At 61.4% G+C, this 112,275-nt stretch carries 111 protein-coding genes (2 of these 111 running past the window's edge); 65 read left to right on the forward strand and 46 right to left on the reverse strand.

Annotated features, from left to right (window positions below):
• The 13 genes from astE to acs form a co-directional block, all read right to left on the reverse strand.
• Nucleotides 1–690, reverse strand: partial view of a succinylglutamate desuccinylase gene (gene astE / locus J3P91_RS20790; RefSeq protein WP_434601604.1) — the 5' portion only. The gene continues 318 nt to the left of window position 1, outside the view; 690 of the gene's 1,008 nt are visible here — the first part of the coding sequence; its start codon is at nucleotides 688–690; the stop codon falls past the left edge of the window.
• 12 nt (nucleotides 691–702) lie between these two features.
• Nucleotides 703–990: a topoisomerase II gene (locus J3P91_RS20795; protein ID WP_305499345.1), complete on the reverse strand. Its 288-nt coding sequence runs from the start codon at nucleotides 988–990 to the stop codon at nucleotides 703–705.
• Nucleotides 991–1,059: 69 nt separating this feature from the next.
• On the reverse strand, nucleotides 1,060–2,406 hold the full coding sequence (gene astB / locus J3P91_RS20800; RefSeq protein ID WP_434601605.1) for an N-succinylarginine dihydrolase: 1,347 nt from the start codon (nucleotides 2,404–2,406) through the stop codon (nucleotides 1,060–1,062).
• Nucleotides 2,407–2,538: 132 nt separating this feature from the next.
• Nucleotides 2,539–4,008, reverse strand: a complete 1,470-nt coding sequence (gene astD, locus J3P91_RS20805; protein ID WP_434605195.1) for a succinylglutamate-semialdehyde dehydrogenase — start codon at nucleotides 4,006–4,008, stop codon at nucleotides 2,539–2,541.
• Nucleotides 4,005–5,030 (reverse strand): arginine N-succinyltransferase, encoded by a 1,026-nt coding sequence (gene astA, locus J3P91_RS20810; RefSeq protein WP_434572350.1) that lies wholly within the window; start codon nucleotides 5,028–5,030, stop codon nucleotides 4,005–4,007. The genes astD and astA overlap by 4 nt, the downstream gene beginning before the upstream one ends.
• Nucleotides 5,031–5,086: 56 nt before the next feature.
• The gene (gene aruF / locus J3P91_RS20815) at nucleotides 5,087–6,106 is read right to left on the reverse strand and encodes an arginine/ornithine succinyltransferase subunit alpha (RefSeq protein WP_434572348.1); all 1,020 of its coding nucleotides are present in this window, start codon (nucleotides 6,104–6,106) and stop codon (nucleotides 5,087–5,089) included.
• A gap of 209 nt (nucleotides 6,107–6,315) precedes the next feature.
• Nucleotides 6,316–7,536, reverse strand: a complete 1,221-nt coding sequence (locus J3P91_RS20820; protein ID WP_305499337.1) for an aspartate aminotransferase family protein — start codon at nucleotides 7,534–7,536, stop codon at nucleotides 6,316–6,318.
• 411 nt (nucleotides 7,537–7,947) lie between these two features.
• Nucleotides 7,948–8,928 carry a GlxA family transcriptional regulator gene (locus J3P91_RS20825; RefSeq protein WP_305499333.1) on the reverse strand — a complete coding sequence of 327 codons (981 nt, stop codon included), beginning with the start codon at nucleotides 8,926–8,928 and terminating at the stop codon, nucleotides 7,948–7,950.
• Nucleotides 8,929–9,040: 112 nt separating this feature from the next.
• Nucleotides 9,041–9,805 (reverse strand): ABC transporter ATP-binding protein, encoded by a 765-nt coding sequence (locus J3P91_RS20830; RefSeq protein ID WP_434601606.1) that lies wholly within the window; start codon nucleotides 9,803–9,805, stop codon nucleotides 9,041–9,043.
• Between the two features lie 56 nt (nucleotides 9,806–9,861).
• Complete coding sequence (locus tag J3P91_RS20835) at nucleotides 9,862–10,560, reverse strand: ABC transporter permease (RefSeq protein WP_434572342.1); 699 nt, start codon at nucleotides 10,558–10,560, stop codon at nucleotides 9,862–9,864.
• Nucleotides 10,557–11,246 (reverse strand): ABC transporter permease, encoded by a 690-nt coding sequence (locus J3P91_RS20840; RefSeq protein ID WP_215008046.1) that lies wholly within the window; start codon nucleotides 11,244–11,246, stop codon nucleotides 10,557–10,559. The genes J3P91_RS20835 and J3P91_RS20840 overlap by 4 nt, the downstream gene beginning before the upstream one ends.
• Before the next feature lie 90 nt (nucleotides 11,247–11,336).
• Complete coding sequence (locus J3P91_RS20845) at nucleotides 11,337–12,110, reverse strand: ABC transporter substrate-binding protein (protein ID WP_305499327.1); 774 nt, start codon at nucleotides 12,108–12,110, stop codon at nucleotides 11,337–11,339.
• Nucleotides 12,111–13,048: 938 nt separating this feature from the next.
• The gene (gene acs / locus J3P91_RS20850) at nucleotides 13,049–15,004 is read right to left on the reverse strand and encodes an acetate--CoA ligase (RefSeq protein WP_434601607.1); all 1,956 of its coding nucleotides are present in this window, start codon (nucleotides 15,002–15,004) and stop codon (nucleotides 13,049–13,051) included.
• Nucleotides 15,005–15,423: 419 nt separating this feature from the next.
• Here acs and J3P91_RS20855 point away from each other — a divergent pair, with 419 nt between their 5' ends.
• The 4 genes from J3P91_RS20855 (at nucleotide 15,424) to J3P91_RS20870 (ending at nucleotide 19,166) form a co-directional block, all read left to right on the forward strand.
• The gene (locus J3P91_RS20855) at nucleotides 15,424–15,687 is read left to right on the forward strand and encodes a DUF2790 domain-containing protein (protein WP_305499325.1); all 264 of its coding nucleotides are present in this window, start codon (nucleotides 15,424–15,426) and stop codon (nucleotides 15,685–15,687) included.
• A 489-nt stretch (nucleotides 15,688–16,176) separates the two neighbouring features.
• On the forward strand, nucleotides 16,177–17,427 hold the full coding sequence (locus tag J3P91_RS20860; protein WP_305499322.1) for a ribonucleotide-diphosphate reductase subunit beta: 1,251 nt from the start codon (nucleotides 16,177–16,179) through the stop codon (nucleotides 17,425–17,427).
• 389 nt (nucleotides 17,428–17,816) lie between these two features.
• On the forward strand, nucleotides 17,817–18,350 hold the full coding sequence (locus J3P91_RS20865; RefSeq protein WP_434601608.1) for a BRO-N domain-containing protein: 534 nt from the start codon (nucleotides 17,817–17,819) through the stop codon (nucleotides 18,348–18,350).
• 102 nt (nucleotides 18,351–18,452) lie between these two features.
• On the forward strand, nucleotides 18,453–19,166 hold the full coding sequence (locus J3P91_RS20870) for an HNH endonuclease (protein ID WP_434601609.1): 714 nt from the start codon (nucleotides 18,453–18,455) through the stop codon (nucleotides 19,164–19,166).
• Nucleotides 19,167–19,280: 114 nt separating this feature from the next.
• Here J3P91_RS20870 and J3P91_RS20875 read toward each other — a convergent pair whose 3' ends face one another.
• Entirely contained in the window at nucleotides 19,281–19,685 is a 405-nt protein-coding gene (locus J3P91_RS20875) for a helix-turn-helix domain-containing protein (RefSeq protein ID WP_434601610.1), read from the reverse strand.
• A complete protein-coding gene (locus tag J3P91_RS20880) occupies nucleotides 19,682–20,998 on the reverse strand; it encodes a HipA domain-containing protein (RefSeq protein WP_434601611.1) in 1,317 nt (438 codons plus the stop codon). Before J3P91_RS20880 ends, J3P91_RS20875 begins: the two co-directional genes overlap by 4 nt.
• Nucleotides 20,999–21,341: 343 nt before the next feature.
• Between J3P91_RS20880 and J3P91_RS20885 the strand changes: the two genes are divergently transcribed.
• On the forward strand, nucleotides 21,342–22,331 hold the full coding sequence (locus J3P91_RS20885; RefSeq protein ID WP_434601612.1) for a hypothetical protein: 990 nt from the start codon (nucleotides 21,342–21,344) through the stop codon (nucleotides 22,329–22,331).
• Nucleotides 22,332–22,361: 30 nt separating this feature from the next.
• Here the strand turns inward: J3P91_RS20885 and J3P91_RS20890 are convergent, their stop codons facing one another.
• The 3 genes from J3P91_RS20890 to J3P91_RS20900 all read right to left on the reverse strand — a co-directional run bounded on the left by J3P91_RS20890 (nucleotide 22,362) and on the right by J3P91_RS20900 (nucleotide 23,638).
• Nucleotides 22,362–22,517 (reverse strand): hypothetical protein, encoded by a 156-nt coding sequence (locus J3P91_RS20890; protein ID WP_434601613.1) that lies wholly within the window; start codon nucleotides 22,515–22,517, stop codon nucleotides 22,362–22,364.
• A gap of 98 nt (nucleotides 22,518–22,615) precedes the next feature.
• The gene (locus J3P91_RS20895) at nucleotides 22,616–22,759 is read right to left on the reverse strand and encodes a hypothetical protein (protein WP_434601614.1); all 144 of its coding nucleotides are present in this window, start codon (nucleotides 22,757–22,759) and stop codon (nucleotides 22,616–22,618) included.
• 63 nt (nucleotides 22,760–22,822) lie between these two features.
• A complete protein-coding gene (locus J3P91_RS20900; protein WP_434601615.1) occupies nucleotides 22,823–23,638 on the reverse strand; it encodes a sulfite exporter TauE/SafE family protein in 816 nt (271 codons plus the stop codon).
• A gap of 113 nt (nucleotides 23,639–23,751) precedes the next feature.
• On the opposite strand from J3P91_RS20900, the gene J3P91_RS20905 reads away from it, so the two are divergent.
• Together J3P91_RS20905 and J3P91_RS20910 are read left to right on the forward strand one after the other, a co-directional pair.
• Entirely contained in the window at nucleotides 23,752–24,528 is a 777-nt protein-coding gene (locus J3P91_RS20905) for an AraC family transcriptional regulator (protein WP_434601616.1), read from the forward strand.
• 81 nt (nucleotides 24,529–24,609) lie between these two features.
• Nucleotides 24,610–24,927: a helix-turn-helix domain-containing protein gene (locus J3P91_RS20910; RefSeq protein ID WP_434601617.1), complete on the forward strand. Its 318-nt coding sequence runs from the start codon at nucleotides 24,610–24,612 to the stop codon at nucleotides 24,925–24,927.
• 17 nt (nucleotides 24,928–24,944) lie between these two features.
• Here the strand turns inward: J3P91_RS20910 and J3P91_RS20915 are convergent, their stop codons facing one another.
• A complete protein-coding gene (locus tag J3P91_RS20915; protein WP_434601618.1) occupies nucleotides 24,945–25,991 on the reverse strand; it encodes an MBL fold metallo-hydrolase in 1,047 nt (348 codons plus the stop codon).
• A gap of 189 nt (nucleotides 25,992–26,180) precedes the next feature.
• On the opposite strand from J3P91_RS20915, the gene J3P91_RS20920 reads away from it, so the two are divergent.
• Nucleotides 26,181–26,789 (forward strand): TetR/AcrR family transcriptional regulator, encoded by a 609-nt coding sequence (locus J3P91_RS20920; protein WP_434601619.1) that lies wholly within the window; start codon nucleotides 26,181–26,183, stop codon nucleotides 26,787–26,789.
• A 3-nt stretch (nucleotides 26,790–26,792) separates the two neighbouring features.
• Here J3P91_RS20920 and J3P91_RS20925 read toward each other — a convergent pair whose 3' ends face one another.
• Nucleotides 26,793–27,740 carry a LysR family transcriptional regulator gene (locus tag J3P91_RS20925; RefSeq protein ID WP_434601620.1) on the reverse strand — a complete coding sequence of 316 codons (948 nt, stop codon included), beginning with the start codon at nucleotides 27,738–27,740 and terminating at the stop codon, nucleotides 26,793–26,795.
• 14 nt (nucleotides 27,741–27,754) lie between these two features.
• Between J3P91_RS20925 and J3P91_RS20930 the strand changes: the two genes are divergently transcribed.
• A complete protein-coding gene (locus tag J3P91_RS20930; RefSeq protein ID WP_434601621.1) occupies nucleotides 27,755–28,465 on the forward strand; it encodes a CTP synthase C-terminal region-related (seleno)protein in 711 nt (236 codons plus the stop codon).
• Nucleotides 28,462–28,776 (forward strand): antibiotic biosynthesis monooxygenase family protein, encoded by a 315-nt coding sequence (locus tag J3P91_RS20935; RefSeq protein ID WP_434601622.1) that lies wholly within the window; start codon nucleotides 28,462–28,464, stop codon nucleotides 28,774–28,776. Before J3P91_RS20930 ends, J3P91_RS20935 begins: the two co-directional genes overlap by 4 nt.
• Nucleotides 28,777–29,050: 274 nt before the next feature.
• Here J3P91_RS20935 and J3P91_RS20940 read toward each other — a convergent pair whose 3' ends face one another.
• Nucleotides 29,051–29,377 carry a DUF2025 family protein gene (locus J3P91_RS20940; protein ID WP_434601623.1) on the reverse strand — a complete coding sequence of 109 codons (327 nt, stop codon included), beginning with the start codon at nucleotides 29,375–29,377 and terminating at the stop codon, nucleotides 29,051–29,053.
• 235 nt (nucleotides 29,378–29,612) lie between these two features.
• Here J3P91_RS20940 and J3P91_RS20945 point away from each other — a divergent pair, with 235 nt between their 5' ends.
• The gene (locus J3P91_RS20945) at nucleotides 29,613–30,740 is read left to right on the forward strand and encodes a glycerophosphodiester phosphodiesterase (RefSeq protein WP_434601624.1); all 1,128 of its coding nucleotides are present in this window, start codon (nucleotides 29,613–29,615) and stop codon (nucleotides 30,738–30,740) included.
• Between the two features lie 121 nt (nucleotides 30,741–30,861).
• The gene (locus J3P91_RS20950) at nucleotides 30,862–31,167 is read left to right on the forward strand and encodes a PepSY domain-containing protein (protein ID WP_434601625.1); all 306 of its coding nucleotides are present in this window, start codon (nucleotides 30,862–30,864) and stop codon (nucleotides 31,165–31,167) included.
• On the opposite strand, the gene J3P91_RS20955 is transcribed toward J3P91_RS20950, so the two are convergent.
• A complete protein-coding gene (locus J3P91_RS20955) occupies nucleotides 31,164–31,373 on the reverse strand; it encodes a hypothetical protein (protein WP_434601626.1) in 210 nt (69 codons plus the stop codon). The genes J3P91_RS20950 and J3P91_RS20955 overlap by 4 nt on opposite strands.
• Between J3P91_RS20955 and J3P91_RS20960 the strand changes: the two genes are divergently transcribed.
• A complete protein-coding gene (locus tag J3P91_RS20960) occupies nucleotides 31,347–32,369 on the forward strand; it encodes a transporter (protein WP_305499288.1) in 1,023 nt (340 codons plus the stop codon). The genes J3P91_RS20955 and J3P91_RS20960 overlap by 27 nt on opposite strands.
• 190 nt (nucleotides 32,370–32,559) lie before the next feature.
• On the opposite strand, the gene J3P91_RS20965 is transcribed toward J3P91_RS20960, so the two are convergent.
• Nucleotides 32,560–34,185, reverse strand: a complete 1,626-nt coding sequence (locus J3P91_RS20965; protein ID WP_434601627.1) for a methyl-accepting chemotaxis protein — start codon at nucleotides 34,183–34,185, stop codon at nucleotides 32,560–32,562.
• A gap of 288 nt (nucleotides 34,186–34,473) precedes the next feature.
• On the opposite strand from J3P91_RS20965, the gene J3P91_RS20970 reads away from it, so the two are divergent.
• The 3 genes from J3P91_RS20970 to J3P91_RS20980 all read left to right on the forward strand — a co-directional run bounded on the left by J3P91_RS20970 (nucleotide 34,474) and on the right by J3P91_RS20980 (nucleotide 36,190).
• Nucleotides 34,474–34,617, forward strand: a complete 144-nt coding sequence (locus tag J3P91_RS20970; RefSeq protein ID WP_305499286.1) for a hypothetical protein — start codon at nucleotides 34,474–34,476, stop codon at nucleotides 34,615–34,617.
• A gap of 77 nt (nucleotides 34,618–34,694) precedes the next feature.
• Nucleotides 34,695–34,907: a hypothetical protein gene (locus tag J3P91_RS20975; protein WP_305499285.1), complete on the forward strand. Its 213-nt coding sequence runs from the start codon at nucleotides 34,695–34,697 to the stop codon at nucleotides 34,905–34,907.
• Between the two features lie 83 nt (nucleotides 34,908–34,990).
• Nucleotides 34,991–36,190, forward strand: a complete 1,200-nt coding sequence (locus tag J3P91_RS20980; RefSeq protein WP_434601628.1) for an MFS transporter — start codon at nucleotides 34,991–34,993, stop codon at nucleotides 36,188–36,190.
• Here the strand turns inward: J3P91_RS20980 and arfB are convergent.
• Both arfB and J3P91_RS20990 read right to left on the reverse strand, forming a co-directional pair.
• Nucleotides 36,187–36,600: an alternative ribosome rescue aminoacyl-tRNA hydrolase ArfB gene (gene arfB / locus J3P91_RS20985; RefSeq protein ID WP_045156713.1), complete on the reverse strand. Its 414-nt coding sequence runs from the start codon at nucleotides 36,598–36,600 to the stop codon at nucleotides 36,187–36,189. The two genes, J3P91_RS20980 and arfB, sit on opposite strands and share 4 nt — an antisense overlap.
• A 264-nt stretch (nucleotides 36,601–36,864) precedes the next feature.
• Nucleotides 36,865–38,286, reverse strand: a complete 1,422-nt coding sequence (locus tag J3P91_RS20990; protein ID WP_434601629.1) for an amino acid permease — start codon at nucleotides 38,284–38,286, stop codon at nucleotides 36,865–36,867.
• An 881-nt stretch (nucleotides 38,287–39,167) separates the two neighbouring features.
• Between J3P91_RS20990 and J3P91_RS20995 the strand changes: the two genes are divergently transcribed.
• The gene (locus J3P91_RS20995) at nucleotides 39,168–40,133 is read left to right on the forward strand and encodes a leucyl aminopeptidase (protein WP_434601630.1); all 966 of its coding nucleotides are present in this window, start codon (nucleotides 39,168–39,170) and stop codon (nucleotides 40,131–40,133) included.
• 249 nt (nucleotides 40,134–40,382) lie between these two features.
• On the opposite strand, the gene rluB is transcribed toward J3P91_RS20995, so the two are convergent.
• From rluB to J3P91_RS21025, 6 genes are all read right to left on the reverse strand, one after another.
• A complete protein-coding gene (gene rluB, locus J3P91_RS21000; protein WP_305499278.1) occupies nucleotides 40,383–41,618 on the reverse strand; it encodes a 23S rRNA pseudouridine(2605) synthase RluB in 1,236 nt (411 codons plus the stop codon).
• Between the two features lie 144 nt (nucleotides 41,619–41,762).
• Nucleotides 41,763–41,954, reverse strand: a complete 192-nt coding sequence (locus J3P91_RS21005) for a DUF1289 domain-containing protein (RefSeq protein WP_305499277.1) — start codon at nucleotides 41,952–41,954, stop codon at nucleotides 41,763–41,765.
• A 122-nt stretch (nucleotides 41,955–42,076) separates the two neighbouring features.
• Nucleotides 42,077–43,048: an SMC-Scp complex subunit ScpB gene (gene scpB / locus J3P91_RS21010; RefSeq protein WP_434601631.1), complete on the reverse strand. Its 972-nt coding sequence runs from the start codon at nucleotides 43,046–43,048 to the stop codon at nucleotides 42,077–42,079.
• Between the two features lie 11 nt (nucleotides 43,049–43,059).
• Nucleotides 43,060–43,758, reverse strand: coding sequence for a segregation and condensation protein A (locus J3P91_RS21015; protein ID WP_434574116.1), 699 nt, complete (start codon nucleotides 43,756–43,758; stop codon nucleotides 43,060–43,062).
• Nucleotides 43,759–43,890: 132 nt separating this feature from the next.
• Nucleotides 43,891–44,520 carry an L-threonylcarbamoyladenylate synthase gene (locus J3P91_RS21020; protein ID WP_305499273.1) on the reverse strand — a complete coding sequence of 210 codons (630 nt, stop codon included), beginning with the start codon at nucleotides 44,518–44,520 and terminating at the stop codon, nucleotides 43,891–43,893.
• Between the two features lie 13 nt (nucleotides 44,521–44,533).
• The gene (locus J3P91_RS21025) at nucleotides 44,534–45,397 is read right to left on the reverse strand and encodes a PHP domain-containing protein (RefSeq protein ID WP_434601632.1); all 864 of its coding nucleotides are present in this window, start codon (nucleotides 45,395–45,397) and stop codon (nucleotides 44,534–44,536) included.
• Nucleotides 45,398–45,484: 87 nt separating this feature from the next.
• Here J3P91_RS21025 and J3P91_RS21030 point away from each other — a divergent pair, with 87 nt between their 5' ends.
• From J3P91_RS21030 to J3P91_RS21115, 18 genes are all read left to right on the forward strand, one after another.
• Nucleotides 45,485–46,081: a septation protein A gene (locus tag J3P91_RS21030; RefSeq protein WP_434601633.1), complete on the forward strand. Its 597-nt coding sequence runs from the start codon at nucleotides 45,485–45,487 to the stop codon at nucleotides 46,079–46,081.
• Nucleotide 46,082: 1 nt separating this feature from the next.
• Entirely contained in the window at nucleotides 46,083–46,382 is a 300-nt protein-coding gene (locus J3P91_RS21035) for a YciI family protein (protein WP_434601634.1), read from the forward strand.
• A gap of 106 nt (nucleotides 46,383–46,488) precedes the next feature.
• Nucleotides 46,489–46,899 carry a translation initiation factor 2 gene (locus tag J3P91_RS21040; RefSeq protein WP_434601635.1) on the forward strand — a complete coding sequence of 137 codons (411 nt, stop codon included), beginning with the start codon at nucleotides 46,489–46,491 and terminating at the stop codon, nucleotides 46,897–46,899.
• 7 nt (nucleotides 46,900–46,906) lie between these two features.
• Nucleotides 46,907–47,584: a response regulator transcription factor gene (locus tag J3P91_RS21045; RefSeq protein ID WP_025215146.1), complete on the forward strand. Its 678-nt coding sequence runs from the start codon at nucleotides 46,907–46,909 to the stop codon at nucleotides 47,582–47,584.
• 309 nt (nucleotides 47,585–47,893) lie between these two features.
• Nucleotides 47,894–48,331 (forward strand): Spy/CpxP family protein refolding chaperone, encoded by a 438-nt coding sequence (locus J3P91_RS21050; protein ID WP_434601636.1) that lies wholly within the window; start codon nucleotides 47,894–47,896, stop codon nucleotides 48,329–48,331.
• Nucleotides 48,332–48,399: 68 nt separating this feature from the next.
• Nucleotides 48,400–49,740 (forward strand): sensor histidine kinase, encoded by a 1,341-nt coding sequence (locus J3P91_RS21055; RefSeq protein WP_434601637.1) that lies wholly within the window; start codon nucleotides 48,400–48,402, stop codon nucleotides 49,738–49,740.
• Between the two features lie 74 nt (nucleotides 49,741–49,814).
• Nucleotides 49,815–50,333: an RNA polymerase sigma factor gene (locus J3P91_RS21060; protein WP_434601638.1), complete on the forward strand. Its 519-nt coding sequence runs from the start codon at nucleotides 49,815–49,817 to the stop codon at nucleotides 50,331–50,333.
• 113 nt (nucleotides 50,334–50,446) lie between these two features.
• On the forward strand, nucleotides 50,447–51,409 hold the full coding sequence (locus J3P91_RS21065; protein WP_434601639.1) for a FecR family protein: 963 nt from the start codon (nucleotides 50,447–50,449) through the stop codon (nucleotides 51,407–51,409).
• A gap of 118 nt (nucleotides 51,410–51,527) precedes the next feature.
• Nucleotides 51,528–54,122, forward strand: a complete 2,595-nt coding sequence (locus J3P91_RS21070) for a TonB-dependent receptor (protein ID WP_434601640.1) — start codon at nucleotides 51,528–51,530, stop codon at nucleotides 54,120–54,122.
• A gap of 160 nt (nucleotides 54,123–54,282) precedes the next feature.
• Nucleotides 54,283–54,873 (forward strand): biliverdin-producing heme oxygenase, encoded by a 591-nt coding sequence (locus J3P91_RS21075; protein WP_434601641.1) that lies wholly within the window; start codon nucleotides 54,283–54,285, stop codon nucleotides 54,871–54,873.
• A 138-nt stretch (nucleotides 54,874–55,011) separates the two neighbouring features.
• On the forward strand, nucleotides 55,012–55,440 hold the full coding sequence (locus J3P91_RS21080; RefSeq protein ID WP_434572290.1) for a YbaN family protein: 429 nt from the start codon (nucleotides 55,012–55,014) through the stop codon (nucleotides 55,438–55,440).
• A 33-nt stretch (nucleotides 55,441–55,473) separates the two neighbouring features.
• Nucleotides 55,474–56,820 (forward strand): CoA transferase, encoded by a 1,347-nt coding sequence (locus J3P91_RS21085; protein ID WP_434601642.1) that lies wholly within the window; start codon nucleotides 55,474–55,476, stop codon nucleotides 56,818–56,820.
• Nucleotides 56,821–57,241: 421 nt separating this feature from the next.
• Nucleotides 57,242–58,669 (forward strand): arginine-ornithine antiporter, encoded by a 1,428-nt coding sequence (gene arcD / locus J3P91_RS21090; protein ID WP_434601643.1) that lies wholly within the window; start codon nucleotides 57,242–57,244, stop codon nucleotides 58,667–58,669.
• A gap of 31 nt (nucleotides 58,670–58,700) precedes the next feature.
• A complete protein-coding gene (gene arcA, locus J3P91_RS21095; RefSeq protein ID WP_434601644.1) occupies nucleotides 58,701–59,957 on the forward strand; it encodes an arginine deiminase in 1,257 nt (418 codons plus the stop codon).
• A 66-nt stretch (nucleotides 59,958–60,023) separates the two neighbouring features.
• On the forward strand, nucleotides 60,024–61,034 hold the full coding sequence (locus J3P91_RS21100) for an ornithine carbamoyltransferase (protein WP_434572282.1): 1,011 nt from the start codon (nucleotides 60,024–60,026) through the stop codon (nucleotides 61,032–61,034).
• Nucleotides 61,035–61,200: 166 nt separating this feature from the next.
• Nucleotides 61,201–62,130: a carbamate kinase gene (gene arcC / locus J3P91_RS21105; protein ID WP_434601645.1), complete on the forward strand. Its 930-nt coding sequence runs from the start codon at nucleotides 61,201–61,203 to the stop codon at nucleotides 62,128–62,130.
• A gap of 64 nt (nucleotides 62,131–62,194) precedes the next feature.
• A complete protein-coding gene (locus J3P91_RS21110) occupies nucleotides 62,195–62,554 on the forward strand; it encodes a DUF5064 family protein (protein ID WP_434601646.1) in 360 nt (119 codons plus the stop codon).
• Nucleotides 62,555–62,787: 233 nt separating this feature from the next.
• Nucleotides 62,788–62,964, forward strand: a complete 177-nt coding sequence (locus J3P91_RS21115; protein WP_264430132.1) for a hypothetical protein — start codon at nucleotides 62,788–62,790, stop codon at nucleotides 62,962–62,964.
• A gap of 7 nt (nucleotides 62,965–62,971) precedes the next feature.
• On the opposite strand, the gene J3P91_RS21120 is transcribed toward J3P91_RS21115, so the two are convergent.
• Nucleotides 62,972–63,865 (reverse strand): helix-turn-helix domain-containing protein, encoded by an 894-nt coding sequence (locus tag J3P91_RS21120; RefSeq protein WP_434572277.1) that lies wholly within the window; start codon nucleotides 63,863–63,865, stop codon nucleotides 62,972–62,974.
• 170 nt (nucleotides 63,866–64,035) lie between these two features.
• Between J3P91_RS21120 and pobA the strand changes: the two genes are divergently transcribed.
• Nucleotides 64,036–65,226: a 4-hydroxybenzoate 3-monooxygenase gene (gene pobA, locus J3P91_RS21125; RefSeq protein ID WP_434601647.1), complete on the forward strand. Its 1,191-nt coding sequence runs from the start codon at nucleotides 64,036–64,038 to the stop codon at nucleotides 65,224–65,226.
• A 51-nt stretch (nucleotides 65,227–65,277) separates the two neighbouring features.
• Nucleotides 65,278–66,813: an MDR family MFS transporter gene (locus J3P91_RS21130; RefSeq protein ID WP_434601648.1), complete on the forward strand. Its 1,536-nt coding sequence runs from the start codon at nucleotides 65,278–65,280 to the stop codon at nucleotides 66,811–66,813.
• Between the two features lie 141 nt (nucleotides 66,814–66,954).
• Here the strand turns inward: J3P91_RS21130 and J3P91_RS21135 are convergent, their stop codons facing one another.
• Nucleotides 66,955–68,304, reverse strand: coding sequence for a spinster family MFS transporter (locus J3P91_RS21135; RefSeq protein ID WP_434572271.1), 1,350 nt, complete (start codon nucleotides 68,302–68,304; stop codon nucleotides 66,955–66,957).
• Between the two features lie 290 nt (nucleotides 68,305–68,594).
• Between J3P91_RS21135 and J3P91_RS21140 the strand changes: the two genes are divergently transcribed.
• Complete coding sequence (locus J3P91_RS21140) at nucleotides 68,595–70,784, forward strand: putative bifunctional diguanylate cyclase/phosphodiesterase (RefSeq protein WP_434601649.1); 2,190 nt, start codon at nucleotides 68,595–68,597, stop codon at nucleotides 70,782–70,784.
• A 192-nt stretch (nucleotides 70,785–70,976) separates the two neighbouring features.
• Complete coding sequence (locus J3P91_RS21145; protein ID WP_434601650.1) at nucleotides 70,977–73,151, forward strand: hypothetical protein; 2,175 nt, start codon at nucleotides 70,977–70,979, stop codon at nucleotides 73,149–73,151.
• Nucleotides 73,152–73,437: 286 nt separating this feature from the next.
• On the opposite strand, the gene J3P91_RS21150 is transcribed toward J3P91_RS21145, so the two are convergent.
• A complete protein-coding gene (locus J3P91_RS21150) occupies nucleotides 73,438–73,743 on the reverse strand; it encodes a DUF2288 domain-containing protein (protein WP_434601651.1) in 306 nt (101 codons plus the stop codon).
• A 30-nt stretch (nucleotides 73,744–73,773) separates the two neighbouring features.
• On the opposite strand from J3P91_RS21150, the gene J3P91_RS21155 reads away from it, so the two are divergent.
• The 6 genes from J3P91_RS21155 to J3P91_RS21180 all read left to right on the forward strand — a co-directional run bounded on the left by J3P91_RS21155 (nucleotide 73,774) and on the right by J3P91_RS21180 (nucleotide 79,083).
• Nucleotides 73,774–74,022, forward strand: a complete 249-nt coding sequence (locus J3P91_RS21155) for a hypothetical protein (RefSeq protein ID WP_434601652.1) — start codon at nucleotides 73,774–73,776, stop codon at nucleotides 74,020–74,022.
• Nucleotides 74,023–74,082: 60 nt separating this feature from the next.
• Entirely contained in the window at nucleotides 74,083–75,210 is a 1,128-nt protein-coding gene (locus J3P91_RS21160) for a branched-chain amino acid ABC transporter substrate-binding protein (RefSeq protein WP_434601653.1), read from the forward strand.
• A 230-nt stretch (nucleotides 75,211–75,440) separates the two neighbouring features.
• Nucleotides 75,441–76,364 (forward strand): high-affinity branched-chain amino acid ABC transporter permease LivH, encoded by a 924-nt coding sequence (livH, locus tag J3P91_RS21165; RefSeq protein WP_014336891.1) that lies wholly within the window; start codon nucleotides 75,441–75,443, stop codon nucleotides 76,362–76,364.
• Complete coding sequence (locus J3P91_RS21170; RefSeq protein WP_434572259.1) at nucleotides 76,361–77,617, forward strand: high-affinity branched-chain amino acid ABC transporter permease LivM; 1,257 nt, start codon at nucleotides 76,361–76,363, stop codon at nucleotides 77,615–77,617. The genes livH and J3P91_RS21170 overlap by 4 nt, the downstream gene beginning before the upstream one ends.
• Entirely contained in the window at nucleotides 77,614–78,381 is a 768-nt protein-coding gene (livG, locus tag J3P91_RS21175) for a high-affinity branched-chain amino acid ABC transporter ATP-binding protein LivG (RefSeq protein ID WP_186613628.1), read from the forward strand. The genes J3P91_RS21170 and livG overlap by 4 nt, the downstream gene beginning before the upstream one ends.
• Nucleotides 78,382–79,083, forward strand: a complete 702-nt coding sequence (locus J3P91_RS21180; protein WP_186613630.1) for an ABC transporter ATP-binding protein — start codon at nucleotides 78,382–78,384, stop codon at nucleotides 79,081–79,083.
• A gap of 168 nt (nucleotides 79,084–79,251) precedes the next feature.
• Here J3P91_RS21180 and J3P91_RS21185 read toward each other — a convergent pair whose 3' ends face one another.
• Nucleotides 79,252–80,160, reverse strand: a complete 909-nt coding sequence (locus J3P91_RS21185; RefSeq protein ID WP_434601654.1) for a LysR family transcriptional regulator — start codon at nucleotides 80,158–80,160, stop codon at nucleotides 79,252–79,254.
• Between the two features lie 105 nt (nucleotides 80,161–80,265).
• On the opposite strand from J3P91_RS21185, the gene J3P91_RS21190 reads away from it, so the two are divergent.
• The 3 genes from J3P91_RS21190 (at nucleotide 80,266) to J3P91_RS21200 (ending at nucleotide 83,323) form a co-directional block, all read left to right on the forward strand.
• Nucleotides 80,266–80,865 carry a short chain dehydrogenase gene (locus tag J3P91_RS21190; RefSeq protein WP_434572253.1) on the forward strand — a complete coding sequence of 200 codons (600 nt, stop codon included), beginning with the start codon at nucleotides 80,266–80,268 and terminating at the stop codon, nucleotides 80,863–80,865.
• Between the two features lie 59 nt (nucleotides 80,866–80,924).
• A complete protein-coding gene (locus J3P91_RS21195) occupies nucleotides 80,925–81,599 on the forward strand; it encodes a COG3650 family protein (protein ID WP_434605197.1) in 675 nt (224 codons plus the stop codon).
• A gap of 110 nt (nucleotides 81,600–81,709) precedes the next feature.
• Nucleotides 81,710–83,323 (forward strand): NAD(P)/FAD-dependent oxidoreductase, encoded by a 1,614-nt coding sequence (locus tag J3P91_RS21200; protein ID WP_434601655.1) that lies wholly within the window; start codon nucleotides 81,710–81,712, stop codon nucleotides 83,321–83,323.
• 158 nt (nucleotides 83,324–83,481) lie between these two features.
• Here the strand turns inward: J3P91_RS21200 and J3P91_RS21205 are convergent, their stop codons facing one another.
• Nucleotides 83,482–84,576, reverse strand: a complete 1,095-nt coding sequence (locus J3P91_RS21205) for a PLP-dependent cysteine synthase family protein (RefSeq protein WP_434601656.1) — start codon at nucleotides 84,574–84,576, stop codon at nucleotides 83,482–83,484.
• A 266-nt stretch (nucleotides 84,577–84,842) separates the two neighbouring features.
• On the opposite strand from J3P91_RS21205, the gene nhaA reads away from it, so the two are divergent.
• Entirely contained in the window at nucleotides 84,843–86,030 is a 1,188-nt protein-coding gene (gene nhaA, locus J3P91_RS21210; protein ID WP_434572247.1) for a Na+/H+ antiporter NhaA, read from the forward strand.
• Between the two features lie 650 nt (nucleotides 86,031–86,680).
• On the opposite strand, the gene J3P91_RS21215 is transcribed toward nhaA, so the two are convergent.
• Complete coding sequence (locus tag J3P91_RS21215; RefSeq protein ID WP_003184697.1) at nucleotides 86,681–87,145, reverse strand: glycine zipper 2TM domain-containing protein; 465 nt, start codon at nucleotides 87,143–87,145, stop codon at nucleotides 86,681–86,683.
• 173 nt (nucleotides 87,146–87,318) lie between these two features.
• On the opposite strand from J3P91_RS21215, the gene J3P91_RS21220 reads away from it, so the two are divergent.
• Nucleotides 87,319–87,603, forward strand: a complete 285-nt coding sequence (locus tag J3P91_RS21220) for a hypothetical protein (RefSeq protein ID WP_434601657.1) — start codon at nucleotides 87,319–87,321, stop codon at nucleotides 87,601–87,603.
• On the opposite strand, the gene pdxH is transcribed toward J3P91_RS21220, so the two are convergent.
• The 4 genes from pdxH to dinG all read right to left on the reverse strand — a co-directional run bounded on the left by pdxH (nucleotide 87,551) and on the right by dinG (nucleotide 92,996).
• Entirely contained in the window at nucleotides 87,551–88,198 is a 648-nt protein-coding gene (gene pdxH, locus J3P91_RS21225; RefSeq protein ID WP_434601658.1) for a pyridoxamine 5'-phosphate oxidase, read from the reverse strand. The genes J3P91_RS21220 and pdxH overlap by 53 nt on opposite strands.
• Before the next feature lie 24 nt (nucleotides 88,199–88,222).
• Nucleotides 88,223–89,329 carry an OmpA family protein gene (locus tag J3P91_RS21230; RefSeq protein WP_434601659.1) on the reverse strand — a complete coding sequence of 369 codons (1,107 nt, stop codon included), beginning with the start codon at nucleotides 89,327–89,329 and terminating at the stop codon, nucleotides 88,223–88,225.
• Nucleotides 89,330–89,447: 118 nt separating this feature from the next.
• Nucleotides 89,448–90,593 carry a serine hydrolase domain-containing protein gene (locus tag J3P91_RS21235; protein WP_434572239.1) on the reverse strand — a complete coding sequence of 382 codons (1,146 nt, stop codon included), beginning with the start codon at nucleotides 90,591–90,593 and terminating at the stop codon, nucleotides 89,448–89,450.
• A gap of 258 nt (nucleotides 90,594–90,851) precedes the next feature.
• Nucleotides 90,852–92,996 carry an ATP-dependent DNA helicase DinG gene (gene dinG, locus J3P91_RS21240; RefSeq protein WP_434601660.1) on the reverse strand — a complete coding sequence of 715 codons (2,145 nt, stop codon included), beginning with the start codon at nucleotides 92,994–92,996 and terminating at the stop codon, nucleotides 90,852–90,854.
• A 99-nt stretch (nucleotides 92,997–93,095) separates the two neighbouring features.
• Between dinG and J3P91_RS21245 the strand changes: the two genes are divergently transcribed.
• Complete coding sequence (locus tag J3P91_RS21245; RefSeq protein ID WP_434601661.1) at nucleotides 93,096–93,560, forward strand: CopD family protein; 465 nt, start codon at nucleotides 93,096–93,098, stop codon at nucleotides 93,558–93,560.
• 126 nt (nucleotides 93,561–93,686) lie between these two features.
• Here the strand turns inward: J3P91_RS21245 and J3P91_RS21250 are convergent, their stop codons facing one another.
• The 4 genes from J3P91_RS21250 to J3P91_RS21265 all read right to left on the reverse strand — a co-directional run bounded on the left by J3P91_RS21250 (nucleotide 93,687) and on the right by J3P91_RS21265 (nucleotide 96,373).
• Complete coding sequence (locus tag J3P91_RS21250) at nucleotides 93,687–94,445, reverse strand: collagen-like protein (protein ID WP_434601662.1); 759 nt, start codon at nucleotides 94,443–94,445, stop codon at nucleotides 93,687–93,689.
• Nucleotides 94,438–94,710: a DUF1145 domain-containing protein gene (locus J3P91_RS21255; RefSeq protein WP_434601663.1), complete on the reverse strand. Its 273-nt coding sequence runs from the start codon at nucleotides 94,708–94,710 to the stop codon at nucleotides 94,438–94,440. Before J3P91_RS21255 ends, J3P91_RS21250 begins: the two co-directional genes overlap by 8 nt.
• 145 nt (nucleotides 94,711–94,855) lie before the next feature.
• Nucleotides 94,856–95,581, reverse strand: a complete 726-nt coding sequence (locus J3P91_RS21260; RefSeq protein ID WP_434601664.1) for an OmpA family protein — start codon at nucleotides 95,579–95,581, stop codon at nucleotides 94,856–94,858.
• A 90-nt stretch (nucleotides 95,582–95,671) separates the two neighbouring features.
• Nucleotides 95,672–96,373: an OmpA family protein gene (locus J3P91_RS21265; RefSeq protein ID WP_434572229.1), complete on the reverse strand. Its 702-nt coding sequence runs from the start codon at nucleotides 96,371–96,373 to the stop codon at nucleotides 95,672–95,674.
• Between the two features lie 192 nt (nucleotides 96,374–96,565).
• Between J3P91_RS21265 and J3P91_RS21270 the strand changes: the two genes are divergently transcribed.
• From J3P91_RS21270 to J3P91_RS21285, 4 genes are all read left to right on the forward strand, one after another.
• Nucleotides 96,566–97,063, forward strand: coding sequence for a DUF6231 family protein (locus J3P91_RS21270; RefSeq protein ID WP_434601665.1), 498 nt, complete (start codon nucleotides 96,566–96,568; stop codon nucleotides 97,061–97,063).
• Nucleotides 97,064–97,077: 14 nt separating this feature from the next.
• Nucleotides 97,078–97,554, forward strand: coding sequence for a YchJ family protein (locus tag J3P91_RS21275; protein ID WP_434574112.1), 477 nt, complete (start codon nucleotides 97,078–97,080; stop codon nucleotides 97,552–97,554).
• Nucleotides 97,555–97,624: 70 nt separating this feature from the next.
• A complete protein-coding gene (locus J3P91_RS21280; RefSeq protein WP_434601666.1) occupies nucleotides 97,625–98,110 on the forward strand; it encodes an LEA type 2 family protein in 486 nt (161 codons plus the stop codon).
• Between the two features lie 5 nt (nucleotides 98,111–98,115).
• A complete protein-coding gene (locus J3P91_RS21285; RefSeq protein WP_003198420.1) occupies nucleotides 98,116–98,319 on the forward strand; it encodes an SEC-C metal-binding domain-containing protein in 204 nt (67 codons plus the stop codon).
• 168 nt (nucleotides 98,320–98,487) lie between these two features.
• Here J3P91_RS21285 and J3P91_RS21290 read toward each other — a convergent pair whose 3' ends face one another.
• The gene (locus J3P91_RS21290) at nucleotides 98,488–99,045 is read right to left on the reverse strand and encodes a cysteine hydrolase family protein (RefSeq protein ID WP_434601667.1); all 558 of its coding nucleotides are present in this window, start codon (nucleotides 99,043–99,045) and stop codon (nucleotides 98,488–98,490) included.
• Between the two features lie 185 nt (nucleotides 99,046–99,230).
• On the opposite strand from J3P91_RS21290, the gene J3P91_RS21295 reads away from it, so the two are divergent.
• The 10 genes from J3P91_RS21295 to pdeM all read left to right on the forward strand — a co-directional run.
• Nucleotides 99,231–101,681 carry a penicillin acylase family protein gene (locus J3P91_RS21295; protein ID WP_434601668.1) on the forward strand — a complete coding sequence of 817 codons (2,451 nt, stop codon included), beginning with the start codon at nucleotides 99,231–99,233 and terminating at the stop codon, nucleotides 101,679–101,681.
• Nucleotides 101,682–101,996: 315 nt separating this feature from the next.
• Nucleotides 101,997–103,028, forward strand: a complete 1,032-nt coding sequence (locus J3P91_RS21300; RefSeq protein WP_434601669.1) for a ligase-associated DNA damage response exonuclease — start codon at nucleotides 101,997–101,999, stop codon at nucleotides 103,026–103,028.
• Nucleotides 103,025–104,713 carry an ATP-dependent DNA ligase gene (locus J3P91_RS21305; protein ID WP_434601670.1) on the forward strand — a complete coding sequence of 563 codons (1,689 nt, stop codon included), beginning with the start codon at nucleotides 103,025–103,027 and terminating at the stop codon, nucleotides 104,711–104,713. Before J3P91_RS21300 ends, J3P91_RS21305 begins: the two co-directional genes overlap by 4 nt.
• 341 nt (nucleotides 104,714–105,054) lie before the next feature.
• Nucleotides 105,055–105,837 (forward strand): transporter substrate-binding domain-containing protein, encoded by a 783-nt coding sequence (locus J3P91_RS21310; RefSeq protein ID WP_305499201.1) that lies wholly within the window; start codon nucleotides 105,055–105,057, stop codon nucleotides 105,835–105,837.
• A 57-nt stretch (nucleotides 105,838–105,894) separates the two neighbouring features.
• Nucleotides 105,895–106,623 carry an ABC transporter permease gene (locus J3P91_RS21315; protein ID WP_434601671.1) on the forward strand — a complete coding sequence of 243 codons (729 nt, stop codon included), beginning with the start codon at nucleotides 105,895–105,897 and terminating at the stop codon, nucleotides 106,621–106,623.
• Nucleotides 106,620–107,330, forward strand: a complete 711-nt coding sequence (locus tag J3P91_RS21320; RefSeq protein ID WP_305499199.1) for an ABC transporter permease — start codon at nucleotides 106,620–106,622, stop codon at nucleotides 107,328–107,330. Before J3P91_RS21315 ends, J3P91_RS21320 begins: the two co-directional genes overlap by 4 nt.
• Nucleotides 107,331–107,358: 28 nt before the next feature.
• Entirely contained in the window at nucleotides 107,359–108,477 is a 1,119-nt protein-coding gene (locus tag J3P91_RS21325) for a succinylglutamate desuccinylase/aspartoacylase family protein (RefSeq protein ID WP_434601672.1), read from the forward strand.
• A 13-nt stretch (nucleotides 108,478–108,490) separates the two neighbouring features.
• The gene (locus J3P91_RS21330; RefSeq protein ID WP_434572213.1) at nucleotides 108,491–109,255 is read left to right on the forward strand and encodes an ABC transporter ATP-binding protein; all 765 of its coding nucleotides are present in this window, start codon (nucleotides 108,491–108,493) and stop codon (nucleotides 109,253–109,255) included.
• A gap of 241 nt (nucleotides 109,256–109,496) precedes the next feature.
• A complete protein-coding gene (locus tag J3P91_RS21335; protein WP_434601673.1) occupies nucleotides 109,497–111,983 on the forward strand; it encodes a ligase-associated DNA damage response DEXH box helicase in 2,487 nt (828 codons plus the stop codon).
• Nucleotides 111,983–112,275, forward strand: the 5' portion of a protein-coding gene (gene pdeM, locus J3P91_RS21340; protein WP_434601674.1) for a ligase-associated DNA damage response endonuclease PdeM. It continues 364 nt past the right edge of the window; the window shows 293 of its 657 coding nt (coding positions 1–293); the start codon lies at nucleotides 111,983–111,985; its stop codon lies beyond the right edge, outside the window. The genes J3P91_RS21335 and pdeM overlap by 1 nt, the downstream gene beginning before the upstream one ends.

The following is a 112,275-nucleotide window of genomic DNA, read 5'->3' on the forward strand; positions in this document are numbered from 1 at the left end:
GACGTTGACGCCACCGTTCTGCCCGAACGGCCGGGCCTTGCCCAGTTCCAGGGTGAAGGACTCGGCACCCAGCTGATCGTAGGTGTACGCGCTGAAGACGATGGACGGTTTGTTCTGCAGCAATACCGCTTCCATGCCCGCCGCGCGCAGGCGCGCCAGCTCGCGACGTGAATGTTGGCGACCTTCCTTCCAGGGGTACAGGGCGAACTGCTCGATCTTCGAACCGCGAATGGCGGTGTGCAAGTCGTAGTGCAGACGGCTGCGGTCCGGCACGCTGAAGAAACTCGCGGCCAGCCGTTCCAGCTCACAGGCGCGCAACGCCTCGGGGCCGCCGCTCAGTTCGTGGCGGCCGTTGAACAGCCGGTTGACGTCCTGCTCGACAAAACGCTCGCCGCGACGAATCGCCTCGGGGTTGCCGAACAGAAAAAGAATGCGTGCCCGCGGCTTCAGGTCGCCACGGGCAATGTCGTGCAGCAGGCGATCGAGCAACTCGATCGGCGCGGTTTCATTGCCATGGATACCGGCCGACAGCAGCAGGTCCAAGCCGTTGTCCCGGGCTTCGGGCGGCTTGACCTCCAGCGCGCCCTCGCTCAACCAGCGCATCCGTACGCCTTCGACAGTCAGTTGAGTCTTCTCCGCCGGTTCGCGGCCGGCGAGGGTCAGTTCAAGCAGTTTGCCGAGGGCGAGCATAGTGCGGTTTCCTTAGTGATCGTGGCCGCAGTCAGGGCCATGGACATGGTCGTCATCGCCGATGTCGGCCGGTTCCATTTCCAGTTGCAGGCTGACCAGGTTGGTCGCCAATGGACGCAGCAAGAGGTTGGCGTATTCCGCGTCCCCTTCCTCGACGTCGACGCCGATCAACAGCTGGCCGCGGCCGTCCTGCTGGATCCACAGCTCCTTGCCCTGCCACATCACCGCGACGCGGGTGCAGGAGGTTTCCAGTTGCGTGCCGTCGGTGTCTTCTAGGATCAGCTGCAGGGTATCGCTCATGTCTTTACATTCTCGTCGGGGGATAAGGCAACGCGCCCTGCTTTGACTGTAGTCAGGACGCGCGCGCTTTCAATTGATCTGGAAAGGATAAACCGCGCCAAGTTTAAGGATTTGTGTCAGTTCATCCAGTGCCGACCGGCATTCAAGCAACAATTGCGGGTCCGCCAGGTCGTTTTCGGTCATGCGGTCGCGGTAATGGCGCTCGACCCATTGGGTCAACGACTCATACAGCGGCGCGGTCATGATAACCCCTGGGTTGACGGCCGCCAGTTCGGTTTCGTTAAGCGCCACGCGCAACCTCAGGCAAGCGGGGCCGCCGCCGTTCTGCATGCTTTGCTTGAGATCGAAGACCTTCACTTCGCGAATCACCCCGCCAGACCCCGTCAGGCCTTGCAGGTAGTTCCAGACGCGTTCGTTGCCACGGCATTCTTCCGGGACGATCAACAGCATCGAGCCGTCGGCACGGGACAGCAATTGGCTATTGAACAGGTAGGAACGTACCGCATCATCCACGGTGACCGCCGAACGCGGTACGCACACTGGCTGAAATTTCCCACCGACCTTGGCGATTTTATCGCCCAGCTCGGCCAGCATCCGGTCCGTGTCGAGGAAGGCGTCCTCGTGATAGAACAATACTTCGCCGTTACCGACCGCGATCACGTCGTTGTGGAAGACGCCCTGGTCGATCACCGCCGGGTTCTGTTGGGCGTACACCACGCCCTCCTCGCTCAGGCCGTGCAGGCGGGCAACGGCGCGGGACGCTTCGAGGGTCTGGCGCGCCGGGTATTTCTGTGGCGACGGGTAGCGGCTGTCGAAGGCGCTGCGGCCGAAGACAAAAAACTCGACGCCGGCCTCGCCATAGGCACGGCAGAATCGCGTGTGGTTGGCCGCGCCTTCATCGCCGAACTGCGCCACCGCGGGCAACGCGGCGTGATGGGCGAAGTGCTGCTGGTCGGCGAACATCGCGCCCAACACACGGCTGGTGGTCGGGTGCTCGATGCTGCGGTGGTACTTGCAATTGAGGTTGGCGGCGGTGAAATGCACCCGGCCGTCAGCGGTGTCGGCGCTCGGGCTGACGGTAGCGGCGTTCGCCACCCACATGCTCGAGGCCGAGCAACTGGCGACCAGCAGCGGCATCGCTTCTTTCGCGGCGCGCTGGATGACCTGCGCATCGCTGCCGGCAAAGCCCAGCCGACGCAAAGCCGCCACGTCCGGACGCTCCTGCGGCGCCAGCACGCCCTGCTGGAACCCCATGTCCATCAGCGCCTTCATTTTCGCCAGGCCTTGCAGCGCCGCCTCCTTGGGGTTGGAGGATTGCTGGCTATTGCTCTGGGACGCGACGTTGCCGTACGAGAGCCCGCCGTAGTTATGGGTCGGCCCCACTAGACCGTCAAAGTTGACTTCATAGGATTTCATCAGCGAGGCTCCACGAGAATCTGTTTTTTTATAGACATCGAGTAACAACCGCGGCGCGGCTATCGCGAGCAAGCTCGCTCCCACAGGGTCTTGCACTGTCCTTGTGGGAGCGAGCTTGCTCGCGATTGGGGCTTAAACCATTTTTACGCCAGGCGTCAGGCTGGCCGGCATCACCAAACTTGGTGTCTCCAGCGACGCAACCGGGTACGCGCAGTAATCCGCCGCGTAATAAGCACTGGCGCGGTGATTGCCCGAGGCGCCGATGCCGCCGAATGGCGCGCTGCTGGCGGCGCCGGTCAGTTGTTTGTTCCAGTTGACGATGCCGGCGCGGCTTTGCAGCCAGAACTGGTCGTAACGTTCTTGCGAGTCCGAGAGCAAACCGGCGGCCAGGCCATATTGGGTATTGTTGGCTTCGCTGATCGCGGCGGCGAAATCCTTGTAGCGGATCACCTGCAGCAGTGGCCCGAACAACTCTTCGTCGGGGCGCTCGGTCACGGCGGTGACGTCGAGAATACCCGGGGTCAGCAACGCGGCCTGGGGCTGTGGCTGGGTCATGGCGAGCAGTGGCACGGCGCCCTTGCCCAACAAATGATTTTGCGCATCCATCAGCGCCTTCGCCGCGCCTAAGGAAACCACCGAGCCCATGAACGGCGCCGGTTGCTGGTCAAAGGCGCCGACTTCGATAGTCGAGCTGACCTGCACCAGGCGCGCCAGCAAGGCATCGCCCCAGGCACCCTCCGGCACCAACAGGCGGCGCGCGCAGGTGCAACGCTGGCCGGCGGAAATGAACGCCGACTGGATGATCGTGTACACCGCCGCATCGACGTCGGCCACTTCATCCACCACCAGTGGGTTGTTGCCGCCCATTTCCAGCGCGAGGATCTTGTCCGGACGACCGGAGAATTGCTGATGCAACAGGTTGCCGGTGCGACTGGAACCCGTGAAGAACAGCCCGTCGATGCCCGGATCCGCCGCCAGGGCGATACCGGTTTCCCGCGCACCTTGCAGCAGGTTCAGCACGCCCGCCGGCAGGCCGGCCTCGACCCAGCACTGGACCGTCAGCTCGGCGACTTTCGGGGTCAGCTCGCTCGGTTTGAACAACACGCAGTTACCCGCCAGCAGCGCCGGCACGATGTGCCCGTTGGGCAGATGAGCGGGGAAGTTGTAAGGGCCGAATACCGCCACCACACCGTGGGGCTTGTGCCGCAGCACGGCGGTGGCGTCGCCCAGGGGGCCGCTCTTTTCGCCGGTGCGCTCGCGGTAGCTCTGTACCGAAATCGCCACCTTGTTGATCATGCTGGTGACTTCGGTGGCGGCTTCCCACAGCGGCTTGCCGGTTTCCTCACCGATGCAACGGGCCAATTCATCAGCCTGCGTCTTCAAGGTGCCGGCGAAGGCTTCGAGCACCTGGATGCGTTCATCCAGCGAGCGCCGCGCCCACTCCGGGAACGCCTGGCGCGCCGCCTGCACGGCCGACTCGACCTGCGCCGCCGTGGCGCCCTTGCCCGTCCACAGCACTTGCTGGGTGACCGGGTTCAACGACTCAAAGACGTCGCCCTGGCCTTCCAGCCAGCTTCCCGCGATGTACAGCGATTTCATTATTTCGACTCCCGAGCGGCGGACAACGCCACGGCACGCACCTGGTCGCCGGCGTTGAGTTGAAGACGTTTGGCGGTCAGCGGATCGACCACCAGAGTGCCCGCGGCGAAGCGCGCAGGCGCCGCCGTGATGCGGCAGTCCTGGCACTTGCGGTTATGGATGAGGAACGGCGTGGCGTCATCGCCCGGCGTGCCGATGGCGAGTACCAGCGCCTGGCTGTCGCGAATCGCGCGGATCTTGCTGGTTTCGCATTCAACGGCCGGACCGGCGTCGAAGATGTCGACGTAGCCTTGATAACTGAAGCCTTCGCTCTTGAGCATCGACAGCGCCGGTTCGGTGTCGGGATGAACCTGGCCGATCACGGCCCGGGCATCCTCGGACAGGAAGCAGGTGTACAGCGGGAACTTGGGCATCAATTCGGCAATGAAGGCCTTGTTGCCCACGCCGGTCAGGTAATCGGCCTGGCTGAATTCCATCTTGAAGAAGTGCCGGCCGAGGCTTTCCCAGAACGGCGAACGGCCGTTTTCGTCGGACATGCCGCGCATCTCGGCGATGATCTTGTTGCCGAACAGCTGGGAGAATTCGGCGATAAACAGCAGCCGCGCCTTGGCCAGCATGCGACCGTTCAGGCCGTTGCGGTAGTCGGCGTGCAGGAACAGCGAGCACAGCTCGGAGTTGCCGGTCAGGTCGTTGGCCAGGAACAGCGTCGGGATTTCCCGGTAGATGTTCAACTCCTGGGAAGCGCTGACCGTCAGGCCGACGCGGAAGTTGTACCAGGGCTCACGCAGCCCCACGGCACCGGCAATGGCGGAAATGCCCACCACGCGACCATCGTCGTCTTCGAGCACGAACAGATAGTCCGCGTCACCACGCCCGGCTTCGCCGCGAAAGGTCTTCTCGGCCCAGCCGACCCGATGGGCCAGGCGCTCTTCGTTGGCCGGCAGGGTGGTCAGGCCGGTGCCGGTGCTGCGGGCCAGGGCGATCAGCGCGGGTAAATCGCTGCTGCGTACGGGACGAACGATCATGCTATCTCCTCAAACGGGCCGCTCAAGCCACCCGCGAAAAACTCGTCTGTAAAGCGTTATACGGCTACCAGGCGCACGCTCGCACCCTCGCCGACGCCCAGGGCTTCGGCCGCTTCCATATCCAGTGTCACGGGCTTGCCCGGCGCGTAATCGAGTTCGAGCAGCACGGCGCGGTAATCCTGCAGTTGGGCATTGGCCACCAGGTACTGACGGCCCACGCCCTTGACCGTTTCACCGATCTTGACCGGCACCACGCGGCTCTGGGCGATCGAGCGGATCCCCGAGACACGCGCATGCAAGGTCGGACCGCCGTCGAAGATGTCGATGTAGTGATCGGTCTCGAAACCTTCGCGCATCAGGATATCGAAGGTGATCTGTGCACGCGGGTGGACCTGGCCCATGGCTTCCTGGGCGGCGTCCGGCAACAGCGGCACGTAGATCGGGTAATGCGGCATCAGCTCGGCGAGGAAGGTCCGGCTTTTCAGCCCGCACAGGCGCTCGGCGGCGGCGTAATTGAGGTCGAAGAAGTTGCGACCGATGGCGTCCCAGAACGGTGAATCGCCATTCTCGTCGCTGTAGCCGACGATCTCGGTCACCACCGAATCGGCGAAGCGCTCCGGGTGGCTGGCCACGAACAGCAGGCGTCCGCGGGAGTTGAGCTCCGCCCAGGGCGAGCCGACCAATTCCGGGACCACGTAGAAACTGGTCAACAGGCTGTTGCCGGTCAGGTCGTGGCACTGGGACAGGACGTGAATCTTGTTGTGGATCTTCAGCTCGCGGGAGGCATGGACGAACGTCTCGTTGCGAAAGCTGTAGAACGGCTCGGAATAGCCCGCCGACGCGACGATGGCCGAACAGCCCACCAGCTTGCCGGTGGTGGTGTCTTCGAGGACGAAGAAATAGCTTTCCTCGCCGTTGAAACTGACTTCGGCGGCGAACGAGGCTTCGCTTGCAGCGATCTTGTCGCTCAGGCGTTCCACGTCGTCCGGCAAGGAAGTGACACCGATCGGACTGTCCGCAGCCAGCCGCTGTACCTCGCCCAGGTCAGCCATTTGCGCGGGGCGCATCACCAGCATGGTGTCACTCCTTAACTTGAAATAAACGGTTCGACCGTGAGGCCGATACACAGAGAATAAAAACCGGACACTGAAGTGAACCTCCTGTGGGAGCGAGCCTGCTCGCGAAGCAGACGACTCGATCTGCCTGGCGGACCGAGGCGACTCCATTCGCGAGCAGGCTCGCTCCCACAAAAGCCCGACCCACACCAGGGCCGGTCAAGTCTGGATCAGGCTTGCGTCAGCTTCGCCGCAGCCCGCTCGAAGCGATCCAGGCCGGCGTCGATGTCGGCGTCTTCCACCACCAGGCTCGGGGCGAAACGAATCACGTCCGGGCCGGCTTGCAGAATCATCAGGCCTTCCTGCTCGGCGGCATTGAAAATGTCCTTGGCCTTGCCTTTCCAGGCGTCGTTCAGCACGCAGCCGATCAACAGGCCCAGACCACGGACCTGGGTAAACAGGCCGTATTTCTCGCCGATCTGCTCCAGGCGCGCCTTGAATTTCTGATGCTTGGCTTTGACGCCACCGAGCACTTCAGGCGTGTTGACCACGTCGATCACCGCTTCGGCCACCGCGCAGGCCAGCGGGTTACCGCCATAGGTGGTGCCGTGGGTGCCGACCACCAGGTGCTTGGCCAGCGCTTCGGTGGTGAGCATCGCCGCGATCGGGAAACCACCGCCCAGGCTCTTGGCGCTGGTGAGGATGTCCGGGACGACGCCGTAGTGCATGTAGGCGAACAATTCGCCACTGCGGCCCATGCCGGTCTGCACTTCGTCGAATACCAGCAGCGCATTGTGTGCATCGCACAGCTCGCGGGCGCCTTGCAGGTAAGCCAGATCGCCCGGCAGCACGCCGCCCTCGCCCTGGATCGGCTCCAGCACCACGGCGCAGGTCTTGTCCGAGACTGCTGCTTGCAAAGCTGCAAGGTCGTTATAAGGAACGTGGGTGATGCCGGTGATTTTAGGACCGAAACCGTCGGAGTACTTCGACTGCCCGCCAACGTTGACGGTGAACAGGGTGCGCCCGTGGAAGCTGTTGAGCGCAGCGATGATCTCGTATTTCTCGCTGCCAAACCGATCAAAGCCGACGCGACGGGCCAGCTTGAATGCGGCCTCGTTGGCTTCGGCGCCGGAGTTGCAGAAGAACGCGCGCTCGGCAAAGGTTGCGTCGACCAGCTTGTGGGCCAGGCGCAAGGCCGGTTCGTTGGTGAATACGTTCGACACATGCCACAGCTTGTTGGCCTGCTCGGTCAGGGCTCCGACCAGGGCCGGGTGGGCATGGCCCAGTACGTTGACTGCGATACCGCCAGCAAAATCGATCAGCTCGCGACCGGACTGGTCCCACACGCGGGAACCAGCACCACGCACAGGGATAAAGGCAGCAGGTGCATAGTTGGGAACCATTACCTGGTCGAAATCGGCGCGTTGGACCGCGGCTTGCTCAACGGACATCGGAGTCTCCTGAAGAGGAACACCCGCCTGGAACTGGCGAGCTTGGTGAGGATTGTAAGGACAGTTTTCGGCCCGGCCTTGCCGCCAAGCGACAACTTCTTATAGCGCCAACCCACGATTTTCGCGGGTTTACGCCAATGCGACAAATAGCATCGCAAAGGCGCAGTTTAAACGTTGCCGCCGGGTTTGAGGCAGCGGCATCTACATTTCCCTGCCCAGCCACAACTGTCGTTTGAGAGGCGTTATCTGTGGCGAGGGAGCTTGCTCCCGCTGGGGCGCGCAGCGTCCCCCAGAAAGGCCCCCCAATCAATCTGACACACCGGGGTTACCGTTTGGGTCCGCTTCGCGGCCCAGCGGGAGCAAGCTCCCTCGCCACAGGTAAGTTGCCTTACCACAGGAGCCTTATCTGCCCTAACCCCGTTCGGACGGCACCGACGACAATTCGAACGGGCTGCTGCTGCGCCGCTGGTTGCGATCTTCCCGCGGCGTGGCGCCGAAGAAGTTGCGGTAGGCGCTGGAGAAATGCGGCCCGGAGGAGAAACCGCAGGACAGGCCGATCTGGATGATCGATTTACTGGTCTGCATCAGCATCTGCCGGGCCTTGTTCAGGCGCAGCTCCAGGTAGTACTGGCTGGGCACGCGGTTGAGGTATTGCTTGAAGATTCGCTCCAGCTGCCGACGGGACACGCACACATGCTGGGCGATTTCGTCGGTGGTCAGCGGCTCTTCGATGTTGGCCTCCATCAGCAACACCGCCTGGGTGAGCTTCGGATGACTGGAGCCGAGGCGGTTCTGCAACGGGATGCGCTGGCGCTCGCCGCCTTCGCGAATGCGCTCGACCACCAGTTCCTCCGAGACCGCGCCGGCCAGCTCGGCGCCGTGATCGCGCGCCAGCACCGCCAGCAACAGGTCGAGCACCGACATGCCGCCGCAGGCGCTCAGGCGATCGCGGTCCCAGTCGAACAAATGGCTGGTGGCGATAACCTTGGGAAAACGCTCGGAGAAATCGTCCTGCCAGCGCCAGTGCACGGCGGCCCGGTAACCATCAAGCAAACCCAACTGCGCCAGCGGATAGACACCGGCGGACAAGCCGCCAATGACGCATCCGGCGCGCACCAGTTGCTTGAGCGCGCTGCTCAGCGGCGAGGCCAGCGACGTCGGCGGCTCGTCGGCCAGCAGGAACAGTTTCTGCAGGCCTTCGAGCTTGCCGGCCCAGGGTTCGCCCGGCAGCTGCCAGGCACCCTCGGCCGGCGGCTCGGCGTGCAAAAACGACAGCTCGTAGACCACGTCCGGATGCACTCGCTGCGCAACACGCAAGGCCTCCTCGGCCAGCGCCAGCGTCAACGCTTTAGTGCTGGGCCAAATCAGGAAACCTATTCGATGGGCAGTCATGGCGAGCGATCCGAAGCGAAAACAGTGTTAAAGCCAAAAGCGGCTGCAACCAAATTAGACCATCTGGCGCGCGGTGCGCAGCATGACCCAAATCAGGTGCGTACGGGAGCGATTACTTCAGGCTGCCCGACAGGAATTGTTGCAAGCGCTCCGATTGCGGATTGACCAGCACTTCGCGCGGGTTGCCGCTTTCTTCGACGATGCCTTTGTGCAGGAACACCAATTGGTTCGACACCTCGCGGGCGAAGCCCATCTCGTGAGTCACCACCACCATGGTCCGGCCTTCCAGGGCCAGGGCCTGCATCACCTTGAGCACGTCGCCGACCAGCTCCGGGTCCAGCGCCGAGGTCGGCTCGTCGAACAGCATCACTTCAGGCTCCATCGCCAGCGCCCGGGCAATCGCCACGCGCTGCTGTTCGCCGCCGGACATGTGGCCCGGGTAGGCATCCTTGCGGTGGGCCACGCCGACCTTGTTCAGGTAATGCTCGGCCTTCTCCCGCGCCTCGGCCTTGGCCACGCCCAGCACATGCACTGGCGCTTCGATGATGTTTTCCAGCGCGGTCATGTGCGACCACAGGTTGAAATGCTGGAACACCATCGACAACCGCGAACGCATGCGTTGCAGTTGCTTGGGGTCCGCGGCCTTCATGGCGCCGTCCTTGCCCGCCACCAGCTTCAGCTCTTCGTTGTTGAGCAAAATCTTGCCGGCATGGGGTTGCTCAAGCAGGTTGATGCAACGCAGGAACGTGCTCTTGCCGGAGCCACTGGAGCCGATGATGCTGATCACATCACCGGCGGCGGCTTTCAGGGACACGCCCTTGAGCACTTCATGACTGCCATAGCGTTTATGCAGGTCTTGGACTTCAAGCTTGTACATGCGGTCGGTTCTCACAAAACGTCAGTCGTTGAGCAGTCGATCGGATCGATGCGTTATCAGTGCTTGCGCGGGGCCAGGTAACCCAGCCAGCGGCGCTCGGCCAGTTTGAACAGGCGCACCAGGATGAAGGTCAGGCACAGGTAGAAAACGCCGGCCGTGATGTAGGCCTCGAACGGCAAGTAATACTGAGCATTCACCGTGCGCGCCGCACCCGTGATGTCGATCAGGGTGACGATGGACGCCAGGCTGGTGGTCTGCAGCATCATGATCACTTCGTTGCTGTATTGCGGCAGTGCCCGGCGCAACGCCGACGGCAGCAGGATCCGGCGGTACAGCTTGTAGCGCGACATGCCCATGGCCTTGGCCGCCTCGATCTCGCCGTTAGGCGTGGCCCGCAGGCTGCCGGCGATGATTTCGGCGGTGTAGGCGCTGGTGTTGATGGCGAACGCCAGGCACGCACAGAACGTCGCGCTGGACAGCCATGGCCAGAGGAAGCTCTCGCGCACCACCTGGAACTGCGCCAGCCCGTAGTAGATCAGGAACAGTTGCACCAGCATCGGCGTGCCGCGGATCACGTAGGTGTAGAGCCAGGCCGTCATGTTGACAATCGGCTGCTTGGACACACGCATCAGCCCCAGGGGCAACGCCGCCAACAGGCCGAAGAACAGCGACAGGGCCAGCAGCTTCAAGGTGGTCAGCAGGCCACTGAAGTACAGCGGCAAGGCTTCATAGATGACGTTGTAGTCGAAGATCATAGATCAGCCGCCCTTACGCCTACCGAGTAGCGCTTCTCAAGGTGACGCAATGCCAGCAACGAGACACTGGTGATCACCAGGTACATCGCCGCCACCGCGAGGAAGAAGGTGAAAGGCTCGCGGGTGGCATCCGCCGCCTGCTTGGCCTTGAACATCATGTCTTGCAGGCCCACTACCGAAATCAGCGCGGTGGCCTTGGTCAGTACCAGCCAGTTGTTGGTGAAGCCCGGAATCGCCAGGCGGATCATCTGCGGCACCATCACCCGGAAAAATACCTGGAAGCCGTTCATGCCATACGCCATGCCCGCCTCGGCCTGCCCCTTGGGGATTGCCATGAAGGCGCCGCGAAAGGTCTCGGACAGGTACGCACCGAAGATGAAACCCAGGGTGCCGATACCGGCCGCCAGCGGGTTCAGGTCGATGTAGTCGTCATAGCCGAGCATCGGCGCGACGCGGTTGAGCAAGTCCTGGCCGCCGTAGAAAATCAGCAGGATCAGCACCAGGTCGGGAATGCCGCGGATGACCGTGGAATACAGGTCGCCCAGCCACGCCAGCCAACGCACCGGCGAGAGGCGCAACGCGACACCGATCAGCCCCAGGACGATGGCCAGGGCCATGGACGACAAGGCGAGCTGAAGCGTCAACCATGCGCCATCGAGGATGACAGCCCCGTAGCCTTTCAACATGATTCAGGTCCTCGAAAGTGGGATGAAAAAATGGCGCAAACCGCAGAGATCCTGTTGCTTGCGCCATTTCGCCGCAGTGGCGGGACGTAGTTACTTGCCGTAGATATCGAAGGCGAAGTATTTGTCCTGGATTTGCTTGTACTTGCCGTTCTCGCGAATGGCGGTGATCGCGCTGTTGATCTTGTCTTTCAGCGCATCGCCCTTGCGAACCGCGATACCGATGCCGTCGCCGAAGTATTTCTCGTCGGTGAAGGCCGGGCCGACGAAGGCAAAGCCCTTGCCCGCGTCAGTCTTCAGGAAGCCGTCATCCAGCAGCGTGGCGTCGGCCACGGTGCCATCGAGACGACCGGCGGAAACATCCAGGTAGATTTCGTTCTGCGAACCGTACGGCTTGATCTCGGCACCCAGCGGGGCCAGGACTTCACGGGCGAAACGCTCGTGGATCGAACCACGCTGTACGCCGATGTTCTTGCCCTTGAGCTCGGCCAGGCCGTCGCTCACCTGGGTACCGGCCTTCATCACCAGGCGGGCCGGGGTGTTGTAGTACTTGTTGGTGAAGTCGACGGACTTCTTGCGATCTTCAGTGATCGACATGGACGACAGGATCGCATCGATCTTGCGCACTTTCAGCGCAGGGATCAGGCCGTCGAACTCTTGCTCGACCCACACGCACTTGACCTTCATCTCTTCGCACAGCGCATTGCCGATGTCGTAGTCGAAGCCGACGATGCTGCCATCCGGGGCTTTCGAGGCGAACGGAGGGTAAGCCGCTTCGATACCGATCTTCAGAGGTTTCTCATCGGCGAAAGTCGGCAGGGACAGCACGGACAGTGCCAGGGCGCCAAGCAGCACAAGTTTCTTCATCTTGGGACTCCATCGGTAAAGGGCGAAAACGGCAGAGTGAGCAACAGCCCAATATGCGAATGGGTGAAACGAACTTGCGTCCTAGGAAGCTCACGATTTATTCAACGCGAGCCACGACGAGCGAGTGATCGGCATTCTAACGACAGGCCCGAAGCCGATATTTCTTCAATGCGACAACTAATTACAGAAGCACCGAGAAAGCTGTTCGAGCACATTGACAGCTCCGCAAATTCATGCAAGAGCAAAAGACAGGGAACCGATCCATGCTGCAAATAGCGGGCCCATTATTCGCAAACCCTTCTAATCCGGCAAGCACAGCGTGTCGGCTTGTTTTTCCATCGGTCCGAAACGGCCCTGAAACGGGGCTTTGCGTTTCACTTCGCCCCGTCGTGGCGCCTTCGGTTACACATTTCGAAACACCGGTAACGCTCAGACACCTCCTACTTTAAACGCCGATATTTATTCGAACACCCCACCAGCCACACACCCACCCTGTGGCGAGGGAGCTTGCTCCCGCTGGGCTGCGCAGCAGCCCCAAAAGCCAGGCACCGGGGTCGTTCAGTCATACCGCATTGACCGGTTTACGACTGCTGCGCAGCCGAGCGGGAGCAAGCTCCCTCGCCACAAAGGCGCCCCAAACCCAGGCACCGCGGCTACTGAGCTACACCCCATCGGCCGACCACCCTATCCATTCAAACACCGAACCCGTGGCGAGGGAGCTTGCTCCCGCTGGGCTGCGCAGCGGCCCCCAAACCAGGCACCGCGGTCATTCAGGCATATCGCGCCGGCCGGTTGACGACTGCTGCGCAGCCGAGCGGGAGCAAGCTCCCTCGCCACAAAGGCGCTTGTTCCCGAGCCACATCGCGCGGCGGGCGCGCACAAAAAAGCCCCATCCGGCAAAACTGCCAGGCGGGGCTTTTTGTGTGTTGCAATGAGCGTCAGGCGACGTTCATGGTCTTGTGCGTCTCGATCAGGTGCGCCACCACACCCGGATCGGCCAGAGTGGAGATATCACCCAAGCCGTCGTATTCCGCCGTGGCGATCTTGCGCAGGATGCGGCGCATGATCTTGCCCGAACGGGTTTTCGGCAGCCCCGGCGCCCACTGGATCACGTCCGGCGAGGCAATCGGGCCGATCTCCTTGCGCACCCAGTTCTTCAACTCCAGGCGCAGGGCTTCGCTGGTTTCTTCGCCGGCATTCAAGGTGACGTAGACATAGATGCCCTGCCCCTTGATGTCGTGTGGCACACCCACCACCGCCGCCTCGGCGACTTTCGGGTGAGCAACCATGGCGCTCTCGATCTCGGCGGTGCCCATGCGGTGGCCGGAAACGTTGAGCACGTCGTCCACCCGACCGGTGATCCAGTAGTAGCCGTCCTCATCGCGACGAGCGCCGTCACCGGTGAAGTACATCCCGCTGAAGGTCTTGAAGTAAGTGTCGACAAAACGGTCATGGTCGCCGTACAGCGTACGAGCCTGGCCCGGCCACGAATCGAGGATCACCAGGTTGCCTTCGGCGGCGCCTTCGATCAGGTTGCCGAGGTTGTCCACCAGCGCCGGCACCACGCCAAAGAACGGACGCGTGGCCGAACCCGGCTTCAACGCCGTGGCGCCTGGCAGCGGGCTGATCAGCACGCCACCGGTCTCGGTCTGCCACCAGGTGTCGACGATCGGGCAACGCTCCTTGCCGACGTTCTTGTAGTACCAGTCCCAGGCTTCCGGGTTGATCGGCTCGCCCACCGAACCCAGCAGGCGCAGGCTGCTGCCATCGGCGCCTTCGACGGCGGCAGTGCCCGAGGCCATCATTGCGCGGATCGCGGTCGGCGCGGTGTAGAGAATATTGACCTTGTGCTTGTCGATCACCTTGGCCACTCGGGTGACGTCCGGGTAGTTCGGCACGCCTTCGAACAGCAGCGTGGTCGCGCCATTGGCCAATGGGCCGTAGACGATGTAGCTGTGGCCGGTAACCCAGCCCACGTCGGCGGTGCACCAGTAGATGTCACCGGGCTTGTAGTCGAATACGCGTTCATGGGTCAGCGCCGCGTACAGCAAGTAACCGGCGGTGGTGTGCTGCACGCCCTTGGGCTTGCCGGTGGAACCGGAGGTGTAGAGGATGAACAGCGCTTCCTCGGCGCCCATCTCCTTCGGCGCGCAAACGGTGCCAGCCACTTTCATCAGGTCTTCGTACCAGATGTCACGATGCTGGTTCCACTTGATGTTGCCCGACGTGCGCTTGCACACGATGACTTTCTGGATGCTGCTGGTTTCCGGGTTGGTCAGCGCGTCATCGACGTTGGCCTTGAGCGGGATCTTCTTGCCGGCACGGATGCCTTCGTCGGCGGTGATCACCACCTTGGATTTGCAGTCGATGATGCGGCCGGCCAGGGCTTCCGGCGAGAAGCCGCCGAACACCACCGAGTGGATTGCACCGATCCGGGTGCAGGCCAGCATGGCGACCACGGCCTCGGGAATCATCGGCATGTAGATCGTCACCACGTCGCCGCGGTGCACGTCCTGGCCGCGCAGGGCGTTGGCGAACTTGCAGACTTCTTCATGCAGTTCGCGATAAGTGATGTTGCGGCTCTCGGACGGGTCATCGCCCTCCCAGATGATCGCAACCTGATCCCCGCGCTCTTCCAGATGACGGTCGAGGCAGTTGTAGGAAACGTTCAAGGTGCCATCGGCAAACCACTTGATGTCGACATGGTGATCATCGAACGAGGTCTGTTTCACCGTGGTGAAAGGCTTGATCCAGTCGAGGCGCTTGGCCTGCTCGCGCCAGAAGCCATCGGGGTTGACGACCGACTGCTGGTACATGGCCTTATAGGTCGCCTCGTCAGTCAGCGTACTGGCCGCAACCTCGGGACGAACGGGATACACAGAAGCCGCACTCATCTTTCTTACCTCGGTGACAATAGTTGTTTTTGTATGGTTCCGTTGTAGCTTGGGGCGGGCCTATAGAACCATTCGACGATGGTAGTAACAAGTCCCTACAAAATGTCGGTACTAACCTGCAAATCCGCCTGAAGATATCTTCATGTGGGAGCGAGCCTGCTCGCGAAGGCGTCCTGTGAACCAACATCAATCCAACGGGTAATCACCCGATTATTACCAGATCAACCAACAGTGTTTATCAAAACCAAGTCTGTTTACCCCTCCCCTCGCCTCCTAAAATCAACCCCGCCAACCGGCAAACCCGATTGACGCAACACAGCCCCCACGAAGGCCGTTGATCCAACTTCCAACACTTGCTCCACACGCAGCCCCAAAAAGGCTGCGTGACCCCACTCGACCTCAAGAAAGGTGAAATACAGATGAAAGCTTTATGGGTTCTGGTCCTTGGCAGCCTTTGCGCCACCGCCATGGCGGATGAGGCCCCGACCGATGTCGCACAGCAAAAACCGGCGATCGAGGAGTACACCTATTCCACCCACCTGGACATCGCCAAAGTCATTTCCATGAGCACCATCCCGAATGTCTGCGAAGTGGTCCCGGCAAAAATGGAATATGAAGATTCCAAGGGCCAGCGCCACATCATGCGCTACAGCGTCATGGGCACCGGCTGCTCCAACGGCTGATCACAACTGGCAGTTTCCATGGCCCGATTTCGATCGGGCCTGGTTGTGTCTGGAGCCACCAAAAACCGCCAGCAAACACAACATGTAGTGCAAAACGGCAAAAATCGATCACTTTCTGATCAAAAAAGCCCGCCATCCGATCCAGGCAAAAAAAATCTTCAACGGTCAAAGCCTTGTAAACCCTCGCTCCCATGCGGGTATGCCCCCCGCGACCTCTTCTGTGAGCTATTTCGCCGCACCACGTAGGCAAAAAAGTCCTTATAATGCCGCCTTAAACGGGCCTGCAATATCCCCTTACAGGGATCAAAGCCAACCTGAAGCCTGCGTAACGGCCGACCATGCCGATGCGTGCAAGCCGCTTCAGTACAACCCGTACATTTTTCTGTTTATTGCCTGCGTCAGCTGCTGCAACAAACGACTTTCCAAGATCCACCGCGGCCAGTAGGCCTTTCAATGGGCATCTGGCCCTCACGCAGGAGACGACACGTCATGCTGAGCTGGGACGAATTCGACAAAGAAGACGACGGCGAAGTCGCGGTAAAAGGCGCCAACGCCGGCCACGCTTCTGAAGCCAACATGGACCGCCTCGACAGCGCCGGCGGTGCCGCCGCGCTCGAAGCCCGCGCCGTGACGGCCAGCGACTCGGCCGCGATCATTCGCGCCAAGGCCGCCCTCGACAAACTCGACGTCGCCGAAGGCCTCGCCGAACTCGAAGGCGCCTCCGCCCGTGTCGCCGTCGATGAAAAGCGCATGATCAACTGCCGCGCCGACCTCAACCAGCTCGTGCCTTTCAAATACGACTGGGCCTGGCAGAAGTACCTGGACGGCTGCGCAAACCACTGGATGCCGCAAGAAGTCAACATGACCGCCGACATCGCCCTCTGGAAAAACCCAGAAGGCCTGACCGACGACGAACGCCGCATCGTCATGCGCAACCTGGGCTTCTTCTCCACCGCCGACTCCCTGGTTGCCAACAACCTGGTCCTGGCCGTGTACCGCCTGATCACTAACCCGGAGTGCCGCCAGTACATCCTGCGCCAGGCCTTCGAAGAGGCGATCCACACCCACGCCTACCAGTACTGCATCGAATCGCTGGCCATGGATGAAGGTGAAATCTTCAACATGTACCACGAGATCCCATCGGTCGCGAAAAAAGCCGCCTGGGGCCTGAAATACACCCGTTCGATCTCCGATCCGAAGTTCGAAACCGGCACCCCGGAAACCGACAAAGAGTTGCTGCGCAACCTGATCGCCTACTACTGCGTCCTGGAAGGCATCTTCTTCTACTGCGGCTTCACCCAGATCCTCTCCATGGGCCGCCGCAACAAAATGACCGGCGTCGCCGAGCAGTTCCAGTACATCCTGCGCGACGAATCCATGCACCTGAACTTCGGCATCGACGTGATCAACCAGATCAAGATCGAAAACCCACACCTGTGGGATGCGGAAATGAAGGAAGAAGCAACCCAGATGATCCTGCAAGGGACCCAACTGGAAATCGAATACGCCCGCGACACCATGCCTCGCGGCGTACTGGGCATGAACGCGGCGATGATGGAGGACTACCTCAAGTTCATCGCCAACCGTCGCCTGTCGCAGATTGGTTTGAAGGAAGAGTACCCAGGGACGACCAACCCGTTCCCTTGGATGAGCGAGATCATGGACTTGAAGAAAGAGAAGAATTTCTTTGAGACTCGGGTGATTGAGTATCAGACGGGTGGGGCTTTGAGCTGGGATTGATTTCTAGTCCTCGTTGCACCATCAGCATTTAATTAAAAACCCCGTGAAAACGGGGTTTTTAGTTTTCTAGGGGAGCAAAACTGCGTTTAGCTCTGAGACTGTAACGCTGTCTTTGCCCTACGCAAAACTCAGAATCGTTCCGTATTGACGCCGTATCGCCTCGTTACCTATCTTAGTCGCAGGTGCCTAAGAAACGCCCAACGTAGTAGCTAATCGCCAAGCATAGAACCGCGTACTGTCTAAGGACATTTGCAATTCTGTGTGGAGAAGAAGCTAGTTGGGGTTTCTTACATCCTCTACGTCGGGCTCGCGCCGCTAACCTTCTAACGTAGAGGTCGTCATGCCCACAAAAACGCAGCTCTGTTCTCCGTGCACCTCGGAGACCCATCATGCCTGATGCTTACACTCCGGCGGTTTTCACCCGTCATAGCCTCCATCTTCATGCCCTGCTTCTGGAGAACCAACCTTGGTTCTGCGCTCGCGACCTCGGACGGTTAATGGGTGTGCATCTGAACGACCGCATGGTCACCAAATTGGATGAGGACCAGCGACACGCCCTGCTGATTCGTTATCACGGCCAACCTGAAAAGCGGCTAATGCTCAGCGAGTCCGGCGCGTATGCCCTACTGGTTTATCACTACGCGCCGGGAAATCGCTTGCTGCGTGAATGGCTAACGCATCAAGTCGTACCGGCCCTGCGTGACGCCCAGGCATCAAGCGATACCGAGCGGCCGATGCTGAGTGTTCTGTACTGGCCGGAGATGTCCTTGAGCCTGTTGCATTGGCAAAACGACGGCTGGATTCGACTTCGGGACATGCCATATTTGTTGCTCAATCGGACTTGGGGGCGGTCAGGTACAGCTAAACCTTGGTGGCGTCGGCTGGTGGAGGTATTTCACGTATCCGGACAATCGATGCCCTAGAAACACCGAGACGAAAGCGCGGCTTTTTCTGTAGGAATTTTCGTAGACAACCGTAATGGCCACTCAGTATCGTCCGAGGGTTTTTCAACCCTCGGCGACTGTATGGATACCTCAAAGGAAAAAAGTAACTGGAGCGACGAAGAGCTCGAGGCTTCGGTTGATGCGTACTTGAAGATGTTGGACCGCGAGTTAAACGGCCAGAGCTTCAAGAAGTCGGTGCAAAACCAGCTTTTACGCGACGGGCCGCTGAACAAGCGTAGCCCTGCGTCGATTGAATATCGCATGCAAAATATCTCTGCGGTGCTTGAGCAAATGGAGTTGCGGCGAATTACCGGCTACATGCCCGCCAAGAATATTGGTGCGGGTGTGGCTCAGCGAATCCGCAAGGTGCTTACCAATAAGGTGCTGCCTGGGACGGCCGAGCCTGCTCCAACCGCCGATCATAAGACGTTGATCCGCCGGACCACCAAGCTGCAAAAGAATGGACTCAAGATCGAACCGTTAGGAAACCCGAATCCGCAACAAGTCAGTACAATCACGACGTCTTACGTTCGGGATCCCAAAGTCCGGGCGTGGGTTGCTGAGTTGGCTAAAGGAGTTTGCGAAGGTTGCGGTCAAAACGCACCGTTCGAGGTGGATGGTTTGCCGTTTCTTGAAGTGCATCATGTGAAGCATCTGGCTCAGAACGGGTCGGACAGCATTACTAACGCGGTTGCGCTATGTCCGAATTGCCATCGGCGTTGTCATCTTGCCAGTGATAGAGAGGCATTTACTTTGTCGCTGTATAAGAAGGTTGATCGTTTGGTCGTTGAGTGACAAAACGCTCAGTTGGGTTGGGGCTGCTACGCAGCCCAGCGGGAGCAAGCTCCCTCGCCACGGGTACTGGCGTTAAGGCGACAGGCAAGCATGATCCAGTGAAGATTTCTCCACCTACTCGGTCGCGCCCTTGTCGCCATCCTTGGCCTTCGTACCGAGCTGTGCTGCGGTTTTGCGTTTAGGATTGGCACCGCGAACGGGCATTGGGGAAGTCGTTTTTTGCGGCTTGGGCGGCGGCGTGTAAAGGGTCGTGGCAGACTTCGTCAGCCCCAGGCGCAGCCCGAATTTCCTCAAGATGGCTTCGATGGTGCTAAGGGTTGGATTACCCTTGTCCTTCTCGATCTGGTACAGGGCCTTGGTCGACATCTTGCACATGGCTGCAAAGGTTTCCTGATCCAGGCCAGTCACCTCAAGCCGTAGCCGGCGAATAGCGGTTCCCAGGGTTTCGATCCCCGTCACATGCTGCATGACGATGTTGTCAATGAGCTCCCTGCGCCGTTCGTTGGTGTTCTCTTTCATCGCAGCCCCCATGCAACCAGGCGCTTATCCAAATTGTTCAGCGGAATAGACTGAGCGAGCCTCACTTCATCAGGAAGATCGACCAGCAGATCCGGTAACGCTCTGAATGTCTCGGCGGCTCCGAGCAGACGCTCAAAGAGCACGTCAGGGCTGACCAAGTCTTGGAAGCCACTGCAGATCACTTCCCAGTTTGGACTTCCCATATGCTCGGCCTTCCATTTGGTTACCCGAGTGACGCCTTCCGGATCGAGAACCATCGGTGCAAGATCATAGATCGGCGCCAGTTCGAATTTGTCCCGATACCTGAAGATGGCCGTGTTGCGCCCATGGTTGTCCGAATTCCCCAGGATACGATTCAACAGATCACGGCGGAGGTATTCAAATAACAGTTCCTCAAGCTCACCTTCCTGCCCATTCGTACGCCACAGATGGATCAGTCGGCTGAGCACATCCTCATGATTCATTCTCGAACCAGGCTCAGTGTTCTCACACACTGAATAAATCGACTCGATCGGAATCCTCTCTACCACCCCGTTGGCGACTCGCCGATCAAAGCGTGGCATCCACAGGCTTGGCTTATCGGCTTCCTCAAGTACCAGTTCATTTGTAGATATGGTGCTCAAACCGAGTTGGGAGATCGCTTTGTAGTAGTGGTACTCGGCCCTAAGGATGTTCTTGTCGCGCTCAGTAGCTTGGTTGCGAGCAAATTTCACCAACCAATGGCGACGCGCAAGCTCATCAGAAAGCATCGCGTCGGCATAAAGAGCGCCATTCTCATCCTCGACCATAATCAGCTTCGGAGCTTCCCCCTGAGCCCCCGTAGCACCGCCTAACGCAGCACCAGACTCATAGGCGTATTCGAGAAAATCATTGGTTCGGCTTACGACTTCTTTGCGCGCAAAGGCCTCCTTTCGAGTTTGATCGATATGCTCAAAAGACTCCTTTACCCGTAAATGTCCAATGGGTGAAGGCGTGCAGCGACTCAGGAGGAAAAAGCTCATGTCCATGCCGTCAGGCTTATCCCCACCGAATCGTTTTTGCAGAGATTTACGAGCAGCACCGGCCGGTATGATGTCGTAGACAAATGGCGGATAGCCTTTGCTATCGATAGCGTCCCAGCTCAGCGGAAGGTTTACGCTGATGGCGGGTTCAAACGCCGTATCCAGCCTATGGATGAAATGGAGCAAATAATGCTGGTCATAAGCTACGCTGCATCGCGACTCTTCAACCTTCTGAGCGTTCGACACAGTGAAGACCACAGCATCGTGCCACCGGCCGTCAACGTAAGTCTGGATCGTAAGGTGCTCTGACATTTCCATCAACCGGAACTATGATGCCGGTTAGTCTCGTTCAAATTCCATATACCAGCAATATAATTCCGATTACCGGCAGGGCCCTACGCACAATCGGTATTATGATGCCGACTCCGCTTACCCCTGGACTGCAGAACGAGGGCCGCTCCGCAGCCCAGCGGGAGCAAGCTCCCGCGCCACGGGTTTCGGGGCATCGGCGGATGGCAGGCTTGATGACCGGGTTCGGGATAGGGCATCGCGAGCAGGCTCGCTCCCACAGAGGTTTGTGGTGCGTTGAAACTTTGGGTGCAGCCCGCCGCGTCCTTCGGTATTAATACACTTCCTCTCACGGACCCGAGCCTCGATGAAATTCGACACCGCCTACTGCCTCAGCCTTGATACCAAGCTTTCGATCTATGACGTTCGGGATCTGAATTTCGACGAGACCATGGCCTTCGATTCGGCCAAGGAGCGCTTTCAGTGCCCCAACGATGCCTGTCGGGCGGCGTTTGATGAGGAGAATCGGCTGACGACGCTCAACGCCAAGAACGTCAATTACATCCGCACGCCGCATTTCAAGAATCAGCCTACGACCCGGCATATCGAGGGCTGTCCTTATGTCAGTCCGAAAACGCCGGGGCTGGATGTAGAAAGTGGCGAGGCGGAAACGGATGACCACCGCGAGGAGCATTTTCCGTCGGAGCTGTTGCTGACTCGGCGTCAGTATGTGCGTAAGCCGTCCGAGCCATCGAAGGATGTTGACGCGACTCGGCCTACGCCTCCTTCCTTATCTTCCCACGGTGATAACGCTCATTCCGCTCAGGACTCGACACCGGACAAGACCAGTGTCTTCGCCCATCCGGTGGAGTGTTTCGTCTCGAATTTCGCGGACAAGGATTTGCTCAAGCGCATGCCGCTGAAGATTGGCGAGCACACGGCGCCCTATGGATCGTTCTTCAAGAAGATCGAGTACCTGCAGGACAACAAGGGCTTGATTTACTGGGGCAAGATCAAGGAGATCAAGGATTACACGCTGAGCTTTCGCATCGATTTCGAAGCAAAGGTCTGGTTCAAGCAGCCGGACGAGACGAAGAAGAAGCCTTACTCGGTCAACGTTTACCTGAGCAAGAAGCTCATCGACAACTACCGCAAGCGCAAGGCATTCCTGGCAGAGATCAAGCACGCCATCGACAGTGACGCGCCATTGTATTGCTTCTTTTATGGCGTGACGCCGGAGTTGAAGCAGGTGCCGAGCAAGAAGAACCCCGAAGAAACGTTCGGGGTGTTCAGTGCCAATATCGAGAACCTGGATCACTTCATTGTTCGGGAGGCGCCGGGGTTGGCTGAAGACTGATCCGGTTCCAGGCCCACACAGACCTGCGGGTCAGCTTGGATGATGCCGTCTTTTCGCATACTGGTCCTGCGGCTCGGTCTCTTCGCCCCAATCCAGTTCATAAGGCTGACGAACCACGATACTCATTCCACGTAGCGTTTCCTCGCTCAAGGCGGACAACTCAGCCTCGGTCAACAAGTCGTGCATGACCATAAGCGCCAAGCACATTCGTGCGCTTGACCGACTGAAATGGTTAAAGGCGTTGGCAAGGTCTTTGTCGCGGTCACGAATCAGCCTATAGAGCTTCAGATATCGTGCGTGTGCCGAAAGCCCTCCCGCTCGCTTATCGTCGTGGCGACAGTCAGCACGCCTTGGCAAAAACGTTCCAGTGCCAAGTCGCGCAGCCCTTTGAATATTTTCCAGTCTTTCTCTGGGATAGGCATATGCATAAACGACTCCTCTCAACCAGGCGGGGGTGAACCTACACCCTGTTGCATGTTCATCGCCCAATTCTAACCACTGAACATCCCGATCAGCACCAACATCAACAATCCCACATACACCCGCGCATGAACCTCATCCGGTATCCGCCCGATCCACGGCGTTGCCAGACGGATACCCAGTAGCGCGCCAAGTGTGAGCACAGCGAAAGCCATCAAGTCGACGTAACCGACAAACCATGGCCCTAAATCAAACTCGGTAAACCCGGCCATGACCATGTAGGTCAGCGTGCCAACCACCGCAACCGGCAAACTCAACGGGTTAGCCATGGACGTCGCGCGGGACATGTTCAGCCCGCAACGGCGCAGTAACGGCACCGTCATGACGCTACCACCCACGCCCAGGAAAGTGGCGATGGTGCCGATGCTGATCCCGCCCGCCGAGACCTCTGCCCTGCCCAATCGCCGTGGGATCACAGCGTCAGACGGTGTCAGAAAACCACGTCTGAACAAGCAGTCCAGTATGGTCACGCCCAAATAAACGATGAACGCATACCGAATGACTTCGCTGCTCGCCCACATCGCGGCAACGGCGCCGACGACAGCGCCCAGGCCGATGAAGCCGCCCAACGGCCATACATAATGGCGAATGATGTTGCCAACGCGGTGATGCTTCACGGTGGCGATCAGTGCGTTGACGATCATCACGCAGGTCGAGGTGGCCACGGCAATGTGCATCGCCGATTGGCCGACTGGGTCGTCGGCACCGTGGCTGGCGGTAAGCATGCGGTACAGCAAGGGCACCACGACGAAGCCGCCGCCGAAGCCGAACAGCACGGCGGTGACGCCACTCAGGCAGCCGAAACAGGCAAGCAATACATAGAACATCGAGACGAATCCGGGGAATGAAAAGGCCTTCACCATAGGGACGCGACGCTTGGCCCGCTGTAGCAAACAAGCCAATAATGTTCGCGTTTACGCCAATCGTGGATGCCCCGCCAATGCGCAACAGTTCGATCGATTTATTGGATGCGACACCCAGGGCCGTCGTGGCCATCGGCACCGATTACGCTCACGGGCAAGTGCTGCCGTTGCATCGCCATCGCCGCGCGCAGTTGCTCTATGGCGCCACCGGGGTGATGCAGGTCAGCACGGCGGACGGCAATTGGGTGGTGCCGCCGCAACGGGCGGTGTGGATTCCGCCGGGGGTCGATCATGAAGTGCTGATGCTGGGCGTGAGCACCCGCAGCCTGTACATCGAACCAGCCGCGGTAACGACCATGGACATGCGATGCCAGGTCATCAGTGTGTCGCCCCTCATGCGCCAGTTGCTGATGGAGGCCGTCGAGCTTGCGCCGGACTACGACGAGGCTGGTCGGGACGGGGCGTTGATTCATCTGCTGCTACACGAGTTGCTGCGCAGCACCCACCTGCCACTGCACCTTCCGCTGCCCAAGGATCCTCGCCTGCTCGGCCTGTGCCAGGCGTTCCTGGAACACCCCGACGCCCATGCCTCGCCCGTGGAGTGGGCGGCGCAATTGCATATCAGCCTGCGCTCATTCAATCGCCTGTTCAGTCGGCAGACCACGCTGAGTTTCAGCCAGTGGCGGCAGCAGGCGTGTGTGATGTCGGCGTTGGCCCGCCTGGCGGAAGGGAACTCAGTGACGCGCATCGCCCTGGATCTGGGCTACGACAGCCCCGCTGCATTCTCCACCATGTTTCGCCGGGTACTGGGTCACGCGCCGAGCGCCTGGCTGGAGAAGACCGCCGGTCATTGATCAAAAAAATGGGATTGATCGGGATTCAAAACAACTGTACAAAAACACAGTATTTTTGAATTCACAGCTTTGGAGCATCCCATGGCCTCTCTCGCAATCAAAACCACCCTGGAACGCATCGCCGTCTATCAATTCACCCCTGCCCACAGCGCACAGGCCCGAGCCATGCTGGGGTGGAGTGTCGAAGAGCTGTCCCATGAATCCGGGGTCTCGGTCCAGGCCATCCGACGTTTCGAGGCGGGCGGCGAGTTGCTCGATGTCACCCGCCTGGCCCTGGCGTTTCGCCTGGAGGCCGAGGGCCTGGTGTTCTTCCCCGGCTTCGCACCGGGGCGAGGCATGAACATCAAGGGCGCGACACCGGACCCGATGGGGCGGTCCGATTATGCAATGATCGAATAAAATCTACAGTGCTGGCGCTAGGCGATACCGGCCCGGTCCTGGTACGCCGAGGGTTCCACGTCCAGCCACCAGGCGCGACCCCGTTGCGGTTGCGCCAGGTTGAAGGCCTCGCCCATTTGTGGCGTGGTGATGCTGACGTTGCGCTCCCAGGCCAGGGCCAGGATGCGGTCGAAAGGCTCATACCAAGCGTGCATCGCCAGGTCGAACGTGCCGTTGTGGATCGGCAGCAGCCAGCGGCCCTTCAGGTCGATATGTGCTTGCAGGGTCTGCTCCGGCTGCATGTGGACGTGGGGCCAGTCGACGTTATAGGCGCCGGTTTCCATCAGCGTCAGGTCAAAGGGGCCGTATTGCTCGCCGATGCGTTTGAAACCGTCGAAGTAACCGGTGTCGCCACTGAAGAAGATCCGCGTGGCGCCGTCGATCATGACCCAGGACGACCATAAGGTGCTGTTGCTGTCGAACAGGCCGCGTCCGGAAAAGTGCTGGGATGGCGTAGCGATGAACTCGATACCGGCCACCTCGGTGCCTTGCCACCAATCCAGCTGACGCACCTTGCTGGCATCGACGCCCCATTTGATCAGGGTGTCGCCCACGCCAAGGGGCGCGAGGAAGTGCCGAGTCTTCGCCGCCAGCTTGAGGATGGCCTGATAATCGAGGTGGTCGTAATGATCGTGGGACAGGATCACCGCTTCGATCGGCGGCAATTCTTCCAGGCTGATGGGCGGCTGGTGAAAACGCTTCGGACCGGCCCACTGCACGGGTGAGGCACGCTCGGCGAACACCGGGTCGGTCAGCCAGAACTTGTCTCTCAGCTTGAGCAACACCGTGGAATGGCCAAGGCGGAAGACGCTGTGGTTCGGTGCGGCCAGCAGAAAGTCCCGGGTCAGCGGCTTGACCTCGATGGTGCCTGCGGGCCGTGTGGTTCGCGGCTTGTGAAAAATCATGTTCCAGATGACGCGCAGGGTCGTACCGAATCCTTCGCGCGGAGTGAAGGCATGATTGCGAAACTTGCCTTGCTCATGCCGTGATGAGGGGTTGTCGGTGCGAAACGAGGGAGTGGTCATGGTGCGATAACTCCAAGGGCGTCAACGCAGATGCGCTTCGCCGTCGTGGGACGCTGGATGGCCGCTGCATACACGCTCAGCCGTTTGGCAAATAAATTACACCGCACGGTGTAGTTTCTAGATTGCATGAATCCCGGGAGCAAGTAAACTTCCGAGTGTAAGTTCTCCCTTTCCAGCCGACGATTGCCCATGACCGTACCGCAGCGCCTTACCGAGCGAAAACGCGAAGCTATCCTCCAGGCCGCGATTGCCGAATTCCGCAGCAGCGGCTTCGAGATCACCAGCATGGACAAGATCGCGGCGACCGCGGGGGTGTCCAAGCGCACGGTGTATAACCACTTCCCAAGCAAGGAAGAGCTGTTCGCCGAGATTCTCAATCGGTTGTGGAACAGCATCACGGCGGAACAGCTCACGCCCTACAATTCGCAAACACCACTGCGCGATCAGCTGCGAACGCTGCTCCACGCCAAACTGCAGATGCTGGCCGACGAGAATTTCCTCGACCTGGCGCGCATCGCCATCGCCGCTACGATTCATTCCCCCGAGCGGGCCCAGGACATGGTTGCGCGCATGGGCGAGCGTGAAGAAGGCCTGACCGTCTGGGTTCGCATGGCCCAGGCCGATGGCCGGCTGAAACCCGTCGACCCGGCATTTGCGGCCCAGCAGATGCACGGGCTGATCAAGACGTTCGCTTTCTGGCCGCAGATTTCCATGGGCCAACCAAGCCTGGCGCCCCATGAACAGGCGCGGGTGATCGAATCGGCACTGGACATGTTCCTCGCCTGCTACCAGCGCTGAACCTCAGTTCAGCCGCAGATTGCGCCCCAGCTCGTCAAACAGCGTCACCACCGAGCGCAACGCGCGGCAATCCGGCCGGGTCAGCAACCAGAGCGCCGTGTCATATCCGGCCAAGGGCTCGCCAATGGGCGTCAGGCCCTGGTTGCCATCGATCAGGAAATCCGGCAGCGCCGCAACGCCCAGACCGGCTCGCACCAGTTCAGTCACAGAAAGCATGCTGTTGCAGCGATAGGCAGGCACCACGCCAGGCAAGTGCTGGCGGCGCCAGGTCACGGTGGGGTGATCCGGCAGGAAATCGTCCGGCGCGATCCAGGTCATGGCGGCCAGGTCCTCCGCATTGGCCGAGGACAAATACGTGGCGCCGGCACATACCCGGTAAACCACCGGGCCCAGGTTTCGACCCACCAGATGCTCCGGCGGCGTGCGGGTCAGCCGCAAGGCAATATCCGCATCGCGACGGCTCAGGTTGGCGAAGTCGTTCGTGGTGCTCAGTTCCAGGGTCAACGCCGGATAGGCGGGCATGAACCGCGCCAACGCGGGCAGGAGCAATGCCTGCAGCACCGAGTCGGTACAGGTCAGGCGTACTGTGCCGCTGACCACGTTGCCGCCCTGCTCCACCCCGACACGCGCGGCTTCCAGCGCCTGCTCAGCGCGCTCGGCCTGCTCGGCCAATGCCTGCGCGAGGCTCGTGGGTAAATATCCGGAACGGCTTTTCTCGAACAAGGGCTGGCCCAGGGCCGCTTCCAAACGGCGCACCGAGCGGAAAACCGTCGACACATCCACCTCCAGCAGCCGCCCGGCCCGGGCCAGCGAGCCGCCACGGACCAGCGCCAGGATCAGGCACAGGTCGGGATATCCCAGTCGATATTGCGTCGCTGCATTGAACACTTGGGTAAACGCCAATATTGATTGCGTGAACGCCAATCTATAGTGGCGAACAGGAATCAACAAGCGGCGAGACTCTCATGGAAAAAAAGCGTCCCATCCACATCGCCCTGGTAGGCGATCATGACCCGCAAATCACCGCTCACCAGGCGATCCCCCTCGCACTTGAGCTGGCTGGCGAGCAAACCGGCTGTGACATCGGTTTCCAATGGCTGGCCACCGATCTCATCGTCGATGACACGCTGCTTTATGACTTCGATGGCATCTGGTGCGTGCCCGGCAGTCCTTACCGGAACGAAAGCGGTGCCTTGCGGGCCATCCGTTTTGCCCGCGAACAGCGGCGCCCTTTCCTCGGCACCTGCGGTGGTTTTCAACATGCCGTACTGGAATATGCCCGCAATGTGTTGGGTTGGGCCAACGCCGCCCATGGCGAAACCTCTCCAGAGGCGGAACGGGCGCTGCTGACGCCGCTGAGCTGCGCCTTGATCGAAACCATCGACAGCCTTCAGCTCGAAGTGGATTCGCTGATCGCCAAGGCTTATGGCTGCGCGACAGCGTTCGAGGGTTACCGTTGCCGCTTCGGGGTCAATCCGCATTTTGAACAGGATTTGCTGAATGAGCACTTGCACGCCGTGGCCCGAGATTCGGCCGGGGACCTGCGGGCCGTGGAGCTGCGCGATCATCCGTTTTTTGTCGCAACGCTGTTCCAGCCTGAACGTGCCGCGTTGGAAGGCCGGGTGCCGCCGCTGGTCAAAGCGTTTGTCGAAGTCTGCGCGAGGAAAATGCCATGAACGGCCATTATTACGCAGTGATCTTCACCTCCCTGCGTACCGAAGGGGACCAAGGCTACGCCGAAGCCGCCGAACGCATGCTGAACCTTGCCCGAGAGCAGCCCGGATTCCTGGGCGTCGAATCGGCCCGTGGCGATGATGGTCTGGGAATCACCGTGTCCTACTGGCGCGATGAAGCAGCCATCCTGGCCTGGAAGCAGCATCCCGAACATAGCGCGATCCGTGAGCGTGGTCGCTCAACCTGGTACAGCCAATGCCATACGCGGGTGTGCAAGGTCGAACGGGACTATGCCTTCCAACGCCAAACCTGATGCCAGGAAACAAAACACAAAACCTGTGGGAGCGAGCCTGCTCGCGAAGGCGGTATGTCAGCCACCGCGATGTTGACTGACCCAACGCCATCGCGAGCAAGCTCGCTCCCACATTTTTCCCTGGCGTCCGCAGATTCATTGTCCAGCACAAACCTTGTGGGAGCGAGCTTGCTCGCGATAGCGGTATGTCAGTCACGGCGATGTTGACTGACCCAACGCCATCGCGAGCAAGCTCGCTCCCACACGGTTCTCGGTTCAGTTCAGATTTGGTAGCTCAACCTCCCACCATCTGCCGCACCGCTACGATTTCCGGCAAGTCTTGGCGGGCCATGTACACCCGCAGCGGTTCGGTGAGGTTGATCCGGTCTTCGATGTTCTGGTCCAGCAGCAGTTGGATTCGCTCGCGCTTGAGCGCCATGGCGCCATCTGCCGCAGGGGTCCAGACGAATTCGCAAGTGGGGATGATGCCGTCGGCGGCCACGTCCATGCCAAAGGAGTCTTCGCTGAAACGCACGATGTAATGGCCGGTCTTGCGATTCAGGCCAACGAAGCCCCTGAGCTGGTCCGCGGCCTGGCAGATGAGTGTCGAAGTGGTGCGCATGGTAAACCTCATGAATGCGTCCCGAGAGACGTCTGATCGATGGTTTACACGCAAGGCAGGCGAACAATGAGGTTTCCCTCTACCGGGGAAACTGGTGACCAAGGGTACTTCAAAGCGGCTCGAAAATGCGTGGGAAAATTCCTCTTGCATAGGTCAATGTCGGTATGGCGATAGCGTCCGCAGCGTTCAATTGTTAAAAGAGAGGTTTTACAGCCCCCACGAAAGGAACTCGAGCATGCCCGTCACCTTTACCCGTAGCGCGTTGATGTTGAGCCTGATGCTCGGTTTCGGCCCGGCACAAGCCGCCGAAGTGCCAAGTCCCAAGGCCCTGGCAACCCAGCAGGGCATCCCCCATCCTGCGGTCATCGCCCATCGCGGCGCCTCGTTCGATGCGCCGGAGTCCACCGCCGCGGCCTACAAGCTGGCCCGTGACCTGGGCGCTGATTATCTTGAGCTCGACCTGCAACGCAGCAAGGATGGCGTGCTGTTCGTCCTGCACGACGATAGCCTGCTGCGCACCACCGATGTCGCCACGAAGTTCCCCGAGCGCAAGGACAGCACCGCCAACGAATTCACCATGGCCGAACTCAAGACGCTGGACGCCGGCAGCTGGTTCAACGCGGCCTACCCGGAGCGTGCGCGTCCTGCGTTTGTCGGCCTGAAGATCCTGACCCTGGATGAAGTCATCAATATCGCCGAGGGCAACCCGCAACAGAAGCCGGGGCTTTACATCGAAACCAAGGAACCGAAGCTGTTCCCGGGCATCGAGCGCGACCTCAAGGACAAGCTCCAGGACCGCGGCTGGCTGAGCCCGTCCGGTTCCAAGCTGGCCAAGCGCGCCCTCGGTGTGGGCCAGGGCAAAGGCAAGGTGGTATTGCAGACCTTCGAAAAGAGCAGCCTGGAACTGCTGCACAAGGAAATGCCCAAGGTGCCGAAAATCCTGTTGCTGTGGGTCGGCGAAGGCAATATCGAGCCCAAGTCCAAGGTGCCGTTTGCCGAGTCCGGCGAGACCGACAAGGCGGTTTACTACGCGAAACAGGAGCCCAAGGACAAGGCCGAATTCGAAAAATGGGTCCAGTACGCCAAGGCCCAGGGCGCCATCGGCACCGGCCCTTCGGCAGCATTGACCCACGGCGGCAGCCAGAGTTATGCGGATCTGGTGAAACCCTGGATGAACCAGTACACCCACGATCAGGGTTTGCTGGTACATGTCTATACGGTGGATGAGCCGGTGGACTTCAAGAAAGTCATGGATGCCGGTGTGGACGGCATTTTCACCAACCGGGCCAGCGAATTGCTCAAGTACTTCAAACGTCCTGAAACAGGCAGCGTGACGCAACTTCTGCAGAAGAACGGTTACTGACGGACAGCAGCGGATCGGCGCATTCGCTGCAAGTTTTCCGAATTAAGGGTGAGTTAAGTTGCCAGAGATAATCTGAACCCACTTAAACGAATCAACCTTAACGACACCAAGGAAAGACAATATGAAAACTTTGACTGCCCTGTTCACCGCTGCCGCCCTGACCCTCACCGCCGGCCTGGCCCAGGCTGATGTACGAATCGACCAGGTTCCTCAGTTGGTCAAGGACGGCAAGATCAAGTCGCTGGAATCGATGAATGAAGAAGTCCTGAAGCTGCACCCGGGTGGCACGATCACCGACACCGACCTGGATAACCACTTCAACGGTTATGAATATGAAGTCGAAGTGCGAGACGCCAAGGGCCAGGAGTGGGATGTCGACTTTGACGCAACTACCGGTAAAGTCCTGAGCAACAAACAAGATACTTAATCAGTCGTATAAAGGAGCCGCGCAACTTCCGGGTTGCGCGGCTTTTTTGCATCCGAAGGTAAACCGCTGCTGACCCGCCAACCCAGTCCAACCGTCACAAAACCTTCAAACAACCCTGCAATGATGCCGCTAAGTGAACCTGTCATCGCCACGGCAGGCACTCCCGCCAGCGAGCCCGCATGAATCACAGCATCGATCAAAGCCACCGCGATCCGGATCTGTTCGGCCTGCTCTACGGGTTTCGCTTCCGCCCCGGCGAGCGCGGACGAGAGATCGATTCGGCCCAGGCCCTGCGATGCCTGCAGCAACCGGAGGACGCCGACGAATTCCTCTGGCTGCATCTGAACCTGGCTCATGCCGCTTGCGAGCGCTGGATGAAAAACCATCTGGCCTTGCCCGAGGAGTTTTTCGAAGCCCTGCACGAAGGCTCGCGCTCGACCCGCATCGAGCACGTCGACTCGGCCTTGCTGGCCGTGGTCAACGATGTGGTATTCAACCTCAGCAACCTGGTGTCGTCGGACGTGTCCACGTTGTGGGTTTGCGTTCACAGTCGGCTGATAATCAGCGCACGCCTGCAGCCATTGCACTCGGTGGACAAGCTGCGTTCGTCGGTCAAGGCTGGCGAGTGCTTCCGTTCGCCGCTGGAACTGCTCGTGCATCTGCTGCGCGACCAGGGCGAAGTGCTGACCCAGATCGTGCGCAAGACCAGCCTTAGCGTTGACCAGATAGAAGACCAGTTGCTGTCCTCGCGGGTGTCCAACAACCGCGCCGAACTGGGCAGCCAACGGCGGATACTGGTGCGCCTGCAACGCCTGCTGGCATTGGAGCCGGGTTCGTTGCTGCGTCTGCTCAATCGCCCGCCACAGTGGTTGCAGAAAGAAGACGTCAAGGAGCTGCGCAAATCCACCGAGGAATTCGCCCTGATCATCAACGACCTCACCGCGTTGGGCGAGCGGATCAAATTGCTGCAGGAAGAAATCGCCGCCAACCTCAATGAACAGAGCAACCGCACGCTGTTCACCCTGACCGTGGTCACGGTGCTGGCCTTGCCCATCAACATTATTGCCGGTTTTTTTGGCATGAATGTCGGCGGCGTGCCGCTGGCCGATGATGCGCACGGCTTCTGGATTCTCGTCGCACTGGTGGCGACGTTCACGCTGATCGCCGGACGCTGGGCGTTCCGCAAGCGCCGTGATTATTGAATCGATCCCTGTTTGCCGCTCGTATGAGCTTTTGTGGCGAGGGAGCTTGCTCCCGCTCGGCTGCGCAGCAGTCGTAAGTTTTTTCCTGATGCACCGCATTGAATGGCTAAGGGGCTGCTACGCAGCCCAGCGGGAGCAAGCTCCCTCGCCACAGGTGTCAATCAGGCCCTATTCCAAACGGTCAATGCACTCAAGCACTCAACCGCGCCGTCACTTCATTCAACTGCCCGGACAGCCCGTGCAGATCCCGGCTCGCCGCTTCGGTGCGCTGCACGTTGTCCAGGTTGGTGCTGGCGATGCAGGTGATTTCCGTCAGGTTGCGCGAGATGTCCTCGGCCACCGAGGTCTGCTCTTCCGCTGCCGTGGCGATCTGGCGGTTCATGTCGCGAATCGCTTCGACTGCCTGGGTGATGCGTTCGAGCATCTCGCCGGCCTGGGTCACCTGCTCGACACTTTCTTCACTGCGCGACTGCCCGCTTTCGATGGCTTGGGCTGCGTCCACCGCCCCGGTCTGGACGGTCTGGATGATCTGATTGATCTCGATGATCGACGAGGCCGTGCGCTGGGCCAGGCTGCGTACTTCATCGGCGACCACCGCAAAACCACGCCCCGCCTCACCGGCCCGGGCGGCTTCGATGGCAGCGTTTAGGGCCAGCAGGTTGGTCTGTTCGGCGATCCCGCGGATCACTTCCAATACCTTGCCGATGCGCCCGCTGTCGGCTTCCAGACGACGAATCACCGTGGCCGTGTTGGCAATTTCGCCACGCATCTGCGTGATGGTGTGGATAGTGCCTTGCATCACTTTCTCGCCCTGCTGCGCCGAATGATCGGCGTCATCGGCAGCGCGCGCCGCATCAGCGGCATGGCGGGCAACTTCCTGGGCGGTGGCGGACATCTCGTTCATCGCCGTCGCCACTTGATCGGTACGCTCGAATTGCTCGCTGGTGCCCTGGCTCATCAAGCTGGCAATGGCGTTCAACTCGCCGCTGGCACTGTCCAGCTCGGTGGCGCTGCGTTGCAGGCGGGTGAAGGTTTCGGCAAGGAAATCGCGCAGCGTGTTGGCCGCCAGGGCCAGGTCGCCCAGCTCATCCTGGCGCGTGCTGGTGACACGCTCGGCGAAACGCCCGCGGCTCAGTTGAGTCACGTACTCGATCAGCTTACGGATCGGCTGCACCAGGTTGCGGTTGACCAACCACAGACTCAGCAACCCGATCAGCACTCCCGAGACGAGCATGATCACCGTCCCCAGCAGGATCGTGCGATCGGCACCGGCACTGATCAGCGCCGACTGCTCATCGCCCAGTTTATGCAGCTCGACCACCAGCTCGCTCATCTGCTCGCTGGTCGCACGGTCCACGCCCTTGACCGCGGCATCACCTGCCGCCGCGTCGGCGCCCGCCGCAACATAGGCATCACGGCCCTTTTGATAGGCCGCGCCCAGTTGGTCATGCTCGCCCCGCAGGCGTTCGATGCGCGTCTTGATCTGCGCCGGAACACCCTCGTGTTTGATCAGGTCGCCAAGGATGCCCTGGACATCGCGTTGACGGTCTTCGAATTGCTTCCAGTATTTCTCCAGATCCGCCGGCTGCTTGCCACGCAGCAGCACGTTTTTCCATTCCTGGACTTGGACCTTGAATTGCAGGTTGGCCTCGTCGATCAATTGCGACGCACGCAACGGCCCGTCGATCAGGTTGCGATAATTCTGGATGCCATCGGAAAGGAAATGGAAGGACGCCAGGGCGATCAGCAGCATTGCCAGCAAGCTGCCGCTCAGCAACGCCAGAATCTGGGCTTTCAGGGATTTCTGTAAAAACATGGAGTCGATCTCTCGGCAAAAAGGACCGTCCGTGTCCAGGGTCCACTGTCGCAACTGAACGTGCGGGATATAGCATGCCATCGGCACGCATACCCCGTTCTTGAGCCTTGGCGACCACCGGTAACGGCGTCGTTTTCCGCGAGTGAACATGACCTGTCCGGACAACTCCTTTTGTCGCTCCGCCTGGATTTAAAAGTCTTTTTGTCATTTCTTCTGGGGTATCCTGCCCACGCTTTGTACAAGCGCGGATCTACCCGATCGATCAACAGACTTTGCGAGGAGCGCGAAATGCACGAGATTCCGAATCTCCCCTTCCCAAGCCTGCACGAACCTGAGCAGACGCCCACGCTACAAGCCGGGGGGCAACCCGACGCCCAGCAACCCGAGCCGCCGCAAGCCACTGAACGCCGCCAGGCCGACAGCGAAGACTGATACACCCGCATCAACAGACTGTGTGGAAAGCGCGCTAAGATGCGCTTTCCACACCGCCTGAATCCGAGCCCTGCACCATGACCGATGACACCTCCTCCTTCAGCCCGGCCCAGGCCAGCGTACTGATCGACACCGCCGAGAAAATGGTCGACATCTGGACCCGTCTCTCCCCCGAGAAACAAGCCGCCCTGCTGGCCCGCTTCGGCACGGAAGAAAATGCCCTGGCCGCTCTCGTCACCACGCATCTGGTCGCTGGCAAAACCCCTGGCGAAACGCCGTCCGGCAAATAGTTCTACTTTTCCAAGCTTCGCCCGCACGGTCGCCGTTATCATAAGCAGCCTATCTATCCAGCTGCCCCGTGGACCTTTCACCCATGCCAGATTCCCAGCGCCCCTTGGCGGTCACGCTGCAAGTCGTCTCCATCGTCCTGTTCACCTTCATCGGTTATCTGAACATCGGTATTCCCTTGGCCGTACTGCCCGGCTTCGTTCATGGCGAGCTGGGCTTCGGCGCGGTGATCGCCGGGCTGGTCATCAGCGTGCAGTATCTGGCCACCCTCCTCAGCCGGCCTTATGCTGGGCGCATCATCGACAACCTGGGCAGTAAACGGGCGGTCATGTTCGGCCTGGCCGGATGTGGCCTGAGCGGCGTGTTCATGCTGGTCTCGGCCTGGACCGCGGGCATGCCGGCCCTGAGCCTGAGCAGCCTGTTGATCGGACGCCTGGTGCTGGGCAGCGCGGAAAGCCTGGTGGGTTCAGGCTCGATTGGCTGGGGCATCGGCCGGGTCGGCGCGGCCAATACCGCCAAGGTGATTTCCTGGAACGGTATCGCCAGCTACGGCGCATTGGCGATCGGCGCGCCGCTGGGGGTCTGGCTGGTCAAGTCCCTGGGGCTGTGGAGCATGGGCGTCAGTATCATCCTGCTGGCGGTGCTCGGGCTGGCACTGGCCTGGCCGAAAACCGCAGCGCCGATCGTCACCGGCGAGCGCCTGCCATTCATGCATGTGCTCGGGCGCGTACTGCCCCATGGTTGCGGCCTGGCCCTGGGCTCCATCGGTTTTGGCACCATCGCCACCTTCATCACCCTGTATTACGCCACTCGGCATTGGGATAACGCCGTGCTCTGCCTGAGCCTGTTCGGTGCGAGTTTCATTGGTGCACGCTTGCTGTTCGGCAACCTGATCAACCGTCTCGGTGGCTTCCGGGTGGCGATCGCCTGCCTCTCGGTGGAAACCCTGGGCCTGCTGCTGTTGTGGCTGGCGCCGGATGCGCAGTGGGCCCTGGCAGGGGCGGCGTTGAGTGGTTTCGGGTTCTCGCTGGTGTTCCCGGCGCTGGGGGTGGAAGCGGTCAACCTGGTACCGGCCTCCAGCCGTGGGGCAGCAGTGGGCGCATATTCACTGTTCATCGATTTGTCGCTGGGCATCACCGGTCCGTTGGCCGGCGCGATTGCCGCGGGTTTCGGCTTTGCCTCGATTTTTCTGTTCGCCGCGCTGGCAGCCCTCGGTGGGCTGGCATTGAGCGTCTACCTGTATCGCCAGGCCCCTCGGTATCGCGAGGAGCGGGACAGGCACTAGAAGTCCACCTTGCCGCGCCCGGCCTTGATCGAGCCGCGCTTGGTCTTGGATTCGAGACGACGTTTTTTTGAACCCAGGGTCGGCTTGGTCGGACGGCGTTTCTTTTCGACCTTGGTGGCGCTGAGGATCAGCTCGACCAGGCGCTCCAGCGCATCGGCCCGGTTCTGTTCCTGCGTGCGGTATTGCTGGGCCTTGATGATCAATACGCCGTCGCTGGTGATGCGACTGTCGCGCAGGGCCAGCAGCCGCTCCTTGTAGAACTCGGGCAGCGACGAAGCCGGGATATCGAAGCGCAAGTGCACGGCGCTGGAAACCTTGTTGACGTTCTGCCCGCCGGCGCCCTGGGCGCGGATGGCCGTCAGCTCGATCTCGGCGTCCGGGATGTGCACGGTGTTGGAAATGACCAGCATGGAAAGCGTCCGGTGTCAGGCTCCACAGGATACCGCGAATTCCCCATCCACCCCCTGCCCTTTGGGAATGGTTGGGAACACAAACTCTGTGAACACTGCAGGACCAATGTGGGAGCGAGCCTGCTCGCGAAAGCGGTGGGTCAGTTGTAGTGATATTGACTGTACTGCCGCCTTCGCGAGCAGGCTCGCTCCCACAGGGGGGTTGTGTTTGGCGTTGAATAACAAACCCGGCACTTGGCCGGGTTTGTTTTACTGGCGAAAAACTTACTTGGCGGCAGCCGCCCCGGCCAGTTCATGCCGGGCACTGCGCTTGTTCTTGATCACGTAGCAGACCCACATGAACACCACCCACACCGGAATCGCGTAGACCGAAACCTGGATGCCCGGGATCAGCAGCATCACGCCGAGGATGAACACCACGAACGCCAGGCAGACGTAGTTGCCGTACGGGTACCACAACGCCTTGAACAGCGGCGTCTGGCGAGTCTGGTTCATGTGCTGGCGGAACTTGAAGTGCGAGTAACTGATCATCGCCCAGTTGATCACCAGAGTGGCAACCACCAACGACATCAGCAACTCCAGCGCATGCTGGGGGATCAGGTAGTTCAGCAGCACCGCCACCAGAGTGATCGCCGCCGAAGCGAGGATCGACCGCACCGGCACGCCACGCTTGTCGATTTTCGCCAGCACCTTGGGCGCATCGCCCTGCTCGGCCATACCCAGCAACATGCGGCTGTTGCAGTAGGTGCCGCTGTTGTACACCGACAGCGCGGCGGTCAGCACCACGAAGTTGAGGATGTGCGCCGCGGTGTTGCTGCCCAGCATCGAGAACACCTGCACGAACGGGCTGCCACTGTAGGCATCGCCAGAGGCGTTGAGGGTGGTCAACAGGCTGTCCCATGGTGTCAGCGACAGCAGCACCACCAGCGCACCGATGTAGAAAATCAGGATCCGGTAGATCACCTGGTTGATGGCCTTGGGGATCACGGTTTTCGGCTTGTCGGCTTCGGCAGCGGTGAAACCGAGCATCTCCAGGCCGCCGAAGGAGAACATGATGATCGCCATGGCCATCACCAGGCCGCTGACACCGTTGGGGAAGAACCCACCGTGGGACCACAGGTTGGTAACCGAAGCCTGTGGACCGCCGTGACCGCTGACCAGCAGGTAACTGCCCAGGGCGATCATGCCGACGATCGCTACCACCTTGATGATCGCGAACCAGAACTCAGCCTCGCCAAACACTTTGACGTTGGCCAGGTTGATCGCGTTGATGAGGATGAAGAACGCTGCCGCCGAGGCCCAGGTCGGGATGTCCGGCGCCCAGTAATGGATGTATTTGCCGACAGCGGTCAGCTCGGACATGCCCACCAGGATATAGAGGATCCAGCAGTTCCAGCCCGACAGGAATCCGGCGAAACCGCCCCAGTATTTGTGCGCAAAATGACTGAAGGAACCGGCCACCGGCTCTTCGACAATCATTTCGCCCAACTGGCGCATGATCATGAAGGCGATGAAGCCGCAGATTGCGTAGCCGAGGATCATCGACGGACCGGCTGACTTCAGCACCCCCGCCGAGCCGAGGAACAGGCCGGTACCGATTGCGCCACCGAGGGCGATCAGTTGGATGTGGCGATTTTTCAGGCCGCGCTTCAGCTCGCCTGAATGCGTATTTTCTACAACGGTCATGCGTCACCTATTTGTTTTTATCTGTGACGAAATCGGACCCGTCACGCTTGTGGCGTGGCGGAGTGAACAAGGCGGATAACCTTGAAAGTGCGTGGGTACGCGAAGGGTCACAGTAAAACGCGGCGCATTGTACACTGCAGTACCCTCGCTGCCAGACACCAGCAGACCAGCGTCTCACCCCGCACTTGAGGTCTGGCGCGCATCTGACCCTTCCCGCAGCCTTGAAACAAGCGCTGCGAAGTATCAAGAAACGCGTCAAGCCAAGCCACTCGGCAGTTTTTTCTTACAGCCCTTTCAAATGCCGATACCGGTTCGCTAGACCGGTCAAAACCGTCAGCATTCCTTTACAAGCCGTAACGCAAAATTTCCATGCAGGAAGTTTCCGAAGGATGACTGCAAATTGACGGTAGCTAGCTACCTAATAAAAAACCAACTCCAGCCGGCTGTTTTTTAATAGCTAATTTGTCGCGAAAAAATAGAACAAAAAGTTCAAACGAAAAAAATAAAATTTTTTTTTGCATTCCAAAAAACCCTCGACTAGGTTTTCAGCCACTTGCCCAGGCATCGTGCCGGCGAGTTTTTGCGGTGCCGATTCAGTTGGGTCCTGCCCGCCGGATCGGCCCGCGTTTTCCGCAAAAGTCATCTAGGAGATTCACTATGCAAGCACTGGACAAAGACTTGGGAAACCGAACTGCAACTGGATGAATGGTTCGAAGCACCGACCCATGAAGCCGCCGTTGAAATGATGCAAGCCGACGCCGTTGTGCCGTTCGGCACGGCAATGTGGCCTCTGTAAGCGCTACCCGGCGGAGCTGATCCGGCCGGTCGGCTCCGTCATTTGCCGCGAGGGACGCCACATCAATCGCCAAGGAAGAATAAGCATGGACACCCAACGAGCCATCTCCCATTTCCTTTACTACCTCGAACATCATCCCGCCCTGGCCGGCATCCAGCCCGCCAAGGTGTTGCTCGGCCACACGGCCGACTACGAAGGCCTGACCGGCGCGATTGCCGAACAGGCCGGCAGCGGCTCACCGTTCAGGTTCAGCGCCATGCGCCTGGATCTTGAACCCACGCAGCGCCTGTCCCAGGCAATTGCCGACAGCGACCTGTACATTTTTTTCTATGACTCTTCGACCCTGCCCAATCCCCGCCCCGACGGCCCGGACTTTGTCCGTGCGCTGCAAGGCGTGATGGCGGAAAACTGGAAGAAATCGCTGCTGTTCAAGGATTACGGCGAATATTTCTACGACACCTTCAGCGTCATTCCGCAACGCATCGCCGGGCTCAACAGCCACCTCATCCGCCGCATGTCCCAGGCTACGACGTTGAGCTTCGAGGATGAGCACGGCTCGTATTTCGACACGGCGCTGAACAGCGTCAAGAAGTGGACCGATATCAATGGCGTCGGCAATTACGACCTGGCGCCAGGCGAAATCGCCACCCACAGCGACACCATCAATGGCCGGGTGAAATTTGTCGGCACGTTTCTCAGTACGATTCCCTTCGCGCGCAAGTACGGCGTGTTGCAATCGCCGCTGGAGCTGTGGATCGAAGACTCCACGATCCAGAAAATCACCACCGACGTACCGGGCCTGGAGCACGACTTCAACAAGTACCTGGACGCCAACCCGTCCAACCGCCGCATCGAGGAACTGGGCATCGGCACCAACGAAGGGGTCAAGGGCCTGTACGCTCGCAATGCCGGTTTCGAAGAGCGCCATTGCGGCTTGCACCTGGGGCTCGGTGGCGGGGCCAAGGGCAGCCATCACCTGGATCTGATTTTCGAAGGGGGTGTGCTGGCGCTGGACAAGGAGCCGGTGTTTGATGGGCGGTTTGTGCTTTAAAAGCAGCTTCTAGCGGCGAGCTTCAAGCGGCAAGAAAAGGACAACCTTTTGAATAGCGGTGGGATTGCTGGCCTCTTCGCGAGCAAGCTCGCTCCCACAGGGGCGCTCAATGAGGTCAAATGTGGGAGCGAGCCTGCTCGCGAAGACGGACCCAAAGGCACCACATCACTGAAGCCAGACCAAAAAAAAACGCCAACCCAAAGGTTGGCGTTTTTTCTTGCAGCTAGAAGCTTGTAGCTCGCAGCTGTATTACTCCGGCTTACGACGCCCAAACCCCGGACGCTGCCCCGAACCTGCCGGCGCGCCACGGCGCTTGCCCGACGGTGCATCACGGTCAGCCAGGATGATACCCGGGCGTTTTTTTGGCGCCGGCTTGGCTGGGCGCTTGGTGTCGGCCGGACGATCGGCGACCGGCGTGCCACGACCCGCCGGAGCACCGCGACCTTCGCCGCGCTCGGTACGACCGTTGGCCGGACGTGGTGTACGCGGGCCGCGCTCGCCGTCCTGACGTGGCGCAGGCTTGCGGGCCGGACGCTCGCCTTCGATCTGCGGTTCACGGGAAGGACGCGGGCCAGTCGCTGCGCCATCGGCCGCCGGACGCAGCGTACGCACGCGCTCGGTCTTGCCCATCGGACGCGAGGACTTGCGCTGCATCCGCTCCAGCTTGTCCTTGCTCTTGGCGGTCATCTGCGGCATGGAGACAGGCTTGAGGCCCACTTCGGCTGCGAGGATGTCGACTTCCTGCTGGGTCATTTCACGCCAGCGGCCCATCGGCAGGTCGGAGTTGAGGAACACCGGGCCGAAACGCACGCGCTTCAGGCGGCTGACCACCAGGCCCTGGGATTCCCACAAGCGCCGCACTTCACGGTTACGGCCTTCCATCACCACGCAGTGGTACCAGTGGTTGAAACCTTCACCGCCCGGCGCCTGCTTGATATCGGTGAAACGCGCCGGGCCGTCTTCCAGCACGACGCCGGCCTTGAGGCGCTCGATCATCTCGTCATCGACTTCGCCACGCACGCGCACGGCGTATTCGCGGTCCATCTCGTAGGACGGGTGCATCAGGCGGTTGGCCAACTCACCGTCAGTGGTGAACATCAGCAAACCGGTGGTGTTGATGTCCAGGCGACCGATGTTGATCCAGCGGCCTTCTTTCGGACGCGGCATCTTGTCGAACACGGTCGGACGGCCTTCCGGGTCGTCACGGGTGCAGATTTCGCCGTCGGGCTTGTTGTACATGATCACGCGGCGCACCGTTTCGGCGGCCTCTTCGCGCTTGATCACCTTGCCATCGATGGTAATGGCGTCGTGCATGTCGACACGCAGGCCCAAGGTGGCGTCTTTGCCGTTGACCTTGATGCGGCCCTGGGTGATCCAGGCTTCCACGTCACGGCGCGAACCGACGCCGATACGGGCGAGGACTTTTTGCAGTTTCTCGCCTGCTGGGCCGATTTCCTGGCTGTCGTTCTGGTCTAGGTCTTTCATTTCTGGGCACCTCCCGGTGTGGTCGAGTCAGGCTTGGCCTGACGCTTTGAAAACGGGTCTTTCGGCGAAGGGATCGCCAAAGGGTCGCGAATCATACGCTCGTTGAAGGATTCGCGCATCAGAGACTAGCTGATGGAAACGCGCTCAGCGCTTTTTCCGCCGACCGGTGGCACCCAGCTTGATCAGGCGTAGCGCCGCTTCGGCCAGCACGGCGCGCTTGTCGTCCTTGTCGAGTTTTTTCCAGGCCTTGATCTCGCGCTTGCTGCGCCCGCAACCGATGCAAATATCTTCGTCGAACTTGCAGAGGCTGATGCAGGGGTCTTTGGTGGAGCTCATGATTCACCCGGGATTTTATGTGGGAGCGAGCCTGCTCGCGAAGGCGGTGTATCAGTCAAAATCATGTTGACTGAGCTGGCGCTTTCGCGAGCAGGCTCGCTCCCACAAGGGAAGGCGGTGTGTCAGTCGTCGAGCTGGCGCCGTTCGTTTTCGATCGCCTCGGCCAGGGCGCGGGCCTCGGCTTCTTCGTCGCTCAGCTCGGGTTCTTGCGGCTCAAGGGCGGCGACGGCGGCCAGCAGTTTTTCCCGGGCTTGGGCAACGCCGAGGATGTCTTCTTCAGGTTCCGGTTCCCATTCCGCTTCGGGCTCGGGCTCGGGCTCAGGTTCCGCCGCGCTATCGGGCTCCGCCAGCTCATCCGACTCACCCTCAGGACCAGGAGCGTCACGCAGCAGGTCATCGAAGTCGGTCTTCAAGCCCTCCTCCATGGTGTCCAATTCCAGCAGCAACGAGTGGAAACTGGTCTCTTCCTTCGGCTCTTCGGGCTCGGCGCTGGCGTCGGCCAATTCCTGCAAGGCCTGGGGCACCGGGGCGTCGTCGAATTCGAGCATCGGCTCGGGCTCCAGTTCCCGCAGTTCGGCTAGCGGCGGCAGGTCGTCGAGGTTCTTCAGGTTGAAGTGATCGAGAAACGCCTTGGTGGTGGCGAACATCGCTGGCTTGCCCGGCACATCGCGATAGCCAACGACGCGGATCCACTCACGTTCCAGCAAGGTCTTGACGATGTGGCTGTTGACCGCCACGCCACGCACGTCCTCGATCTCGCCCCGGGTGATCGGTTGGCGATAGGCGATCAGCGCCATGGTTTCGAGCATCGCACGGGAATAACGCTGCGGCCGCTCCTCCCACAGGCGCCCGACCCAGGGGGCGAATTTTTCGCGGATCTGCAAGCGGTAACCGGACGCTACCTCCTTGAGTTCGAAAGCCCGGCCTTCGCAGGATTTACCCAGCAGCGTCAGGGCTTTCTTGAACACGGCAGGCTCAGGCCGCTCGCCTTCTTCGAAGAGTTCGAACAGGCGCTCCATCGACTGTGGCTTTCCAGAGGCCAGCAGGAAAGCTTCAAGCAAGGGCGCCAGTTCACGGGGTTCGGTCAGATTCATCGGTTTGCTCGTTATTCGGCTCGGGCCCGCACATGGATCGCTGCGAACGGCTCATTCTGCACCAGCTCGACCAAGGATTCCTTGACCAATTCCAGGACCGCCATAAACGTCACCACCACGCCCAGCCGCCCTTCCTCGGCGGTGAACAGCTCGACAAAGGGCACAAAACTGCCGCCCTTGAGCCGTTCCAGCACATCGCTCATGCGCTCGCGGGTGGACAATGCCTCACGGCTGACCTGGTGACTTTCAAACATGTCGCCCCGGCGCAGGACCTCGGCCATGGACATCAGCAGCTCTTCCAGGCTCACGTCCGGCAGCAACTTGCGCGCCCGCGCCTCGGGGGCGTCGAGCCTGGGCACCAGCACATCGCGCCCGACCCGACTCAAGCCGTCGATGCCTTCGGCCGCGGCCTTGAAGCGCTCGTATTCTTGCAGGCGACGGATCAGCTCGGCCCGAGGATCGTCCTCTTCCGCCTCGACCTCGGCCGAGCGCGGCAGCAGCATGCGCGACTTGATCTCGGCCAGCATGGCCGCCATCACCAGGTATTCCGCCGCCAGTTCCAGGCGCACCGACTGCATCAGCTCGACGTAGCCCATGTATTGGCGGGTGATTTCCGCCACCGGGATGTCGAGGATGTTGATGTTCTGTTTGCGGATCAGGTACAGCAACAGGTCGAGCGGCCCTTCGAAGGCTTCGAGGAAAACTTCCAGCGCATCCGGCGGGATGTACAGGTCCAGGGGCATTTCCATGACCGCCTGGCCATAGACCATGGCGAACGGCAGCTCCTGTTGCGCGCCGGCCTGGCTGTCGACATTTTCGACCGCGGTTTCCACAACCGACATTCAGGCCTCGACCATGAACGGCGTCGGATCGCCGCAGCCGACGCGCACCACTTGCGGTTCACCGTCGGCCAGGTTGATCACCGTGGACGCTTTCATGCCGCCGTAACCGCCGTCGATGATCAGGTCGACCTGATGCTCCAGCAGTTGGCGCATTTCATAGGGATCGGTTAGCGGATCGGTCTCGCCGGGCATGATCAGCGTCACGCTCATCAACGGCTCACCGAGTTCCGCCAGCAGCGCCAGGGCAATGGGATGGCTCGGCACCCGCAGCCCGATGGTGCGCTTCTTTGGGTGCAGCAACAGCCGCGGGACTTCCCGGGTGGCATTCAGGATAAAGGTATAGGGGCCCGGCAGATGGGCCTTGAGCAGGCGGAAAGTGCCGGTGTCGATCTTGGCGAACAAGCCCAACTGCGAGAGGTCGCTGCAAATGAGCGCGAAGTTGTGCTTGTCGTCCAGCTGACGCAAGCGTCTTACCCGCTCGACCGCGTTTTTATCGCCGATCTGGCAACCAATGGCGTAGGACGAGTCGGTGGGATAGACCACGACGCCACCGCCACGGATGATTTCCACAGCCTGTTTGATCAGGCGCGCTTGCGGGTTTTCCGGATGAATCTGGAAAAATTGACTCACGTGTTCTACCTGTTCAGACGGCGGCGATAACGGGATCATGTTTGAATCTACACCATAGTGGTGGCAGATCTTCCGGCAACGGGCGGTATTCGCCAATCTCGGACCAGCCTCCCGGGCCGTGGAAATCACTCCCGGCGGTCACCAGCAGGCCAAACTCACGGGCGAGGATCGCCAGGCTGCCGACCTGCTCGGCCGGCTGATGGCCATTGACCACTTCGATGGCATGGCCCCCTGCTTGAATATAGTCGGCTATCAGGCGGCGGCGCTTGCTGCGGGTGAATTCATAATGCCAGGGATGCGCCAGGCTGACCCACGCCCCGGCGGCCCGCAGAGTCTCGACCGTTTCTTGCAGGGTGGGCCAGTGCTGCTTGACGTCCCCCAGCTTGCCGGCCCCCAGCCATTTTCGGAAGGCTTCGGCGCGGTCCTTGACGAAGCCTTCGCGCACCATCCAGTCGGCAAAATGCGGCCGGGCCGGGGCGTTGCCGCTGTCGCCCAGTTCCTGCTGGAGCTGCCGGGCGCCTTCCAGCGCGCCGGGCATGCCCTTGAGGGCCAGTTTGCGGCTGATCTCCTCGGAGCGCAGCCAGCGACCGTCACGCAACTCGGCAATGGCCTGGACCAGTGACGGTGCATTCACATCAAAGCCGTAGCCCAGCACGTGGATGGTCGCCCCGCCCCAGGTGCAGGACAACTCGACGCCGTTGACCAGTTGCATGCCCAGCGCGGTGGCGGCGCTACGCGCCTCGTCGAGGCCTTCGAGGGTGTCGTGATCGGTCAGGGCCAGGACTCGCACGCCGTGCTCGAACGCCCGCGCCACCAGAACCGCAGGCGCCAGGGCGCCATCGGAGGCCGTGCTATGGCAGTGCAAATCAACATTCACGAGACTTTGTTACCTCAAATCAGCTGGCCCTATCGCGGCCAAGGATGTTTGTTATTATGCCGCCACATCCTGCTTCTGGCTGCCACTGTGAAACAATTCATCGATTTCATCCCGCTCCTGCTGTTTTTCATCGTCTACAAACTTGATCCACGGACCGTCGACATCGCCGGCCACTCCTTGACTGTAGGCGGTATCTACAGCGCCACCGCGGTGCTGATCATCAGTTCCCTGGTGGTCTACGGCGCGCTGTTCGTGTCCCAGCGCAAGCTGGAGAAGAGCCAGTGGCTGACGCTGATCGCCTGCCTGGTGTTCGGCAGCCTGACCCTGGCCTTCCACAGCGAGACCTTCCTCAAATGGAAAGCCCCGGTGGTCAACTGGCTGTTCGCCCTGGCCTTCATCGGCAGCCACTTCGTCGGCGATCGCCTGCTGATCAAGCGCATCATGGGCCACGCGCTGAGCCTGCCGGACGTGATCTGGACCCGATTGAACATCGCCTGGATCGCCTTCTTCCTGTTCTGCGGCGCCGCCAACCTGTTCGTTGCGTTCACGTTCCAGCAATACTGGGTCGACTTCAAGGTCTTCGGCAGCCTGGGCATGACCTTGCTGTTCCTGATCGGCCAGGGCATCTACCTGTCCCGTCACCTGCACGATGCCGAACCCACCACGCCAAAAACCGAGGACTGACATGCTCTACGCAATCATTGCCACCGACGTTGCCGACTCCCTGGAAAAACGCATGGCCGTGCGCCCGGCACACCTTGAGCGCCTGCAGCAGCTAAAGGCCGAAGGCCGCATCGTGCTGGCCGGGCCGCACCCTGCGGTGGACAGTAACGATCCTGGCGCCGCGGGTTTTACCGGCAGCCTGGTCGTGGCCGAGTTCGACTCCCTGGCCGCCGCACAGGCGTGGGCCAAGGCCGACCCGTTCGTGGCGGCCGGCGTCTACGCCGAGGTCGTGGTCAAGCCGTTCAAGCAAGTCCTGCCGTAAATCCTCCGGCGCGATGAGCCTCCCGTGCTCATCGCCGCCAGTTGCTCACGTTTCTCATTTGCCTGCCGACACCCTGTCTAATCTCGATTGGAATTCAGGAGTTGCAATGCGCAAAGGTCGGTTGTGCCTGTTGTTGGTCTCGTTGGCGATTGGAGCCCCCGCCCACGGCGAGGAAAGCACCGAGGCTGCTCATTCGGCGCCCTTGTCACTGAGCGCGGGCGGCCAGATCGCCGAGTTGCAGCAGCGCCTGAAAGACAGCGAGCGCGTGCGTGAAGCACTCACCCAGCAACTGCAGAACACCAACGGCGAACGCGAGAGCGCGCTGGTGGGACGGCTGCGCCAGGAGAACCAGCGCCTGAAGTTGCAACTCAAGGAAGCCCAGTCCAGCCCGCTGCCGCGCCTGCTGACCGAACAGCAACAGTGGTTCGTCGTCGGCGCCGGGGTAGCGCTATTGGCCCTGCTCTGCGGTATCTTTGCCAGCGGTGGACGTAGACAACGTCGGCAATGGCTAAATTGAGTGAGTCATGAGCGAGCTGTTACTGATTGATGATGACCAGGAGCTGTGTGAGCTCCTCGGCAGTTGGCTGGGCCAGGAAGGTTTCCAGGTCCGCGCTTGCCACGATGGCCAGAGCGCCCGCAAGGCCCTGGCCGAAACCGCCCCGGCGGCGGTGGTGCTGGATGTGATGCTGCCCGACGGCAGCGGCCTGGAACTGCTCAAGCAGTTGCGCAACGATCACCCGGAATTGCCGGTGCTGATGCTCTCGGCCCGCGGCGAACCGCTGGATCGCATCCTTGGCCTGGAGCTGGGGGCTGACGATTACCTGGCCAAGCCTTGCGATCCACGAGAGCTGACCGCCCGCCTGCGCGCCGTGCTGCGCCGCAGCCATCCCGCCGCGGTTTCCAGCCAGATCGAACTGGGTGACCTGACCTTCAGCCCGGTGCGTGGCGTGGTCAGCATCGATGAACAGGAACAGACCCTCACCGTCTCCGAAAGCCGCCTGCTCGAAGCACTGCTCAAGCAGCCGGGCGAGCCGCTGGACAAGCAGGAACTGGCGCAGATTGCCTTGGGCCGCAAGCTGACCTTGTACGATCGCAGCCTCGACATGCACGTCAGCAACCTGCGCAAGAAGATCGGTCCCCACCCCGACGGCCGCCCGCGCATCGTCGCCCTGCGTAGCCGGGGCTACTACTACAGCCTCTGAAGAGTGCGGCTTCTCTCAGCCTATAGAGGCTTTTGTGGCGAGGGAGCTTGCTCCCGCTGGGTTACGAAGTAGCCCCAAGATTCTGCGGTTGCTGCGCAACCGAGCGGGAGCAAGCTCCCTCGCCACAAAGGCGCCCTCGCCACAACAAGTACACCCATCACAGGGCTTCGTGTTCGGGCCTGCAGATTTGTCAGGTCCTCGCCAAACCGTCTTTACCCAAGCTTTACCCACCCCTGACCGCCGCTGACCTTGATCTTTGTAATCTGCACACATCCGGAACTGACCGGGAACGAGACAAGGAGAGACACCATGCGCAAGACCCTTACCGCTCTGATGTTCGCCGCCGCCCTGCCGACCGTGGCCATGGCCATGCCCGAAGGCCCGGGGCCGATGGGCCCGATGGACGGTCCGCGTCACGGTGGCCAGATGCACGATAAAGGCCCCTACAGCCAACTGGACCTGACCCGCGAACAACGCGAGCAGATTCGCCGGATCATGGGTGAACAGCGCCATGAGCAACGCGAACTGGTCGACAAATACCTGGCCAAGCTGTCGCCAGCCGACCAGAAAGCCATGCAGGACGAAATGGAAGCCCGGCACCAGAAAGTCGACGCCCAGATCCGTGGCTTGCTGAAGCCCGAGCAGCAGAAAGAGTTTGACGCCATCCAGAAAAAACGCGCCGAACGTCGGGCCGAGTGGGCCGAATTCAAAGCCTGGAAAGCGCAACAACCGCAAAAAGCGCAATAATGCGCTGAAGCACCCCCAGCCCAACGGCATGCCGCCGTTGGGCTTTCCTGGTTTTCGAGGATAAATCCGTGCGTTCACTGTTCTGGCGCATCCTGGCCAGTTTCTGGCTGGCCATCGCCCTGGTCGCGGGGCTTTCGATCCTGATGGGCCACATGCTGAACCAGGACGCCTGGATCCTCAGCCGCCATCCTGGGCTCAACACCCTGGCCGAAGAATGGACACAAACCTACGAAAGCCAGGGCGAAGAGGCCGCGCAAGACATCCTGCAACAGCGCAAGCGCAAATATCACATCGACGTCCAGGTGCTCAACGAGAGCGGCGACCCGGTGGTGCGCGGCACGTTTCCCCATCGCGCCGCGGCTTTCGAGGCACGCCAGAACAACGACGACCGACGCCTCCCCTGGCGGCGCTTGACTGACGAGTTCACCAGCGCCAAGACCGGTGACACTTACCTGTTCATCTACCGCATCCCCCATCCCGAACTGGACGCCTGGCACCGCGACAGCCTGCTCTGGCCCCTCAGCGCCCTGGCCATTGCGCTGGTGGTACTGACCTTGTTCAGCCTGTTGGTGACCCTCTCCATCACCCGCCCGCTGAGCCGCCTGCGCGGCGCGGTGCATGACCTCGGCCAAGCCACGTACCAGCAGAACAGCCTCGCCAAACTGGCCAACCGCCGGGACGAATTCGGCGTACTGGCCACTGACTTCAATCGCATGGGTGCGCGCCTGCAAAGCCTGATCGCCAGCCAGCGCCAATTGCTGCGCGATGTTTCCCATGAACTGCGCTCGCCCCTGGCCCGGCTGCGCATCGCCCTGGCGCTGGCGGAGCGGGCGAGCCCCGCCGAGCGTGAAAAACTCTGGCCGCGCCTGACACGCGAATGTGACCGCCTGGAAGCATTGATCAGCGAAATCCTGGTGTTGGCCCGGGTCGACGCCGACAACGCCAGCGCCGAGGAAGTCGACCTCAACGGTTTGCTGGAGAACCTGCAAAAAGACGCCCAGCTGGCTTCACCGGAGCAACACGTGCGCCTGGAAACCGAGCCGCAACTGACCCTCAAGGGCTGGCCCACCATGATCGAGCGGGCGGTGGACAATCTCCTGCGCAACGCCCAGCGCTTCAACCCTACCGGGCAGCCCATCGAAATGCGTGCCGCGCGCCAAGGAGAAAGGATAGTGATCAGCGTGCGCGACCACGGCTCCGGCGTAGAGGCGGAACACCTGGGCCAGTTGAGCGAACCGTTTTATCGCGCTCCCGGCCAGACCACCCCCGGGCATGGCCTCGGCCTGGCGATCGCGCGCCGTGCGGCGGAACGGCATGGCGGAACCCTGGGATTGGCGAACCACCCCGACGGCGGATTCATCGCCACCCTGGAATTACCGCTGGTGCCGGGCGCGGTGGTGCAACCTTGAGCACCAAATGAAGGCTTGACCTTTCGAGTAGATGATAAGCATTATCATCTACTCGAACCGGACCGAGCCCTACCGTGAGCCAATCACGCTTCCATCAGGTTTTCCTCGCCCAGCGCATGCCGCTGCTGCGCACCCTCGAACGCATGGTCAACAACCCCAGCACCGCCGAAGACCTGCTTCAGGAAACCTACCTGCGCGTCACCCGCGCCCTGAACGAGCGCACGGTCGAGCATCTCGAACCCTTCGTCTTCCAGACCGCCCGCAACCTGGCGCTCGACCACTTGCGCGCGCGACGCATCCAGTCACGCACGCTGCTGGACGACGTGCCGATGGATGTGGTGAACAACGTCATCGCCCCGCAAAGCAGCGCCGAGGATGCCGCCCATGCCGGCCGGTTACTCGAACAACTCAACCTCAGCCTGCAGTCGCTGAGCCCGCGCCAACAGCAGATCTTCATCCTCAACCGCCTGCATGGCCACAGTTACCAGGACATCGCCGAACGCTTGGGCGTGTCGCTGAGCACCGTGCAGAAAGAACTGAAACTGATCATGGCGATTTGCGTGGGCGTAGCCGAACGCCTGGACGCCGATTGAGTCTGCAGGACACTGGCGGCCAACGACCACGCCGATTGCGTTGGCCGACGAGCCTGCTAGTCTTGGTCGCCTGATTACAAGCAGCCGTGCACAGACACTGCCGAGGAACCACCGTGACGGACAACCATCGCTCCCCTGAAGCCGCTGCGGCACAGGACACCGCCCACGCCATGGACCAGGCGCTGGATTGGCTGGTCCTGCTCGACAGCCCCAGCGATGAACAGACCCGACAGTTCCAGGCCTGGCTGGCGGCAGATCCGCGTCATGGCGAAGCGTTCTCCAGAGCCCAGGCGATCTGGAACGGCCCGCAGATCATCGAAAGCGCCCGGCAGCTCCAGGCCCGCCCCAAGGCCACCGCGCTGTCGCGTCTTCGAGCCCATTGGAAACCCCTGGCCACCGCCGCCGTGCTGTTGCTCGGGTTGTTCAATTTCAGCGACCTGCCCCTGCAATTGCAGGCCGATCACCTGACCGTGGTCGGTGAGCGCCAGCGGCTGCAACTGGAAGATGGTTCCAAGGTCCTGCTGAATACCGACTCGGCGTTTTCCAGTTCCTTCGACGAACAGCGGCACGTGGCCCGACTCTACAAGGGCGAGGCTTTTTTCGAGGTGCCGGCCAGTCGCAATGTGCCGTTGGAGATCGACGCCGGGCCGGTCACCGCCAGTGTCAGCGACACCACGTTTGCGGTGCGTTACCTGGACGGCGTCGCTCAGGTCCAGGTGCAGCGTGGCGATGTCGACCTGCGTGCGACCCGCTACGATGCCCATGTCCGCTTGTCGGCAGGAGAAAGCATCCGCATTGGTCCCAACGGCTTTGACCGCCCGGCACGCCTCGATGTCGGCACGGACCTGGCATGGGTCCAGGGTCGGCTGGTGTTCGAGAATCGGCCGCTGGGCCAGGTACTGGCGGAGTTGCGACGCTACTACCCGGGCTGGATCATCAACAACAACCAGCAGTTGGCCGGCGTGGCAGTGACAGGTAACTATCGCCTCGACCAGCCGCTGGACGTGGTGCGTTCACTGGCCCATATCACCTCTGCCCGCCTCCAGGAATTCCCGGCGCTGGTAATCCTGAACTGAATGAGAATTATTTTTACTCGATAGCTTTCGCTGGTTCGTCTCGTTATAGCCAATGCAATTGATTCGCATCTCGCGATGCAATCTGCACCTATAACAGATGCGACACGGAGCGCTATCGATGTCCTCTCGCCTTACTTGCCGGTTTCTTGCCCCTTCTTGCACGCTGTCACTGCTGACCGCCGCCATCCTGATGACCGGCACCGCGCCGGCGGCCCTGGCTGCCACCGCCGAGCAACCGCCAGCGCGCAACATGGGCGACTACACCTTCAGCATCGCCCGGCAACCACTGGTTTCCGCCCTGAACGCATTTACCGCCGTCACCGGCTGGCAGGTGGGGCTGCCGGCAGAGCTGGCCGAAGGCGTCGCCTCGCCGGGGGTGAACGGCTCGCTGCCGCCGGAAAAAGCCCTGGAGCGCCTGTTGGTGGGGACCAACCTGAGCTACCGCAAACTGGGCAATAACAACATCGTCCTGGAAAAGCGCAGCGCCAGCAGCGCGCTGGAGTTGCAACAGGTGACCATCAGCGCCACCCGCCAGGAACAAGACATCGCCAGCGTACCGAGCACCGTTTCGATCCATGATCGCCAGGAGCTAGACCGCAACAACGTCAACACCATCAAGGACCTGGTGCGCTATGAGCCCGGCGTGTCGGTGGGCGGCGCGGGCCAGCGCGGCGGCATCAGCGGTTACAACATCCGCGGCATCGACGGCAACCGGATCCTGACCCAGGTCGACGGCGTGGAAATCCCCGGCGGTTTCTTCAACGGCCCGTACGCCAAGACCCAACGCAACTACGTCGACCCGGAAATCATCAAGCGCGTGGAGATTCTGCGCGGCCCGGCCTCGGTGCTGTACGGCAGCAACGCGATCGGTGGTGTCGTCAGTTATTTCACCCTCGATCCGGACGACATCATCAAGCCCGGCAAGGACGTCGGCGCGCGTCTCAAGACCGGCTACAGCTCCGTCGATGAGAGCTGGCTCAAATCCGCCACCGTCGCCGGCCGCAGCGGGCCGTTCGACGGGTTGTTGCATTACAGCCAGCGCGACGGCCACGAGACCGAATCCTACGGCAGCAACAACGGCACCGGCCTGGACCGCACCGCCGCCAACCCGGAAGACGTGCGCACCAACAACGTGCTGGCCAAACTCGGCTGGGACTACAGCGATGACGCACGCCTGAGCCTGGTGTACGAGAAGTACAAGAACGATCGCGACGTCGACCTGAAAAGCGCCTACGGCGGGCCCTATGCCAACGGCCAACCAGCCATTCCCGGCTCCATCCTGCCCGGCGGCATGTACCAGTGGCGCACCGGTAACGATACGATTACCCGCGAGCGTTTCGGCCTGGAGCATAGCTTCGCCCTCGACAGCCTGCTCGCCGACAACATCAAGTGGAGCCTCAACCACCAGATCGCCAAGACCGACCAGCCCACCGCCGAGTTCTATTTCCCGATCACCCGCCGGGTGTTGCGCACCCGTGAAACGCTCTATGAAGAAAAACAGTGGGTCTTCGACGCGCAGGCGGACAAGTCATTCAGCTTGGCCGACACCGATCACACACTGACCTACGGCACCACGCTCAAGCATCAGAAAGTCACCGGCTCACGCAGCGGCAACGGCGTGTGCCTGGCGATCGGCGTGGGCTGCCCCGCCATCGGCGCCATCAGCACCCGGGACGTATTGGCAAAAGCCAGCGACTTCCCGGACCCGACCATCAACACCTACAGCGTTTTCGCCCAGGACCAGATCAGCTGGGGCAAATGGACCTTCACGCCAGCGCTGCGCTACGACTACACCCGGCTCAAGCCACGCCTGACCGAGGAGTTTCTGCGCACCGTGGACCCTACCAACGGCGGTACGGTGAGTGGCGAGGACAAGAACTGGCATCGCGTCTCGCCGAAGTTCGGCCTGACCTATGCCCTGACCGACCAGTACACCTGGTACGGCCAGTACGCCGAAGGGTTCCGCACCCCGACCGCCAAGGCCTTGTACGGACGTTTCGATAACGCCGGCGTGGGCTACAGCGTGGAACCCAATCCCGACCTGGAGCCGGAAAAAAGCAAAAGCTACGAAACCGGCCTGCGCGGTCGTTTCGACTCCGGATCGTTCGACGTGGCGGTGTTCTACAACAAGTACCGCGACTTCATCAACGAAGACGCCATCACCCCCGGCACCGACCAGTTGACCTTCCAGAGCAACAACATCAAGCACGCCACCATCAAGGGCATCGAAGCCAAGGGACGCCTGGACCTGGACGTGTTCGGTGCGCCAAAAGGCCTCTACACCCAAGGCTCGGTGGCCTACCTGTATGGCCGCAACAACGACACGGGCGAGCCGCTCAACAGCGTCAACCCGCTTACCGGCGTGTTCGGCCTGGGCTACGACCAGGAGCAGTTCGGCACCTTGCTCAGCTGGACCCTGGTCCAGAAGAAAAACCGCGTCGACGACAGCAACTTCAATTCGCCCGACGGCGTCAGCGGCCAGTTCAAGACGCCGGGCTTCGGCATTCTCGACCTGAGCGGCTACTACAAGGTGACTAACGACGTCACCGTCAGCGGCGGCCTCTACAACCTCACCGACAAGAAGTACTGGCTGTGGGATGACGTGCGCGGCTACGACAGCGTCGGCGAAGCGGCGGTGCTGAGCCCGGCCAACCTCGATCGCCTGACGGCGCCGGGGCGCAACTTCGCGGTCAACCTGATCTGGGATATCTGATCCGGTTCCAGGCAAAAAGCCATCCGTGGCGAGGGAGCTTGCTCCCGCTGGGGTGCGAAGCGCCCCCAAGATCTAACGGTCGCTGCGCACTGGAGCGCCAGCCCGGCCGAGCGGGAGCAAGCTCCCTCGCCACGGTGTATTTCACTCCAAGGAGTTTTTCATGACCACCCAACGCCCCACCCTACGTTCCCAGCGCCTGAACCAGATCACCCACGAGCCCCACGGCAAGCTCGACGCCCTGGTCAAGGCCCACGCCCCATTCGAAACCCAGGCCAGCTACGCGCGCTTCGTCGTCGCCCAGTACCTGTTCCAGTCAGAACTGGTGGCGCTGTACAACGACGCGCAACTGGCTGCCCTGATACCCGACCTGCCGGCCCGCTGCCGCGCCGAAGCGGCCAAGGCGGATCTCGCGGACCTGGACACCGAAGTGCCCGCGCCGGTGGCCGGTGCGGTAAAAAACCCTAGCCAGGCCGAAGCGCTGGGCTGGCTGTTCGTTTCCGAGGGCTCGAAGCTCGGCGCCGCGTTCCTGATCAAGCGTGCCGTGGCCCTGGGAATGAACGAAACCTTCGGCGCCCGGCACCTGGCAGAACCGGCGGGCGGCCGTGCCGAAGGCTGGAAAACCTTCACCCGTACCCTCGACGGCCTGGCCTTCACCGAACAGCAGGAAGCCGAGGCGGACAAAGGCGCGCTGGAGGCCTTCAACCGGTTTACCGTGTTGCTGGAACACGCCTATGCGGCCGAGTTGGCCTGAAAACTTTTCTCTGGGCCTTGGTGGGAGCGAGCCTGCTCGCGAAGACAGCAGATCATCCGCCGCAACTGTCGGCTGACACACCGCCTTCGCGAGCAGGCTCGCTCCCACAGGGATTTTGCACATGATCAGAAAATCCCCATGAACCGTCCCCAAAAACCCAGCCAACTGCTCTTCGCCCTGCTCGCCTACACCAGCCTGGCCATCGGCCTCATCGCCTTGGTCGTGCCCGGCCTGCCGACCACCGAATTCATCCTGCTCGCCGCCTGGGCCGCGACCCGCAGTTCGCCGCGTCTGAGCGCCTGGCTGGAGCACCATCGGTTGTTCGGGCCGATGCTGCACAACTGGCGCAACGGCAAGGTCATCCCGCGCCGGGCGAAGGTCGGCGCCACGATCAGCATGCTCGGTTGTGCCGCAATGATGTGGCTGATGCTTGCCCACGGCTGGCCGATGTACCTGGCCATGGCCGGCATGGGCCTGGGCAACCTGTGGATCTGGTCACGCCCGGAAACTCGTGGCGAGGGAGCTTGCTCCCGCTGGGGCGCGAAGCGGCCCCCTACGCAATTTTGAACTATGATCGCTCTCTCGCCTGGAGGGCTTTCGATGTCAGATCTGCTCACATCCATGCAAACCGCCCTCGGTTTGCCCACGACTCCGATCCCCTTCACTGGCGAAGGCGCTCTACCCTCTGCCTTCGGGGTTACCGAGTTGGCCTGCGCCAGCATCGCCACGGCCGGTCAAGCGGTCGCCGAACTCATTCATCAGCAGACCGGCCGCTTGCCGACGCTTGAAGTCGACCGGCGCCTGGCCTCGTTCTGGTTCGCCACGTCCCTGCGGCCCGTCGGCTGGAGCGTACCGCCGCTGTGGGACCCGGTGGCTGGCGACTACGCCACCGCCGACGGCTGGATTCGCCTGCACACCAACGCACCGCATCATCGTCTTGCCGCGGACAAGGTCCTCGGTACCTGCACCGACCGCGCCGACATGGCGAGCAAAGTTGTCCGTTGGAACAAGGCCGAACTGGAACAGGCCGTGGTCGACGCCGGTGGTTGCGCTGCACAGATGCGCTCCTGGCAGGCGTGGCAGGCCCATCCGCAAGGTTTGGCGGTGAACGCCGAACCGCTTGTTCGCTTCGATGACATGAGTGCAGCTCCGCTTGAACCCTGGCTCGGCTCCGTCGCCCAGCCACTGGCGGGCTTGAAGGTGCTTGACCTGACCCGCGTGCTGGCCGGCCCGATTGCCAGCCGCTTTTTGGCCGGGCTGGGCGCCGATGTGCTGCGTATCGACCCGCCGACCTGGAACGAACCCGGCGCGGTTCCGGAAGTTACCCTCGGCAAACGCTGCGCCCGCCTCGATCTGCATCAGCCCGCCGACCGCGCGACGTTCGAAGCATTGCTCAAGGACGCCGACATCCTCCTGCACGGCTATCGCGCCGACGCGCTCGAAGGCCTGGGCTACGGCGCCGCACAACGCCGCCAACTGGCGCCAGGGCTGATCGACGTCAGCCTCAACGCCTACGGCTGGAGCGGCCCCTGGCAGCACCGTCGCGGCTTCGACAGCCTGGTGCAGATGAGCAGCGGCATCGCCGAGGCCGGCATGGCCTGGAAACACACGGACAAACCAACGCCGCTGCCGGTCCAGGCGCTGGACCACGGCACCGGCTACCTTATGGCAGCCAGCGCGATCGTACTGCTGGCTAGGCGCTTGGCCGATGGCCGTGGCGGTTCGGCACGCTTGTCGCTGGCCCGTACGGCGAAGCTGTTGGTCGAGGGTGGCACCGGCGATGGGGCTGCGTTGCGCCCCGAAGACGAGGCCGACCAGGGACTGCTGGTGGAACAAACGCCCTGGGGCCCGGCGCACCGCTTGCAGGTGCCGCTGAAAATCACCGGCACGCCGTTGCAGTGGGCCCTGCCGGCCACCGAACTGGGCGCACATCGCCCTCAGTGGTGATCGTTCAATCGCCTTCGCGAGCAGGCTCGCTCCCACATGGGATTTTCGACAAACGCAGGTCCCACGGCCTACAAAGAATCACTGTGGGAGCGAGCCTGCTCGCGAAGAGGCCGGCACATCCAACATCTCAATCGACTGACACACCGCCTTCGCGAGCAGGCTCGCTCCCACATTGGATTTTTGACAAAGGCAAATCCCACGACCTACACAGAATCACTGTGGGAGCGAGCCTGCTCGCGAAGAGGCCGGCACATCCAACATCTCAATCGACTGACACTCAGCCTTCGTGAGCAGGCTCGCTCCCACAGGTTTTGCATCCAGCCCTTTCAGCTCATGCTTCGCGGTTGAACTGACCCAGATCAGCTGTCGCCCCTTTGAATCGACTTAGGCTGTTGACTCTCCTTCGCATGAGAGTCCTGCAATGTCCGATACCCCCGGAAAACTTCGACTGGGCGCGCTGGTTGCGCTGGTAGTGGGTTCGATGATTGGCGGCGGGATCTTTTCCCTGCCGCAGAACATGGCCGCCAGCGCCGATGTCGGCGCCGTATTGATCGGCTGGGCAATCACCGCAGTCGGCATGTTGACCCTAGCATTCGTGTTCCAGACCCTGGCCAATCGCAAACCCGATCTGGACGGCGGGGTGTACGCCTACGCCAAGGCCGGGTTTGGCGACTACATGGGGTTTTCCTCGGCCTGGGGTTACTGGATCAGCGCCTGGCTCGGCAACGTCGGCTATTTCGTCTTGTTGTTCAGCACCCTGGGCTATTTCTTCCCGGTGTTTGGCGAAGGCAACACCGTGGCGGCAGTGATTGGCGCATCGCTGTTGCTGTGGGCCGTGCACTTCCTGGTACTGCGGGGCATCAAGGAAGCGGCGTTCGTCAACCTGGTGACCACCGTCGCCAAGGTCGTGCCGCTGCTGCTGTTCGTGCTGATCGCGGTGTTCGCCTTCAAGCTGGATATTTTTACCGCCGATATCTGGGGCTGGAAAAACCCGGACCTGGGCAGCGTGATGGATCAGGTGCGACACATGATGCTGGTCACCGTGTGGGTGTTCATCGGCATCGAAGGCGCGAGCATTTTCTCGGCCCGCGCCGAAAAACGCAGCGACGTCGGCAAGGCCACGGTCATCGGCTTCATCACGGTGCTGTTGTTGCTGGTACTGGTGAACGTGCTCTCGCTGGGCATCATGACCCAACCTGAACTGGCGAAGCTGCAGAACCCGTCCATGGCCGCCGTACTCGAGCACGTGGTCGGTCAACGGGGCGCTGTGCTGATCAGCGTCGGCCTGGTTATCTCGCTGCTCGGTGCCCTGCTGTCCTGGGTCTTGCTGTGCGCCGAGATCATGTTTGCCGCTGCCAAGGATCACACCATGCCGGCCTTCCTGCGCCGGGAAAACGCCAATCATGTACCGGCCAACGCGCTGTGGCTGACCAACGCGATGGTCCAGCTGTTCCTGATCGTCACGCTGTTTTCCGCCAGCACCTACCTGTCGCTGATCTACCTCGCCACCTCAATGATCCTGGTGCCGTACCTGTGGTCGGCGGCCTACGCACTGCTGCTGGCGGTGCGCGGCGAAACCTATGAAAACGCCCTGGCCGAACGGCGCAAGGACCTGGCCATCGGTGCCATCGCGCTGATCTACGCGATGTGGCTGCTGTATGCCGGCGGGATCAAATACCTGCTGCTTTCCGCCCTGCTCTACGCACCCGGCGCAGTCCTGTTCGCCAAGGCCAAGCACGAACTGGGCAAACCGGTTTTCACCTCGGTCGAGAAGCTGATTTTTGCCGCCGTGGTGGTCGGTGCCCTGGTGGCTGCCTACGGCCTTTATGACGGCTTCCTGAGCCTGTAGCCGGCTGACTGTTTCATCTGGAGGATTTTTAATGACCACGGAAAAAGTGAAATACGGCGTCCATTCCGAAGCCGGCAAACTGCGCAAAGTCATGGTCTGCTCACCAGGCCTCGCCCACCAGCGGCTGACGCCGAACAACTGCGACGAACTGCTGTTCGATGACGTGCTGTGGGTCAACCAGGCCAAGCGCGATCACTTCGATTTCGTCACCAAGATGCGTGAACGTGGTATCGACGTGCTGGAGATGCACAACCTGCTGACCGACATCGTCGCCATCCCCGAAGCGCTCGACTGGATCCTGCATCGCAAGATCACCGCCAACTCCGTGGGCCTCGGCCTGGTGCATGAAGTGGGCGCCTGGTTGCGCAGCCTGGAGCCACGCAAGATCGCCGAATACCTGATCGGCGGCGTCTCGGCCGATGACCTGCCGGACAGCTTCGGCGGCAAGACCATCCAGATGTTCCGCGACTTTCTCGGGCACTCCAGCTTCATCCTGCCGCCGCTGCCCAACACCCAGTTCACCCGCGACACAACCTGCTGGATCTACGGCGGCGTGACGCTGAACCCGATGTACTGGCCGGCGCGCCGCCAGGAAACCTTGCTTACCACCGCCATCTACCGATTCCATCCCGAGTTTACCCAAGCCGATTTCCAGATCTGGTACGGCGACCCGGACCTGGACCACGGCAACGCCACCCTCGAAGGCGGCGACGCAATGCCCATCGGCAATGGCGTGGTATTGATCGGCATGGGCGAACGCTCGTCGCGCCAGGCCATCGGCCAATTGGCACTGAACCTGTTCAAGCACAAAGCCGTCGAGCGGGTGATCGTCGCGGGGCTGCCACGTTCCCGCGCAGCGATGCACCTGGACACCGTGTTCAGTTTCTGTGACCGCGACCTGGTGACGATTTTCCCTGAAGTCGTCAGCCAGATCGTCGCGTTTTCGCTGCGCCCGGACGAGAGCAAACCCGGCGGCATCGACGTGCGGCGCGAGGAAGGCAGCTTCCTCAGTACCGTCGCCAGTGCCCTCAAGCTGCCCGCGCTGCGCATAGTGGAAACCGGCGGCAACAGCTTCGCCGCCGAACGCGAGCAATGGGACGACGGCAACAACGTGGTCGCCCTCGAGCCGGGCGTGGTCATTGGCTACGACCGCAATACCTACACCAATACCCTGCTGCGCAAGGCCGGGGTGGAGGTCATCACCATCAGCGCCGGCGAACTCGGTCGTGGCCGTGGCGGCGGCCATTGCATGACCTGCCCGATCGTCCGCGACCCAATCGACTACTGACCTCTGAGCCTGGGTCGTTTTATCGAAAACGGCCCAGGGGATAACCGACACCCAAGGAGATCCATCATGGCTTTTAATATGCGCAACCGCAGCCTGCTGAGCTTGATGCACCACACCCACCGCGAGCTGCACTTTTTGCTCGACCTGTCCCGCGACCTCAAGCGCGCCAAGTACACCGGCACCGAGCAACCGCACCTCAAAGGCAAGAACATCGCGCTGATCTTCGAGAAAACCTCGACCCGCACGCGTTGCGCCTTCGAAGTCGCGGCCCATGACCAGGGCGCCCACGTCACCTACATCGACCCGGTTTCGTCACAGATCGGCCACAAGGAAAGCATGAAGGACACCGCCCGCGTGCTGGGGCGGATGTTCGACGCCATCGAATACCGTGGCTTCGAGCAGGAAATCGTCGAGGAGCTGGCCAAGTTCGCCGGCGTGCCGGTGTTCAACGGCCTGACCGCCGAATTCCACCCCACGCAAATGATCGCCGACACCCTGACCATGCGCGAACACAGTGACAAGCCGCTGCATGACATCAGCTACGCCTACCTGGGCGATGCGCGCTACAACATGGGCAACTCGCTGCTGATGATCGGCGCCAAGCTGGGCATGGACGTGCGCATCGGCGCGCCGAAAGCCCTGTGGCCGCATCAGGACTTCATCGACCAGTGCCAGGCCTTCGCCGCCCAAAGCGGTGCACGGATCACCATCACCGAAGACCCGGAAGAAGCGGTCAAGGGCGTGGACTTCATCCATACCGATATCTGGGTCTCCATGGGCGAGCCGGTGGAGGCCTGGGACGAGCGCATCCAGCAACTGCTGCCCTATCAGGTCAACGCGCAAATGATGAAAGCCTCGGGCAATCCGCGGGTGAAATTCATGCACTGCCTGCCGGCCTTTCATAACAGTGAAACCAAGGTCGGCAAGGACATCGCCGCGCGTTATCCGAACCTGGCCAACGGCGTGGAAGTGACCGAGGACGTCTTCGAATCCCCGGCCAACATCGCCTTCGAACAGGCAGAGAACCGCATGCACACCATCAAGGCGATCCTGGTGGCGGCGTTGGCGGATATCTGAATACCGGCCCGATCCCCTGTTGGAATGCTCTTCACTGTGGGAGCGAGCTTGCTCGCGATGGCGGAGTGTCAGCTTGCATTGATGTTGGATGTGCAGCCGTCATCGCGAGCAAGCTCGCTCCCACAAGGGAACTGTTTTGTTCGATCTGACTTGAAAGGACAGCACCATGCGCATCGTCGTTGCCCTGGGCGGAAATGCCCTCCTGCGTCGGGGTGAACCCATGACCGCCGACAATCAACGCAGCAACATCCGCACCGCGACCGAACAGATCGCCAGGATCCATCCCGGCAACCAGTTGGTCATCGCCCACGGCAACGGCCCGCAGGTCGGCCTGTTGTCATTGCAGGCGGCGGCCTACACCTCGGTCACGCCGTATCCGCTGGACGTGCTGGGCGCCGAAACCGAAGGCATGATCGGCTACATCATCGAACAGGAACTGGGCAACCTGCTGGACTACGAAGTGCCCTTCGCCACGCTTTTGACCCAAGTCGAAGTGGACGCCAACGACCCGGCTTTCCAGAACCCGACCAAGCCCATCGGCCCGGTCTACAGCCGGGAAGAGGCGCAGCAACTGGCCGCAGAAAAAGGCTGGGCGATTGCCGCCGACGGCGACAAGTTCCGCCGGGTGGTCGCCAGCCCACGGCCCCGGCGCATCTTTGAAATCCGTCCGATCAAGTGGCTGCTGGAAAAAGGCAGCATCGTGATCTGTGCCGGCGGTGGCGGCATCCCGACGATGTACGACGCCGACGGCAACCTGCAAGGCGTCGAAGCGGTGATCGACAAGGACCTGTGTTCGGCACTCTTGGCCGAACAGCTGGAAAGCGATCTGCTGGTCATCGCCACGGACGTCAAAGCCGCTTTCATCGACTTCGACAAGCCGACCCAGAAAGCCATCGCCCGGGCTCACCCCGACGAGATGGAAAAACTGGGCTTTGCCGCCGGGTCCATGGGGCCCAAGGTGCAAGCCGCCTGCGAATTCGCCCGCCACACCGGCAAGGTCGCGGTGATCGGGTCGCTGTCGGACATCGAGGCTATCGTCCAGGGCACCGCCGGCACGCGCATCAGCACGGCAACGCCGGGGATTGTTTATCGGTAACCACAAAACTTATCCGGCAGGCGCGGTGTCTGCCGTTCTCCACGCCTTCGAAGGAGAGACCCTTATGGCCACGTTCCAACCCGGTCACCTGCACATGGAACGCCATGCGCTGAACAAGGACGACTACAGCTACAACCTGTGCATCGATTACGAGGTGACCCAGGATCCAGAGGAAGGAACGGGCATGTCGTTCCGGCTACACGGCACGGTGGAAGACAAGAGCGTGGACGAGACGTTTTTCCTGGCCAAGGACCAGGCCTTCGACTTCGCCCGCCACGCCACGCGCATCGCCCAGCAGTACGGCATGCCGAAGACCGCCAGCATCGGCTCGATGCACAGGTATTACGACGAGATGTTCGAAGACGTGCGGCACCAGCTCGACGTCAAGCCGGGTGATCCGATGAAGCCTGAGCATTTGGAATAGCTGCCCGAAAGCCCCCTTATCTCCTGTGGGAGCGAGCTTGCTCGCGATGGCGGCGTATCAGCTTGCATGGATGTTGGATGTACCGCCCTCATCGCGAGCAAGCTCGCTCCCACAGGGAATCTATAAGCATTCTGAATACCGGGCTACACACAAGCCCCACCCGACTGGCAACTCGCCATGGCTGACCTATGCTGAAAACAGTACCCCCGGGTATTCGTTCAGAGGTCATCGCCATGAACATCAAAACAAGAAGACGCCTCGCCATTTTTATCACCTGCACGGCCACGCTAGCGCTGTATGGCACCGCGGCTTATCGGGTCGAACAGGCCAGGCAGTTGCCCCGTGAATACGCCAGCTGCAACTTCGAACGCTGCATACCGCACAACGCATCCCTGAACGCTCTGCGCTGAAGCGGTTTCAGTCGTCCTGCTGATCGGTCTTGAGCCGGTCGCGGAAGGCCTTGGGCGAAATGCCGACACGCCGGCGAAACAGCCGGGTGAAGTTGGTCGGGTCGGAAAAGCCGAGCAGTTCGGAGATCTCGTAGATGGTCATGCCGGTGTAGGTCAGCAGCCGCTTGGCCTCCAGCAGCTGACGCTCGTGCATGATCTGCAACGCCGGTTGCCCGGCCAGCTCGCGACAGGTGCCGTTGAGGTGCGATACCGAGATGCCCAGGCGATGGGCGAGGTCTTCGACCTTGACGTGCTGGCGATAGGTTTCCTCCACCAGTTGGATGAACCCGTTGAGATATTCCCGGGCCCGTTGCGGGCGCTGCGACGAGGTACGCCTGTCCATTACCTGGCGACTGACCCAGACCATGATCACGCTGACCAATGCATGCATCAGCATTTCCCGGGCCGGTTCGTGGCCAACATATTCCGCCTGCAAGGCGCTGAAAAGGCTGTTGAGGTAGTCGGCGTTTTCGCCGGCCGGGTAGGCTTCGGCCTGGGCCAGGACATTCACCGAATGCCCAAGCTGCCCTTGCAGATGCGTCACCAGCGGCGCCGCCAGGGTAACCACGTAACCTTGCACATCCTCGGAAAAGCGAAAGCCGTGCACTGACAAGGGCGGCAGGATCTGCACGGCCGGCTCGTCGAGCCGGGTGCGCTGGCCTTCTATTTCCAGCTCGGCCTGGCCTTTGTAGATAAACAGCAACTGACACAGGTCCGCATGCCGATGGGGTTTGATTTCCCACTGGTGTTCGCTGCTGCGCGTGGAAATGGTTTCGCAATGCAGCAGGTCCGGCGTCGGCCAATCCTGGCTCTCACCGTAGAGCTTGAACACCGGTATCGAAGGCAGCTCGGTTTTCTTCATACGAGGGTTGGCCTCGGGTTACGGGCGGTAATCGCACCGATTGGCAGAAAGTACAGGTTTCAGCGCAGTTTTCCCCTTCAATTGACAGGTTCGCAAGCGAAAAATGCAGGCCAGGATTACTAATAATAAACACCGACCCTGGTCGCGTGCTCTTGCGAGTCATAACAACAATGAAAACCCTCAAGACCCAAGTCGCCATTATCGGCGCCGGCCCCTCTGGACTGCTGCTCGGCCAGTTGTTGCACAACGCCGGCATCGATACCCTGATCCTGGAACGCCAGACACCCGACTACGTCCTCAGCCGCATCCGCGCCGGCGTGCTTGAGCAAGGCATGGTGCAGTTGCTGCGCCAGGCCGGGGTCGGCCAGCGCATGGATGCCGAAGGCCTGCCCCATGATGGCTTCGAGCTGGTCCTCAATGGCCGGCGCGTGCACATTGACCTGAAGGGACTGACCGGTGGCCAGAACGTCATGGTCTACGGCCAGACCGAAGTCACCCGCGACCTGATGGCTGCCCGCCAGGCCTGCGGCGCGCAGACCCTGTACCAGGTCGATAACGCCCAGCCCCACGACTTGCAGACCGACCAGCCCTTCGTGACCTTCGAGCATGCGGGCGAAACCTGGCGCCTGGACTGCGATTACGTGGCCGGCTGCGACGGTTTCCACGGCGTCGCACGGCAATCGATCCCGGCGGAAAAACTCAAGGTCTTCGAGCGCGTCTACCCGTTCGGCTGGCTCGGCATCCTGGCCGACACCCCGCCGGTCCACGAGGAGTTGGTCTACGCCCGCCATGAGCGCGGCTTTGCCCTGTGCAGCATGCGCTCGAGAACTCGCACCCGCTATTACCTGCAAGTACCCGCCGAGGAACAAATAGCCGACTGGCCGGACGAGCGTTTCTGGAGCGAGCTGAAAAACCGCCTGCCCGCCGACCTGGCCGAAGCGCTGGTGACCGGCCCGTCCATCGAAAAAAGCATCGCGCCGTTGCGCAGTTTTGTCGTCGAACCGATGCAGTACGGGCGGATGTTTTTGGTCGGCGATGCCGCCCACATCGTCCCGCCCACCGGTGCCAAGGGGCTGAACCTGGCCGCCAGCGACGTCAGCACGTTGTTCAACATCTTGCTCAAGGTCTATCGCGACGGTCGCGTGGATCTCCTGGAACGCTATTCGGCCATTTGCCTGCGGCGAGTCTGGAAGGCCGAACGGTTCTCCTGGTGGATGACTTCGATGCTGCATCGCTTCGACGACGATGCGTTCAACCAGCGCATCAGCGAAGCGGAGCTGGAGTATTTCGTCGACTCCGAGGCCGGTCGAAAAACCATTGCGGAAAACTATGTCGGCCTTCCTTACGAGGCTATCGAATAGCCAACTATCGATTTAAACTGCGGGCTCCCGTCCATTCGCCTCCCCGGCGCGATGCCCGCAGGTCCAGCCTTGAATCAGCTCGATACGCCTCAAGTCCCGCAACCCGCCATCCGCAGCGTGCTGGTGGCGCTGATGCTGGCGATTTTCCTCGGTGCGTTGGACCAGACCATCGTCGCCGTCTCGATGCCGGCGATTTCCGCGCAATTCAAGGATGTCAGCTTGCTGGCCTGGGTGATCTCCGGCTACATGGTCGCGATGACCGTTGCGGTGCCGATCTACGGCAAGCTGGGCGACCTGTACGGCAGGCGGCCATTGATGCTGTTCGGCATGGGCCTGTTCACGCTCGCCTCGCTGTTCTGCGGCCTGGCGCAGGACATGCAACAACTGGTACTGGCGCGGATTTTCCAGGGCATCGGCGCTGGCGGGATGATTTCCGTGAGCCAGGCGATCATCGGCGACATCATCCCGCCCCGGGAACGTGGCCGTTACCAGGGCTACTTCAGCAGCATGTATGCGGTCGCCAGCGTCGCCGGGCCGGTGCTGGGCGGTTACATGACCGAATACCTGTCCTGGCGCTGGGTGTTCTGGATCAACCTGCCGCTGGGCCTGGGCGCCTGGCTCGTGGCCCGGCGCACGCTGGTGGGGCTGCCGGTGCCGCAACGCACGCCCGTCATCGACTACCTGGGCACCGTCTTGCTGATCATCGGCCTGACTGCCTTGCTGCTGGGCATCACCCAGGTGGGCCAGGGCCACGCCTGGCACAGCCGCGAAGTGCTCGGGCTGCTCGGTGGCGCCGTGGTCGTGCTGGGGGTATTCGCCTGGCATGAGCGCCGCGCCCGGGAGCCGTTGCTGCCCATGCACCTGTTCGTCAACCGCAGCGCGGTGCTGTGCTGGTGCACCGTGTTCTTCACCAGTTTCCAGGCGATCTCGCTGACGGTGCTGGTGCCGTTGCGCTTCCAGAGCGTGACCGGCGCCGGGGCCGACAGTGCCGCGCTGCACCTGCTGCCACTGGCGATGGGCCTGCCGATGGGCGCCTATTTCGCCGGACGGCGCACCTCGATCACCGGTCGCTACAAACCGATGATCCTCAGTGGCGCCCTGCTCTTCCCGTTCGCTATCCTCGGCATGGCCTTCACCCCGCCCGCGGCATTCTGGCTCAGCAGCCTGTTCATGCTGCTTGGCGGCATCGCGTCCGGCATGCAATTTCCCACCTCGCTGGTGGGTTCGCAGAATTCGGTGCAGCAACGGGACATCGGTGTGGCCACCAGCACCACCAACCTGTTCCGCTCACTGGGCGGCGCGGTCGGCGTGGCATTGATGTCGGCGCTGCTGCTGGCGCTATTGCAGGATTCAGGTTTTGCCCAGCTCGCCGGTTCGTCAGTGATCAGCGAAGGGCATTCCGGCAACGTGCTGCTCGACGGCCTGAACGCCGCGCCGGGCGCGGCACGGGATGCCTTGCGCGAGGAACTGCAAGCGACGTTCCGGCATTTGCTGATGATCAGCGCGGCGGTGTCGTTGCTGGGGTTGGCGGCGGCGCTGGCAATGCCCGATTGCCTGTTGCGCGGGCGAGAAGAAAAAACTCGCTAGTGCGGATGGCACTGACCTATGTGGCGAGGGAGCTTGCTCCCGCTGGACTGCGCAGCAGGCCCAAAATCCTGAGTGAGCAGGGGGAATTTTGGGGCCGCTTCGCGGCCCAGCGGGAGCAAGCTCCCTCGCCACAAAATCCCGTTAGGCCGCCCCCACGACACCTTCGGGCACCACCACCGCGCTCATACCTTCCTTCATCCGCTTGGCATCGCGCACGAAGCAGCGAGAGGCCAGGAACAGGAACACCATGGTCAACAGCAGCGCCACCGGGATCAGGTACATCGCGTCATGCAGGCCGATCGCCTTGAACGCTTCGGTCATTTGCGGGGCGCCTGCGACCGCCATGGCCGTGTGGGCGAAGTAGTCGGACAAGCCGCCGACCACCACCGGCCCAAGGCCGCCGCCGAGCAGATACAGCCCGGCGAAATACAACGCCATCGCCGTGGCCCGCAGGCGCGGCTCCACCACGTCCTGGATCGCGGTGTAGACGCAGGTGTAGAAGTTATAGGCAAACAGCCAGCCGACACTGAACACCGCGACGAACACGCCGATCTCGATGCGCCCGGCATGCAACGCCCACGCTGTAGTCACCGTGGAGATGGCCAGGCTGAATGCCGCGAACAGCAGCCGGCCGTTGGGCACGCGCTGGTGGATCTTGTCGGCCACCCAGCCGCCGAGGGTCAGCCCGAACAACCCGGTCACGCCGACCATGATCCCGGTCGCCACGGCCGCCTCGTGCAGCGGCATCCCGAAATAACGCTGCAGCATCGGCACCAGGAAGGAGTTGCAGGCATAGGTGGCGAAGTTGAAGCACAACCCCGCCAGGATCAGCCAGAGAAAGGTTGGAATCGCCAGCACCCGGCGAATCGGCTTGTCGACCTTTTCCTGGGACACCGCCACGGTTTCCGCCGCGCCGCGCTTGGGTTCCTTGATGAAAAACATGAACACCGCCAGCACCAGGCCCGGCACCGCCGCAATGAAGAACGGCGCGCGCCAGCTGTCGAACGCCTTGACCATCGCGCCAATGGTAAAGAACGCCAGCAGCAGGCCCAGCGGCAGCCCCAACATGAAAATGCCCATCGCCCGAGCCCGACGGTGCGCCGGGAATAGATCGCCGATCAACGAGTTGGCCGCCGGCGCATAACTGGCTTCACCGATGCCCACGCCCATGCGCACCACCAGGAACGCCCAGAAACTGCCCACCAGGCCGTTTACCGCCGTCAGCCCGCTCCATGCCGCCAGGCCCCAGCCCATCAGTTTGCTGCGCGAACCGGTATCGGCCATGCGTCCCAATGGCAGGCCCGCGATGGCATAGACGATGGTGAAGGCGGTACCGATGATGCCGATCTGAAAATCGCTGAGGCTCCACTCCATGCGGATCGGCTCGATGATGATCGCCGGGATGGTGCGGTCGAAAAAGTTGAACAGGTTGGCCAGGAACAGCAGGAACAGAATGCGCCAGGCATTCGCCGCTTGGGTCGAGTTCTGCATGGGTCCGTCTCTTTTTATTGTTTTGGGGCTTCCTTGCCAACGCATTCGAGCCCGGAACCGCCAATCTAATCATGCCTGCCAGCGCTGTCTGTAACTATTCGCAAGGCTGATATCCACCCATGGGAGGTAGGTCCCACAGACAATGGCTTATTCATTTTCCTCACCATCCATCCACAAGGTTGGCGTTAGTATGCTATTACACTGCCTTGAGCTCTGTGGAAGGCTAAAATCGCCGCCATCGACTAGCATGTAGCTCGCAAGGATGGAACACTTACGGACGGGATATTGCTATGGAGTGGCTTGGTTTACGTTTCATGGATGGGCTCCCGCAACACGGCCACGTCATACTCGATTGTTCCCATAATTCCTTTCTGGTGGTGCTGGCCTATCTGGTGGCCTGCACGGCCAGCTTCGCCACGCTGGACATTAGCGAACGAGTTGGGAATGTGGAAAAAGCCGCCTCCCGGCGACTCTGGCGCTGGGTTGGAGCCGGCAGTCTGGCGGGCGGCATCTGGTCCATGCATTTCATCAGCATGTTGGCATTCCAAGTCCCCATTGAAATCCACTACCACCTGCCCACCACCCTGCTCTCGCTGTTATTCGCGCTGACCGCTTCATGGCTGGCAATGCATACCCTCAGCCGTCCTTATCTGAATTTCTGGCAATACCTACAGGCCGCCGTCTGGATCGGCCTGGGCATCGCGATCATGCATTACGTGGGCATGGCCGCCCTGCGATCAGACGCGATGATCTACTACCAACCCGTTCTCTTTGCTCTCTCGATAATGATCGCCATCGGTGCCAGCCTGGCCGCCCTATGGATTTTCAGTCACTTGCGCAACGGCAGCGGCATGGTTCACCAATTGCTCAAATACACTGCCAGCCTGGTGCTTGGTGCTGGCATCGTCAGCATGCATTTCACCGCGATGGCGGCCCTTAGCCTGGTGCTGCCGGATGGCAGCCTGCAACCGCTGCCCGGCGGTAACTATCATCTGCAACTGGGGTCGACGGTAGCAGTGGTGACCCTGCTGATTATCGGCAGCAGCATTGGCGCCGCACTGGCGAACAAGCTGCTGCAACGCAAGGAGCACGATCTGCGGCGGGTCAACGCCCTGCTCGCTGAGCTGGATCAAGCGCGTATTTCGCTGCAGCAGGTGGCCCACCACGACCCCTTGACAGACCTCATCAACCGCCGCGGCTTCAACCAGATTTTCGCCGAGAAACTCATTGAGAAGACTCACGAAGGCGGCATGCTCGCGGTGATGTTCCTCGACATCGATCACTTCAAGCGCATCAATGACAGTCTCGGCCATGACGCCGGCGACGAACTGCTCAAGGTCCTGTCCACTTATATCAAGGCTTCGGTGGTCGGCCACGAAGCCGTGGTGGCGCGATTCGGAGGCGATGAATTCTGCCTCCTGATCAGCCTTGACGGCCGTGAAGAAGCGCGGCAAATAGCCCAACGCATCATGCAAAAAATGAAAGATCCCATCGAGTTGTCCGGACGACGCATGGTCATGACTACTAGCATCGGCGTCAGCTTGTTTCCGAGTGACGGCAAGACCTGCGAGGAACTGCTCAAGAATGCGGACCTGGCGCTATACCAGTCCAAAGATAGCGGCCGTAACGGGCTGCACTTTTTCAGCGCGGACCTGAAAATCCGCGCCACGCTGGAGCTGCAACTCGAGGAGGAACTGCGCTATGCGCTGCGCGAAGGCACTGGATTAATGCTTTATTACGAACCGATCTATGACCTGAAACTCGGCCGGGTCACGAAACTTGAAGCACTGATTCGCTGGCAACACCCGGTACGCGGACTGTTGATGCCTGACCAGTTCATTGCCATCGCCGAAGCCAATGATTTGATTGCCGAGCTGGACAATTGGGCGCTGCGCAAGGCTTGCGAAGACTTGGGCGAATTGTCCCGCCATAATTGCGGAACGCTCACAGTCACCGTGAATTGCTCACCCTTGAACCTGGCAAGAGGCGAACTGGCCAACGAAATCGAACACATCTTGCGCGTCAGCGGGGTGGCGCCAGAACGGCTCGAGCTGGAAGTGACCGAAAATGCGCTGATGGGCAACATTTCCAAGACCCTGGTTCTACTGCAGCAGATTCGCGACCTCGGTGTTTCATTATCAATCGACGACTTCGGCACCGGCTATTCATCCCTGGCCTACCTCAGGCGCCTGCCATTGAACACGTTGAAGATCGACCGCTCGTTTATTCAAGACTTTCCCCAGGCCATTCAAGACATGGACATCGTCCGGGCCATTATCATCATGGCCCATACGCTGCATTTACGGGTCGTCACCGAAGGCGTCAAAACGTTCGAGCAATACGACTTCCTCGAACGCCATGGCTGCGATTTGGTTCAAGGCTACCTGCTCGGTCGTCCGGTACCGTTGCCTGAGTTGCGGCCACTGCTGGCCGAAATCGACCAGCGCAAGCGAACGCACACCGTCGCTGCCATCATTTAGCCTCTTTTTGATTAAAGAACGCCGCGCCATGGCCGATCCAACATGATCAGGAATAGATTCTCCCGAGCGCTGCTCAGGCTGCAGCCCTGAATGCTTGGGCCCGATATTCGCGACCGTCAGGACGCGAGTTCCCATCCGCGATGGTTCGATGACAGAGGTCGTCGGACCGACCAGTCAGGCATACGGCGCACAATGACCTCCAAAAAAACAGCCACTGCGGTTTCCGATCTGACCCTGAGCCCGGCCGCCAACGGCGCGGACGCCTCGGCGCTGTCGAGCAGCTCGCGATCCCTGGCGACCCAGCAATATCTGTATTTCACCGAGACCAACACCGACCGCATCCTCGACAACCTCGATGGCCTGCGTGATGCCGTATTCCCCCGCCCGCCGCACCTGGTGGATGACGAGAGCGAACGTGGCCAGCAGGAATTCCCCTCGGTGTGCCTGATCGGCCTCGGGCGCTGCGGCTCCAACATCGCCCTGGACGTAGCGGAACTGGTCTACAACGCGCGCAAGTTCTATCTCAACGAATTCAACGCCGAAGACAAGCACTACGGTGACAAGGGCTATCGCCCCGCGCAGTGGATGCGCAACCTGCGCCTGGGGACCAGCAAGGCCAGCAAACCGGTGTTCCTGGTGGAACCGCTGGTCATGCTCGGCGACCTGGACAAAGACATCGCCGGGCGTATCCGTTTTTCCCGCAAGGGCGAAAAAAGCGGGTTCTTGCGCGACTACAGCAAAATGAAAATCATGGACCTCTCCGAAGTCCATGCGGGTGGTGCCGGTAACGCGCCGATCCTCGGCCAGTACCTGGCGAAGATCATCCTGAACAAGGACACCCAGCGCTTCTCCAGCCCCGACTGGAAAATGATCCACTCGTACCTGATCGATAGCTGCGGCATCAAGGCCAACCAGTCGCGCCTGTACTTCTCGATCTTCAGCGCCGGCGGCGGTACCGGTTCGGGCATGGCTTCGGAGTTCGGCCTGGCCCAGCAGTACTCGTACATGAACAAGACGTTCGACACCAAGCCGATGGACGAACACGACAGCAAGAGCGGCCATTCCTTCGTCTTCGAACCAATTTTCACCAGCGGCATCTGCGTGCTGCCGAACATTTCCGATCATCGCAGTGAAATGTCCGAGGCGCTGCACATCAACGCCGGACGACTGCTGTGCAAATACCTCTCGGAAGAATGGGATTTCTCGTACAACTTCGCCAACGAAGACAGCAGCGAAGCCAGCGTCATGGGCCGTATCCGGCCATGGAACGCGATGATGCTGATCTCCAACGACATCATGCGCTACGCCGAAGAAAGCGATGACGGCAACATCCAGAACATCGATGTCAATGCCATGGAAAAGCACGCCAACCAGTATATTTCCCAGCAGATCTTCAACATCCTCACGGCCCAGGCCGTGACCACCGACTACGACCAGAACTACTTCCGGCGCGCCGGCATCGACATCGGCGAAACCATTCGCCTGGATGCCAACGACCTGTTCATGAGCCTGGCCGGCCCGGTAGCGATTGCCTACGCTGAATCCGTCGTTCCGGAAACCCCGGCGCCGAGCGGCGACAAGTTCAAGGTGTTCGAAAAAGAGCCGCCGCGCCTGAACATCGATGACCTGTTCTTCCGCTCCATCGACCTGCCGCACTTCAACAAGGTCACCCAGGCCATCGAAGGCATCAGCCTGTTGCCGATCGAATCCAAGCGTTACCGGGCCTCGCTGGAGCAATACAAGAATTCCGGCTATGACGCCGCCGCCCTGCACGACCTGCACTTCTTCAAGAACTGCTCATCGGTGGTGTCGATCGTCTCGCTGCCCAAAGACTACAAGCTGTCCTACATGGACCTGAACCGGCTCAAGACCCACCTCAACAGCCTGTTCCCGAACACCACGCTCAAGCGCTATGCGCTGGTGATCGGCGCCTCGGCCAACTTGTCGCTGACTACCCTGATCGCCAAGAGCCCGTGCCTGTCGGATGACTTCCTGACCCTGATCGTGGCGTTCATCAAGCGCTGCTTTGCCCGCACGCCGTATCGCTTCGACGAGACCCTGGACAACTCGATCCTGGACTTCATCATCAATGAAGAGTTCGACGAAGCACGCATCGACGACCTGCTCAATGAATTCGAGAACCCGGCGAAGATCCTCGACACCAACTGGTACGCGATCAAGCCGATGTACGAGAAGAAGTACCGCGAGCTGATCAGCGACAAGGACAAGTTTGTCTCGATCAATGACATCCGCCTGTCCCGCGACTGCGTGAAGAAGTCGATCAAGTACCTGCGCGAGATCTACCGTCACCGGATCGGCAAGACCAAGGTTATTTCGCTGAATAACCATACTGGCAAGAGTTACTGAGGCTGGCGTGACACCGCGTCGCGCCGATTCGCGAGCAGGCTCGCTCCCACAGGATTTGTGAACACAGATCCGTTGTGGGAGCGAGCCTGCTCGCGAAGGGGCCACGAGCGGCACCGCAAAAACAACATCCAGAAACAATTACGCAGCCCACCGGCCGCACCAAAAACTGTTCCCGTTACGTATACGTCACCCTGCCCTGTGGCGTTTCGCCACGGCAGGCTGTCATCACGCTACTCACCTACACACTTTCCGAGATGCCAAAACACGAACCAACTTGGTGCGCCGATCAATTCGACGCCCTTTCCTGGATCATTATCCACGGCGAAACCACCACGGCCCACAGCAGCGGATCACGCTCGAGAAAATCCAGCGCCCGCGTTTCAGACAGCTTGGCGAGCTGCCCGCCGGCCAGCCAGGCGGCGACTTTGGTACCTTCGTCCTCGGCAATGGCCTCGGCTGCGGCGATCAGATCCAGTGCCGGATCGACCCACAATAGGGCACCCTTGGCAAAGAACGGTTCCAGCTCCTTCCAGGTAATGGATGCGGTTTCACCGAGCAATTTGGCATAGAGGGTGCTAGGTTCTTGATTCATGGGAGCTGTCCGGAAAAGAAATCGGCGCGAATGATAACGTCGGTGGTCTGGCAGAAAAACCCGGTTGCAATTGCAGCACCGATTGAAAAGCGCAGGAAAGCCAAGGATTGCCGATTTGACCCGACAAACCCCGCCGCGAATCTGTCTTTTTCTTTCAATAAAGCGACACCCCCAGGTTTTGCCCCCAAGCGCCAGCTTCCCTTGCCAACAATCGGCGCTCTACACTGTACCGGTACAGTTGCCGGGGGCATTTTCCGCGTGGGTATCCAAGATATCTGACCCGGTTCTGCTGCTACGGCGCCAGGACTATAAAAACTACAACAGCATGAGTGGAGCACTATGACTAAGGCTACTAAGCAGATTTCCAAACTGTTTGCCGCTATGGTTCTGGCCGGGGTTGCCAGCCATTCGTTCGCCGCCGACACCATCAAGATCGGCATCGCCGGCCCGAAAACCGGCCCTGTAGCCCAATACGGCGACATGCAGTTCAGTGGCGCGAAAATGGCCATCGAGCAGATCAACGCCAAGGGTGGCGTCGACGGCAAGCAACTGGTCGCCGTTGAATACGACGACGCCTGTGATCCAAAACAAGCGGTCGCGGTTGCGAACAAGGTCGTCAACGACGGCGTCAAGTTCGTGGTGGGCCACCTGTGCTCCAGCTCCACCCAGCCGGCTTCGGACATCTACGAAGACGAAGGCGTGATCATGATCACTCCGGCCGCCACCAGCCCGGACATCACCGCGCGCGGCTACAAGATGATCTTCCGCACCATCGGCCTGGACAGCGCCCAAGGCCCTGCGGCCGGCAACTACATCGCCGACCACGTCAAGCCGAAAATCGTTGCGGTCCTGCACGACAAGCAGCAGTACGGTGAAGGCATCGCCAGCGCCGTGAAGAAAACCCTCGAAGGCAAAGGCGTGAAAGTGGCCGTCTTCGAAGGCGTGAACGCCGGCGACAAAGACTTCTCCTCGATGATCGCCAAGCTCAAGCAAGCCAACGTCGACTTCGTCTACTACGGCGGCTACCACCCGGAGCTGGGCCTGATTCTGCGTCAAGCCCAGGAAAAAGGCCTGAAAGCCAAGTTCATGGGTCCGGAAGGCGTGGGTAACGACTCCATCTCGCAAATCGCCAAGGAATCCTCCGAAGGCCTGCTGGTGACCCTGCCGAAATCCTTCGACCAGGATCCGGCCAACGTCGCCCTGGCTGACGCGTTCAAGGCCAAGAAAGAAGACCCGAGCGGTCCGTTCGTATTCCCGTCCTACTCCGCTGTGACCGTGATCGCCGACGCGATCAAGGCTGCCAAGAGCGAAGACGCGACCAAAGTGGCTGAAGCCATCCACGCCGGCACTTTCAAGACGCCAACCGGTGACTTGAGCTTCGACGACAAGGGCGACCTGAAGGACTTCAAGTTCGTGGTTTACGAGTGGCATTTCGGCAAACCTAAAACCGAAGCTTCGCCTCAGTAAGGCCTGGCCTGACTGACTGCCAATAAAGCCCACGGCGTGCCGTGGGCTTTGTTTTAAATGTATTGGGCCGCGCTGGCGTGATCCGCCAGTCTCCCCACCTGAAAATCTCAAAACCGTCATCAGCGGTTCGCTGGCAAACCTCGTGTTCGAAGTGGATGCAGATCCACGGGACCCGGGCGGGAAAATGACTCCACCAGTGAAATGCGTATCAGGTTTTTAGGAGCGCTGTAATGCCTGACATCTATCACTTCTTCCAGCAGCTGGTTAACGGCCTGACCGTTGGCAGCACGTATGCCCTGATCGCCATCGGCTATACGATGGTCTATGGCATCATTGGAATGATCAACTTCGCCCACGGCGAGGTGTACATGATCGGCTCCTACGTGGCGTTCATCGCCATCGCCGGGCTGGCCATGATGGGACTCGACAGTGTCCCGCTGTTGATGACCGCAGCTTTCATCGCGAGCATCGTGGTTACCAGTTCCTATGGCTACAGCATCGAACGGATCGCCTACCGCCCGCTGCGCGGCAGCAACCGTCTGATCCCGCTGATTTCCGCCATCGGTATGTCGATCTTCCTGCAGAACACGGTACTGCTTTCGCAAGACTCCAAGGACAAATCCATTCCCAACCTGATTCCGGGCAACTTCGCCATCGGGCCAGGCGGGGCACATGAAGTGCTGATTTCCTACATGCAAATCGTGGTGTTCGTGGTGACCCTGGTCGCCATGCTCGGCCTGACGCTGTTCATCTCCCGTTCCCGCCTGGGCCGCGCCTGCCGCGCCTGCGCCGAGGACATCAAGATGGCCAACCTGCTGGGCATCAACACCAACAACATCATCGCCCTGACCTTCGTCATCGGTGCGGCCCTCGCGGCCATCGCCGCGGTGCTGTTGAGCATGCAATATGGCGTCATCAACCCCAACGCCGGTTTCCTCGTGGGCCTGAAAGCCTTTACCGCCGCGGTGCTCGGCGGCATCGGCAGCATCCCCGGCGCGATGCTCGGCGGATTGGTGCTGGGCGTGGCGGAAGCCTTTGGTGCCGACATCTTCGGCGACCAGTACAAGGACGTCGTGGCGTTCGGCTTGTTGGTTCTGGTTCTGTTATTCCGGCCGACCGGCATCCTGGGCCGTCCGGAGGTTGAGAAAGTATGACTAGGCATCTCAAATCGGCGCTCTTCAGCGCCCTGCTGGTCTGGGCCGTGGCCTATCCGGTACTCGGTCTCAAACTGACCATCGTTGGTATCAACCTGGAAGTGCACGGCACCAGCCCGACCATCCTGGCGACCATCGCCGTATGTTCCGTCCTGATGTTCCTGCGGGTGCTGTTCAGCACGCAGATCAGTGCGGCGTGGAAAGCGTCGCCCGGCGTGCCGGTGATCCCGGCCAAGGCCAGCAACTTCCTGACCCTGCCGTCGACCCAGCGCTGGATCGTGCTGGGCCTGATCGTCGTGGCCCTGGTATGGCCGTTCTTCGGCTCTCGCGGCGCGGTGGACATCGCCACGCTGATCCTGATCTACGTGATGCTCGGCCTCGGCCTGAACATCGTCGTGGGCCTGGCCGGCCTGCTGGACCTGGGTTATGTCGGCTTCTACGCCGTCGGGGCCTACAGCTACGCGCTGCTGTCGCACTACTTCGGCCTGAGCTTCTGGATCTGCCTGCCGATCGCCGGGATGATGGCCGCCACCTTCGGTTTTCTGCTGGGGTTCCCGGTCCTGCGCTTGCGCGGCGACTACCTGGCGATCGTGACCCTGGGTTTTGGCGAGATCATCCGTCTGTTCCTGCGCAACCTGACCGACATCACCGGCGGCCCGAACGGCATCAGCAACATCGAGAAGCCGACGTTCTTCGGCCTGACCTTCGAACGTAAAGCCGCCGAAGGCCTGCAGACCTTCCACGAGTACTTCGGCCTGCAATACAACTCGATCAACAAGGTGATCTTCCTCTACCTGGTCGCCCTACTGCTGGCCCTGGCGGCGCTGTTCGTCATCAACCGCCTGCTGCGCATGCCGATCGGCCGCGCGTGGGAAGCCTTGCGCGAAGACGAAATCGCCTGCCGTGCGCTGGGTCTCAACCCGACCGTGATCAAGCTGTCGGCCTTTACCCTGGGTGCTGCGTTCGCCGGTTTCGCCGGTAGCTTCTTCGCCGCTCGCCAAGGCCTGGTGACGCCCGAATCCTTCACCTTCATCGAGTCGGCGATCATCCTCGCCATCGTCGTGCTGGGCGGGATGGGCTCGCAGTTGGGTGTGATCCTGGCGGCGATCGTGATGATCCTGCTTCCCGAAATGATGCGTGAATTCAGCGAATACCGCATGTTGATGTTCGGCGCCTTGATGGTGCTGATGATGATCTGGCGTCCTCAAGGTCTGCTGCCTATGCAACGCCCGCACATGGAGCTGCGCAAATGAGCCGCGAGATCCTGAAAGTCGAAAATCTGAGCATGCGCTTCGGTGGTTTGCTGGCGGTCAACGGCGTGGCCCTGACCGTTAAAGAGAAACAAGTGGTTGCCTTGATCGGGCCGAACGGCGCGGGCAAGACCACCGTGTTCAACTGCCTGACCGGTTTCTACCAGCCTACCGGCGGCACCATCCTGCTGGACGGCGAGCCGATCCAGGGCTTGCCCGGTCATCACATTGCCCGCAAGGGCGTGGTGCGGACCTTCCAGAACGTGCGTCTGTTCAAGGACATGACGGCGGTCGAAAACCTGCTGATCGCCCAGCATCGTCACTTGAACACCAACTTCTTTGCCGGCCTGTTCAAGACCCCGGCGTTCCGCAAGAGCGAACGCGAGGCCATGGAGTACGCCGAGTACTGGCTGGACAAGGTCAACCTCACCGAGTTCGCCAACCGTACCGCCGGGACCCTGGCCTACGGTCAGCAACGGCGCCTGGAAATCGCCCGCTGCATGATGACCCGTCCGCGGATCCTCATGCTCGACGAACCGGCCGCCGGCCTGAACCCGAAGGAAACCGAAGATCTGAAGGCGCTGATCAGCGTGCTGCGCGAGGAGCACAACGTGACCGTGCTGCTGATCGAGCATGACATGAAGCTGGTCATGAGCATTTCCGACCACATCGTCGTGATCAACCAGGGCACGCCGCTGGCCGACGGTACGCCGGAACAGATCCGCGACAATCCTGAAGTGATCAAAGCCTACCTGGGGGAAGCGTAAATGCTGCAGTTCGAAAACGTTTCCACCTTCTACGGCAAGATCCAGGCGCTGCACAGCGTCAACGTCGAGGTCCGCCAGGGCGAAATCGTCACGCTGATCGGTGCCAACGGCGCCGGCAAGTCCACCCTGCTGATGACACTCTGCGGTTCGCCGCAGGCCCACAGCGGCAGCATCCGCTACATGGGTGAGGAGCTGGTGGGCCAGGACTCGGCGCAAATCATGCGCAAGAGCATCGCCGTGGTGCCTGAAGGCCGTCGGGTATTTGCCCGGCTGACCGTGGAAGAAAACCTCGCCATGGGCGGTTTTTTTACCGACAAGGGCGACTTTCAGGAACAGATGGACAAGGTGCTGCACCTTTTCCCACGCCTGAAAGAGCGTTTTACCCAGCGCGGCGGCACCATGTCCGGCGGCGAACAGCAGATGCTCGCCATCGGTCGTGCACTGATGAGCAAGCCCAAGCTGCTGCTGCTCGACGAGCCGTCGCTGGGCCTGGCGCCGATCATCATCCAGCAGATCTTCGACATCATCGAACAGCTGCGCAAGGATGGGGTGACGGTGTTCCTGGTGGAGCAGAACGCCAACCAGGCGCTGAAGATCGCTGACCGAGCGTACGTGCTGGAGAACGGTCGCGTGGTGATGCAAGGCACCGGTGAAGCACTGCTGACCGACCCGAAAGTGCGCGAGGCGTACCTGGGCGGTTGAGTCTGTCGCGATAGAAAAAACGGCCTTCGGGCCGTTTTTTTTGCTCGGATGTTGGACGTAGATCCCTGTGGCGAGGGAGCTTGCTCCCGCTGGGCTGCGTAGCGGCCCTAAGATTTTGCGGTCGCTGCGCAACCGAGCGGGAGCAAGCTCCCTCGCCACAGGGACCGATTACAACCGATCCAGCGCCTCCCCGCTGCGTTTGAACCACTCAATCAGATAATCAGCCAGCACCTGCGTACGCTTGGGCAACCCGCCCTGATATGGATGCACCAGGTACATCGGCATGCGACGGGTCTGAAAGTCCCGCAGCAACCAGCGCAGGCGGCCGTCGGCCAGTTCCTGGTCAAGCAGATACGACGGCAGACGGGCGATTCCAGCGCCGGCCAGGGCGGCTTTTTTCAACAGGCTGTAATGGTTGCTGGCAAACGGCCCGGACACCCGCACCCGCAGCAACTCATGTTGCTGGTGGTACAACCACTCCTCACGACCGCTGTAGTGACTGTTGAGCAGGCATTTGTGCTCCGCCAGGGCCTGGGGAACCGCGGGCTCACCGAAGCGTTCCAGATAGGCCGGGCTGGCGCAGGTCAGTTCATGCCAGGCCAGCAGCGGGCGAGCCACCAACCGCTCGTCGATCGCCGCATCCGAGCGGATCGCCAGATCAAACCCATCGCGCGATAAATCGCGGTAACCGTTATTGAGCTCCAACTCGATCTGCACGTCGGGGTAGGCGAGAGCGAACTCGGTCAGCAGCCCTTCAAAAAAGGTTTCGCCCAACGAAACCGGCACCGTCATCCGCACCGGCCCGGAAACTTCACCCTTCAAGCGGGCCAACGCCTGACGCGCCCTTTCCACTTGCACCAACAAGGCCTGGGCCTGGGGCAACAGCGCCGCACCCGCCGCCGTCAGGCTCAGGCGTCGCGTCGTGCGCTGAAGCAGGATCACTGAAAACCGCTCCTCCAGCAGGCTGATGCGCTTGGACAGCTGCCCCTTGCTGCATCCCAACCGCTGCGCCGCCAGGGTAAAACTACCGGCCTCGACCAGCACGGCAAACGCTGCCAGATCATCGATCTCGCTCATTGGATTGTTTCCAAATGAAAACCAAAGGTTTCCTATTAGCACGCTTATCCCGAGGAAAATCCACTCTAGACTGCAACCTCGTCCACCCCATTTGAGGATCAGTCCATGAAAATCCTGTTGATCGGCGCCAACGGAACCATCGGTTCGGCCATCGCTAACGAGTTGTCGCCCCGTCATGAAATTGTCCGTATCGGCCGCCACAGCGGTGATGTGCAAGTGGATATCAGCGACAGCGCCTCGATCCGCGCCCTGTTCGAAAAAACCGGCCGCTTCGATGCTTTGGTTTGTGCGGCGGGCAACGTCACTTTCGCGCCGCTGGGCGACATGACCGAAGAAAGCTTCGCCCTCGGTTTGAAAGACAAGTTGATGGGTCAGGTCAATCTTGTATTGATCGGCCGCGAATTCGCCAATGACGGCGCATCCTTTACCCTCACCACCGGCGTACTCAGCCACGACCCGATCAAGAGCGGCGCCTCGGCGGCCCTGGTGAACGGCGCCCTCGACAGTTTTGTGCGCGCTGCGGCAATCGAGCTGCCCCGGGGCCTCAGGCTCAACTCGGTAAGCCCGAACGTATTGCTGGAAGCGATGGACAAATATGCGCCGTACTTCCGCGGCTACAAGCCGGTTCCTGCGGCTGAAGTGGCATTGGCCTATGCCAAGAGCGTCGAAGGCCTGCAAACCGGGCAGACTTTTCACGTCGGCTGACCCCTTGTGATGAAGGATCAGTCTGAGTAACGTGGCGGCACTTGTCTGGAGACCCAATGATGCGTGCCGCCCGTTCCCTGTTGTGTATTGCCTCGCTTGCGCTTTTCGCCGGCTGCCAGTTGCTCGACGCCCCGCGCCAGAGCGCCTCCCATGCCGGCCAGACGCGCATGCAGGGCGAACTCACGGCGGCCGATGGCAAGCTGGTGTTCCAGCCATGCCAGGAACAGCGCCGCTACATCGTCAACGACACCGGCGGCACCAGTGTGCTGCAACAAGCCGCCACCCTGGCGGATGATCGCGGCAAACTCTTCGCCGATCTGCGCGGGCGTATCGTTTCCAGCGCGGCGGCCGGCACCGACAGCCAGCTGGACGTCGAGCAGCTGTATCGCCTGGAACGCTCCGGGACCGCTTGCGATGATGTTGACTTCAAACGGGTGATTCTGCGGGCAGCGGGACATGCCCCTGAATGGACACTCAAGGCCAGCGGCAAGGGCCTGGTCCTGGATCGCCAAGGGCAGCCGCCGCTGGCGGTGCCGTACGTCGAGGAGCAGTTGGGCGATGGCCGCTTCAACCTCGGCACCGAGGCCAACGGCCAGAAGGTCGAGTTGTGGGTCACGCCGCAACGCTGCGTCGACAGCACCAGTGGCAGCGTGCAGCACATGAGCGCCGAGTTGCGGGTCAACGGTCAGGTCCAGCGCGGTTGCGCCTACTTTGGTGGCGCGCGCGACGACTGATTCGACGCATGACGGGTTTTAACCTCACGGAAAACCGGGATTGCGGCTTATAATCGCCGGTTTGAAGAACGCCTTGGCGCAGTTGTGCGCCCCGCGAACCGGACCCCGTCATGTTACGAATCACCGAACTCAAGCTGCCGATCGACCATCCCGAAGAAGACTTGCGCCCTGCCATCGTGCAGCGGCTGGGCATCGCCAGCGATGACCTGCTCGACTTCACCCTGTTCAAGCGCAGCTACGACGCCCGCAAGAAATCCTCCGAGCTGTGCTTCATCTACACCATCGACCTGTCGGTGCGCGATGAAGCCGGTGTGCTGCGCAAGTTCGCCGATGACCGTAATGTCAACGAAGCGCCGGACATCAGCTACAAGGTGGTTGGCCAGGCACCGGCGGACTTGAGCGAGCGGCCGATCGTGGTCGGCTTCGGGCCGTGCGGCATCTTCGCCGCCATGTTGCTCGCACAGATGGGTTTCAAGCCGATCATCCTTGAGCGCGGCCCGGAAGTACGCCAGCGCACCAAGGACACCTGGGGCCTGTGGCGAAAAAGCGTGCTCAACCCCGAGTCCAACGTACAGTTCGGCGAAGGCGGCGCGGGGACGTTCTCCGACGGCAAGCTCTACAGCCAGATCAAGGACCCGAAATTCCTTGGACGCAAGGTCCTGCATGAGTTCGTCAAGGCCGGGGCCCCCGAAGAAATCCTCTATGTCAGCAAGCCGCACATCGGTACGTTCCGCCTGACCGGCGTCGTGGAAAACATGCGTGAGCAGATTCGCGCCCTCGGCGGTGAAGTGCGCTTCGGCGAGCGAGTTACCGACGTTTTGATCGAGGACGGCCAACTGGTTGGCGTCGAGCTGGCCAGTGGTGAGCAGATCCGTTCGAAACACGTGATCCTTGCCTTGGGCCATAGCGCCCGGGATACCTTCCGCATGCTCCACAGCCGTGGCGTGTACATGGAAGCCAAGCCGTTCTCGGTGGGTTTCCGTATCGAACACCCGCAATCGCTGATCGACAGCGCACGCCTGGGCAAGTACGCCGGCCACCCGAAACTCGGCGCCGCCGACTACAAGCTGGTGCACCACGCGAAAAATGGTCGCTCGGTGTACAGCTTCTGCATGTGCCCGGGCGGCACCGTGGTGGCGGCGACCTCCGAGCCGAACCGCGTCGTGACCAATGGCATGAGCCAATACTCGCGCAACGAGCGCAACGCCAACTCGGGCATCGTCGTCGGCATCACGCCGGAAGCGGATTATCCGGGTGGCCCGCTGGCGGGCATCGAGTTGCAGGAGCGCCTGGAATCCCACGCCTTCGTGCTGGGTGGCAGCAACTATGAAGCCCCCGCGCAACTGGTGGGTGATTTCATCGCCGGCAAGCCGTCCACGGCGCTGGGCAGCGTCGAACCGTCCTACAAGCCTGGGGTTGCCCTGGGCGACTTGGCCCTGGCTCTGCCGGATTTCGCCATCGAGGCCATCCGTGAAGCGCTGCCGGCGTTCGAGAAACAGATCCGGGGTTATTCGCTGCATGATGCGGTGCTCACCGGCATCGAGACCCGGACTTCATCGCCGCTGCGCATCACCCGCAACGAAACGCTGCAGAGCTTGAATGTGAAAGGCCTGTTCCCGGCTGGCGAAGGTGCCGGTTATGCCGGCGGGATCTTGTCGGCGGGCGTGGACGGGATCCGGATCGCCGAAGCGGTGGCGCGGGATATTCTTGGCTTGAAGGACTGACTTCCATTCACTGTGAAATGCTGTTCATCTGGATTGAATGAACAGCAGGCCCCTGTGGGAGCGAGCTTGCTCGCGATGGCGGCTTGGCCTCCAACTCATCCGTTGGCTGATCCACCGCTATCGCGAGCAAGCTCGCTCCCACAGGGGATCCCAGTGATTCAGATATTGGCCCGCAACACGCCCTCCGGCAGCGCTTCTCCGCGCTCCGCACATCCCGCCACCGCATCGATCAATGGGTCCAACTCATACCCCTGGGCCTTGAGCCACGCCGGATCGTAATACGTCGTGGCATAACGCTCCCCGCCATCACACAGAATCGCCACGATCGAACCCGACTCACCGCCTTGCACCATTCGCTTCGCGGCGATCAGCGCGCCGATCAGGTTGGTGCCGCTGGATCCGCCGACCCGCCGTCCCAGTCGCTGGGCCAGGTAGTGCATGGCCGCGAGGGACAGGGCGTCCGGCACCTTGACCATCGCATCGATCACCTTGGGCAGGAACGAGGCTTCGACCCGTGGCCGACCGATGCCCTCGATCCGCGACCCGCAATCCAGGCGCAGGCTGGCATCGCCGCTGCGGTAGTAGTCGAAAAATACCGAACGCTCGGCGTCGGCACACAGCACACGGGTACCGTGCTGGCGGTAGCGTACGTAGCGCCCCAAGGTGGCCGTTGTACCGCCCGTGCCAGGGCTGGAGATCAGCCAGGTGGGCTCCGGATGCCGCTCGAAGCGCATCTGCTGGAAAATCGACTCGGCAATGTTGTTGTTCGCCCGCCAGTCCGTGGCCCGCTCGGCGTAGGTGAACTGGTCGATGAAATGCCCGTCATGCTCGCGGGCCAGACGTTCGGATTCGGCGTAGATCTGCGTAGGGTCATCCACCAGATGGCTCTGGCCACCATAGAAGGCGATCTGGGCGATTTTTTCCCGGGAGGTAGTGGCAGGCATCACCGCGATGAAAGGCAGGCCCAGCAATCGCGCAAAATACGCCTCGGAAATCGCCGTCGAGCCGCTGGAGGCCTCGATCACCGGTGCACCGGGCTTGAGCCAGCCATTGCACAACGCATACAGGAACAGCGAGCGGGCCAGTCGGTGCTTGAGGCTGCCGGTGGGATGGCTGGACTCATCCTTGAAATACAGCTCGATGCCCGGCAGTCCGGCCAGCGGCAATGGGATCAGATGCGTATCGGCACTGCGTTGGAAATCCGCCTCGATGATACGGATGGCTTCACGCGCCCATTGGCGGGGATTGTTCATGGTGTTTTCTCGCAGGGCCGGTAGGACTTTCAGGCAGACCGATGGCCGGGGGCACGATCTATTCAGGAAATACGAGACACCAGCTTAGGAAAAAACCGACATCCCGCACAGGTACAGCTAAGGTCCAATGTGCCCGGCAACTGCCTGAATGCCCGGCGCAGGCGCTGTAACGACATATAACAAAAAAGAATATAACTTTTGTTTTAACAACAAACAGTACGGGTTAGGGTGTGCCATCTTTTTGATTTGATTAATGGAGAGCAACCTTGGCTCTACGTAACTCACTGACGCGGTTTTTCCAGCTGGAAGCTGCCAGCGGCCTGCTCTTGATTGCCGCCGCCGTGCTGGCCCTGGTCATCAACAACTCTCCGCTGTCCTGGCTGTATGGCGGCCTGCTGGACACGCCCGTGGTCGTCCAGGTCGGTGCGTTGAAGATCGCCAAGCCGTTACTGCTATGGATCAATGACGGCCTGATGGCGCTGTTCTTCCTGCTTATTGGCCTGGAGGTCAAACGCGAGGTGCTCGACGGGCAACTGTCGAAACCTTCGCAGATCGTCCTGCCGGGGGCCGCGGCAATAGGCGGCATGCTGGTGCCGGCGCTGATCTACTGGTTTCTCAATCGCGACAACCCTGCCGCGCTCGCTGGCTGGGCGATTCCTACGGCTACCGATATTGCCTTTGCCCTCGGCGTGCTGGCCTTGCTTGGCAAGCGCGTACCGGTATCGCTCAAGCTGTTCCTGATGACGCTGGCGATCATTGATGACCTGGGCGCCATCGTCATCATCGCGATGTTCTACTCCGGCGAGCTGTCGACCCTGTCGTTGGGGCTGGCCGCGGCCTGCATCGCAGCCCTGGTGGCAATGAATCGGCTGGGCGTGGTCAAGCTCGGACCGTACATGGTGGTCGGCTTGATTCTCTGGGTCTGTGTGCTCAAGAGCGGCGTGCATGCCACGCTGGCGGGGGTGACGCTGGCATTCTGCATCCCACTGCGCACGAGAAACGCTGAAACCTCTCCCCTGCTGACGCTTGAGCATGCGCTGCATCCTTGGGTGGCCTACATTATCTTGCCGCTGTTCGCATTCGCCAACGCTGGCCTTTCCCTGAGCGGTGTCACGGTCGAGAGCTTTACCCATCATGTCCCGATGGGCATCGCAATCGGCCTGTTGCTGGGCAAGACTGTCGGCGTGTTCAGCCTGACCTGGCTGGCGGTGAAAATCGGCATCGCCAGTCTGCCTGCCGGGGCCAATTGGGGGCAGATACTAGGCGTGGCGATTCTTTGTGGCATTGGTTTTACCATGAGCCTGTTCGTCGGCTCCCTGGCGTTCGTGCCGGAGGTGAGTGAGTATGCGGGGATGGATCGGATGGGGATTCTCACCGGGTCGATCCTGGCGGCGCTGATTGGATATGGGGTGACGGCGATGGCTAGTCGTAAGCCTTCAGAGCTGAGTTCCTGAGAGTTCAGCGGGCTTTGCTTCTTGTCATGAGATGGTGTGTATATCCGTTGCTGCGGTCACGGCGGCTTAGGGTTTCGCCCTTACGGCGAGTCACTTTTGGAAGAGCCCCAAAAGTAACCAAAAACGCTCTGCCCCACCACTCGGCACCTCGCCAAGGCTCGGCGTGCCCTCACTCCGGCATGGTTAACGGGGCGCCGAGATCAAAGTCAAAAGCAGAGCAACAGCAACAGCAACACATGCGCTTAGCATTTCTGTAGCCGCACCACCGCCATCGCGAGCAAGCTCGCTCCCACACTGGATTCTTCGACAGACACAGACCTCACGGCATACAGGGAACCCCTGTGGGAGCGAGCTTGCTCGCGAAGGGGGCCGCACATTCAACATCTTAATTGACTGACACGCCGCCTTCGCGAGCAGGCTCGCTCCCACAGGGGAAACGCGAGCCAACCGAAACCAGGTCGGCTATCAGGCCGCCTCGCGGTGGACGTCGATCTAGGTCGCCCCGTTTACCACGCTGGCTGAGCGAAGGTGTTGCGCAGTGGGCACCTCGGCATGGATGAAAAAGTGACTCGCCGTCAGGGCGGAACCATAAGCCGCCGTTACCGCAGCAATGGATCTATCTCGTATTCCAAGGACAGATCTAACCCTCCTTAGTGCGATACGCGACTCGTACCATCGACAGTCGAAATCCGCACCCGCTCACCTACACGGAACACTTCGTTCTCCTGAACCTGCTGGACATAGGCACGCATGCTGCCGTCATCCTCACGCACAGTGATCTCTACACCCTGGGTACGGGTCAGGCCTTCTTCAGTAGCGGAGCCGATCAGGCCACCGGCCACGGCGCCGATCACGGCTGCCACGATGCTGCCACGACCACCGCCGATAGCGCTGCCGCCAACACCGCCCACCACCGCACCGGCTGCACCGCCGATCGGGGTCTTGGTGCCTTCGATCTTGACCGGGCGCAGGGACTCGATGGTGCCCATGCGAATCGTCTGCACGCGACGCGCTTCGTCACGGGAATAGGAGTCACCGGTCAGGCTTGACTGGCAGCCTGTCAGTAACATCGCCATCGTGGAAAAGGAAGCAACCAGCAAAACAGACTTGCGCATAGCATCAAACTCCAAAAGACAGTGATCCATTAAACTCCCCCGGCTTGATGCCTGTCACGGCCTCGCCGGGGAAAAAATTGTTTTCATTCAGGTGGGATACAGGCGCACCCGAAAAATTCACCCAACAGTAGCGCCAATTTCGAAAGTTCGCGTCATCGACCCCGGGATTTTCCATGGATTACTTCATCATAGTCGCCACCACCGTCGCCGGTCTGTACTTTCATGGATGGCTCTACGTACGTATCAAACGCTGGATGGACCGCGACCTGGCCTTGTCGTTGGCGGGGCAGGATGGACGGAAGCGAGACTACATGCTGCAACAATTGGCCCTCGCCCGCGAACAAGGGACCAAGCGTCGGGACCTGCCGCACTGGCTCCAGGCCGCTGCGGCAGGTTACTCCGACGTCAGGGCGCCAGACGCTCGCGAATCCAGTCCGCGCCTTGCAGGCGATAGTTGAGGCGATCGTGCAGGCGGCTCGGGCGGCCTTGCCAGAATTCGATGCGCTCGGGCAACAGGCGATAGCCGCCCCAATGCTCGGGGCAATGGGGTTGGCTGTCGCTGAAGCGTTGCTCAGTGGCCTTGAGCAAGTCTTCCAGCTCATCCCGCCCGGCGATCACCCGGCTCTGGGGTGAGGCCCAGGCACCGAGACGGCTGCCCAGCGGCCGTACCTGGTAATAAGCGTCCGACTCTTGCGGGGTGACCTTCACGACCTTGCCTTCGATGCGCACCTGGCGCTCCAGCGTCGGCCAGAAAAACGTCATGGCCGCGAACGGTTTCGCGGCCAGTTGCTGGCCCTTGGCGCTGTCGTAGTTGGTGAAGAACGTGAAGCCCTCGGTATCGAGCCCCTTGAGCAGCAGGATCCGGCAGTGAGGCCTGCCGTCTGCGTCCACTGTCGCCAGGGTCATGGCGTTGGCTTCCACCGGTGCCTGTTCGGTTTTCACCGCCTCGGCAAACCATTGGTGAAACAAGGCGAACGGCTCGGCCGGGGCTTGCGCTTCGGTCAGGCCATCGCGGGTGTAGTCACGGCGCATATCAGCCAGGGTTTGGGTCATGGCGCGTTCCTTGTGGTCAGCCAATCACTGTTTGGCGGTATCGGCGGCAGCGACTTTCTTGCCGTCGGCAGCGGCCTTGGCCGGCTCGGGCTTCTTCGCGGGCGTAGCCTTCTTGGCCGGGGTCTTCTTCGCGGGTGCCTTCGCCGGAGCCTTCTTGGCCGCTGCTTTCTTGGCAGCCGGAGCGGCAGCCTTTTTCGTCGCCGGGGCCGGGGCCGGCGCGGCAGGTTTCACGTCCTGGGCAGCTACCATGGTTACTGGCGCAGGGGCTGGCATGTTGTACTTGCTCAGCAATGCAACCATGGTGTTCGCTGGCGTAACCAGCAACTCGACGCGACGGTTCAAGGCCCGGCCTTCAACGCTGTCGTTGGCCGCACGCGGAGCCACCGAGCCCATGCCACGCAGCATCAGGCGATCACGCTGCAAACCGCTGAGACGGAAAATCGCCGCCACCGATTGAGCACGTTCCTGGCTGAGCTTCAGGTTGGCCGGCGCCGCGCCCGACGTATCGGCGTGACCGAGGATCAGTACGGCGGTTTTCGGATCGGCTTCAAGAATCTTGGCGACGCGAGTGAACGGACCAAGTGTCACCGGCAGCAGCATGGCCGGACGATCAGGGTTGAACGAACCGTCCGCGGGAGCGGTAACCACCAGCACGTTATCGCGACGTTCGAGTTCGAGCTTGCTGTCCTTGATCGCCGTACGCAGCTTCGGCTCATAGTCGTCGAGCCAGGCCTGGGTGACTTTCGGGTCGGGCATCGGCACCGCCTTGGCGGTCTCCTGTTCCTTGCCGCCGAACGGCCACCACCATTTGCCGTTGCTTTCGGCTTCGGCCTTGGCCACGGCTGGCGCCTTGGCTTCAGGTTTCAGCGGTTCTTTTTTGGCGACATCATCCGCGGCGGATTCATCCGAAGAGAACGGCCACCACCAGTGCGTGGCTCCCTCGGCCTTGGCCTGCGGTGCCTCGGCGGCGGGTTTCAAAGGAGCCGATGGCGCCGCGTCCTTGCTCGCGACTTTGTCGGACGAGCCGAACGGCCACCAGCCACCGCCGCCCTCGGCATCATTTTGTGGGTTTTGTGCGCAACCGGTAATAGCGAAGCACAGCGCCAGAGCGAGGGTTTTATTCGATGACATTGGATATCCACAAAATGATCAGGATGAAAAAACAGAGGCCATGTTCCGGCCGCATAAACAGACGCTTGGAAACCGCAAAGGAGCCGAGGTTCCTGTATGCATTACCGACAACCACTATTTACAGACAAGTGGCAAGCACCCGCGCGAGATTCTGCGCGCGCGGGTCCATCAGGACGTAAGGTCCCAATGTGTTGGTCACGAAACCGAACGCAACGTCATGCTCGGGATCGGCAAAACCGATGGAGCCCCCTGCCCCAGGGTGACCGAACGCCCGCGGCCCGAGGCCATAGGTCGCGTTGGGCACATCCGCCTGGTCGAGCATGCAACCCAGGCCGAAACGGGTCTGGGTCAATAAAGTCTTGTCCTCGCCGAAGCTGTGCTGGCGGGTCAGTTCGTCAAGCATTTCGCCTTCCAGCAGGCTGCCATCGAGCAGACCGGCGTAGAACCCGGCGATGCTCCGGGCATTGCCGTGGCCGTTGGCGGCCGGTTGCTGCATGCGGCGCCACTCGGGTTTGTTGGTGCTGGTCATGATCGATGGCGGGTTGGTGAAGGCCCGGGTGGTCATGGCCGAAGGTTCACGCATCGTCACCTGCAACAGGCGCTGTGCCGCCGCATCTCCGGCGTTACCTTTGCCGCGGGCGATATGCGCCACGCGATGAAATTCTTCGTCCGCCAGGCCGACATGAAAATCCAGCCCCAGCGGTCTGGCGACCCGAGCCACGATGGACTCACCCGGCCCTCGGCCATCAGCCCTGCGCAGCAACTCGCCGATCAACCAGCCGTAGGTGATCGCGGCATAACCGTGGCCCTCGCCAGGCGTCCACCAAGGCGTTTCAGCCGCCAGGGCATCGGTCATGGCCTGCCAGTCATAAAGTGCTTCAGGCGCCATCAACTCTCTCAGCGCTGGTAGTCCGGCCTGATGGCAGAGCAATTGCCGCAGGGTGACGGACTCCTTGCCGGCAGCCGCGAACTCGGGCCAGTAGCGGGCAACCGGCGCATCGAGCTGCAGCTTGCCCTCGGCTACCAGTTGCAGGGCAGTGACGGCGGCGAATGTCTTGGTGCAGGAAAACAGATTGGCGATGGTGTCGCTGTGCCAGGCTTCATGACCATCCTTATCGGCGGTGCCGGCCCAGATGTCGACGACGGTGCGGCCGCTCACCTGAATGCATAACGCCGCGCCGCGCTCCTGGGAATTGTCGAACAGCGCCGCAAACGCTTCACGCACGGCCTCGAACTGAAGCTCGTAATGACCTTGAATTTGCACCCGTAACTCCCTTGGAACAAAAGCTTTTTTGTCAATGGCTGGCATTGTTTCAGCGATTGGGGCTTTTGGGAACCGCCGCAAGACGGCTGGTTGAACGCAGCCCCCTGTGGCGAGGGAGCTTGCTCCCGCTGGACTGCGTAGCAGGCCTTGGAAAATTTAACGCGTTTGGCCTGATACACCACCGCGTCAGGTTTTGGGGCTGCTACGCAACCCAGCGGGAGCAAGCTCCCTCGCCACGCAAGCCCCCTCGCCAGACGTCTAGGAAATCTCCCGCCGAAACGGCGGCAGCGCGTTGAGGATCGCCTTGCCGTAGCGTTGGGTCACCAGCCGGCGATCGAGCAAGGTGATGGTGCCGCGGTCTTCCTCGGTACGCAGCAAGCGGCCACAGGCCTGGACCAGCTTCAGCGAGGCATCCGGCACGGAGATCTCCATGAAGGGGTTGCCGCCACGGGCTTCGATCCATTCGGCCAACGCGGCTTCCACCGGATCGTCCGGCACCGAGAATGGAATCTTGGCGATCACCACGTGTTCGCAATAGGCCCCCGGCAAATCGACGCCTTCGGCAAAGCTCGCCAGGCCGAACAGCACGCTGGAATCGCCGCCATCGACGCGGGCCTTGTGCTTGTTCAAGGTTTCCTGCTTCGACAGGTTGCCCTGGATAAATACCTGCTTGCGCCAGTCACGATCGAGACCGTCAAAGACGTCCTGCATCTGTTTGCGCGAGGAAAACAGCACCAGGGTGCCGCGCGAACCTTCCACCAGCGCAGGCAGCTCGCGAATGATCGCGGCAGTGTGGGCGGCGGCATCGCGCGGATCGGCCTTGAGGTCCGGCACCCGCAGCACGCCGGCGTCGGCATGGTGGAAGGGGCTCGGAACTACGGCGGTCACGGCTTTTTTCGGCAGGCCGGCGCGCATGCGGAAACGGTCGAAAGTGCCCAGGGCCGTCAGCGTGGCGGAGGTTACCAGCGCGCCGTAGGCGACGTTCCACAGGTTGCGCCGCAGCATGTCCGCCGCCAGGATCGGACTGGCATTGACCTCGATGTCGAACAGCGAGCCGCTCTCGGCCAGCGTCAGCCAACGCGCCATCGGCGGATTGTCTTCCGGGTCTTCGGTGGTGAACGCGGTCCACAGCTCCCAGTTACCCTGGGAGCGGGACAGCAAGCTGCCGAACAATGGATACCACTCCTCGGCCTGGTTGCTGGCGATGCCGATATTGACCTCGCCATCCATGCCTTCCTTGAGCAGATCGGTCAGGCGCGTGAACAGGTCGGTCAGGCGCGCGAAGCCCTTCTTGAGTTCGATGCCCATCTCGCGCATATGCTCGGGGATCACCCCGCCGACAAACCGATGGCGTGGCCGCTCGCGGCCCTCGACATCTTCGCCGGGCTTGAAGTCGGCCACCTGCTCGCAGGCGGTGAACATGAACTGCTGGTTCGTCTTGATCTCCCGCGCCAGCTCCGGCACCTGCTCGATGAACTTGCCCAGGTCGCCGGGCAACGGATGCTGGGCGAGCAGTTTGGTGAGATTCTTGGCAGTGGTTTCCAGCCAGTCGGCGGTTGAGCGCAGCCGGGTGTAATGGGCGAAATGGCCGATGGCCTTGTCCGGCAGGTGATGACCTTCGTCGAACACATAGATCGTGTCGCGCGGGTCCGGCAGCACGGCGCCGCCGCCCAAGGCCAGGTCGGCCAGGACCATATCGTGGTTGGTGACGATCACGTCGACCTTGCCCATGCCTTCGCGAGCCTTGTAGAAAGCGCACTGGCCGAAGTTCGGGCAATGGCGATTGGTGCATTGGCTGTGGTCGGTGGTCAGGCGCGACCAGTCAGCGTCTTCCAGAGCCGTAGACCAGCTGTCGCGGTCGCCGTCCCACTTATTGCCGGCGAGCTTTTCGATCATGCTGGTGAACAGCTTCTGGCTGGCCTCGTCGACCTCGATCTTGAAACCTTCTTCTTCGAACAGCTGGGCCGTGGCGGTCTGCGCGTGGCCTTCCTGCAACAGCATGTCGAGCTTGGACAGGCACATGTAGCGCCCACGCCCCTTGGCCAGCGCGAAACTGAAATTCAGCCCGCTGTTGCGCATCAGGTCGGGCAGGTCCTTGTAGACGATCTGTTCCTGCAGGGCGACGGTGGCCGTGGCGATCACCAGGCGCTTGCCGGCGGCCTTGGCGGTGGGGATCGCCGCCAGGCTGTAGGCCACGGTCTTGCCGGTACCGGTGCCGGCCTCCACCGCGACGACGGCAGGCTCGCCGCTGCGCCGGCCTTCGTCGTCGGTGTCGATGTCACCCAGGACTTTTGCCACTTCGGCAATCATCAGGCGCTGGCCATATCGCGGCTTGAGGCTCTTGGCTTCGAGAAAACGCGAATAGGCGCCCTGGATCGTGGTTTTGAGTTCGGTGCTGATCATGAATGGTCGGGCGCAAAAAACGCTGGATAAATTTTCAGTGGTTCGGATCGGCGGCTATCATACCCCGCTAATTAATCCTGCGCAGAACGGAGTGACCCAATGACACCCTTTGCCCTCGTCTACACCCTGCATTTGCTGGCGGCCCTGGTCTGGGTTGGCGGTATGTTTTTCGCCTGGATGATCCTGCGACCCGCCGCAATCACGGCGCTTGAGGGCCCTGCCCGGCTCCAGTTGTGGGTAGAAGTGTTTCAGCGTTTTTTCGTCTGGGTCTGGGTGGCCGTGGTGCTTTTGCCGATCAGCGGCGTGGGCCTGATCCACATGCGCTTCGCCGGTTTCGAAACCGCGCCGCGTTACGTGCAGGTAATGATGGGGTTATATGTGGCGATGGCGGCTTTGTTCATCCGTATCCAGGGCCTGCAACTGCCAGCATTGCGTAACGCTGTGACGGCGCAGAACTGGCCGACGGGTGCGGCGGTGCTGGGGAAGATTCGCAAGCTGGTGGGGATCAATCTGTTGATCGGGTTGCTGGTGGTGGCGATTGGCGCGGCTCGGCCGATGTTCTGAAACAGTTATCCAACCCTGTGGGAGCGAGCCTGCTCGCGAAGGCCTCGAATCAGTCGGCATCGGCGTGACTGATCGATTGCTTTCGCGAGCAGGCTCGCTCCCACCTCAGGACAGTTTCGAGACGGCCTAGAACCGCTGCACCGTCACCGCACCCGCTGCGCCGGCAGGCCCTGGCTGGCCATCGGCACCGGGACGGCCGCTCTTGCCGCCGTCGGCGGTGTAGACCAGGCAGCCCTTGGCCTTGCCCCCCGCGCCAGGCTTGCCGCCAGGCCCCGCCGCGCCACCGGCGCCGCCATCTACCAATACCTTGATTTGTTCGTCGGGAAAAGCGCGGGGCAACTCCAGCCGAACCAGCGCGCCGGCCGCGCCCGGCTGGCCATCCGCGCCGTTGCTGCCGTCGGCGCCGCGACCGGCCGAACCCCAAGTGCAACCCGGTGCCTGGCCGTTGGCGCCGTCAAGGCCCACGTAACCTGGCGCACCGGTACCGCCACGGGCATCCACCGACAGCAGCGGCGCGTTCAACGCCTCGAAGCGCAAATTGAGGTTACGCCCCGGGCGCGCCGCCTTGGTATAGGTTCCCGGCGCGCCACGGGCGGTGATCTGGCTGCCTTCAGCCAGTTCGGCCTGGGTGACTTTCATCTCCAGCGCCTGTTGTGCCGGTACGATCGCGATCCTTGCCTCCCGCCCCAGGTGCAATTGGCCGATCGACAGCTCAGTGACGTTCGAAGGCACCAGCAGCGTGCCGTAGTCGGCCACGTCCAATCGCTCCAGGGCAAGCGTGCTGGTGGTGTTGGGCAAGCGCATCAATGAGTGGCTTTCCACCTGGACCACTTGAGCGCTGGCCCACGGGCATACGAGTAATGCGAGCAGACACAGTTTACGCATGGGAGGCCTCTGGCGCGGTCGGGAGGGTTTGCAGGTGAAAGATGCCGAACAGCAGCACCCTGAGGCGATCACGGCCAGGAGCGGGACGACCACGAAACCGAGCCCTGAACAATAAAAGTTCGAGCAGATGGATCACCAGTAACGACACCCCGGCCAGATTGACCAACAGATGCAGCGGATGGACGAACGGCATGACCAGATTGGCCAGCACCACCAGCCAGAACAGCAGGGTCAGCAAGCGCCCCAGCCACCAAAACACCTTCATACGCCCCCCGTTCGAGAATTATTCTTTGCGCGCACAGTAACGGCTTGCGCGCAGGATATGCCAGAGGGCCCGGCAAATTTAATCCAGGCCCAGCGGACCGCCTTCCTGGCGATCCGACGGTTCTGGCCCGCTTGGACGATGATGTTTAACGCTGGATATGCAATTCGACCCGACGGTTCTGGGCCCGCCCCTCATCGGTCTCGTTGTCGGCCACCGGTTGGCTTTCGCCCTTGCCTTCACTCGTGAGTTTTGCCGGGGCCACGCCCTGGGTCAGCAAATACTCCACCACGCTGCCGGCCCGACGTTCCGAGAGGCCCTGGTTATACGCCTCGGTACCGACACTGTCGGTGTGGCCCACCACGCGGATACTGGCGACGTTGGCGTGACTCAGTTTTGCCGTCAGCTCATCGAGCTGGCTCCTGGCCGCGGCGGTGAGGTCGGATTTGTCAAAATCGAACAGCACCTTGCCAGCGTCGTTCAGGGTAATGACTTCGCTGGTGGGCATGTCCGGCTCGGCCGGTGGTGTGCTGGCCGGATATTGCGGCAGCGGGCAGCCGTGATGTTCGACGGGGGTATTGGCCGGTGTATCGGGACAACGGTCGCGACGATCGAATACACCATCGTCGTCTTCGTCGCCGTCCTGGGCGTAGCAGATCAACCCACCGCCCAGCAGCCCCAACGCAGCGCCACCGGCGGCCCAGCCACCGCTTTCGATGGCCCCTAGACCACCGCCGACAAGCCCTCCGATCAAGCTGCAGATCGGCCAGGTACGCTGATTGAGCGAGGCACTGCCATCACTGTGAGTGGCGCAACCGGACAGCAAGCTGCTTGCCAGCAGTAGCGGTAAGGCGGCCTTGATTAGAACGTTCATGGTGAATGCTCCTGTGTCACCGGCCCATACCGGTCACACAGGAGTAAAGACCCGCATCCGCGACTGTACAAGCCGCGGAGAACGAGGGGTTCAGCGGTTTATCTTGATTTCGGTGCGACGGTTCATTGCGCGACCATCGGCGGTTTTGTTATCCGCCACCGGCTGGCTTTCCCCGGCGCCGGCCACCGAGACGAAACTGGCGCGAGGCACGCCGCTTTCGACCAGGTATTGAACCACCGAGTTGGCGCGTTTTTCCGACAGTTTCTGGTTATAGGCATCGCTGCCGACGCTGTCGGTGTGCCCGGTCACTCGCAGTTGTGCGGTGGAGGTTTCCTGCTTCAGCCGGGTCGCGATGGTGCTCAGCACTTCTCTGTCCGTCGGCGTGAGGGTGGCCTTGTTGAATTCGAAATGCACGTCGCGGACCACGATCGTTTCTTCCTGGACCATCACGGGCGCTTCAGCCACTGGTGTCGGTGCGGGTGCCGGTGGTGGGCAGCCGTCGGCATCGACCTGCACGCCCTTCGGAGTGCCCGGGCACTTGTCACGACTGTCCGGCACGCCATCGCCGTCCTCGTCGCCATCGCCATGGGCCCAGCACCAGCCTGCCGCCACCGTACCGGCGACCAGTGCGCCCGGGCCGATCCAGGAACTGCTTTCGATGGCGCCCAATCCTGCGCCGACCACACCACCGGTGGCCGCACAGATCGGCCAGTCGGTTTTTTGCAAACCTGCGCAACCAGTCAACACACTGGTTAGCAGAACCAGGGGTAACGCTGTCCGAACTATGCTCATCGGTTTTTCTCCTTGAAGGATCGGCTTCGCGCCGATTCAGGGGAGTAAAGACCCGACTCGGGTTCTGCGCCAGCGTGACGCAACCACAGCTTTGGCCGCCTGTTTACGGCGGATCGCGGCGTTCGAAGACAAACCGCTCTAGGCCCGTGCGTCCACGCGCGCTATCGTGGCGGTTCTGACTGAGGAACTTCGATGACCGTTGCCATTTCTTCGCGCACGCCCCAGCAGGCGCTGGCCGCCGTGCTTGACCGCTATGCCCCGCAAAAGCTGCTGCTGATCGGCGCCGGCAGCTTCCCCGCGCTCGAGGCATTCCAGCAGGCGCATCCCGACACCGAGGTGGTCCATGCTGCCCCCGGCCCCTTGCCGGCGGATCTGGCTGCGCGGCGTTTCGACCTGGCCCTGGCGCTCGATTGCCTGGAGCATTTGCCCAAGCGCGACGGTCTGAACCTGTTGGGCGGCATTCGCAACCTCAACGCCAGCCGGATTGCCGTGCTGGCCGACCTCAACGCCTGCGGCTGGCAGGAAACCGACTTTTTTTCCCTGGCCCTGCAGGCCAGCGAACGCTTCCAGCGCGAAGATCAGGTGCTGACCCTGTTTACCTACGATCTGCTTGAATACAAGCAGGTACCCGACTGGCTCAACTCACGTTTCTGGGCCAACCCGGAAAACTTTGGAAAATATTGGTGGTAGCTGTGGACACTAGCCTGCATACAACCATTTGCCCCTGCGGCAGCGGCAACCCGTCGGACGCCTGCTGCGGCCATTATCACGACGGTCATCCGGCGCCCTGCGCCGAAGCCTTGATGCGCTCGCGCTACAGCGCTTATGTGCTGGGCCTGGTGGATTACCTGGTGAGCACCACCCTGCCCGCCCAGCAGGACGGCCTCGACCGCCAGGCCATCAGCGAATGGAGCGCCGGCAGCACCTGGCTGGGCTTGGAGGTGGAGAGCAGCGAGGTATTCGGCGGCCAGCCGGAACATGCCTTCGTCACTTTCACCGCACGCTGGCACGACGGCCAGGGCGAACACAGCCACCGCGAACAATCTTCGTTTGTGCAGAACGGCGGGCGCTGGTATTTCATCGACCCGACCGTGCCGGTCAAGACGGGACGCAACGACAGCTGCCCGTGCGGTAGCGGGCAGAAATTCAAGAAGTGCTGCGCCAGTTACTTCATTCGTTGATTTTCGGAAACGTCCGACGCTCGTCCACCGACCAAGGGGGCTAGACTGGAAACAAACCAGAGGCACGGACATGACCCAGACATCTCGATTGCTGCGCATCACTTGCCTGCTGCTGTTCGTCGGGCTAGGGGCGTGTGCGTCCTGGCGAGGTGAAGAGGCACCCGAACCACAGGTGCATCTGGTCAAGGTGGAGGTGGTGCGGGCCCGGTTGCTGGAGCAGAAGTTCATGTTGCACTTTCGCGTCGACAACCCCGGCGAAGACGACCTCACCGTACGCGGCCTGACCTACCGGATCCACCTGGACGACTTACTGCTGACCGAAGGAGAACATGAGCACTGGTTTACGGTGCGCCCCGGACACAGCGCCTATTTCAAGGTGCCGATCCGCACCAACCTGTGGCCGCAGGTGCGCGAACTGGTGAAAATGCTGAAGAAACCCCGGCAACAGATTCCCTATCGTCTGGAGGGGGAGCTGGAAACCGGTTTATTCATCGCCGACTACGTGCACCTGGAACGCAATGGCGTGATAATCGCCGCCGATCTAATTGCGGAGTAACCCCGATGACCCAACAACCCCACGTCCATGGCCCTGATTGCAACCACGACCATGATCATCACCACGATCATGATCACGGCCATGTCCACGGCCCGAACTGCGGCCACGCCCATCAGGAACCCGTGCGCAACGCCCTGAAGGACGTCGGTCGCAACGACCCTTGCCCGTGCGGCAATGGCAAGAAATTCAAGAAGTGCCACGGGGCTTGATGGACCAGGCAAAAAAAATTTTCGCCTGCTAGGCCGCCTTCGCGAGCAGGCTCGCTCCCACACTGGTTCTATGGTGCACACTTATCCCTGTCTGGTTCTGCGGTGCACCACTTTTCCCTGTGGGAGCGAGCCTGCTCGCGAAGAGGCCAGCACATCCATCTCGATTTATCAGCCCGCCGCCAGAATCCGCTCCACGCTGATCACCGTCGCGTACTCCTCATGCAGGTTCCCCAGGGACATCGCATGCACCTCGGCAGCCGAACGGGCATAACCGAAGAAGTCGGGCTTGTCGAAGGTATAACAGGCGTCCTCGGCTACCCACGTATCAAACCCCAGGTTGCCAGCCGTGCGCGCGGTGGACTCCACCGAATTGTTCGTGGCCACGCCGACAATCACCAGTTGCCCGATACCCGCACTGCGCAGATCCGCCTCCAGGGTCGTGCCGCAAAACGCATCGGGCACCTGCTTCTGGACCAGCCCTTCCCCAGCCATGGGCCTGAACCGCTCCTGAACCTCCACGCCTGATTGTCCAGGCCAAAAGACTGACGCCTCGGACCGGGACAGATGATGGACATGGATGATTGGCCGCGCCGACTCTCGCCAGCATCCGAGCAATTCCAGCATGCGCAGCTCCGCCTCGGGATTGTTGCGCGGGCCAAGCCTGGGATGGAGGATGCCTTTCTGCTGATCGATAAGGATCAGCGCCGCGTTTTTCTGTAGCTCCATTCCGGGTCTCTCGGTCGTCGGTTTTCCCCACACTTGAGCACCACCTTCTCTTACAAGCAAGTCTCTGGTGGCCCGGGCTTTCATCGCAAAACATCAAATAACCCCAAAGCCCGCTTGCGCGCCCTTCTCCTGCTCACTAACGTAGCGCCTTTATTGGTGCCACCCCCTCCCGCAGGAGCTTTGCCATGGCCTCGCCAGCCTCGATTTCTTTCTTTCCCAAGCTCGGCGTTGCCGCAGCAGTGGCCAGCCTGCTCGGTTTGAGCGGTTGCCAGGCCTGGAATACCCAGGACACGGTCGCGCCCACCACCGGCGTACAACCGCTCAAGGGGCTGGCGCAGAATGTCTCGGTCCGGCGTAATGCCTTGGGCATGCCGCTGATCGAAAGCAACAGCTTTCATGACGCCCTGTTTGCCCTCGGCTATGTGCATGCCAGCGACCGGATCACGCAGATGACCACCCTGCGCCTGCTCGCCCAGGGCCGCCTGGCGGAAATGTCCGGCGCCGAACGGCTGGACGTCGACCGCTACATGCGCGCCGTCAACCTGAAGAAAAGCGCGGATGAGCTGTACAAGGCATCTTCGCCACGCCTGAAGCGCTTTTTCGAAGTCTATGCGCGAGGCGTCAACGCCTACCTGTTCCGCTACCGCGACAAGCTGCCGGCGGACCTGGCCGCCACCGGCTACAAACCCGAATACTGGAAACCGGAAGATTCGGCGCTGCTGTTCTGCCTGCTTAACTTCACCCAATCGGCGAACCTGCCGGAAGAAGTCGCCGCCCTGGTGCTGGCCCAGAGCGTAACCAACGATAAACTGGCCTGGCTGAGCCCGTCCTACCCGGACGAGCCATTGCCCTTGACCGAAGCCGAAAAGCTGCAGGGCGTCCGGCTCAATGGGCAGATTCCCGGTTTGAACGAAATCAGCAAGGCCAGCGCCGAGCTGGCCAACCTGAACCTGCTGGGCGCAGCGTCTTCGAGCAACTGGGCCATCGGCCCGCAGCGCAGCCGCAACGGCAAGAGCCTGTTGGCCGGCGACAGCCACGGCCCGCTGGGCGTGCCGTCGCTCTGGAGCCCGGTGCAGATTCGCGCGCCCAAATATCAGGCGGCCGGGCTTTCCGTTGCGGGCATCCCGATGATCCTCGCGGGCTTCAACGGTAACGTCGCGTGGAGCATGACCAGTGTTCTCGGCGACAACCAGGACCTGTACTTGGAAAAGATCCGACGCCAGGGCAACGGGCTGTCCTACGAAGCCAACGGCAAGTGGCAGCAGGCGACCGTGCGCAACGAGACCTACTTCATCAAGGGCCAACGGTCGATCAGAGAAGCGGTGTACGAAACCCGCCACGGTCCGTTGCTCAACAGCGCCCAAGGCCCGGCCATGGCCAACGGTCTGGGCCTGGCCCTGCAATTGCCGAGCTTCAGCGACGACAAGACCCTGGACGCGCTCTTCGATCTGTCACGCGCGCAGAACGTCGAAAAAGCCTCCGACGCGAGCCGGGAGATCCGCGCCCTGGCAGTGAACATGGTGTTCGCCGACGCCCGCAATATCGGCTGGCAGGTCACCGGTCGCTACCCGAACCGCCGCGAGGGCGAAGGCCTGTTGCCGTCGCCGGGCTGGGACAGCCGTTACGATTGGGACGGTTACGCCGATCCGATGCTGCACCCCTACGACCAGGATCCGGCCCAGGGGTGGCTCGGCACCGCCAACCAGCGCGTCATTCCCCATGGCTACGGCATGCAACTGTCCAACTCCTGGGCGGCGCCGGAACGTGGCGAGCGCCTGGCCGAACTGGCCGGCGCCGGCAAGCACGACGCGCGTAGCCTGATCGCCATGCAATACGACCAGACCACGACATTCGCCGCCAAGCTCAAGAAAGTCTTCGAAGCCCCGGGCATGGCCCAGCCACTCAAGCAAGCCATCGAAGCCCTGCCGGTGGCGGACCGCGCCAAGGCACGCGAGGCCTATACCCGCCTGATGGCGTTCGATGGCAGGCTCAGTCCGGTTTCTGCCGACGCAGCGATCTATGAGTTGTTCCTGCAAGAAAGCATGAAGCAGACGTTCCTGGATGAACTGGGCCCCGAGGGCAGTCCGGCGTGGAAAGCGCTGGTCGCCAACGGCCAGCTGTCTTATTCGGCCCAGGCCGATCATTTGCTTGGTCGTGAGGACAGTCCGTTCTGGGACGATGTGCGCACGCCGCAAAAAGAAGACAAGGCCGTTATCCTGGCGCGCAGCCTCGCGGCGGCTGTCAGCGCCGGTGACAGTCTGCCGGGCACTGACCACAGCGCCTGGCAGTGGGGCAAGCTGCACCGCCAGGAATGGAAAAACGCCAGCGGCCAGACCGTACGCGGCCCGCTGGCAGCCGGCGGCGATGGCAGCACGCTCAATACCGCCGCGTTCGCCTGGGGCCAGGATTTCAACACGACCCTGGCGCCGGCCACGCGCTTTATCGTTGATTTCAGCCAGCCTGAGCCATTGACGATCCAGGGCGGCGCCGGCCAGTCGGGCAACCCGGCCAGCCCGAACTATCTGAACGGCCTCGATCCGTGGCTCAAGGGTCAGTATCAAAGCCTGCCTTTGCAGCCGCAGAATTTTGACCGGGCGTATGGCAAGACTCGTTTGACCTTGGTTCCTGGTAAATAGGCCGATCTGCCTCTAATGCTATTCACTTAAGGCAATCGACAATCCCGTGGCGAGGGAGCTTGCTCCCGCTGGGCCGCGAAGCGGCCCCAAAAACCTGCCATGTGCGGAGCATCAGTCACACCGCACCCGCCGGTTCACGACTGCTTCGCAGCCGAGCGCTCCCTCGCCACAAGTGCATCCTTTCTTAAATGAACCGCATTACCTGTGGGAGCGAGCTTGCTCGCGATGGCGTCAGCCCATCCCACCAGGAAAACCGATCGAACTTCTCCCCCCGTCCCCGCCTCTACCGGACAAGCCCATCGCCCCGGTAACCGCATGGATCTGGTCATTGCCCGCCCCGAAGGCCTGTATTGTCCGCAGGGAGATTTCTACATCGACCCATGGCGTCCGGTGGACCGCTCGGTCATCACCCACGCCCACGGCGACCACGCCCGCGGCGGCAACCAGCACTACCTGGCAGCGGCACCCGGCGAAGGCATCCTGCGTTCCCGGCTGGGCCAGGACATCAACCTGCAAACCCTGCCCTACGGCGAACGGCTGGTGCACCATGGCGTGACCTTGAGCTTTCATCCCGCCGGCCATGTATTGGGTTCTGCCCAGGTGCGGCTGGAATACCAAGGCGAGGTGTGGGTCGCGTCCGGCGATTACAAAGTCGAGCCCGACGGCACCTGCGCACCGTTCGAGCCGGTGAAATGTCATACGTTCATCACCGAATCCACCTTCGGCCTGCCGATCTATCGCTGGCAGCCCCAGGCGCAGGTGTTCGATGAGATCAATCAGTGGTGGCGCGGGAACATCGCCGCCGGCCGGGCCAGCGTGTTGTTCTGCTATTCCTTTGGCAAGGCCCAGCGAATCCTGCACGGCATCGACGCCAGCCTGGGACCGATACTCGCCCATGGCGCGGTGGAGCCGCTGAACCGGGTCTATCGCGAAGCCGGCGTGCACCTGCCGCCGACGATCTATGCCGGCGATGTGAAAAAGACTGATCCGATCATGAGCCAGGCACTGGTCATTGCTCCGCCCTCCGCCGGCGGTAGCACCTGGATGCGGCGTTTTGGTGATTACAGCGACGCCTTCGCCAGCGGCTGGATGCGCTTGCGCGGCACCCGTCGGCGACGGGGCGTGGATCGGGGCTTCGTGCTTTCCGATCACGCCGACTGGCCCGGCCTGCTCTGGGCCATCGAACAGACCGGCGCCGAACGGGTCATGGTCACCCATGGATCGGTGGCCGTGCTGGTGCGTCATCTCTGTGAACAAGGCCTCGACGCCCAGGGCTTCACCACGGAATACGGCGATGACGAAGAGGACGTCGCCGTGGCGAGCGACAGCGGCGAGGACGCTTCATGAAAGCCTTTGCCGAGCTGTACGCCGAACTCGACGCCACCACCTCAAGCAACGCCAAGCTCGCGGCCATGCAGGATTATTTCAGCAAGGCGCCACCCGAGGACGCCGCCTGGGCGGTGTATTTCCTCTCGGGCGGGCGCCCCAGGCAGTTGGTACCGGTGAAAATCCTCCGCGAGCTGGCGGTCCAGGTGTCCGGCCTGTCTCTTTGGCTATTCGAAGAAAGTTACCAGGCAGTGGGCGATCTGGCCGAAACCATTTCGCTGGTACTGCCCGAATCGCCCCACAGTTCCGATGAAGGCCTGGCGGTGTGGATCGAGGAAAAACTCCTGCCGTTGCGCGGTGAGTCGCCAGAGGTACTGGCACAGCGGCTTCCGGCACTGTGGGCAGAACTTGACCGATCCAGCCTGATGCTCTGCATCAAGCTCATCACCGGCAGTTTCCGCGTCGGGGTGTCAAAGCTGTTGGTCACCCGGGCGCTGGCTACGATGTCCGGGCTCGACAGCAAACGGGTGGCCCAACGGCTGGTGGGCTACACCGATCTGTCCCATCGCCCGACCGCGGCCAGTTACCTCAAGCTGATCGCCGGCGAATCTGCCGATGAACATGCCCAGCGCGGCGGCCAGCCTTATCCGTTTTTCCTGGCCCATGCCTTGTCACAACCGATTGAGCAATTCGACACCTTGTTGGGGCCGGCCAGCGACTGGCAGGTGGAGTGGAAATGGGACGGAATCCGCGCCCAGGTGATCAAGCGTGACGGCCATTTGTGGGTCTGGTCCCGTGGCGAGGACCTGGTGACCGAACGCTTTCCTGAATTGCATTGCCTGGCGCAGGCGTTGCCCGACGGCACGGTAATCGATGGCGAGATCGTGGTCTGGAAAGCCCCGCAGGCGGTCACCGAGGATGCCTTTGATCCGGAAGCGCCGCTGCAGCCGACGGTGCAGCCCTTCGCCCTGTTGCAACAGCGCATCGGTCGCAAGACCTTGAGCAAGAAAGTGCTGGAAGACGCTCCCGTGGTGGTGATGGCCTACGACCTGCTGGAATGGCAGGACGAGGACTGGCGCAGCCGGCCCCAGGCCGAGCGTCGCGAGCAACTGGAGGCCCTGATTGCCCGCTGCCACAGTCCAGTGCTGTTGCCGTCGCCCATCGTCACTGGCCAGGATTGGTTCGACCTCGCCCGCCAGCGCGAAGCGTCCCGCAGCCTCGGCGTCGAAGGCATGATGCTCAAGGCGCGCAACGCGCTGTACGGCGTCGGCCGGACCAAGGACATGGGCGTATGGTGGAAATGGAAGATCGACCCGTTCAGTGTCGACGCGGTGCTGATCTATGCCCAGCGCGGCCATGGCCGGCGCGCCAGCCTCTACAGCGACTACACCTTCGCCGTGTGGGACAACCCGCCCGGCAGCCGCGAACGCACGCTGGTGCCTTTCGCCAAGGCTTACTCAGGGCTGACCGATGCAGAAATGCGCCAGGTCGACAGCATCGTGCGCAAGACCACGGTGGAAAAGTTCGGCCCGGTGAGCAGCGTCACGCCGACCCTGGTTTTTGAGCTGGGCTTCGAAGGCATTGCCTTGTCCAAGCGCCACAAGAGCGGGATCGCGGTACGTTTCCCACGGATGCTGCGCTGGCGCCAGGACAAGACCGTCGAAGAGGCGGACACGCTGGCGACGCTTCAGGATCTTCTCAAGTAACCCCCGCTCTCGTGGCGAGGGAGCTTGCTCCCGCTGGGCGCGAAGCGCCCCCTGATTCTGAAGAACGCACCGCAGAGGGAGGCTGTGCCTCCAGCGGGAGCAAGCTCCCTCGTCACGAAGAGCTAAACCGGACAAACGCACGCTCCATCCCGGTGCGCTTTTTGATGTACGCTCACCCCCGCGCACCATTGCGTTCCGTCTCCCGCCGCCAGTGCTTTTAAAACACTTGTTCGGCACTATGGTTCGGAAATTGCTACCTTTATGCCGTCATACCGTTCAGACCTTCACCGGTAACAATCTTACGCGCCACAAGCGCTCAAATTGGTTTTAGGGACTCAATAATGAAAAAAGCACTGCTGACCCTTTCTGCACTGGCGTTGTGCATGGCCGCCGGCGTCGCCACGGCCAAGGAATACAAGGAACTGCGTTTTGGTGTCGACCCGTCCTACGCCCCGTTCGAATCCAAGGCCGCCGATGGCAGCCTGGTGGGTTTCGACATCGACCTGGGCAATGCGATCTGTGAAGAACTGAAGGTCAAATGCAAATGGGTCGAAAGCGATTTCGACGGAATGATTCCGGGCCTCAAGGCCAACAAATTCGACGGCGTGATCTCGTCCATGACCGTTACCCCGGCCCGTGAAAAGGCTATCGACTTCTCCAGCGAGTTGTTCTCCGGCCCAACGGCCTATGTATTCAAGAAGGGCTCGGGCCTGAGCGCAGACGTTGCCTCGCTCAAGGGCAAGACCGTCGGCTACGAGCAAGGCACCATCCAGGAAGCCTACGCCAAGGCCGTGCTGGACAAGGCCGGCGTCAAGACCCAGGCCTACCAGAACCAGGACCAGGTCTATGCCGACCTGACCTCGGGCCGCCTCGATGCCGCGATCCAGGACATGCTCCAGGCCGAACTGGGCTTCCTGAAGTCGCCAAAAGGCGAAGGCTATGAAGTCAGCCAGCCGGTGGACAGCGAACTGCTGCCATCCAAGACCGCCATCGGTATCAAAAAGGGTAACAAAGAGCTGAAGGCCCTTTTGGATAAAGGTATCAAAGCGTTACACGACGACGGCAAATACGCCGAGATCCAGAAAAAACACTTTGGCGATCTGAATCTGTACAGCGGCAAATAATGCGCGGCGCCCACCCTGAACCGGGTGGGCGCTTTTTTCCTGCCAAAGGCAATGTCCATGTTCGAACAATTCCTACAAAGTCTGGGGCTCTCGGCCTTCAGCCTGCAGGGCTTTGGCCCGCTGCTGATGCAAGGCACCTGGATGACCATCAAGCTGACGGCCCTGTCCTTGCTGCTTAGCGTCCTGCTCGGGTTGCTCGGCGCCAGCGCCAAATTGTCCAGCGTCAAACTGCTGCGTATTCCGGCCCAGCTGTACACCACGCTGATTCGCGGCGTGCCCGACCTGGTGCTGATGCTGCTGATCTTCTACAGCCTGCAAACTTGGCTGACGTCTTTTACCGATTTCATGGAATGGGAATACATCGAGATCAACCCGTTCGGCGCCGGGGTCATCACCCTGGGCTTCATTTACGGTGCGTACTTCACCGAAACCTTTCGCGGCGCGATCCTCGCGGTGCCTCGCGGGCAGGTCGAAGCAGCCACGGCCTACGGTCTCAAGCGTGGCCAGCGTTTCCGTTATGTCGTGTTCCCGCAAATGATGCGCTTTGCCCTGCCGGGCATCGGCAACAACTGGATGGTCATGCTCAAGGCCACCGCCCTGGTGTCGATCATCGGCCTGGCCGACCTGGTCAAGGCCGCCCAGGATGCGGGCAAAAGCACCTACCAGCTGTTTTATTTCCTGGTGCTGGCGGCGCTCATCTATCTGCTGATCACTAGTGCATCCAACTTTATCCTGCGCTGGCTTGAACGCCGCTACGCCGCCGGAGCCCGGGAGGCCGTGCGATGATCGAACTCCTGCAGGAATACTGGCGACCCTTTCTCTACAGCGACGGCGTCCACATCACCGGCCTGGCGATGACCCTGTGGCTGCTCAGCGCTTCGTTGCTGATCGGCTTCGTAGTGTCGATTCCGCTGTCCATCGCCCGGGTTTCACCCAGGTTCTACGTCCGCTGGCCCGTGCAGTTCTATACCTACCTGTTCCGTGGCACGCCGCTCTATATCCAATTGCTGATCTGCTACACCGGCATCTACAGCATCGAGGCGGTGCGCGCCCAACCCGTGCTCGACAGTTTCTTTCGCGACGCGATGAACTGCACGATCCTGGCGTTCGCATTGAACACCTGCGCCTACACCACGGAGATCTTTGCCGGGGCGATTCGCAGCATGAACCACGGCGAAGTCGAAGCGGCCAAGGCTTACGGATTGACCGGCTGGAAGCTCTACACGTACGTGATCATGCCTTCGGCGCTGCGTCGTTCGCTGCCGTACTACAGCAACGAAGTGATATTGATGCTGCACTCGACGACCGTGGCGTTCACCGCTACCGTTCCAGACGTGCTGAAGGTCGCCCGGGACGCCAACTCGGCCACCTTCCTGACGTTCCAGTCGTTCGGGATCGCCGCGTTGATCTACCTGACCGTCACGTTTGCACTGGTGGGCCTCTTCCGTCTCGCCGAACGCCGCTGGCTGGCCTTTCTCGGGCCGACCCACTAAGGCTTCCGTTCCCAGGACATACATGTAAATGCGCCACCAGATCCATGACCTGCTGGCCCCGCTGCCGGGGACCGCACGCAAGATCCACAGCTTTCATTTCGGCCCGGAAAAAGCCGCCGGCAAAATCTATGTCCAGTCGTCCCTGCATGCCGATGAGTTGCCCGGCATGCTGGTCGCCTGGCACCTCAAGCAGCGCCTGGCCGAACTCGAGGCTTCGGGCCACCTGCGGCACGAAATCGTGCTGGTGCCGGTCGCCAACCCGATCGGCCTCGAACAGGTACTGATGGACGTGCCTCTGGGCCGTTACGAATTGGAGAGCGGGCAGAATTTCAACCGCCGGTTCGTCGACCTGAGCGAAGAGATCGGCAACGAAATCGAAGGCCTGCTGACCGACGACCCGCAGCACAACCTGATGCTGATCCGCACCAGCCTGCGCGACGCCCTGAGTCGGCAGACCGCCAGCACCCAACTGCAATCCCAGCGGCTGGTCTTGCAACGCCTGGCGTGTGATGCCGACATGGTGCTTGACCTGCATTGCGATTTCGAAGCCGTCGCCCATCTCTACACCACGCCCGAGGCCTGGCCGCGGGTCGAGCCGCTGGCGCGCTACATCGGCGCCGAGGCCAGCCTGTTGGCGACCGACTCGGGCGGCCAATCGTTCGACGAATGCTTCACGCTGCTCTGGTGGCAGCTCAAGGAGCGTTTCGGTGAGCGCTTCGAAATTCCCTTGGGCAGTTTTTCGGTAACTGTCGAATTGCGCGGCCAGGGTGACGTCAACCATGGCCTGGCGAGTCTCGACTGCCAGGCCCTGATCGAATACCTGATCCACTTCGGCGCCATCGACGGTGAGCCGGTGCCGTTGCCCGACCTGCCCTACCCGGCCACGCCGCTGGCAGGCGTCGAACCGGTGGCGACACCGGTCGGCGGCCTGCTGGTCTACAGCGCCCTACCCGGTGAGTACCTGGAGGCGGGACAGCTGATCGCCGAAATCATCGACCCGGTCAACGACACCGTCAACCCCGTTCATTGCCGTAATGCCGGGCTGCTGTACGCCCGCTCGCTGCGTCGCATGGCCACCGCCGGCATGGTCATCGCCCATGTCGCCGGGACCGAAGCCTACCGCAGCGGCTACCTACTTTCGCCTTGAGGATGCCTGTTCCATGTACAAACTGACCATCGAAGGCCTGCACAAAAGTTATGGCCACCATGAGGTGCTCAAAGGGGTTTCGCTCAAGGCCAGGACCGGCGACGTGATCAGCCTGATCGGCGCAAGCGGCTCGGGCAAAAGCACCTTCCTGCGCTGCATCAATTTCCTTGAACAACCCAACGACGGCGCCATGAGCCTGGACGGCCAATCGATCCAGATGATCAAGGATCACCACGGCATGCGCGTGGCTGACGCCGACGAGCTGCAACGCATCCGCACGCGCCTGGCCATGGTGTTCCAGCACTTCAACCTGTGGAGCCACATGACCGTGCTGGAAAACATCACCATGGCGCCGCGCCGGGTGCTGGGCGTCAGCAAGCAGGAAGCCGAGGATCGCGCCCGCCGTTATCTCGACAAGGTCGGCCTGCCGGCACGTGTTGCCGAGCAATACCCGGCGTTCCTGTCCGGTGGCCAGCAACAACGCGTGGCGATTGCCCGCGCCTTGGCCATGGAGCCTGAGGTCATGCTGTTTGACGAACCGACCTCGGCCTTGGACCCGGAACTGGTAGGTGAAGTATTAAAAGTGATCCAAGGCCTGGCCGAAGAAGGCCGGACCATGATCATGGTGACCCATGAAATGAGCTTCGCCCGCAAGGTATCCAATCAGGTGCTGTTCCTGCACCAGGGCCTGGTGGAAGAAGAAGGCGCGCCGGAAGACGTGCTGGGCAGCCCGAAGAGCGAACGGCTCAAGCAGTTCCTCAGTGGCAACCTGAAATAACCCTCGACACACCTGAGAGCCTGTTTTTGTGACGAACCGCTTTTTGTGGCGAGGGAGCTTGCTACCGCTGGAGGCGCAGCCTCCCCTGCAGTGTTCCATCCAGATCCAGAGGGCCGCTTCGCAGCCCAGCGGGAGCAAGCTCCCTCGCCACAGAAGCGCGCTCGCCACAATGTCCTGCATAAAACCTTTCATACCCCACCGTGGTCTTTGAAGAAGGACTTTCAGGGCGCATACCGCACGCATGGCGACATCCAGCAACTTCGCGAAACAGTGGTTCGATGCCCGCGGCTGGAAGCCGTTCGCCTTTCAAAAACAGGTATGGGCTGCGGTCAAGCGTGGCGAGTCGGGGCTGTTGCATGCCAATACCGGCGCCGGCAAGACTTACGCCGTCTGGTTTGCCGCACTCAACCGTTTCGCCCGCAGCGTGCCGCCACCGGACAAGCCTCGTAAACGCAAGCCGCCGACCGAACCGCTGACGGTCTTGTGGATAACGCCGATGCGAGCGCTGGCCGCCGACACCGGCAAGGCTCTAGAAGCGCCCCTCGATCCGCTGCAGATTCCCTGGAGCGTAGGCCTGCGCACCGGTGACACCAGCGCCAGCGAACGCGCCCGACAAGGCCGGCGCTTGCCCACGGCGCTGATCACCACGCCCGAAAGCCTGACGCTGATGCTCGCCCGCGCTGATGCGCAAACGGCCGTGTCGACCCTGCGCATGGTCGTGGTAGACGAGTGGCACGAATTGCTCGGCAACAAGCGCGGCGTGCAACTGCAGCTGGCCCTGGCTCGCTTGCGCTACTGGCACCCCGGGCTGATTGTCTGGGGCGTATCCGCGACCCTGGGTAACCAAGCCCACGCCGAGCAGGTATTGATCCCACAAGGCAGCGGAATAAGTGTGCAGGGCGCCGATGCCAAGGCGTTGCAGGTCGATACGCTGTTGCCGCCAACCCTCGAACGGTTTCCATGGGCGGGGCATATCGGCCTGAAGATGTTGCCGCAGGTGGTCGCTGAGATAGACACCAGCAGCAGTTGCCTGGTCTTTACCAATACTCGCGCGCAAGCGGAAATCTGGTACCAGGCCATTCTTGAGGCGCGCCCGGATTGGGCCGGGCTGATCGCGTTGCACCATAGTTCGCTGTCCCGCGACACCCGCGACTGGGTGGAACGGGCGTTGAAGGACGGCCAGCTCAAGGCAGTCGTGTGTACCTCCAGCCTCGACCTGGGGGTGGATTTTCTGCCCGTGGAACGCGTGCTACAGATTGGCTCGGCGAAAGGCGTCGCCCGCTTGATGCAACGCGCCGGACGCTCCGGCCATGCACCGGGGCGGACCTCGCGAATAACCCTGGTGCCAACCCACAGCCTGGAGCTGATCGAGGCCGCTGCCGCCCAGGACGCCGTGGCGCAGCGGCGAATCGAGCCGCGTGAATCGCCCCACAAGCCTTTGGATGTTCTGGTCCAGCATCTGGTCAGCATGGCCCTGGGTGGCGGTTTTGTTTCAGATGAGCTGTTTGATGAGGTACGCGGCGCCTGGGCCTACCGCGACCTGAACCCGGCCGAGTGGGCCTGGGCGCTGGCGTTCGTGCGCCACGGCGGCCTGTCGCTGACCGCCTACCCTGATTATCGGCGGGTCGAACCGGATGAACAGGGGATCTGGCGCGTGCCTGACGCCCGTCTGGCACGGCGCCACCGCATGAGTATCGGCACTATCGTCAGTGACGCCAGCCTGCAATTGAAATTCTGGAGCAAGGGCGGCGGCGGCAAGACCCTGGGCAGCGTGGAAGAAGGCTTCATCGCACGCTTGCGCCCCGGCGATGGATTCCTCTTTGCCGGGCGGTTGCTGGAGTTGGTCCGGGTCGAGGACATGACCGCTTACGTACGCCGCAGCCAGGCAAAAAAAGCCGCCGTGCCGCGCTGGAATGGCGGACGCATGCCGCTTTCCAGCGAGCTCGCTGCCGCGGTCGTCGCGCGCTTGAGCGAAGCCGCCAAGGGCCGTTTCGACGGACCAGAAATGCAAGCCGTACAGCCGCTGCTGTCAACGCAGCTGCGTTGGTCCGGCCTGCCGACGCAGGGAACGCTGCTGGCCGAAGCGCTCAAGTCCCGGGAGGGTTGGCACCTGTTCCTGTATCCGTTCGCCGGGCGCCAGGTACATCTGGGCCTGGCCAGCCTGTTGGCCTGGCGCGTCAGCCAGCGCCAACCGGTGACGTTCTCGATTGCGGTCAATGACTACGGCCTGGAATTGCTCAGCGCCACCGAACTGGATTGGTCAACGCATCTGAACCCGGCGCTGTTGCGCACCGATGGCTTGCTGGCCGACGTTCTAGCCAGCCTGAACGCCGGAGAACTGGCCCTGCGCCGCTTCCGCGAAATCGCCCGGATCGCCGGGCTGGTGTTCGCCGGCTACCCCGGCGCCCCGAAGAGCACCCGCCAAGTGCAGGCTTCCAGCGGGTTGTTCTATCAAGTATTCAAGCAGTATGACGCCGATAACCTGCTGCTGGCCCAGGCCGGCGAGGAAGTTTTGCGCGAAGAATTGGATATACGCCGACTGGAGCAGACCTTGGAACGCCTCGATACCTTGAAACTCGACCTGCACCTGATCAAACGCCCTACTCCGCTGGGCTTCCCCTTGCTGGTAGAGCGATTCCGCGAAAGCATGAGCTCGGAAAAGCTCGCCGATCGCATCCGGCGCATGGTCAGCGAACTGGAAAAAACCGCTGATCGAGGAAGCGCCTGATGCCCGCGCCGTATCCCGTCAACCTCGCGGGCGAAGAGCTCTGGCTGTTGCCGCAAAAAGCCCTGTACTGGCCGGCCCAGGAAACCCTGATGGTGGCCGATGTGCATTTCGGCAAGGCGGCGGCCTACCGTAGCCTCGGCCAACCGGTACCCCACGGCACCACGGCGAACAACATCGCCATGCTTGACGAGTTGCTGGCGAGCCTGCCGTGCCGACTGCTGATATTCCTCGGGGACTTCCTGCATGGGCCTGGCTCTCATGCCCCAGGCACTTTGAAGGCCCTTGCCGACTG

It is taken from the genome of Pseudomonas sp. Z4-7, from assembly GCF_051131965.1.
Lineage (GTDB): Bacteria > Pseudomonadota > Gammaproteobacteria > Pseudomonadales > Pseudomonadaceae > Aquipseudomonas.

Excerpts from the sequence above, each read along its gene's own strand:
- J3P91_RS20795 (WP_305499345.1), bottom strand. The coding sequence starts at position 990 with ATGAGCGATACCCTGCAGCTGATCCTAGAAGACACCGACGGCACGCAA.
- astB (WP_434601605.1), bottom strand. The coding sequence starts at position 2,406 with ATGAAATCCTATGAAGTCAACTTTGACGGTCTAGTGGGGCCGACCCAT.
- astA (WP_434572350.1), bottom strand. The coding sequence starts at position 5,030 with ATGATCGTTCGTCCCGTACGCAGCAGCGATTTACCCGCGCTGATCGCC.
- aruF (WP_434572348.1), bottom strand. The coding sequence starts at position 6,106 with ATGCTGGTGATGCGCCCCGCGCAAATGGCTGACCTGGGCGAGGTACAG.
- J3P91_RS20820 (WP_305499337.1), bottom strand. The coding sequence starts at position 7,536 with ATGTCCGTTGAGCAAGCCGCGGTCCAACGCGCCGATTTCGACCAGGTA.
- J3P91_RS20825 (WP_305499333.1), bottom strand. The coding sequence starts at position 8,928 with ATGACTGCCCATCGAATAGGTTTCCTGATTTGGCCCAGCACTAAAGCG.
- J3P91_RS20830 (WP_434601606.1), bottom strand. The coding sequence starts at position 9,805 with ATGTACAAGCTTGAAGTCCAAGACCTGCATAAACGCTATGGCAGTCAT.
- J3P91_RS20835 (WP_434572342.1), bottom strand. The coding sequence starts at position 10,560 with ATGATCTTCGACTACAACGTCATCTATGAAGCCTTGCCGCTGTACTTC.
- J3P91_RS20840 (WP_215008046.1), bottom strand. The coding sequence starts at position 11,246 with ATGTTGAAAGGCTACGGGGCTGTCATCCTCGATGGCGCATGGTTGACG.
- J3P91_RS20845 (WP_305499327.1), bottom strand. The coding sequence starts at position 12,110 with ATGAAGAAACTTGTGCTGCTTGGCGCCCTGGCACTGTCCGTGCTGTCC.
- acs (WP_434601607.1), bottom strand. The coding sequence starts at position 15,004 with ATGAGTGCGGCTTCTGTGTATCCCGTTCGTCCCGAGGTTGCGGCCAGT.
- J3P91_RS20855 (WP_305499325.1), top strand. The coding sequence starts at position 15,424 with ATGAAAGCTTTATGGGTTCTGGTCCTTGGCAGCCTTTGCGCCACCGCC.
- J3P91_RS20860 (WP_305499322.1), top strand. The coding sequence starts at position 16,177 with ATGCTGAGCTGGGACGAATTCGACAAAGAAGACGACGGCGAAGTCGCG.
- J3P91_RS20865 (WP_434601608.1), top strand. The coding sequence starts at position 17,817 with ATGCCTGATGCTTACACTCCGGCGGTTTTCACCCGTCATAGCCTCCAT.
- J3P91_RS20870 (WP_434601609.1), top strand. The coding sequence starts at position 18,453 with ATGGATACCTCAAAGGAAAAAAGTAACTGGAGCGACGAAGAGCTCGAG.
- J3P91_RS20875 (WP_434601610.1), bottom strand. The coding sequence starts at position 19,685 with ATGAAAGAGAACACCAACGAACGGCGCAGGGAGCTCATTGACAACATC.
- J3P91_RS20880 (WP_434601611.1), bottom strand. The coding sequence starts at position 20,998 with ATGTCAGAGCACCTTACGATCCAGACTTACGTTGACGGCCGGTGGCAC.
- J3P91_RS20885 (WP_434601612.1), top strand. The coding sequence starts at position 21,342 with ATGAAATTCGACACCGCCTACTGCCTCAGCCTTGATACCAAGCTTTCG.
- J3P91_RS20890 (WP_434601613.1), bottom strand. The coding sequence starts at position 22,517 with ATGCACGACTTGTTGACCGAGGCTGAGTTGTCCGCCTTGAGCGAGGAA.
- J3P91_RS20895 (WP_434601614.1), bottom strand. The coding sequence starts at position 22,759 with ATGCATATGCCTATCCCAGAGAAAGACTGGAAAATATTCAAAGGGCTG.
- J3P91_RS20900 (WP_434601615.1), bottom strand. The coding sequence starts at position 23,638 with ATGTTCTATGTATTGCTTGCCTGTTTCGGCTGCCTGAGTGGCGTCACC.
- J3P91_RS20905 (WP_434601616.1), top strand. The coding sequence starts at position 23,752 with ATGCGCAACAGTTCGATCGATTTATTGGATGCGACACCCAGGGCCGTC.
- J3P91_RS20910 (WP_434601617.1), top strand. The coding sequence starts at position 24,610 with ATGGCCTCTCTCGCAATCAAAACCACCCTGGAACGCATCGCCGTCTAT.
- J3P91_RS20915 (WP_434601618.1), bottom strand. The coding sequence starts at position 25,991 with ATGACCACTCCCTCGTTTCGCACCGACAACCCCTCATCACGGCATGAG.
- J3P91_RS20920 (WP_434601619.1), top strand. The coding sequence starts at position 26,181 with ATGACCGTACCGCAGCGCCTTACCGAGCGAAAACGCGAAGCTATCCTC.
- J3P91_RS20930 (WP_434601621.1), top strand. The coding sequence starts at position 27,755 with ATGGAAAAAAAGCGTCCCATCCACATCGCCCTGGTAGGCGATCATGAC.
- J3P91_RS20935 (WP_434601622.1), top strand. The coding sequence starts at position 28,462 with ATGAACGGCCATTATTACGCAGTGATCTTCACCTCCCTGCGTACCGAA.
- J3P91_RS20940 (WP_434601623.1), bottom strand. The coding sequence starts at position 29,377 with ATGCGCACCACTTCGACACTCATCTGCCAGGCCGCGGACCAGCTCAGG.
- J3P91_RS20945 (WP_434601624.1), top strand. The coding sequence starts at position 29,613 with ATGCCCGTCACCTTTACCCGTAGCGCGTTGATGTTGAGCCTGATGCTC.
- J3P91_RS20950 (WP_434601625.1), top strand. The coding sequence starts at position 30,862 with ATGAAAACTTTGACTGCCCTGTTCACCGCTGCCGCCCTGACCCTCACC.
- J3P91_RS20960 (WP_305499288.1), top strand. The coding sequence starts at position 31,347 with ATGAATCACAGCATCGATCAAAGCCACCGCGATCCGGATCTGTTCGGC.
- J3P91_RS20965 (WP_434601627.1), bottom strand. The coding sequence starts at position 34,185 with ATGTTTTTACAGAAATCCCTGAAAGCCCAGATTCTGGCGTTGCTGAGC.
- J3P91_RS20970 (WP_305499286.1), top strand. The coding sequence starts at position 34,474 with ATGCACGAGATTCCGAATCTCCCCTTCCCAAGCCTGCACGAACCTGAG.
- J3P91_RS20975 (WP_305499285.1), top strand. The coding sequence starts at position 34,695 with ATGACCGATGACACCTCCTCCTTCAGCCCGGCCCAGGCCAGCGTACTG.
- J3P91_RS20980 (WP_434601628.1), top strand. The coding sequence starts at position 34,991 with ATGCCAGATTCCCAGCGCCCCTTGGCGGTCACGCTGCAAGTCGTCTCC.
- arfB (WP_045156713.1), bottom strand. The coding sequence starts at position 36,600 with ATGCTGGTCATTTCCAACACCGTGCACATCCCGGACGCCGAGATCGAG.
- J3P91_RS20990 (WP_434601629.1), bottom strand. The coding sequence starts at position 38,286 with ATGACCGTTGTAGAAAATACGCATTCAGGCGAGCTGAAGCGCGGCCTG.
- J3P91_RS20995 (WP_434601630.1), top strand. The coding sequence starts at position 39,168 with ATGGACACCCAACGAGCCATCTCCCATTTCCTTTACTACCTCGAACAT.
- rluB (WP_305499278.1), bottom strand. The coding sequence starts at position 41,618 with ATGAAAGACCTAGACCAGAACGACAGCCAGGAAATCGGCCCAGCAGGC.
- J3P91_RS21005 (WP_305499277.1), bottom strand. The coding sequence starts at position 41,954 with ATGAGCTCCACCAAAGACCCCTGCATCAGCCTCTGCAAGTTCGACGAA.
- scpB (WP_434601631.1), bottom strand. The coding sequence starts at position 43,048 with ATGAATCTGACCGAACCCCGTGAACTGGCGCCCTTGCTTGAAGCTTTC.
- J3P91_RS21035 (WP_434601634.1), top strand. The coding sequence starts at position 46,083 with ATGCTCTACGCAATCATTGCCACCGACGTTGCCGACTCCCTGGAAAAA.
- J3P91_RS21040 (WP_434601635.1), top strand. The coding sequence starts at position 46,489 with ATGCGCAAAGGTCGGTTGTGCCTGTTGTTGGTCTCGTTGGCGATTGGA.
- J3P91_RS21045 (WP_025215146.1), top strand. The coding sequence starts at position 46,907 with ATGAGCGAGCTGTTACTGATTGATGATGACCAGGAGCTGTGTGAGCTC.
- J3P91_RS21050 (WP_434601636.1), top strand. The coding sequence starts at position 47,894 with ATGCGCAAGACCCTTACCGCTCTGATGTTCGCCGCCGCCCTGCCGACC.
- J3P91_RS21070 (WP_434601640.1), top strand. The coding sequence starts at position 51,528 with ATGTCCTCTCGCCTTACTTGCCGGTTTCTTGCCCCTTCTTGCACGCTG.
- J3P91_RS21075 (WP_434601641.1), top strand. The coding sequence starts at position 54,283 with ATGACCACCCAACGCCCCACCCTACGTTCCCAGCGCCTGAACCAGATC.
- J3P91_RS21080 (WP_434572290.1), top strand. The coding sequence starts at position 55,012 with ATGAACCGTCCCCAAAAACCCAGCCAACTGCTCTTCGCCCTGCTCGCC.
- J3P91_RS21085 (WP_434601642.1), top strand. The coding sequence starts at position 55,474 with ATGTCAGATCTGCTCACATCCATGCAAACCGCCCTCGGTTTGCCCACG.
- arcD (WP_434601643.1), top strand. The coding sequence starts at position 57,242 with ATGTCCGATACCCCCGGAAAACTTCGACTGGGCGCGCTGGTTGCGCTG.
- arcA (WP_434601644.1), top strand. The coding sequence starts at position 58,701 with ATGACCACGGAAAAAGTGAAATACGGCGTCCATTCCGAAGCCGGCAAA.
- J3P91_RS21100 (WP_434572282.1), top strand. The coding sequence starts at position 60,024 with ATGGCTTTTAATATGCGCAACCGCAGCCTGCTGAGCTTGATGCACCAC.
- arcC (WP_434601645.1), top strand. The coding sequence starts at position 61,201 with ATGCGCATCGTCGTTGCCCTGGGCGGAAATGCCCTCCTGCGTCGGGGT.
- J3P91_RS21110 (WP_434601646.1), top strand. The coding sequence starts at position 62,195 with ATGGCCACGTTCCAACCCGGTCACCTGCACATGGAACGCCATGCGCTG.
- J3P91_RS21115 (WP_264430132.1), top strand. The coding sequence starts at position 62,788 with ATGAACATCAAAACAAGAAGACGCCTCGCCATTTTTATCACCTGCACG.
- J3P91_RS21120 (WP_434572277.1), bottom strand. The coding sequence starts at position 63,865 with ATGAAGAAAACCGAGCTGCCTTCGATACCGGTGTTCAAGCTCTACGGT.
- pobA (WP_434601647.1), top strand. The coding sequence starts at position 64,036 with ATGAAAACCCTCAAGACCCAAGTCGCCATTATCGGCGCCGGCCCCTCT.
- J3P91_RS21130 (WP_434601648.1), top strand. The coding sequence starts at position 65,278 with ATGCCCGCAGGTCCAGCCTTGAATCAGCTCGATACGCCTCAAGTCCCG.
- J3P91_RS21135 (WP_434572271.1), bottom strand. The coding sequence starts at position 68,304 with ATGCAGAACTCGACCCAAGCGGCGAATGCCTGGCGCATTCTGTTCCTG.
- J3P91_RS21140 (WP_434601649.1), top strand. The coding sequence starts at position 68,595 with ATGGAGTGGCTTGGTTTACGTTTCATGGATGGGCTCCCGCAACACGGC.
- J3P91_RS21145 (WP_434601650.1), top strand. The coding sequence starts at position 70,977 with ATGACCTCCAAAAAAACAGCCACTGCGGTTTCCGATCTGACCCTGAGC.
- J3P91_RS21150 (WP_434601651.1), bottom strand. The coding sequence starts at position 73,743 with ATGAATCAAGAACCTAGCACCCTCTATGCCAAATTGCTCGGTGAAACC.
- J3P91_RS21155 (WP_434601652.1), top strand. The coding sequence starts at position 73,774 with ATGATAACGTCGGTGGTCTGGCAGAAAAACCCGGTTGCAATTGCAGCA.
- J3P91_RS21160 (WP_434601653.1), top strand. The coding sequence starts at position 74,083 with ATGACTAAGGCTACTAAGCAGATTTCCAAACTGTTTGCCGCTATGGTT.
- livH (WP_014336891.1), top strand. The coding sequence starts at position 75,441 with ATGCCTGACATCTATCACTTCTTCCAGCAGCTGGTTAACGGCCTGACC.
- J3P91_RS21170 (WP_434572259.1), top strand. The coding sequence starts at position 76,361 with ATGACTAGGCATCTCAAATCGGCGCTCTTCAGCGCCCTGCTGGTCTGG.
- livG (WP_186613628.1), top strand. The coding sequence starts at position 77,614 with ATGAGCCGCGAGATCCTGAAAGTCGAAAATCTGAGCATGCGCTTCGGT.
- J3P91_RS21180 (WP_186613630.1), top strand. The coding sequence starts at position 78,382 with ATGCTGCAGTTCGAAAACGTTTCCACCTTCTACGGCAAGATCCAGGCG.
- J3P91_RS21185 (WP_434601654.1), bottom strand. The coding sequence starts at position 80,160 with ATGAGCGAGATCGATGATCTGGCAGCGTTTGCCGTGCTGGTCGAGGCC.
- J3P91_RS21190 (WP_434572253.1), top strand. The coding sequence starts at position 80,266 with ATGAAAATCCTGTTGATCGGCGCCAACGGAACCATCGGTTCGGCCATC.
- J3P91_RS21195 (WP_434605197.1), top strand. The coding sequence starts at position 80,925 with ATGCGTGCCGCCCGTTCCCTGTTGTGTATTGCCTCGCTTGCGCTTTTC.
- J3P91_RS21200 (WP_434601655.1), top strand. The coding sequence starts at position 81,710 with ATGTTACGAATCACCGAACTCAAGCTGCCGATCGACCATCCCGAAGAA.
- J3P91_RS21205 (WP_434601656.1), bottom strand. The coding sequence starts at position 84,576 with ATGAACAATCCCCGCCAATGGGCGCGTGAAGCCATCCGTATCATCGAG.
- J3P91_RS21215 (WP_003184697.1), bottom strand. The coding sequence starts at position 87,145 with ATGCGCAAGTCTGTTTTGCTGGTTGCTTCCTTTTCCACGATGGCGATG.
- J3P91_RS21220 (WP_434601657.1), top strand. The coding sequence starts at position 87,319 with ATGGATTACTTCATCATAGTCGCCACCACCGTCGCCGGTCTGTACTTT.
- pdxH (WP_434601658.1), bottom strand. The coding sequence starts at position 88,198 with ATGACCCAAACCCTGGCTGATATGCGCCGTGACTACACCCGCGATGGC.
- J3P91_RS21230 (WP_434601659.1), bottom strand. The coding sequence starts at position 89,329 with ATGTCATCGAATAAAACCCTCGCTCTGGCGCTGTGCTTCGCTATTACC.
- dinG (WP_434601660.1), bottom strand. The coding sequence starts at position 92,996 with ATGATCAGCACCGAACTCAAAACCACGATCCAGGGCGCCTATTCGCGT.
- J3P91_RS21245 (WP_434601661.1), top strand. The coding sequence starts at position 93,096 with ATGACACCCTTTGCCCTCGTCTACACCCTGCATTTGCTGGCGGCCCTG.
- J3P91_RS21250 (WP_434601662.1), bottom strand. The coding sequence starts at position 94,445 with ATGCGTAAACTGTGTCTGCTCGCATTACTCGTATGCCCGTGGGCCAGC.
- J3P91_RS21255 (WP_434601663.1), bottom strand. The coding sequence starts at position 94,710 with ATGAAGGTGTTTTGGTGGCTGGGGCGCTTGCTGACCCTGCTGTTCTGG.
- J3P91_RS21260 (WP_434601664.1), bottom strand. The coding sequence starts at position 95,581 with ATGAACGTTCTAATCAAGGCCGCCTTACCGCTACTGCTGGCAAGCAGC.
- J3P91_RS21265 (WP_434572229.1), bottom strand. The coding sequence starts at position 96,373 with ATGAGCATAGTTCGGACAGCGTTACCCCTGGTTCTGCTAACCAGTGTG.
- J3P91_RS21270 (WP_434601665.1), top strand. The coding sequence starts at position 96,566 with ATGACCGTTGCCATTTCTTCGCGCACGCCCCAGCAGGCGCTGGCCGCC.
- J3P91_RS21280 (WP_434601666.1), top strand. The coding sequence starts at position 97,625 with ATGACCCAGACATCTCGATTGCTGCGCATCACTTGCCTGCTGCTGTTC.
- J3P91_RS21285 (WP_003198420.1), top strand. The coding sequence starts at position 98,116 with ATGACCCAACAACCCCACGTCCATGGCCCTGATTGCAACCACGACCAT.
- J3P91_RS21290 (WP_434601667.1), bottom strand. The coding sequence starts at position 99,045 with ATGGAGCTACAGAAAAACGCGGCGCTGATCCTTATCGATCAGCAGAAA.
- J3P91_RS21295 (WP_434601668.1), top strand. The coding sequence starts at position 99,231 with ATGGCCTCGCCAGCCTCGATTTCTTTCTTTCCCAAGCTCGGCGTTGCC.
- J3P91_RS21300 (WP_434601669.1), top strand. The coding sequence starts at position 101,997 with ATGGATCTGGTCATTGCCCGCCCCGAAGGCCTGTATTGTCCGCAGGGA.
- J3P91_RS21305 (WP_434601670.1), top strand. The coding sequence starts at position 103,025 with ATGAAAGCCTTTGCCGAGCTGTACGCCGAACTCGACGCCACCACCTCA.
- J3P91_RS21310 (WP_305499201.1), top strand. The coding sequence starts at position 105,055 with ATGAAAAAAGCACTGCTGACCCTTTCTGCACTGGCGTTGTGCATGGCC.
- J3P91_RS21315 (WP_434601671.1), top strand. The coding sequence starts at position 105,895 with ATGTTCGAACAATTCCTACAAAGTCTGGGGCTCTCGGCCTTCAGCCTG.
- J3P91_RS21320 (WP_305499199.1), top strand. The coding sequence starts at position 106,620 with ATGATCGAACTCCTGCAGGAATACTGGCGACCCTTTCTCTACAGCGAC.
- J3P91_RS21325 (WP_434601672.1), top strand. The coding sequence starts at position 107,359 with ATGCGCCACCAGATCCATGACCTGCTGGCCCCGCTGCCGGGGACCGCA.
- J3P91_RS21330 (WP_434572213.1), top strand. The coding sequence starts at position 108,491 with ATGTACAAACTGACCATCGAAGGCCTGCACAAAAGTTATGGCCACCAT.
- J3P91_RS21335 (WP_434601673.1), top strand. The coding sequence starts at position 109,497 with ATGGCGACATCCAGCAACTTCGCGAAACAGTGGTTCGATGCCCGCGGC.